Origin of the sequence: Nonomuraea sp. NPDC049486 (assembly GCF_040676925.1) — a bacterium.
Classification (GTDB): Bacteria; Actinomycetota; Actinomycetes; order Streptosporangiales; family Streptosporangiaceae; genus Nonomuraea; species Nonomuraea ferruginea.
Window position 1 is genome coordinate 393,721 of record NZ_JBFAPV010000003.1, and the last position, 114,370, is coordinate 508,090.

97 protein-coding genes, 1 tRNA gene and 2 pseudogenes (1 of these 100 cut by a window edge) are annotated in these 114,370 nt (G+C 71.9%); 54 read left to right on the forward strand and 46 right to left on the reverse strand.

Features of this window, described 5'->3' with window-relative positions; translation table 11 throughout:
• Together AB0K05_RS10720 and AB0K05_RS10725 are read right to left on the reverse strand one after the other, a co-directional pair.
• On the reverse strand, positions 1-727 hold the 5' portion of the coding sequence (locus tag AB0K05_RS10720) for a hypothetical protein (RefSeq protein WP_148033395.1). The gene continues 95 nt to the left of window position 1, outside the view; only the first 727 of its 822 coding nucleotides appear in the window; its start codon is at positions 725-727; its stop codon lies off the left edge, out of view.
• 138 nt (positions 728-865) lie between these two features.
• Positions 866-2,122: a Glu/Leu/Phe/Val dehydrogenase gene (locus tag AB0K05_RS10725; protein ID WP_281429576.1), complete on the reverse strand. Its 1,257-nt coding sequence runs from the start codon at positions 2,120-2,122 to the stop codon at positions 866-868.
• 236 nt (positions 2,123-2,358) lie between these two features.
• Between AB0K05_RS10725 and AB0K05_RS10730 the strand changes: the two genes are divergently transcribed.
• Complete coding sequence (locus AB0K05_RS10730; protein WP_148033393.1) at positions 2,359-3,915, forward strand: alkaline phosphatase D family protein; 1,557 nt, start codon at positions 2,359-2,361, stop codon at positions 3,913-3,915.
• A gap of 42 nt (positions 3,916-3,957) precedes the next feature.
• Here the strand turns inward: AB0K05_RS10730 and rocD are convergent, their stop codons facing one another.
• The 3 genes from rocD to AB0K05_RS10745 form a co-directional block, all read right to left on the reverse strand.
• Positions 3,958-5,166, reverse strand: a complete 1,209-nt coding sequence (gene rocD / locus AB0K05_RS10735; protein WP_148033392.1) for an ornithine--oxo-acid transaminase — start codon at positions 5,164-5,166, stop codon at positions 3,958-3,960.
• Position 5,167: 1 nt separating this feature from the next.
• Entirely contained in the window at positions 5,168-5,965 is a 798-nt protein-coding gene (gene ddaH / locus AB0K05_RS10740) for a dimethylargininase (RefSeq protein WP_364228415.1), read from the reverse strand.
• Between the two features lie 121 nt (positions 5,966-6,086).
• The gene (locus tag AB0K05_RS10745; protein ID WP_148033390.1) at positions 6,087-6,572 is read right to left on the reverse strand and encodes an Lrp/AsnC family transcriptional regulator; all 486 of its coding nucleotides are present in this window, start codon (positions 6,570-6,572) and stop codon (positions 6,087-6,089) included.
• A gap of 96 nt (positions 6,573-6,668) precedes the next feature.
• Here AB0K05_RS10745 and AB0K05_RS10750 point away from each other — a divergent pair, with 96 nt between their 5' ends.
• Positions 6,669-9,011, forward strand: coding sequence for a GH1 family beta-glucosidase (locus AB0K05_RS10750; RefSeq protein ID WP_333485751.1), 2,343 nt, complete (start codon positions 6,669-6,671; stop codon positions 9,009-9,011).
• A gap of 83 nt (positions 9,012-9,094) precedes the next feature.
• Positions 9,095-10,273: a hypothetical protein gene (locus AB0K05_RS10755; protein ID WP_219549712.1), complete on the forward strand. Its 1,179-nt coding sequence runs from the start codon at positions 9,095-9,097 to the stop codon at positions 10,271-10,273.
• Positions 10,274-10,278: 5 nt separating this feature from the next.
• Here AB0K05_RS10755 and AB0K05_RS10760 read toward each other — a convergent pair whose 3' ends face one another.
• A complete protein-coding gene (locus AB0K05_RS10760) occupies positions 10,279-11,685 on the reverse strand; it encodes a glycoside hydrolase family 16 protein (RefSeq protein WP_148033387.1) in 1,407 nt (468 codons plus the stop codon).
• Between the two features lie 146 nt (positions 11,686-11,831).
• The gene (locus tag AB0K05_RS10765; RefSeq protein ID WP_364228419.1) at positions 11,832-12,551 is read right to left on the reverse strand and encodes a vWA domain-containing protein; all 720 of its coding nucleotides are present in this window, start codon (positions 12,549-12,551) and stop codon (positions 11,832-11,834) included.
• Between the two features lie 1,635 nt (positions 12,552-14,186).
• Between AB0K05_RS10765 and AB0K05_RS10770 the strand changes: the two genes are divergently transcribed.
• On the forward strand, positions 14,187-14,390 hold the full coding sequence (locus AB0K05_RS10770; RefSeq protein WP_364228421.1) for a hypothetical protein: 204 nt from the start codon (positions 14,187-14,189) through the stop codon (positions 14,388-14,390).
• Positions 14,391-15,051: 661 nt separating this feature from the next.
• Here the strand turns inward: AB0K05_RS10770 and AB0K05_RS10775 are convergent.
• Both AB0K05_RS10775 and AB0K05_RS10780 read right to left on the reverse strand, forming a co-directional pair.
• Positions 15,052-15,771: a DUF5941 domain-containing protein gene (locus AB0K05_RS10775; protein ID WP_148033384.1), complete on the reverse strand. Its 720-nt coding sequence runs from the start codon at positions 15,769-15,771 to the stop codon at positions 15,052-15,054.
• Entirely contained in the window at positions 15,768-17,300 is a 1,533-nt protein-coding gene (locus AB0K05_RS10780; RefSeq protein WP_148033383.1) for a CDP-alcohol phosphatidyltransferase family protein, read from the reverse strand. Before AB0K05_RS10780 ends, AB0K05_RS10775 begins: the two co-directional genes overlap by 4 nt.
• Before the next feature lie 147 nt (positions 17,301-17,447).
• Between AB0K05_RS10780 and recO the strand changes: the two genes are divergently transcribed.
• From recO to AB0K05_RS10795, 3 genes are read left to right on the forward strand one after another with little or no spacing between them, the layout of a single operon-like run.
• The gene (gene recO / locus AB0K05_RS10785; RefSeq protein WP_148033382.1) at positions 17,448-18,182 is read left to right on the forward strand and encodes a DNA repair protein RecO; all 735 of its coding nucleotides are present in this window, start codon (positions 17,448-17,450) and stop codon (positions 18,180-18,182) included.
• Positions 18,179-18,952, forward strand: coding sequence for an isoprenyl transferase (locus AB0K05_RS10790; RefSeq protein ID WP_148033381.1), 774 nt, complete (start codon positions 18,179-18,181; stop codon positions 18,950-18,952). Before recO ends, AB0K05_RS10790 begins: the two co-directional genes overlap by 4 nt.
• Positions 18,953-18,981: 29 nt before the next feature.
• Positions 18,982-19,467: a potassium channel family protein gene (locus AB0K05_RS10795; protein ID WP_364228424.1), complete on the forward strand. Its 486-nt coding sequence runs from the start codon at positions 18,982-18,984 to the stop codon at positions 19,465-19,467.
• On the opposite strand, the gene AB0K05_RS10800 is transcribed toward AB0K05_RS10795, so the two are convergent.
• Positions 19,443-19,991 carry a CGNR zinc finger domain-containing protein gene (locus AB0K05_RS10800; protein ID WP_148033379.1) on the reverse strand — a complete coding sequence of 183 codons (549 nt, stop codon included), beginning with the start codon at positions 19,989-19,991 and terminating at the stop codon, positions 19,443-19,445. The two genes, AB0K05_RS10795 and AB0K05_RS10800, sit on opposite strands and share 25 nt — an antisense overlap.
• 92 nt (positions 19,992-20,083) lie before the next feature.
• Here AB0K05_RS10800 and AB0K05_RS10805 point away from each other — a divergent pair, with 92 nt between their 5' ends.
• Positions 20,084-20,980, forward strand: a complete 897-nt coding sequence (locus tag AB0K05_RS10805; protein WP_364228426.1) for a DMT family transporter — start codon at positions 20,084-20,086, stop codon at positions 20,978-20,980.
• On the opposite strand, the gene AB0K05_RS10810 is transcribed toward AB0K05_RS10805, so the two are convergent.
• The 9 genes from AB0K05_RS10810 to AB0K05_RS10850 form a co-directional block, all read right to left on the reverse strand.
• The gene (locus tag AB0K05_RS10810; RefSeq protein ID WP_219549718.1) at positions 20,920-21,309 is read right to left on the reverse strand and encodes a transcriptional repressor; all 390 of its coding nucleotides are present in this window, start codon (positions 21,307-21,309) and stop codon (positions 20,920-20,922) included. The genes AB0K05_RS10805 and AB0K05_RS10810 overlap by 61 nt on opposite strands.
• Entirely contained in the window at positions 21,306-22,187 is an 882-nt protein-coding gene (locus tag AB0K05_RS10815; protein ID WP_148033376.1) for a metal ABC transporter permease, read from the reverse strand. Before AB0K05_RS10815 ends, AB0K05_RS10810 begins: the two co-directional genes overlap by 4 nt.
• Entirely contained in the window at positions 22,184-22,960 is a 777-nt protein-coding gene (locus tag AB0K05_RS10820; protein ID WP_364228428.1) for a metal ABC transporter ATP-binding protein, read from the reverse strand. The genes AB0K05_RS10815 and AB0K05_RS10820 overlap by 4 nt, the downstream gene beginning before the upstream one ends.
• Positions 22,957-23,868, reverse strand: coding sequence for a metal ABC transporter substrate-binding protein (locus tag AB0K05_RS10825; RefSeq protein ID WP_364228430.1), 912 nt, complete (start codon positions 23,866-23,868; stop codon positions 22,957-22,959). The genes AB0K05_RS10820 and AB0K05_RS10825 overlap by 4 nt, the downstream gene beginning before the upstream one ends.
• Positions 23,869-23,989: 121 nt before the next feature.
• Complete coding sequence (gene fdhD / locus AB0K05_RS10830; protein ID WP_364228432.1) at positions 23,990-24,850, reverse strand: formate dehydrogenase accessory sulfurtransferase FdhD; 861 nt, start codon at positions 24,848-24,850, stop codon at positions 23,990-23,992.
• Positions 24,843-25,682 carry a 2Fe-2S iron-sulfur cluster-binding protein gene (locus AB0K05_RS10835; protein ID WP_261808883.1) on the reverse strand — a complete coding sequence of 280 codons (840 nt, stop codon included), beginning with the start codon at positions 25,680-25,682 and terminating at the stop codon, positions 24,843-24,845. The genes fdhD and AB0K05_RS10835 overlap by 8 nt, the downstream gene beginning before the upstream one ends.
• Complete coding sequence (locus AB0K05_RS10840) at positions 25,682-27,583, reverse strand: NAD(P)H-dependent oxidoreductase subunit E (protein ID WP_364228434.1); 1,902 nt, start codon at positions 27,581-27,583, stop codon at positions 25,682-25,684. The genes AB0K05_RS10835 and AB0K05_RS10840 overlap by 1 nt, the downstream gene beginning before the upstream one ends.
• 3 nt (positions 27,584-27,586) lie before the next feature.
• Positions 27,587-29,488, reverse strand: a complete 1,902-nt coding sequence (locus AB0K05_RS10845; protein WP_219549723.1) for a molybdopterin-dependent oxidoreductase — start codon at positions 29,486-29,488, stop codon at positions 27,587-27,589.
• 38 nt (positions 29,489-29,526) lie between these two features.
• Positions 29,527-30,504 carry a 2-dehydropantoate 2-reductase gene (locus AB0K05_RS10850; protein WP_364228437.1) on the reverse strand — a complete coding sequence of 326 codons (978 nt, stop codon included), beginning with the start codon at positions 30,502-30,504 and terminating at the stop codon, positions 29,527-29,529.
• Between the two features lie 74 nt (positions 30,505-30,578).
• On the opposite strand from AB0K05_RS10850, the pseudogene AB0K05_RS10855 reads away from it, so the two are divergent.
• A pseudogene (locus tag AB0K05_RS10855) lies at positions 30,579-31,013 on the forward strand (molybdopterin molybdenumtransferase MoeA); the annotation flags it as partial.
• Positions 31,014-31,277: 264 nt separating this feature from the next.
• Here AB0K05_RS10855 and AB0K05_RS10860 read toward each other — a convergent pair.
• Complete coding sequence (locus AB0K05_RS10860; RefSeq protein ID WP_364228826.1) at positions 31,278-32,000, reverse strand: hypothetical protein; 723 nt, start codon at positions 31,998-32,000, stop codon at positions 31,278-31,280.
• Between AB0K05_RS10860 and AB0K05_RS10865 the strand changes: the two are divergent.
• From AB0K05_RS10865 to AB0K05_RS10895, 7 genes and pseudogenes are all read left to right on the forward strand, one after another.
• Positions 31,917-32,414 (forward strand): annotated as a pseudogene (locus AB0K05_RS10865) (molybdopterin-binding protein); the annotation flags it as partial. The gene AB0K05_RS10860 and the pseudogene AB0K05_RS10865 sit on opposite strands and share 84 nt — an antisense overlap.
• Before the next feature lie 80 nt (positions 32,415-32,494).
• Entirely contained in the window at positions 32,495-34,159 is a 1,665-nt protein-coding gene (locus AB0K05_RS10870; protein WP_364228439.1) for a thiamine pyrophosphate-binding protein, read from the forward strand.
• Positions 34,160-34,171: 12 nt separating this feature from the next.
• Complete coding sequence (gene frc / locus AB0K05_RS10875; protein WP_271274742.1) at positions 34,172-35,395, forward strand: formyl-CoA transferase; 1,224 nt, start codon at positions 34,172-34,174, stop codon at positions 35,393-35,395.
• Positions 35,395-37,527, forward strand: coding sequence for an acetate--CoA ligase family protein (locus AB0K05_RS10880; RefSeq protein WP_271274743.1), 2,133 nt, complete (start codon positions 35,395-35,397; stop codon positions 37,525-37,527). Before frc ends, AB0K05_RS10880 begins: the two co-directional genes overlap by 1 nt.
• Positions 37,528-37,684: 157 nt before the next feature.
• The gene (locus AB0K05_RS10885) at positions 37,685-39,091 is read left to right on the forward strand and encodes an Nramp family divalent metal transporter (protein WP_148033366.1); all 1,407 of its coding nucleotides are present in this window, start codon (positions 37,685-37,687) and stop codon (positions 39,089-39,091) included.
• Complete coding sequence (locus AB0K05_RS10890; RefSeq protein ID WP_148033365.1) at positions 39,091-39,579, forward strand: hypothetical protein; 489 nt, start codon at positions 39,091-39,093, stop codon at positions 39,577-39,579. The genes AB0K05_RS10885 and AB0K05_RS10890 overlap by 1 nt, the downstream gene beginning before the upstream one ends.
• Complete coding sequence (locus AB0K05_RS10895; RefSeq protein ID WP_148033364.1) at positions 39,576-40,583, forward strand: TerC family protein; 1,008 nt, start codon at positions 39,576-39,578, stop codon at positions 40,581-40,583. Before AB0K05_RS10890 ends, AB0K05_RS10895 begins: the two co-directional genes overlap by 4 nt.
• A gap of 49 nt (positions 40,584-40,632) precedes the next feature.
• Here AB0K05_RS10895 and AB0K05_RS10900 read toward each other — a convergent pair whose 3' ends face one another.
• From AB0K05_RS10900 to AB0K05_RS10910, 3 genes are all read right to left on the reverse strand, one after another.
• Positions 40,633-40,806, reverse strand: coding sequence for a hypothetical protein (locus tag AB0K05_RS10900; RefSeq protein WP_187281307.1), 174 nt, complete (start codon positions 40,804-40,806; stop codon positions 40,633-40,635).
• Between the two features lie 138 nt (positions 40,807-40,944).
• A complete protein-coding gene (locus AB0K05_RS10905) occupies positions 40,945-41,688 on the reverse strand; it encodes a GntR family transcriptional regulator (RefSeq protein ID WP_219549729.1) in 744 nt (247 codons plus the stop codon).
• A gap of 160 nt (positions 41,689-41,848) precedes the next feature.
• Positions 41,849-43,222, reverse strand: coding sequence for a hypothetical protein (locus AB0K05_RS10910; RefSeq protein ID WP_364228443.1), 1,374 nt, complete (start codon positions 43,220-43,222; stop codon positions 41,849-41,851).
• Positions 43,223-43,311: 89 nt separating this feature from the next.
• Between AB0K05_RS10910 and sucC the strand changes: the two genes are divergently transcribed.
• From sucC to AB0K05_RS10940, 6 genes are read left to right on the forward strand one after another with little or no spacing between them, the layout of a single operon-like run.
• The gene (sucC, locus tag AB0K05_RS10915) at positions 43,312-44,442 is read left to right on the forward strand and encodes an ADP-forming succinate--CoA ligase subunit beta (protein WP_364228445.1); all 1,131 of its coding nucleotides are present in this window, start codon (positions 43,312-43,314) and stop codon (positions 44,440-44,442) included.
• Positions 44,442-45,329, forward strand: a complete 888-nt coding sequence (sucD, locus tag AB0K05_RS10920; RefSeq protein WP_219549733.1) for a succinate--CoA ligase subunit alpha — start codon at positions 44,442-44,444, stop codon at positions 45,327-45,329. The genes sucC and sucD overlap by 1 nt, the downstream gene beginning before the upstream one ends.
• Complete coding sequence (locus AB0K05_RS10925) at positions 45,326-46,090, forward strand: TIM barrel protein (protein ID WP_364228447.1); 765 nt, start codon at positions 45,326-45,328, stop codon at positions 46,088-46,090. Before sucD ends, AB0K05_RS10925 begins: the two co-directional genes overlap by 4 nt.
• Entirely contained in the window at positions 46,087-46,947 is an 861-nt protein-coding gene (locus tag AB0K05_RS10930) for a 2-hydroxy-3-oxopropionate reductase (RefSeq protein WP_219549735.1), read from the forward strand. The genes AB0K05_RS10925 and AB0K05_RS10930 overlap by 4 nt, the downstream gene beginning before the upstream one ends.
• Positions 46,944-48,668 carry a glyoxylate carboligase gene (gcl, locus tag AB0K05_RS10935; protein ID WP_148033357.1) on the forward strand — a complete coding sequence of 575 codons (1,725 nt, stop codon included), beginning with the start codon at positions 46,944-46,946 and terminating at the stop codon, positions 48,666-48,668. The genes AB0K05_RS10930 and gcl overlap by 4 nt, the downstream gene beginning before the upstream one ends.
• An 11-nt stretch (positions 48,669-48,679) precedes the next feature.
• Positions 48,680-50,209 (forward strand): aldehyde dehydrogenase family protein, encoded by a 1,530-nt coding sequence (locus tag AB0K05_RS10940; protein ID WP_364228450.1) that lies wholly within the window; start codon positions 48,680-48,682, stop codon positions 50,207-50,209.
• Here the strand turns inward: AB0K05_RS10940 and AB0K05_RS10945 are convergent.
• Positions 50,206-50,604, reverse strand: coding sequence for a DUF6703 family protein (locus tag AB0K05_RS10945; RefSeq protein WP_364228452.1), 399 nt, complete (start codon positions 50,602-50,604; stop codon positions 50,206-50,208). The genes AB0K05_RS10940 and AB0K05_RS10945 overlap by 4 nt on opposite strands.
• Before the next feature lie 63 nt (positions 50,605-50,667).
• Between AB0K05_RS10945 and AB0K05_RS10950 the strand changes: the two genes are divergently transcribed.
• From AB0K05_RS10950 to ppdK, 10 genes are all read left to right on the forward strand, one after another.
• Positions 50,668-50,955: an antibiotic biosynthesis monooxygenase family protein gene (locus AB0K05_RS10950; RefSeq protein ID WP_148033355.1), complete on the forward strand. Its 288-nt coding sequence runs from the start codon at positions 50,668-50,670 to the stop codon at positions 50,953-50,955.
• Between the two features lie 97 nt (positions 50,956-51,052).
• Positions 51,053-52,438: a glycine--tRNA ligase gene (locus AB0K05_RS10955; RefSeq protein WP_187281306.1), complete on the forward strand. Its 1,386-nt coding sequence runs from the start codon at positions 51,053-51,055 to the stop codon at positions 52,436-52,438.
• Between the two features lie 169 nt (positions 52,439-52,607).
• Positions 52,608-52,751 (forward strand): hypothetical protein, encoded by a 144-nt coding sequence (locus AB0K05_RS10960; protein ID WP_271274750.1) that lies wholly within the window; start codon positions 52,608-52,610, stop codon positions 52,749-52,751.
• Positions 52,748-53,728 carry a MoxR family ATPase gene (locus AB0K05_RS10965; protein ID WP_364228454.1) on the forward strand — a complete coding sequence of 327 codons (981 nt, stop codon included), beginning with the start codon at positions 52,748-52,750 and terminating at the stop codon, positions 53,726-53,728. Before AB0K05_RS10960 ends, AB0K05_RS10965 begins: the two co-directional genes overlap by 4 nt.
• Positions 53,725-54,885: a DUF58 domain-containing protein gene (locus AB0K05_RS10970; protein ID WP_364228456.1), complete on the forward strand. Its 1,161-nt coding sequence runs from the start codon at positions 53,725-53,727 to the stop codon at positions 54,883-54,885. The genes AB0K05_RS10965 and AB0K05_RS10970 overlap by 4 nt, the downstream gene beginning before the upstream one ends.
• Complete coding sequence (locus tag AB0K05_RS10975; protein ID WP_271274752.1) at positions 54,882-55,823, forward strand: VWA domain-containing protein; 942 nt, start codon at positions 54,882-54,884, stop codon at positions 55,821-55,823. The genes AB0K05_RS10970 and AB0K05_RS10975 overlap by 4 nt, the downstream gene beginning before the upstream one ends.
• A 104-nt stretch (positions 55,824-55,927) precedes the next feature.
• On the forward strand, positions 55,928-56,641 hold the full coding sequence (locus tag AB0K05_RS10980) for a trypsin-like peptidase domain-containing protein (RefSeq protein WP_271274753.1): 714 nt from the start codon (positions 55,928-55,930) through the stop codon (positions 56,639-56,641).
• Positions 56,642-56,651: 10 nt separating this feature from the next.
• Positions 56,652-57,314 (forward strand): response regulator transcription factor, encoded by a 663-nt coding sequence (locus AB0K05_RS10985; protein WP_148033350.1) that lies wholly within the window; start codon positions 56,652-56,654, stop codon positions 57,312-57,314.
• On the forward strand, positions 57,311-58,606 hold the full coding sequence (locus AB0K05_RS10990) for a HAMP domain-containing sensor histidine kinase (protein ID WP_364228459.1): 1,296 nt from the start codon (positions 57,311-57,313) through the stop codon (positions 58,604-58,606). The genes AB0K05_RS10985 and AB0K05_RS10990 overlap by 4 nt, the downstream gene beginning before the upstream one ends.
• Positions 58,607-58,918: 312 nt before the next feature.
• Entirely contained in the window at positions 58,919-61,552 is a 2,634-nt protein-coding gene (ppdK, locus tag AB0K05_RS10995) for a pyruvate, phosphate dikinase (RefSeq protein WP_271274755.1), read from the forward strand.
• An 868-nt stretch (positions 61,553-62,420) separates the two neighbouring features.
• Here ppdK and AB0K05_RS11000 read toward each other — a convergent pair.
• On the reverse strand, positions 62,421-63,923 hold the full coding sequence (locus AB0K05_RS11000) for a M48 family metallopeptidase (protein WP_364228461.1): 1,503 nt from the start codon (positions 63,921-63,923) through the stop codon (positions 62,421-62,423).
• 83 nt (positions 63,924-64,006) lie between these two features.
• On the opposite strand from AB0K05_RS11000, the gene AB0K05_RS11005 reads away from it, so the two are divergent.
• On the forward strand, positions 64,007-65,227 hold the full coding sequence (locus AB0K05_RS11005) for a deoxyguanosinetriphosphate triphosphohydrolase (RefSeq protein ID WP_364228463.1): 1,221 nt from the start codon (positions 64,007-64,009) through the stop codon (positions 65,225-65,227).
• A gap of 5 nt (positions 65,228-65,232) precedes the next feature.
• Here the strand turns inward: AB0K05_RS11005 and AB0K05_RS11010 are convergent, their stop codons facing one another.
• A complete protein-coding gene (locus AB0K05_RS11010) occupies positions 65,233-66,117 on the reverse strand; it encodes a peptidoglycan DD-metalloendopeptidase family protein (RefSeq protein WP_219549759.1) in 885 nt (294 codons plus the stop codon).
• Positions 66,118-66,292: 175 nt separating this feature from the next.
• On the opposite strand from AB0K05_RS11010, the gene dnaG reads away from it, so the two are divergent.
• The 4 genes from dnaG to rpoD all read left to right on the forward strand — a co-directional run bounded on the left by dnaG (position 66,293) and on the right by rpoD (position 71,492).
• On the forward strand, positions 66,293-68,134 hold the full coding sequence (gene dnaG / locus AB0K05_RS11015; protein WP_364228465.1) for a DNA primase: 1,842 nt from the start codon (positions 66,293-66,295) through the stop codon (positions 68,132-68,134).
• A gap of 62 nt (positions 68,135-68,196) precedes the next feature.
• Positions 68,197-69,159 carry a hypothetical protein gene (locus AB0K05_RS11020; protein ID WP_364228467.1) on the forward strand — a complete coding sequence of 321 codons (963 nt, stop codon included), beginning with the start codon at positions 68,197-68,199 and terminating at the stop codon, positions 69,157-69,159.
• A complete protein-coding gene (locus AB0K05_RS11025) occupies positions 69,159-70,097 on the forward strand; it encodes a hypothetical protein (RefSeq protein ID WP_364228469.1) in 939 nt (312 codons plus the stop codon). Before AB0K05_RS11020 ends, AB0K05_RS11025 begins: the two co-directional genes overlap by 1 nt.
• 258 nt (positions 70,098-70,355) lie before the next feature.
• Complete coding sequence (gene rpoD, locus AB0K05_RS11030; RefSeq protein ID WP_148034821.1) at positions 70,356-71,492, forward strand: RNA polymerase sigma factor RpoD; 1,137 nt, start codon at positions 70,356-70,358, stop codon at positions 71,490-71,492.
• 46 nt (positions 71,493-71,538) lie between these two features.
• On the opposite strand, the gene AB0K05_RS11035 is transcribed toward rpoD, so the two are convergent.
• From AB0K05_RS11035 to AB0K05_RS11065, 7 genes are read right to left on the reverse strand one after another with little or no spacing between them, the layout of a single operon-like run.
• On the reverse strand, positions 71,539-72,345 hold the full coding sequence (locus AB0K05_RS11035; RefSeq protein ID WP_364228471.1) for a transporter substrate-binding domain-containing protein: 807 nt from the start codon (positions 72,343-72,345) through the stop codon (positions 71,539-71,541).
• Positions 72,342-73,730, reverse strand: a complete 1,389-nt coding sequence (locus AB0K05_RS11040; protein ID WP_364228473.1) for a hypothetical protein — start codon at positions 73,728-73,730, stop codon at positions 72,342-72,344. Before AB0K05_RS11040 ends, AB0K05_RS11035 begins: the two co-directional genes overlap by 4 nt.
• Positions 73,727-74,362, reverse strand: coding sequence for an FHA domain-containing protein (locus AB0K05_RS11045; protein ID WP_364228475.1), 636 nt, complete (start codon positions 74,360-74,362; stop codon positions 73,727-73,729). The genes AB0K05_RS11040 and AB0K05_RS11045 overlap by 4 nt, the downstream gene beginning before the upstream one ends.
• On the reverse strand, positions 74,362-75,645 hold the full coding sequence (locus AB0K05_RS11050; protein ID WP_364228477.1) for a VWA domain-containing protein: 1,284 nt from the start codon (positions 75,643-75,645) through the stop codon (positions 74,362-74,364). Before AB0K05_RS11050 ends, AB0K05_RS11045 begins: the two co-directional genes overlap by 1 nt.
• Positions 75,638-76,573, reverse strand: coding sequence for a protein phosphatase 2C domain-containing protein (locus AB0K05_RS11055; protein WP_364228817.1), 936 nt, complete (start codon positions 76,571-76,573; stop codon positions 75,638-75,640). The genes AB0K05_RS11050 and AB0K05_RS11055 overlap by 8 nt, the downstream gene beginning before the upstream one ends.
• Positions 76,573-78,759, reverse strand: a complete 2,187-nt coding sequence (locus AB0K05_RS11060) for a tetratricopeptide repeat protein (RefSeq protein ID WP_364228479.1) — start codon at positions 78,757-78,759, stop codon at positions 76,573-76,575. The genes AB0K05_RS11055 and AB0K05_RS11060 overlap by 1 nt, the downstream gene beginning before the upstream one ends.
• A complete protein-coding gene (locus AB0K05_RS11065) occupies positions 78,756-79,925 on the reverse strand; it encodes a hypothetical protein (protein ID WP_364228481.1) in 1,170 nt (389 codons plus the stop codon). The genes AB0K05_RS11060 and AB0K05_RS11065 overlap by 4 nt, the downstream gene beginning before the upstream one ends.
• Before the next feature lie 112 nt (positions 79,926-80,037).
• Here AB0K05_RS11065 and AB0K05_RS11070 point away from each other — a divergent pair, with 112 nt between their 5' ends.
• The 3 genes from AB0K05_RS11070 to AB0K05_RS11080 are packed head-to-tail and all read left to right on the forward strand — an operon-like array spanning position 80,038 to position 81,994.
• Complete coding sequence (locus AB0K05_RS11070) at positions 80,038-80,196, forward strand: hypothetical protein (RefSeq protein ID WP_187281303.1); 159 nt, start codon at positions 80,038-80,040, stop codon at positions 80,194-80,196.
• A gap of 32 nt (positions 80,197-80,228) precedes the next feature.
• A complete protein-coding gene (locus AB0K05_RS11075; RefSeq protein WP_148033335.1) occupies positions 80,229-81,524 on the forward strand; it encodes a hypothetical protein in 1,296 nt (431 codons plus the stop codon).
• The gene (locus AB0K05_RS11080) at positions 81,521-81,994 is read left to right on the forward strand and encodes a hypothetical protein (protein WP_364228483.1); all 474 of its coding nucleotides are present in this window, start codon (positions 81,521-81,523) and stop codon (positions 81,992-81,994) included. Before AB0K05_RS11075 ends, AB0K05_RS11080 begins: the two co-directional genes overlap by 4 nt.
• Before the next feature lie 23 nt (positions 81,995-82,017).
• On the opposite strand, the gene AB0K05_RS11085 is transcribed toward AB0K05_RS11080, so the two are convergent.
• Positions 82,018-82,332 carry a YtxH domain-containing protein gene (locus AB0K05_RS11085; RefSeq protein WP_148033333.1) on the reverse strand — a complete coding sequence of 105 codons (315 nt, stop codon included), beginning with the start codon at positions 82,330-82,332 and terminating at the stop codon, positions 82,018-82,020.
• Positions 82,333-82,458: 126 nt separating this feature from the next.
• Here AB0K05_RS11085 and AB0K05_RS11090 point away from each other — a divergent pair.
• Positions 82,459-82,530 (forward strand) — tRNA-Asn (locus tag AB0K05_RS11090).
• A 147-nt stretch (positions 82,531-82,677) separates the two neighbouring features.
• Here AB0K05_RS11090 and AB0K05_RS11095 read toward each other — a convergent pair.
• Positions 82,678-83,559 (reverse strand): right-handed parallel beta-helix repeat-containing protein, encoded by an 882-nt coding sequence (locus AB0K05_RS11095; protein WP_364228485.1) that lies wholly within the window; start codon positions 83,557-83,559, stop codon positions 82,678-82,680.
• A gap of 357 nt (positions 83,560-83,916) precedes the next feature.
• On the opposite strand from AB0K05_RS11095, the gene AB0K05_RS11100 reads away from it, so the two are divergent.
• Entirely contained in the window at positions 83,917-85,050 is a 1,134-nt protein-coding gene (locus AB0K05_RS11100; protein WP_364228487.1) for a nitric oxide synthase oxygenase, read from the forward strand.
• A 41-nt stretch (positions 85,051-85,091) separates the two neighbouring features.
• A complete protein-coding gene (locus AB0K05_RS11105; RefSeq protein WP_148033330.1) occupies positions 85,092-85,865 on the forward strand; it encodes an enoyl-CoA hydratase-related protein in 774 nt (257 codons plus the stop codon).
• A gap of 27 nt (positions 85,866-85,892) precedes the next feature.
• Here AB0K05_RS11105 and galK read toward each other — a convergent pair whose 3' ends face one another.
• Complete coding sequence (gene galK / locus AB0K05_RS11110; RefSeq protein ID WP_364228489.1) at positions 85,893-87,008, reverse strand: galactokinase; 1,116 nt, start codon at positions 87,006-87,008, stop codon at positions 85,893-85,895.
• A gap of 73 nt (positions 87,009-87,081) precedes the next feature.
• On the opposite strand from galK, the gene AB0K05_RS11115 reads away from it, so the two are divergent.
• Complete coding sequence (locus tag AB0K05_RS11115; RefSeq protein WP_222709056.1) at positions 87,082-87,918, forward strand: pyridoxal-phosphate dependent enzyme; 837 nt, start codon at positions 87,082-87,084, stop codon at positions 87,916-87,918.
• Here the strand turns inward: AB0K05_RS11115 and AB0K05_RS11120 are convergent.
• The 3 genes from AB0K05_RS11120 to AB0K05_RS11130 all read right to left on the reverse strand — a co-directional run bounded on the left by AB0K05_RS11120 (position 87,852) and on the right by AB0K05_RS11130 (position 89,563).
• Entirely contained in the window at positions 87,852-88,523 is a 672-nt protein-coding gene (locus tag AB0K05_RS11120; RefSeq protein ID WP_364228492.1) for a DUF6766 family protein, read from the reverse strand. The genes AB0K05_RS11115 and AB0K05_RS11120 overlap by 67 nt on opposite strands.
• 79 nt (positions 88,524-88,602) lie before the next feature.
• Entirely contained in the window at positions 88,603-88,980 is a 378-nt protein-coding gene (locus AB0K05_RS11125; protein WP_364228494.1) for a hypothetical protein, read from the reverse strand.
• A 34-nt stretch (positions 88,981-89,014) separates the two neighbouring features.
• Positions 89,015-89,563, reverse strand: coding sequence for a hypothetical protein (locus tag AB0K05_RS11130; RefSeq protein ID WP_148033326.1), 549 nt, complete (start codon positions 89,561-89,563; stop codon positions 89,015-89,017).
• 108 nt (positions 89,564-89,671) lie between these two features.
• Between AB0K05_RS11130 and AB0K05_RS11135 the strand changes: the two genes are divergently transcribed.
• The 3 genes from AB0K05_RS11135 (at position 89,672) to AB0K05_RS11145 (ending at position 97,695) form a co-directional block, all read left to right on the forward strand.
• Positions 89,672-94,354: a tetratricopeptide repeat protein gene (locus AB0K05_RS11135; protein WP_364228496.1), complete on the forward strand. Its 4,683-nt coding sequence runs from the start codon at positions 89,672-89,674 to the stop codon at positions 94,352-94,354.
• An 85-nt stretch (positions 94,355-94,439) separates the two neighbouring features.
• Positions 94,440-95,168 carry a helix-turn-helix domain-containing protein gene (locus AB0K05_RS11140; RefSeq protein ID WP_364228498.1) on the forward strand — a complete coding sequence of 243 codons (729 nt, stop codon included), beginning with the start codon at positions 94,440-94,442 and terminating at the stop codon, positions 95,166-95,168.
• Between the two features lie 46 nt (positions 95,169-95,214).
• Positions 95,215-97,695, forward strand: a complete 2,481-nt coding sequence (locus AB0K05_RS11145) for a PEP/pyruvate-binding domain-containing protein (RefSeq protein WP_364228500.1) — start codon at positions 95,215-95,217, stop codon at positions 97,693-97,695.
• Positions 97,696-97,758: 63 nt separating this feature from the next.
• Here AB0K05_RS11145 and AB0K05_RS11150 read toward each other — a convergent pair whose 3' ends face one another.
• The 5 genes from AB0K05_RS11150 to AB0K05_RS11170 all read right to left on the reverse strand — a co-directional run bounded on the left by AB0K05_RS11150 (position 97,759) and on the right by AB0K05_RS11170 (position 103,962).
• Positions 97,759-99,171: a GH1 family beta-glucosidase gene (locus AB0K05_RS11150; protein ID WP_364228502.1), complete on the reverse strand. Its 1,413-nt coding sequence runs from the start codon at positions 99,169-99,171 to the stop codon at positions 97,759-97,761.
• Positions 99,172-99,178: 7 nt separating this feature from the next.
• Positions 99,179-101,263: a beta-galactosidase gene (locus tag AB0K05_RS11155; RefSeq protein ID WP_364228504.1), complete on the reverse strand. Its 2,085-nt coding sequence runs from the start codon at positions 101,261-101,263 to the stop codon at positions 99,179-99,181.
• Positions 101,203-102,234: a LacI family DNA-binding transcriptional regulator gene (locus AB0K05_RS11160; RefSeq protein WP_364228506.1), complete on the reverse strand. Its 1,032-nt coding sequence runs from the start codon at positions 102,232-102,234 to the stop codon at positions 101,203-101,205. The genes AB0K05_RS11155 and AB0K05_RS11160 overlap by 61 nt, the downstream gene beginning before the upstream one ends.
• Positions 102,235-102,319: 85 nt before the next feature.
• Positions 102,320-102,973 (reverse strand): response regulator transcription factor, encoded by a 654-nt coding sequence (locus AB0K05_RS11165; protein ID WP_148033319.1) that lies wholly within the window; start codon positions 102,971-102,973, stop codon positions 102,320-102,322.
• Positions 102,973-103,962, reverse strand: a complete 990-nt coding sequence (locus AB0K05_RS11170; RefSeq protein WP_364228508.1) for a sensor histidine kinase — start codon at positions 103,960-103,962, stop codon at positions 102,973-102,975. Before AB0K05_RS11170 ends, AB0K05_RS11165 begins: the two co-directional genes overlap by 1 nt.
• A gap of 224 nt (positions 103,963-104,186) precedes the next feature.
• Here AB0K05_RS11170 and AB0K05_RS11175 point away from each other — a divergent pair, with 224 nt between their 5' ends.
• From AB0K05_RS11175 to AB0K05_RS11185, 3 genes are read left to right on the forward strand one after another with little or no spacing between them, the layout of a single operon-like run.
• A complete protein-coding gene (locus AB0K05_RS11175) occupies positions 104,187-105,473 on the forward strand; it encodes an ArsB/NhaD family transporter (RefSeq protein ID WP_148033317.1) in 1,287 nt (428 codons plus the stop codon).
• 16 nt (positions 105,474-105,489) lie between these two features.
• Positions 105,490-107,139, forward strand: a complete 1,650-nt coding sequence (locus AB0K05_RS11180) for a potassium/proton antiporter (RefSeq protein ID WP_364228510.1) — start codon at positions 105,490-105,492, stop codon at positions 107,137-107,139.
• Complete coding sequence (locus AB0K05_RS11185; RefSeq protein ID WP_364228512.1) at positions 107,028-107,297, forward strand: hypothetical protein; 270 nt, start codon at positions 107,028-107,030, stop codon at positions 107,295-107,297. Before AB0K05_RS11180 ends, AB0K05_RS11185 begins: the two co-directional genes overlap by 112 nt.
• 97 nt (positions 107,298-107,394) lie before the next feature.
• On the opposite strand, the gene AB0K05_RS11190 is transcribed toward AB0K05_RS11185, so the two are convergent.
• Positions 107,395-109,659 carry a pectinesterase family protein gene (locus tag AB0K05_RS11190; protein ID WP_364228514.1) on the reverse strand — a complete coding sequence of 755 codons (2,265 nt, stop codon included), beginning with the start codon at positions 109,657-109,659 and terminating at the stop codon, positions 107,395-107,397.
• Positions 109,660-109,817: 158 nt separating this feature from the next.
• Positions 109,818-110,603, reverse strand: coding sequence for an IclR family transcriptional regulator (locus AB0K05_RS11195; protein WP_364228516.1), 786 nt, complete (start codon positions 110,601-110,603; stop codon positions 109,818-109,820).
• Positions 110,604-110,709: 106 nt separating this feature from the next.
• On the opposite strand from AB0K05_RS11195, the gene AB0K05_RS11200 reads away from it, so the two are divergent.
• From AB0K05_RS11200 to AB0K05_RS11215, 4 genes are all read left to right on the forward strand, one after another.
• Complete coding sequence (locus tag AB0K05_RS11200; RefSeq protein ID WP_271276939.1) at positions 110,710-111,363, forward strand: ABC transporter permease; 654 nt, start codon at positions 110,710-110,712, stop codon at positions 111,361-111,363.
• Entirely contained in the window at positions 111,350-112,354 is a 1,005-nt protein-coding gene (locus AB0K05_RS11205; RefSeq protein ID WP_364228519.1) for an ATP-binding cassette domain-containing protein, read from the forward strand. The genes AB0K05_RS11200 and AB0K05_RS11205 overlap by 14 nt, the downstream gene beginning before the upstream one ends.
• Entirely contained in the window at positions 112,344-113,111 is a 768-nt protein-coding gene (locus AB0K05_RS11210; RefSeq protein WP_222709055.1) for an ABC transporter permease, read from the forward strand. Before AB0K05_RS11205 ends, AB0K05_RS11210 begins: the two co-directional genes overlap by 11 nt.
• Before the next feature lie 67 nt (positions 113,112-113,178).
• Entirely contained in the window at positions 113,179-114,153 is a 975-nt protein-coding gene (locus AB0K05_RS11215) for a glycine betaine ABC transporter substrate-binding protein (RefSeq protein WP_219548519.1), read from the forward strand.
• The last annotated feature ends 217 nt before the right edge of the window (positions 114,154-114,370 follow it).

Below are 114,370 nucleotides of genomic sequence, written 5' to 3' on the forward strand. Positions count from 1 at the left end.
CGCGGAGCGGGCTGGAGGAGGAGACGACGCCGGCCACCCCTCCCTCGTACAACGCGGGGCCGCCGCTGCCGCCGGCCGCCGCGTGGCAGTTGCGGGTGACCAGCACGCCGGGCCCGCGTTCCTTGCCCTCCACCGCGTCGCCGACGCAGCGGTACATGCGGTTGCCCGGATACTGCTTGCCCGCCGGGTAGCCGAGCAGTTCCAGCCCGCGCAGCGGGGTGCCCCTGCGGGTCGGCAGCGGGCGCAGCCCCCGCCCGGTCAGGTCCTCCAGCCGGCCGCGCGGCTTGGCCGACACCCCGGCCAGGCCGACGTCGTACGGCAGCAGGTCGGGCCCGAAACCCCGGCCGCGCCAGCGGGAGGGCACCCACGTGCGCTCCACCGGCCACACGCCCTCGACCGGCCGGCCCTGGTCGTAGCCGGGCAGGAACGCGAGCTGCTCCAGCATCCGGCCGTGGTTACGCAGGCAGTGCGCCGCCGTCAGCACCAGGCTCCGGCTGCGGGAGCGCACCACGGTGCCGCCGCACGTGATGTGGCGGCCCGTCTCCCGGTCGCGGCCGACCAGGACGCCGGTCAGCCGCCGCGTGCCCGTATAGGGCCGCGGCACGGGGGCGTAACCCAGCCGGTCGCCTTGGGGCGTGAGCACCTCCCGCGCCGGGATGTTACGCCGCGGGACCTCGGCGACGCCGGAGGGATCGAGCAGGGCCAGACAGAGCACCAACCTCAACACCCACCTACTTCTAGCAGGAAACGATCAGCGCCCTGACCAGCGACATCAAGGTTTACCCAACCTGGGTACTTCTCACCCCCGCGGGGGTACGGCCTGCCCGTGGACCCGGCCAGGGCAGGCCTGCCCGGCGTACCGGCTCTACGGGTAGAGGCCGCGCATGCGGTGGGCCTCGGCGACCCGGCCGACGCCGATGACGTGCGCCGCCTCGCGGAGGGTGAGGTCGCGTTCGGCGGCCACCGACTTGACCTCGCCGTACGCGCTCTCCATCATGTCGCGGAGCTTGCGCTCGATCTGGCTCTCGCTCCAGGAGCAGGCCTGGATGTTCTGCACCCACTCCAGGTACGACACGATCACGCCGCCCGCGTTGGCCAGGATGTCAGGCACGATCGTGGTGCCGTTGGCGGCCAGGACGCGGTCGGCCTCCGGCGTGGTGGGCCCGTTGGCGCCCTCCACGATCAGGCGGGCGCGTATCCGGGGCGCGTTCGCCTCGGTGATGGCGCCCTCCAGCGCGGCCGGGACCAGCAGGTCCACGTCCAGCTCCAGCAGCTCGTCCAGGCCGAGCGCGTCGGCGTCGCGATAGCCGCGCACCTGCCCGGACTCGGCGACCCAGGCCCGCAGCCCGGCGACGTCGAGGCCGTCGGGCGCGTACACCGCCCCGGTCACGTCGGAGACCGCGACGACCTTGCAGCCCGCGTCGGCGAGGTACTGGGCGGCTCCCGCGCCCACCTTGCCGAAGCCCTGCACCGCCACCGTCACGCCCTCGGGCGAGCGGCCGAGCGCGGACAGGGCGGCGATCTGCACGCCGCGCGAGGTGGCGCCGGCCCGGCCCAGCGAGCCGCCGAGCGGCATCGGCTTGCCGGTGACGACGCCGGGCACCGCGTAGCCGGCGTTGACGCTGTAGGTGTCCATGATCCAGGCCATGGTCTGCTCGTCGGTGCCGACGTCAGGGGCCGGGATGTCCTTGTCCGGGCCGATCAGCGGCAGGATCTCGTTGACGTAGCGGCGGGTGAGCCGCTCCAGCTCGCGGGTGGTGTATCCGGCGGGGTCGACGGCCACGCCGCCCTTGGCGCCGCCGTACGGGATGCCGACCAGCGCGCACTTCCACGTCATCCACATGGCGAGCGCGGTGACCTCGTGGATGTCGGTGGCCGGATGGAAGCGGATGCCGCCCTTGGCGGGGCCGCGCGAGACGTTGTGCTGGACCCGGAAGCCCTGGACGACGTCCATGCTGCCGTCTTCGCGACGGACCGGCACCGCGACGGTCAGCGACCGGCGGGGCGTGGCGAGCATCGCGCGGAGCCCGTCGTCGAGCCCCAGCCGCTCGGCTGCGCTGCCGAGTTGGAAGTGAGCGGATTCGAGGGCCTCCTGGCCCGCGCTGATCTGTGCCGGCGTCATTGACGGCACCATGACACTCATGGAAGAGCTTCCTCCTGTTATGTACGCCCGTTACCGGGTAAGGCGCCGTTGCCTATAACCCATTTGGGCGTTCTTGTACGGATCATCCTAGAGCGGGGGGAATATCTAATGTGTGATCTCCTTGCGATCCAAGCCGCTGATCCAGATGCTTGGAAGGTGCCACTCTGGCAGGCTTGTGGCCCGGAGTGCGCCGAACTGTCGAAGTGGAGGGTGTGATGCCCGAACTGGTGGTCGGGCCGATGCTGCGGTACGTCGATTCTGCCAGCGCTTCGATTTTCGTGGAGACCGACGAGCCGTGCACGGTCCACATCGAGGCCGCAGGCGGCTCGTACGAGTCGGAAACCTTCACCGTCCACGACCATCACTACGCGATCGTCGACATAACGGAGCTTTCCCAGAATGTCGGCTCCTATGCCGTCACTCTCGACGGTGAGCGGGTGTGGCCGCTGGAAGGCCGTCCGCCCAGCCGGATCCGGCTCATCCCGCCCGACGGGCCCGCGCGGCTGATGTTCGGCTCCTGCCGCACGACCGCGCCGCACGACACGGCGCACCTCCTCACCCACGGGTACGACGTGCTGCGGTCCTACGGCTGCCATCTGGCCGAGGCCGGTGACGAGGAGTGGCCCGACCTGCTTTTGCTCCTCGGCGACCAGGTCTACGCCGACAACCCGTCGCCGGAGATGCTCGACTACATCCACGCGCGCCGCGACACCGAGCCGAAGAACGAGATCGCCGACTTCGAGGAGTACGCGGAGCTCTACCGCAGGGCGTGGACCGACCCGGACATCCGGTGGCTGCTGTCGACCGTGCCCAGCGCGATGATCTTCGACGACCACGACCTGCGCGACGACTGGAACACCTCGAAGACCTGGCGCGAGCAGATGGCCGAGACCGGCTGGTGGAGCCGACGGGTGGTCGCCGGGCTCGGCGCCTACTGGGTCTACCAGCATCTCGGCAACCTGTCCCCGCAGGAGCGGGCCGCCGACCCGCTGCTGCGCAAGCTGCTCGACGGCGGCGGCGACGGGGCGGCCGAGCTGGACGCGTTCGCCTCGCAGGCCGACGCCGAGCCGAGCAGCAACCGGTGGAGCTACTCCCGCGACCTCGGCCACGCCCGGCTCATCATGATCGACACCAGATGCGCCAGGCAGCTCACCCCGGGCGACCGCCGCATGCTCGACCCGAGCGAGTGGGCCTGGCTGGAGGAGGAGCTCGCCAAGCCCGCCGAGCGGCTGATCATCGGCTCGTCCATCCCGTTCCTGCTCCCCGAGGGCGTGCACGGGGTGCAGAACTGGAACGAAGCCCTCTGCGACGGCGCCTGGGGCCGGCCGGTGGCGCGCGTGTCCGAGTCCTTCCGCCAGGCCGTCGACCTCGAACACTGGGCGGCCTTCCGGCGCTCGTTCGAGGACCTGTCGAAGCTGCTGGCCGCGCTGGGCAAGCCGGTGCTCATCCTCTCCGGCGACGTGCACTACTCCTACGTCGCCAAGGCCCGCACCGGCCCGATCTACCAGATCGTCTGCTCGCCCATCCGCAACCCGCTCAGCCGCCTGCTGCGCTGGGCCAACGTGCTGACCCAGTTCGGCGTCGCCACGCTGATCGGCGGCCTGCTGGCCCGCTCGGCCCGGCTGCCGCGGCCGCCCTTCCGGTGGCGGATCGTCAAGGGGCCGTGGTTCCAGAACGCGGTCGCCACGCTCACCTTCCCGGGCTCCGAGGCCACCTGGTACGAATCCACGGGCGACGACGTACGGAAGATCGCCACGTTACGGCTGGAGTGAGCCGCCGAGTCCGCGCGCCCGCGGGCGCGCGGACTCGGCGGGTCAGCGCAGGGAGTCGACCGTCTCGGCGAGCCGGTCGAGCGCCCAGAGGAGGTCCTCCTCCGAGATGACGATCGGCGGCGCGAGCCGGATCGTCGACCCGTGCGTGTCCTTGGCCAGCACGCCGCGCGCCATCAGCGCCTCCGACACCTGGCGGCCGGTGGCGAGCGACGGGTCGATGTCGACGCCCGCCCACAGGCCGCGCCCGCGCACCGTCACCACGCCGTGGCCGACCAGCTCGCGCAGCCGCGCGTGCATGATCCCGCCCAGCTCGGCCGCCCTGGCCTGGAACTCGCCGGTGCGGAGGATCTCCACGACCGCGCTGCCGACCGCGCAGGCGAGCGGGTTGCCGCCGAACGTGGACCCGTGCTGACCCGGCTTGATCACGCCGAGCACGTCCTCGTCCGCGGCGATCGCCGACACCGGCACCACGCCGCCGCCGAGCGCCTTGCCCAGGACGTAGATGTCGGGCACGACGCCCTCGTGGTCGCAGGCGAAGGTCCTGCCGGTGCGGCCCAGGCCCGACTGGATCTCGTCGGCGATCATCAGCACGTTCTGCTCGGTGCAGATCTCCCGCACCTGGGTGAGGTAGCCGTCCGGCGGCACCAGCACCCCGGCCTCGCCCTGGATCGGCTCGACGAGCACCGCGACCGTGTCGTCGTCGATGGCCGAGCGGATCGCGTCGGCGGACCCGTACTTCACGATCGTGAAGCCCGGGGTGTAGGGGCCGAAGTCGTCGCGGGCGTCCGGGTCGGTGGAGAAGCTGACGATCGTGGTGGTGCGGCCGTGGAAGTTGTCCTCCATCACCACGATGTTGGCCTTGTCGCGCTCGACGCCCTTGACCAGGTAGCCCCACTTGCGGGCGACCTTGATCGCGGTCTCCACGGCCTCGGCGCCGGTGTTCATCGGCAGGATCATGTCCTTGCCGGTGAGGTCGGCCAGCCCGGCGCAGAACCGGGCGAACTGGTCGTGGTAGAAGGCCCGGCTGGTCAGGGTCAGGTTCCTCAGCTGCTCCTGGGCCGCCGCGAGGATCTTCTCGTTGCCGTGGCCGAAGTTGAGCGAGGAGTAGCCGGACAGGAAGTCGAGATAGCGCCTGCCCTCGACGTCGGTCACCCAGGCGCCGTGCGCCTCGTGGAGGACCACGGGCAGCGGATGGTAGTTGTGCGCGCTGCGGCGCTCGCTTACTTCGATCAGCTCCGCGCTGGTGGTCATGTCAGTTCTCCCCCCTGATCTCGAGTGTGCAGCACTTGGGGCCGCCACCCGCCTTGCGCAACTCCGACAGATCGACCGGAACCACCTCGTACCCACGTCGCTTCAGCTCTAGCTGGAGATCGCCCGCCTCGGCGTTGATCACCACGTTGACGCCGTCGCTGACCGCGTTGAGCCCGAGCACGGCGGCGTCGTCGGCGGTGGCGAGCACCGCGTCGGGGAACAGCCTGCGCAGCACCTCCCGGCTGCCTTCGGAGAACGCGCCGGGGTAGTAGGCGACGTTGCGGCCGTCGAGCGGGAACAGCGCCGTGTCGAGGTGGTAGAAACGCGGGTCCACCAGCCGCAACGAGATCACCGGACGGCCCAGGAACTCCTGGGCCTCGTGGTGCGCGGCGACCCGGGTGCGGAAGCCGGTGCCGGCCAGGACGAGCTCGTCCATGGTGAGGAAGTCGCCCTCGCCCTCGTTCACGTGCTCCGGCTCCAGCGTCGGGTAGCCGCGCTCGGCGAACCAGCGCAGGTAGGCCGGCCCCTCGGCGGCCCGCTGCGGGAACGCGAACCGGGCGCCGTACACGCGGCCGCCGACCACCAGCGCGCCGTTGGCCGCGAACACCATGTCGGGCAGACCTTCGATCGGCTCGATCAGGCTCACCTCGTGCCCGAGGCTCTCGTACGCGGCTTTGAGGCCCTCCCACTGCCGGATCGCCACGGCGCGGTCGGCGCTCGCCGCGGGATCCATCCACGGATTGATCGCGTACTCGACCGCGAAGTGCTCCGGCGGGCACATGAGAAAGCGTCTGGGCATGCAGACTCCGTCGTCTTCGTCAGAGTGTTTCCCCATGTCAGGGGTCGAGCACAGCCTAAGAACGCCCCTTACGCGGCGGAAGAGGGCGGGATTGCGCGCGTGTGAAGTTCTGTTGCGAGTATCAGCCGGGGACGTGTGATCCGTTGCGCGCGTCCGGCAACGTGGTGCCGGGAGGGCTGTCGACCAGCCTCGACAGCACGATCGCGCTCTTCGTCCGCACCACGAACGGCTCCGCGGCGATGCGCTCGATCACCCGCTCCACATGGCGCACGTCCGTCGCCCTGATGTGCAGCAGCGCGTCGGCCTCGCCGGTGATCGTGGCCGCGCCCACCACCTCCGGATAGCGGGCCACGGCCAGCGCGATGTCGGACGGTTTCGTCTTGCCCTGGCAGAACAGCTCGACGTACGCCTCGGTGGTCCAGCCGAGCGCGGCCGGCGCGACCATGGCGCTGAAGCCGGTGATCGCGCCGCTCTCGCGCAGCCGGTCGACCCGCCGCTTGACCGCCGACGCGCTCAGGCCGACTTCCTGCCCGATCTCGGCGTAGGTCTGCCGGGCGTCCTCGACGAGCGCGGCGATGATGTCACGGTCCAGCCGATCCAGTTCCACGGGCTCTGTATATCGCCAACGTCGTGTGGCGCGCGACGATCGAACCGGGGCAAACTGGCCCCTTCGATGGGGCATGGCACGGGGAGTGGGCAAGTGATGAGCAGAGGGACGTTCCCTGATCGTTTCGTGTGGGGCGTGTCGACCTCCGCGTACCAGATCGAGGGCGCGAACGCGGAAGACGGCCGGGGGCCCTCCATCTGGGACGCGTTCTCCGACTCGCAGGCCGCCTGCGACCATTACCACCGCTACCCCGGCGACGTGCGGCTGATGAAGGATCTGGGCGTGGCCGCCTACCGGTTCTCGGTGAGCTGGCCGCGGGTCCTGCCCGAGGGCTCGGGCCGGGTGAACACGGCCGGGCTCGACTTCTACGAGCGGCTGGTCGACGAGCTCCTCTCGGCAGGCGTCACCCCGTACGCGACCCTCTACCACTGGGACCTGCCGCAGGCGCTGGAGGACCGGGGCGGCTGGCCGGAGCGCGACACCGCGCTCCACTTCGCCGACTACGCCCGGGTCGTGCACGAGCGGCTGGGCGACCGGGTGCACACCTGGTTCACGCTGAACGAGCCGTGGGTGGCCGCGTTCCTCGGCTACGGCGCCGGGGTGCACGCGCCCGGCCGGAAGTCGGCCGCCGACGCCTTCCGCGCCGCCCACCACATGCTGCTCGGGCACGGGCTGGCCGCCTCGGCGCTGCGCTCGGCCGGCGCGGCCAGGGTCGGCGCGGTGCTCAACTTCGCGCCCGTGATGACCCCCGGCCAGGTCACCGACCCGGCCAGGGAGCTGTCGGAGGAGGACGCCGACGCGGTCGCCAGGATCGACGAGCTGGTGCACGGGCAGTTCCTGGAGCCGATGCTGCGCGGACGCTACCCCGAGCGGCTGCTGGACGTCGTGGAGTCCGCCGCCGGGCTCGGCCACGTCCGCGACGGCGACCTGGCCGTCATCGCCCAGCCGCTCGACATGCTCGGCGTCAACTACTACGCGCCCAGCGTGGTGCGCGCCCAGCCGGGCGAGCCCGCCGACCCCGTCTACCCGGGCAGCGACGGCGTCCTGTTCTGCACCGTGCCGACCGCGGTGACCGCGATGGGCTGGCCGATCGTGCCCGGCGCGCTCACCGTGCTGCTGCGCCGGCTGTCCCGCGAGTACCCCGACCAGGAGCTGATGATCACCGAGAACGGGGCCGACTTCGTCGACACCGTGACCGCCGACGGCATCCACGACGTCGACCGCGTCAGCTTCGTCGAAGAGCACCTGCGGGCCCTGCTCGCCGCACTCGACGAGGGCGCCAAGGTCCGCGGCTACCTGCTGTGGTCGCTGCTCGACTGCCTCGAATGGGCCGACGGCTACCAGCGCAAGTTCGGCATCGTGCACGTCGACTTCGCCACCCAGCGGCGCCGCCTGAAGGACAGCGCCCTGTGGTACCGCGACGTGGTGCGCCGCAACGGGCTCGGCGACGGCCGGCCCAAGCGGCCCACCCTGGAGACCGTCGCCGCCCGGGCCAAGGTCTCCAGGGCCACCGTGTCCCGCGTCGTCAACGGCGACGCCGCGGTCAGCCCCGAGGTCCGCGAGAACGTCCTGCGGGCCGTCAAGGAGCTGGGCTACGTGCCCAACGCCGCCGCCCGCAGCCTCGCCACCCGCCGCACCGACACGGTCGCGCTCGTCCTGTCCATCCCGCGCCCCGACGACGCGCTCACCGCCGCCGTCGTCCAGTACGTGACCAGCGTCCTGGAAGGGGCGGGCAAGCAGATCACGCTCATGCTCGCCGACACCTCCGAGAGCCACCGGCGCATCGTCCGGCACGTCGAGGCCGGGCTGTCCGACGGGGTGGTGCTGCTCCCGACGGACGGGGCCGACCCGCTCGCCGAGCGGCTCGCCCGCACCGACGTGCCGCTCGTCCTGCTCGGCCGGCCGGCGATCAGCTCGCTCGTGCCGTACGTGGACGCCGACAACACGGGGGGCGCCGCCGCGGCCACCGAGCACCTGCTGCGGCAGGGGCGCAGGCACATCGGCCTCGTCTGCGGCCCCACCCACCTGGTCGCCGTCCAGGACCGCATGGCCGGGCACCGCGACACGCTCCAGCGGGCCGGACGGCTGCCGCACGTCGCGCTGGCCGGCGACACGGCCGAGTCCGGCGCGGCGGCCCTCACCCGGCTGCTGTCCGACGAGCGCCGCCTGGACGCCGTCCTCGCGACCTCCGACCACCTGGCGATCGGTGTGCTCAGGGCCGCGGCCGAGGCCGGGCGGCGGGTGCCGGACGACCTGGCGGTGGTGGGCTTCGGCGACATCGAGGCGGCCGCGTACACCACCCCCGCGCTGACCACCGTACGGACGCCCGCCTCCGACCAGGCCATGGCCCTGGCCCGGCTGATGCTCTCCCGCCTGGAAGGCCGCCACGCCACCCCGGTGGTGCTCCCCGCCAGGCTGGTGACACGCTCCAGCGGCTGACCGGCACGGAGCGACGGTCCGGGAGGGCGTGGGGCGGTTAGCATCGAGGGACAGTGTCGTCCGGAGGGTCGTCTGGAGGCCCGATGCGCCTGTCACGCCGCCGTCCCACGCAGCCCGACGAGCCCGCGCAGGTCATCCGCGTGGCGCCCGCGGTCGCGTACGACGGAGACCTCTACCACCTGCCCGACTGGACGGCGCGCCGCGACGCCGAGCGCGAGCTGGGGCGGCGGCACGCCGCCGACGGCCAGATCGACACGCTCACCCTGCAGACCGGCAGCGTGCCCCGCTTCCACGAGCTGGAGGACGAGCGGCTCGGCGAGCTGGCCCGCATCGAGGACCTCACCGAGCGGGAGCTGCGGCAGGCGCGCGCCGCGCTCGAAGGGCAGAAGATCAGGCTGGCCGAGTCGCAGCGCGCCTTCGCCGCCGCCCGCGCGGCGCTCGACGACACCCGGCCACGGGTCGCCGAGCTGGAACAGCCCAGCCGCCGCCCCGGCGACGGCCGCCCCAGCTCGATCGCGATCTCCGGCAGCCGGTGGCCCGTCGTGCGCCGCTGGCTGCCCGCCGCGCTGCTGCTGCTCCTGCTGGTGATCGTCGAGGTGCCGATCCTCTACCAGGTGATCCTCGACTGGGGCGACAGCGTCGCGATGACCGCGCTGCTCGCCGCGGGCGCCGCCCTCATCATGCTGGTCGCGCCGCACATGTACGGGCGCGCGTTCCGGTCCTGGCAGGAGCACGGCGGCTCGGCCAAGGGGCGCTGGCTGCTGATCGGCGTGGCGCTGGTGTGGCTGGGCTTCATCGTGGCGGTGGCCGTGCTCCGGCGCGACGCGCTGGTCCGGCCGCTCGTCGTGGACGGGGAGGAGATCGGGCCCACCGCCGAGGGGGCCGGCACGCTGCCCACCATGGTGCTGCTGCTGGCCCTGCTGATCGCCACCGCCCTCATCGCCGCCGACCTGGGCCGGCGCATGCACAACCCGAACGACCGGACGCTGCGGGAACTGCGCGCCAAACTGGACGCCGAGTCCAGGGCGTTCGCGACCGCGCAGGGCGTCTACCAGCAGGACGCCGGATACGCCGAGAGCATCGCCCAGTACGTGGAGTCGGTCGACCGGCGGCTGGCCGGCCGGACCCGGCAGCTCGACCGCGGCTTCGACAGCCTGGCCACCGCCTACCTGGGCGGGGTGGTGGAAGGGTTACGGGACCCGGAGGCGGCGAGCTGGGCCGAACGGATCGTGGCCAGGCGCCGTGCGGCGCCCGGCCGGTGATCCCCTTAGGTGGTGGAGAAGGTGAACCAGTTGACGTTCACGAAGTCGGCGGGCTGGCCGCTGCTGAACGTCAGGTAGACGGTGTGCGTCCCGGTCGTCGGCGTGATGTTGGCCGGGACCGTGCGCCAGCTCTGCCAGCCGCCGGTGTTCCCGATCGCGAAGTCGCCGATCGGCGGCGCCGTCGGGCTGCCCAGCCTGACCTGGACGAGCCCGCTCACGCCGGCGCCCGCCCCGGAAGCCACCCTGGCCTTGAACTGCTGGGCCGCCGTCGAGCCGAACCGGACGTTGTCGAAGCGGAGCCAGTCGCCGTTGCGGATGGCGCCGACGTTCTGCCCGCCGCCGGAGTCCGTGGTGGTCTCCGTGATGGTGCCCGACTGGGCGCTGTAGCCCTCGGCCTGGATGGTGGAGCGCGCGTCGAACCCGTCACCCGGGGGGTCGGTCGGCGGGTCGGTCGGCTGGGTGCCGGTGCCGCTCTGCCACACGGCCACGTAGTCGACCAGCATCGGCCGGCCGGACACGGTCGCGGCGGTCGGCGTGCCGAAGCCCGCCACGCCGTTCGGGAAGGCGCCGCCCATGGCCACGTTCAGCAGCAGGAAGTAGCCGGCGTGACCGGTCATGTTGTTCCACGTGGTGGCGTCGAGCTGCGACTGGCTCACACTGAAGAACTGCTGGCCGTCCACGTACCAGCGCAGCTGGTTGGGGCTGACGCTGCGGTCCCACTCGAAGCGGTAGGTGTGGAAGGACGACTGGCAGGTCGAGCCGGGGCAGGCGCGGCTGCCGCCGATGCCCTGGGTCTCGTTGCACGGGCCGCCGGGGTTGACGCCGCAGTGGAGCACGGCCCAGACGGTGTTGAGGCCGTTGACGTTCTCCATGATGTCGAACTCGCCGATGGCCGGCCAGTTCCAGTAGTTGCCCCGGTAGGGGGAGCCGAGCGCCCAGAACGCGGGCCAGTAGCCGAGCGCGGCGTCGCCGGTGACGTTCGGCATCTGGATGCGGCCCTCGATGCGCAGGATGCGTCCGTCGGCGGGCTTGAAGTCGGAGCGCCGGGTCTCGATGCGGCCGGAGGTCCACTCGCCGTTCGAGCCGCGCAGCGGGGTGATGCGCAGGTTGCCGGAGCCGTCGAGGCTCAGGTTGGCGGGGTTGGACGTGTAGTTCTGGATCTCTCCGGTGCCCCAGTTGCCGGGGCCGCCGGGGTAGCCGTGGCCGGTGTCGATGATCCAGTTGCTGGACGAGGGCAGCGAGCCCGACGAGCCGTTGAAGTCGTCGGCCCAGACCAGCGACCAGCCGGACGGGGTGGCCGGGACGGAGGCGGCGGCGCTCGTGGCCACCTGGACGAGCAGGCCGCCGACGGCGGCCAGCGCCACGGCGGCGGCCGCTATGCGGCGGCGCACCCTGGACGGTGGTGATGTCATCACTGCTCCTGGGGGGAAGGGAGGCGGAGTGAAGAGAGCGCTCTCACGCCGAACGAAAACACAGTTCCTTACCTGTTGTCAACAATCGTCACCGCAGGCGTTGCAGGAAGGTGAACAGTCCGGCATGCTGTGAGAGAGCGCTCTCCCTACAGGAGGTCGGCGGCCGTCGTGCCGGCCGCCTCGAACGCCTCTGCCCAGAACGCCTCCAGCAGCGGGAACCGGTCCGGGTTCGCCGTCCGCTCCCGCAGGAACCCGTGCACCGTCACCGCGTACCCGCCCATGCCGGGCAGCAGTCCGGCCCGCCGCAGCTCCTCGACCTTCCGCTTCCGCGCCGCTTCGCCCAGCTCCAGGCGGTTGATGTTCAGCTCGCCGCGGTTGTTGCTCAGATCGCTGAACACGATGAGCCGGTGCTCCTTGTCCGGCTGCCGCCGCGCGGTCATCTGCTTCACCATGTACCGCAGCGCGCCCAGCACGTCCGAGCCCTCGCCCTCCGCGGGGCAGTCGAACAGCCGCACCGCCCTGGGCACCACCTCTTTGATCCGGTGCGTCCTCACCCGTTCCTCGACGACCGGGTTGTCGTTCGGGTTCTCGGCGCGGGTGGCGGCCACGGTGACCGGGTCCTCCCGGCACGAACTGCTCTCCGACGCGCCGGTGACGGCGGCGAACCCCACCCAGTCGCACTCCTGGGCGAACTCGGGCAGCTTCGAGGTCACGTCCTCACGGGACGTGGCGGGCTCCGCGTAGCTCGTGGAGTCCACCACCACCCCGCACACCGCCCCCGCGTCCGTCCCGCACCCCGCCACGCCACCGGCCACCAGCGCCGCGACGCCGAGCACGGCCACCCCTCTGCTCCCTAACCCGGCCAACGCCGCTCCTCTCCGTCGCCGTCACGTGGTGTGCTGGGCGATGCGGCGCTCGGGTCGCCGAACGCCTCCCGCCATGGATAGGTCCGCCGCTGCCCTCTGGCGCGGTCCTGTCCGGTTGGAGTGCTTGTTGCGGTGGTGTCTTGTGTGGGTGGGGTGTGTGGTTCGGCGGCGCGGTCGTGTGCCGGTGGGGTGCCTGTTTCCGTGGCGCGGTCGTGTGCCGGTGGGGTGCGTGTTTTTGCGGTGCGGTCGTGTCCCGGTGTGGTGCCTGTCTCGGTGGCGCGGTCCTGTGCCGGTGGGGTGCGGTTGGTGTGGTCCTGCTTGCGTGTCTCGGTGGCGTGGCCCGGTCCGGGATGGACGTCGGTTTCGGCGTCCTGGTGTGGTTCCTGCGGGCCGTCGTCGGCTGGCTCGCCGACGTCGCTGTCCGTACGAGGGGAGCCGGGCCCGGCGCTCGCCGGCCCGTCGGCGGAAGCCTCAGAGTCGTCATGCCCTGGATGCTCATCGCTCGTCGGCGAAGGCGTGAGGGCGTCGGTCTCGCGGGTCTCCACCGCCTCGCCTGGTACGTAAGCGGTCTCGTGCAGGGGATCCGGGGAGGGGTGGGCGGCTTGCGACGGTGACGGAGCCATGCCGGAGGTACCTGCCGGAGGATACGTGACCTCTGCAGGGTCCGTTGCCGTACGTAAGGAAGAGACGGCTTCTGGAAGAGACGTGGGGGATCGGTCCATCGTGGGCCGGGCGGCTGGCGGCGGGGATGTGGTGGCGGTTGGGTCCAGCGCGGGGTGGGTGTTCTCAGGCGGGGAGACGGTGGAGGCCGTCTCGGGTCGGGCGGCTGGCGGCGGGGATGGGGTGGCAGTGGGGTCCACCGCGGGATGGGTCTCCGGCGAGGAGACAGTGGCGGCCGTCTCGGGTCGGGCGGCTCGCGGCGGAGATGGGGTGGCGGTGGGATTCAGTGCGGGGTGGGTGGTCTCCAGCGGGGAGACGGCGAGGGCCGTTTCGGGTCGGGTGGCTTGGGATGTGGTCGCGGTGGGATCCGCCGGGAGATGAGTGGTCTCCGGAGGGGAGACGGTAGGGGGCGTTTCCGGTCGGGTGGTTTGGGACGGGGATGTGGCGGGGGTCGGGTCCGCCGGGGGTTGGGTGGTCTCCTCCGGAGATGTGGTGGGGGTGGGGGTCGGGTCCGCCAGGGCTTGGGCGGTCTCCGGTGGGGATGCGGTTGGGGTGGGGTCCGCTGGGGGTTGGGTGGTCTCCCCCGGAGATGTGGTGGGGGTGGGGGTCTTTGTGGGTTTGGTGGCTTGCGGCTGGGATGTGGGGGCGGTGGAGTCCGTCAGGGAGTGGGGGGGTTTCGGAGGAGATGGGGTGGTGGGGGAGTGGTCTGCTGGAGGTTGGGGGGACTGTGTGCGGCGGGGTGGTTCGAGCGGGGGGAGGCGGAGGGCTGGGGGCAGTTCGTGGGGGAGGACCTTGGTGTGCCAGTCCGCTACCCGGGCTTCCACCTCGTGCAGGATCCGGCCTAGCTCGTCGCGCCCCGAGAGGCCGAGCCGGGTCTCGCCGGTGGGCTCCATGGCGATGACCTCGCCCTGCCAGAGCGGCGGGATCTCCTCCCGGCGTGGGTGGGTCTCCATGACGCCGCTCCGGTAGGCGGCGATGATCTGCTCGGCCCGCGCGTGCACGGCCTCCACCTCGTGGTCGTGCTCGACCAGGGCGCTCTCCCACTCCTGCGCGTACTGGCCGATGCGGGCGTCGGCGCGCTGCACGCTCTCCTGGCTCTCCCGCACCGCCTCCCGCCGCCGCGCCTCACCCCGCCTCCATCGGGCCTCGGCGATGGAGATGAACGCGTCCTCCTCGTAGGGAGCCGCCGGGCGCCCGCCGCGATCACCGTACGATCCCGCCGCACGTGCCCCTGAGCCACCGTACGGTCCTGCTGCGCGTGCCCCAGAGTCACCGTACGGTCCCGCGGAATCGGGGTCTGGCGGATCGCCGTACGGTCCGGGTGAAGGCCTGGAACCTGGTGGATTGCCGTACGGTCCTGCGGAATCGGGTGAAGGCCTGGAACCTGGCGGATACGGATCAGCGGGTGGGCCGGGGTGGCCGTTGGGTGGGGGCTGGGGGAGGAGGTCGGTGCGGCTGAGTTCCAGGAGGATCGCTTCCCGGGCGGCCAGGGACTGGTCGAGTAACTCGCCGCGCCGGGCGGCCAGCCGGCGGCCGGCCTCGGCGATCTGCTCGCGGGCGCGGGCCCGTACCTCGGCGACGAACGGGGGCCGGCTCTCGGGGTCGGTGAAGGTCGTCAGCGGGTGTCGCCGGGCGTCGCGCATGCCCTGCCGGCGCGCCTCCTCACGCTCGGCCAGCGGGTCGCCCCGCTTGAACAGCCGCGACAAGAACGCCATCCGGCTCCTCCGGCTCAGAGTCCCTGAGCCCCCAGCCTAAACGCTCCCCTCGCGGTAGCCGGGTTGCCGGAGGAAACGCGAAAGGCGGGGCCGTGAGGGCGGCCCCGCCTTTCGCGTAGGGGAGATCAGGCTTTCTCGGCCTCGCCGGCGGCCTGCTCCAGCGCGTCCTCGGGGGACTGCTCCAGGTCCTGCTCGGCGTCGGCGGCCGCCTGGGCCGACGCCTTGTCCAGGCGGACCCAGCTCGTCACGCTCTCGACGGCGAACAGCACGAACAGGTAGGCCGTCAGCACCGCCAGCACCGGCGTGACCAGGCCGAACGCCGCGCCCGCGCCGATGATGAGCAGCCGCAGCTCCCAGCCGAGCCCGGCGTAGAACACCCAGGCCGGCGGCCAGATGCTCTGCCGGGTCCGGTAGACGGTGTCGTAGGTGTGGTAGCCGACCACGTACACCAGCACGAACAGCAGCCACTTCGGCGCCCCCGCCGCGAGGCCGACCACGATCATGGCGAGGAACTCGGCGGCGCGCAGCAGCGGCGGCGTGAGCCAGTCGAAGCGGCCCAGGTGGTCGCGCGGCGCGGTCGGCAGCACCAGCAGCAGCACGATCAGCGACGGCAGCAGCATCGTGAAGCCCGGCTGGACCAGGCCGGTCACCGTGACGGCGATGACGGCCAGCAGCGCGGCCAGCGTGGCGGGGACCGGCGGCAGGCCCTTGCCGAGCCTGCCCGACAGCACGTGGACGAGGGGACCGTCGTCGCGGTAGGCGAGCAGGCGGGCGGTCTGGATGCGCCGGCGCTCCTCGTCGGGGTCCGGCGTGGGGGTTGCGGCGGCCTGCGGCTGGGTGATCATGCGAGCGACCTCATGAGGCGTCCGGTGAGAGTGTAAACGGCGGCGACGGAGCCCCAGATCACCAGCGTGAGGAAGGTAATGCGGGCGTCGAAGAGCGCAGCGGTGATCGCGATGGCCGCGAACCGCTCGCCGATGGGGAACACGATCATTTTACGCGCCCAGTGGACCGCGCGGTACTTGCCGGCCTTGGACCACATCTTGAGCATGCGCTTGACGCCACTGCTCTGCTCGACCTTGCGGCGCTCCAGGGCCTGGCGCAGGTCACGGTCGTCGCGGGCGTCGAGCGCCAGCGTGGGCAGCTTGGCCGGGGGCTTGCGGCGGTTGGAGATGCCGAAGGAGAAGTCGAGCAGGTGGCGCACGGACTGCAGGCCGATGGCGGCCAGCGCGAAGATCCAGATGTCGTCGCCGCCGTTGCCCGCCACGACCCAGCCCACGGCCAGTCCGGCGAAGACGACGTACTCCTTGAACCGGTCGAACGTGGCGTCGAGCCACGCCCCCAGCACCCCGAACTTGCGGGCGTAGCGGGCGACCTGGCCGTCGACGCAGTCGAACACGAAGGCGAAGTAGATCAGCAGCCCGCCGGCGATCATCCACGGCCGCTGGCCGGTGGCGAAGCAGGCGGCGGCGGCCACGCCGAGGGCGATCGAGATGAGCGTGACCTGGTTGGGCGTCAGCCCCCGCCGGGCCGCCCAGCGGGCGATGAACCGGGAGTAGGTCGAGACGAAGTAGGTGGTGAAGAAGCCGTCGGCGCCCTTGACCGCGTTGTTGAGCCTGGCGCGGTCCTCGTCGAAGCCGGACATCTCGACGGCGGCCTCGTTGGCCTGCTCCTGGGAGGTGACGCGGCGGTAGAACAGGTCGCGGCGGCCCCGGATGCCGACCGACACGCCCTTGCGCACCAGACCGAAGGCGATGATCTGGACCAGGTCGTCGTCGTCGCCGAAGGCGGACGCCATCGCGGCCAGCTCGCGGCAGGTCTCGGCGAGCATCGGCGCGTTGCGCGCGCTGATGTACATCGGGCCGAGCAGCACGGCGTTGGGCCTGGTCACCAGGTGGGTGGCGGTGCCCACCGAGATGACCCTGGTCTTGCCGATGCGGGAGCGGACCGGCAGGCCCTCCACCTCGTTCATGCCGATCTCGGGCTCGGCCTCCGCTATCGGGACGTTACCGTTGAGCTGGTCGTCCTCTGTCTCCTCGCCCTCCTCTTCCGCCACCGGGCGCGGCTCCTTGGCGACGAGGACCAGCGCGCCGCGCTTGGTCTTGTTGATCTGGTAGATCAGCTCGTCGTGGATGACCGAGTTCTCCGGGATGATGAACAGGGGCTCGGTCGCGGACTCCGCGACCTCCGCCAGTGCGCGCAGGGCGGCGGCCACGTCGCCGGAGCCGATCGTGGCGGGCGTCGGGTCCATGGTGAGGACCTGGTTGCGCAGTCGCTCCGCGACGGTGGGATTGCCGGGAAGTGCGGCGAGCCTCAAGCCGGTCGGAGCGGTGTCGGGGCCGGGTGAAGAGCCCAGCAGGACCACGCGGGTCATGACTACCTTTCGGCGGTAACGGAGGGGTGAACAGTGGGCAATGCGGAACAGGCGTCAAAGTCTAGTGACGGTTGCGGAAAGGCGTGTCACACCGCCATGGGAGTAGCACGAAGTGTCGTCACTTTGATACGACCGTAGGATGGCCGGGTGAGTCTCTATCGTGACGAGGGCGTGGTCCTGCGCACGCAGAAGCTCGGCGAGGCCGATCGCATCGTCACGGTTCTGGCCAAGCGCACCGGCAAGATCCGGGCCGTCGCCAAGGGGGTGCGCCGCACCACCTCGCGCTTCGGGGCGAGGCTGGAGCCGTTCACCCACGTCGACCTCCAGCTCCACACCGGCCGCACGCTCGACGTCGTCACCCAGGCGGAGACGATCAGGCCGTACGGCGAGGCGCTGGCGAGCGACTACCCGCGCTACACCGCCGGCACCGCGATGCTGGAGACCGCCGACCGGCTGACCCACGGCGAGAAGGAGCCGGCCCTGCGGCAGTTCCTGCTGCTGGTGGGCGGGCTGCGCACGCTCGGCGAGGGCGATCACGAACCCCGGCTGGTGCTCGACGCCTATTTCCTGCGCTCGCTGGCCGTCGCCGGATACGCGCCCGCGCTGGAGGCGTGCGCCAAGTGCCGGGCGCCCGCGATCAGGGCGTTCGCCATCGTGGCGGGCGGCGTGGTGTGCGGGGCGTGCCGGCCCGCCGGCGCGGCGGTGCCCGCCGGTGAGACGATCGGCCTGATGACGGCGCTGCTGCGCGGCGACTGGGCGACGGCCGACGCGTCCGAGCAGCGACACCGCAGCGAGTGCAGCGGCCTGGTCGCCGCCTATCTGCAATGGCACCTCGAACACGGGATACGCTCGCTCCGCCACGTAGAAAGGGAGCCCGTTTGAACGTCCGCCCGCCGACACCCCATCCGTCCGGCGCGACCCCGCCGCCGATCCCGCGTGAGCTGGTGCCCCGCCACGTGGCCATCGTCATGGACGGCAACGGCCGGTGGGCCAAGGCCCGCGGGCTGCCCCGCACCGAGGGGCACAAAGCGGGGGAGTCGTCGCTGTTCGACGTCATCGAGGGCGCTCTGGAGCTGGGCATCCCCTACCTGAGCGCCTACGCGTTCTCGACGGAGAACTGGAAGCGCTCGCCCGACGAGGTGCGCTTCCTCATGGGCTTCAACCGCGACGTGATCCGCCGTCGCCGCGACGAGCTGCACGCGATGGGCGTGCGGGTGCGCTGGGCGGGCAGGCCGGGCCGGCTGTGGAAGAGCGTGATCTCCGAGCTGCAGTCCGCCGAGGAGATGACCCGGGCCAACCGCAAGCTGACGCTGCAGTTCTGCGTCAACTACGGCGGCCAGGCCGAGATCGTCGACGCGGCACTCAGGCTGGCCGACGACCTCCAGGCGGGCCGGGTCAAGCGGTCCAAGGTCGACGAGAAGGTCTTCGCCCGCTATCTCGACGAGCCCGAGATCCCGGCCGTCGACCTGTTCGTGCGCTCGTCGGGCGAGCAGCGCTTCTCCAACTTCCTGCTGTGGCAGTCGGCCTACGCGGAGATGGTCTTCCTCGACCGGCTCTGGCCCGACTTCGACCGCAGGGACCTGTGGGAGGCGTGCGAGATCTACGCCAAGCGCGACCGGCGTTACGGCGGAGCTCTGCCCAACCCGGTCTAACCGTTCCCCGCGCGGGGAACTCTTCCCGCATGCGGCGACTCGCCTGGCACACCGCGCTGATCATCGCGGCCTACTACGTGGTGCCCCTGCAGGAGGACCAGCCCGACTGGGTGCGGTTCCTGCGGGTGGCCTGCGTGATCGCCGGTCTCGCCCTGGTGTGCTGGAGCGTCGTGAGGGAGGCCAGGCAGCAGTCGGCCGGCGACGAGGGCGGGCTGACCCCGGCCACGCTGGCACTGATCACCGTGGCGGGCGTGGTGCTGTTCGCGCTCGCCGACTACAACGTGGCCTACTGGCGACAGGGCGAGTTCGCGGGCCTGGAGACCAGGACGGACGCGCTCTACTTCGCGGTCTCCACGCTGGCCACCGTCGGTTTCGGCGACGTGCACGCGCAGGGTCAGCTGGCCAGAGGGCTGGTGCTGGTGCAGATGGCGTTCAACCTCATCGTGCTGGCCACCGCCGCGACCCTGCTGACCGGCAAGCTCAAGGCGGGTCAGGCGCGGCGGCGGGCGCGGTAGGCGGCGACGTGCATGCGGTTGCCGCAGGTGCGGCTGTCACAGTAGACGCGGCTGCGGTTGCGCGACTCGTCGACGAAGACGTGCTCGCAGTCGGGCGCCGCGCAGGTGCGGAGCCGCTCCCACTCGTCCTCCACCAGCAGGTGGGCCAGCGCGACGCCGCAGTCGGCGGCCAGGTGCTCGGCCAGCGTGGCGTCCGGGGCGAAGTAGTGGACGTGCAGCGGATGGCCGTCGTGCTCGGTCAGGCGCGGCGTTATGCGCGTCTCGGAGAGCAGCCCGTTGAGCAGGCGCACCGCCGTCGGCTGGTCGGCCGCGGTGAAGACGCGGTAGAACGCCTCCCGTATCATCCGGACCTGGCCCAGATCACGCGCGGTGAGCCCGCCCAGACCGCTGACCTGCCGCCCCTCGACGAAGGACTGCAGCTCGGTCAGAGTGGCGAGCCGGTCTTCGCCGCCCGTCGACGGGGAGGTGTTGACGAGCTCGACGACGGTGCCCAGGGAATGCTGCATGTCATGGCCAAAGGGCATGTTGACTCCTGTCGGGGCCGGTTCTAGCGTGGTCGCAGCGTATCTCTCCCACGGGGGGCCTGGGATTTCCGATGAGTTCACACCGCCGAATCGTGCTGATCGCGATCGCAGGCGCTCTGATCATTTCCACCTCCGGGCCGCTCGTCCGGCTCGCCGACGTGGCACCGGCGACCTCGGCGATCTTCCGGTGCGCGTACGCGATCCCGCCTCTGATCGTGCTCGCCACGCTGGAGCGGCGCCGGCGCGGGCCGTTCAGGGGCAGGCCCCGCCTGCTGGCGTGGGTCGCGGGCCTGATGTTCGCGCTCGACCTGTTGTTCTGGCACCACTCGATCGCGTACGTGGGCGCCGGGCTGGCCACCGTGCTCGGCAACCTCCAGGTGTTCATCGTGGCGTTCGCCGCCTGGGCGATCTTCCGTGAGCGGCCGTCGCGCGCCCTGATGGTGGCCACCCCGGTGGTGTTCGGCGGCGTCGTGCTGATCTCCGGCGTGTTCGACCGGGCCGCGTACGGCGTCGACCCGGTGCTCGGGGTGGTCACCGGCGTCGCCACGTCGCTCTCGTACGCGGCCTTCCTGCTGCTCATGAAGAGCGCGTCCGACCGCTCGGCGGCGCCGCTCGCGCACGCCACCGTCGTGGCCACGCTCGCCATGACGGCGCTCAGCCCGGTCTTCGGCGGCGCCGACCTCACCGTCAGCTGGCCCGAGCACGGCTGGCTGCTGGTGCTCGCGCTCGGGCCGCAGGTGCTCGGCTGGTCGCTCATCACGTACTCGCTGCCCCGCCAGCCCGCCGCGCTGACCGCGCTGCTGCTGCTCGTCCAGCCGATGACGACGGTCGGCCTGTCGGCGGCCGTGCTCGGCGAGCGTCCGTCGGCACTGCAGCTCGCGGGCTGCGCGGTGGTCGTGCTGGGCGTGCTGTGGGGGTCACGTCGCGATCAGCCCGCCTCCGGAGGCTTGGAGCAGGACGAGCAGGTGCCGAAGACCTCGACGGTGTGAGTGATCTCGGTGAAGCCGTGGTCGGCGCCGATGGTCTCGGCCCAGCGCTCCACGGCGGGGCCCGCCACCTCGACGGTGTGGCCGCAGCGGCGGCAGACCAGATGGTGGTGGTGCTCGCCGGTGGCGCACGCGCGGTAGACCGACTCGCCTTCGTCGTTGCGCAGCACGTCGACCTTCCCGTGGTCGGCCAGCGTCTGCAGCGCGCGGTAGACCGTGGTCAGCCCGATCTTCGCGCCGTGCTGGCGCATCTCCGTATAGACGTCCTGGGCGCTGCGGAACCCCTCGCTCTGACGCAGGGTTTCGTGGACGGCCTGCCGCCTGGAGGTCATCTGACCTCCTTGACGCGGACGCTGCCTGCCTGCTGGCTCACGTTCGACTCCTGGGATCGGCCTTGACGTACGAATCTACCGACACCGAGGGCCAGGACGAAGCCGGCCAGGGCGAGAAGGACGATGGCCGCCCCCGGCGGCACCCGCGTGGAGGCGGTCGAGGCGAGCAGCCCGCCCACCGACGCCACCACGCCGAACACCATGGCCAGCAGCATCGTCGTGCGGAACCCTCTGGTGAGCTGCTGGCTGGTCGCCACCGGGATCACCATGAGCGCGCTGACCAGCAGCAGGCCGACCACCCGCATGGCGATGACCACGGTCAGCGCGGCCGTGACCGCGACCAGCACGCTGAGGAAGCGCACCGGCAGCCCGCTGGCCCTGGCCATCTCCTCGTCCTGGCAGAGCACGAACAGCTCCCTGCCGAAGACCGTGACCACCCCGAGCACCAGCACGGCCAGGCCGCCGATGACCCAGATGTCCTCGGTCGTGACGCTGGCGATGGCGCCGAACAGGTAGGAGTTGAGCTTGGCGTTGCTGCCGCCGGGCGCGATGCCCATGAGCATGACGCCGCCCGCGATGCCGCCGTAGAACAGCAGCGCCAGCGCCACGTCGCCGCTCGTGCGGCCGCGCGCCCTGACCAGCTCGATGGCGAGGGCCCCCGCGATCGCCACCACGACGGCCGTCAGCACCGGGGCGGTGCCGGTCAGGAAGCCGAGCGCGACGCCGGTCAGCGCCACGTGGCCGATGCCGTCGCCGAGCAGGGCCAGCCTGCGCTGCACGATGAACGTGCCCACGGCGGGCGCGCAGAGCCCCACCAGCAGGGCGGCGATCAGCGCGAGCTGGAAGAACTGCTTGTCGAGCAGGCTCAGGTCGATCATGGTTCTCCCTGCCAGCCGCGGAGCGGGCCCGCAGCGGCTTCGGCGGCGTGCGGGTGCACGTGCTCGTGACCCGGTCTGGCGCAGTCGCCCTCCGGCTCGGGGGGCGGCCCGTCATGGGCGATGCGGCCCTCCCGGACCACCACGCCGCGCGTGATGAGCGGCTCCAGCGGGCCCAGCTCGTGCGCGACCAGGACGATGGTCTTCCCGGCGGCCACCAGGCGGGCGAGCGTGTCGGCGAGCAGCCGCTGGGTCCCGGCGTCGACGCCGGCGGTCGGCTCGTCCATCACGTAGGTGTCGGGCTCCCCTGCCAGCGCGCGGGCGATGAGCACCCGCTGCTGCTGGCCTCCGGACAGGGCCTGCGCCGAGTCGCCGGCCCGGTCGGCCAGCCCCACCGCCTCCAGGGCGCGGGCCACGGCCTCCCGGTCCTCCTGACGGTAGGGGCTCAGCCTGCGCCGCCGGGCGACCCGGCCGGAGGTGACGACCTCCCGTACGGTGGCGGGCACGCCGCCGCCGATCGCCAGGCGCTGCGGCACGTAGCCGATGCGCCACCAGTGGCGGAAACGCGCGGGCGGTGAGCCGTAGAGCAGGGTCGTGCCGCCGGACAGCGGCGTGAGCCCGAGCAGCGCGCGCACGAGCGTCGACTTGCCCGAGCCGTTGGCGCCCATGATGGCCACGACCTCGCCCTCACGGACGGTCAGGTCGACGCCCGCCAGCACGGGCCGGCCGTCGAGCGCGACCCGCCCGCCGGTCATCGCGAACGCGGTCTCGCTCATGTGGTGCACCCCAGGGCCGTCTGCAATGTCCTCAGATTGTCGCGCATCGCGGACGCGTAATCGCCGGAAGGCGCGCTCTCCAGCGGGTCGAGCACCGCGGTCTTCGCGCCGACCTCGCCGGCCAGCACCTCGGCCACCTTGGGGCTGACCAGCGCCTCGGTGAAGATCGTGGTCACCTTCTCGCGCTTGGCCAGCTCGGCCACCTCGGCCAGCCGGGCGGGCGAGGGCTCGGACTCGGGGTCGAGCGTGATGCCCACCTGCTTCAGCTTGTAGCGGTCGGCCAGATAGCCGAACGCCTCGTGCGCGGTGACCATCGTGCGCGTCGAGCAGGTGGCCAGGCCCTGGCTGAACTCCTCGTCCAGCGCGGTGAGCGAGGCGGCGGTCTTGGCGGCGCGGTCCTTGAACGCCTGCGCGTGCGCGGGGTCGGCGGCGGCCAGCCGCTCGCCCAGCTCCGTGGCGACGGCGGCGAACCTGGACGGGTCGAGCCACAGGTGCGGATCGTAGGAGACCTCGTGGTCGTGGGCCTCCTCGCCTTCCTCGTGCTCGTGCTCGTCGTGCCCGCCCGCCGGGATCGTCCGTACGGCGGTGGCGGCGTCGAACGCCGTGTCGGGCGTGACGGCCTCGTCCACGGCGGGCTGGACGCCCTTGATGTAGACGGTGAGCGCCGCGTCCTCCAGCTGCGCCATCTGGTGGGCGCCCAGCTCCATGTCGTGCGGCTCGACACCGGGAGTGGTCAGGCTCGACACCTGGACGTCGGAGCCGCCGACCTGCTCGGTGATCCACTGCAGCGGATAGAAGGCGGCGACCACCTGCGGAGTGTCTCCGGTGGCCGCGCCGGTCCCGGCGTCGGCGCCGCACGCGGTCGTGGCCAGCAACGTCGCGCCCGCGAGCGCCCCAGCGACCCGCATACGGGAATGTCCTGACATCATGTGAGTCAGTATGCCGGGGAATGAAAATGGTTGTCAAAGTCGATGGCTTGGGATGCCGGACGGCGGCTGGGGGCCAGGCCTTCCGCACGGCATCCCGCCATCACCTCGGGGGAGGTACGCCGGCTGAGCCGTAGCCGGCACCCGAGGTGAGGTCCAGCCGCTGTTCGCCCGCGTAGACGTTCATCGAGTCCCCGCGCAGGAACCCGATGAGCGTCAGGCCCTCCTCGGCGGCCAGCTCGACCGCGAGGGAGGACGGGGCGGAGACCGCGGCGAGCACCGGAACGCCCCCCATCACCGCCTTCTGCACCAGCTCGAAGGAGGCCCGGCCGGACACCATCAGGACGGTGCCGCGCAACGGCAGCCGCCCGTTCCTGAGCGCCCAGCCCAGGAGCTTGTCCACCGCGTTGTGCCGGCCCACGTCCTCGCGGACGCAGAGCGGCTCCCCCTCGGCGGTGAACAGACCGGCGGCGTGCAGCCCGCCGGTCCGGTCGAAGACCCGCTGGGCCGCGCGCAGCCTGCCGGGCAGGGCCGCCACGGTCGCCCGGCCGAGTTCGACGGGGTCGTCGTGCGCGGCCCAGCGGGCGACGGTGCGCACCGCCTCCAGCGAGGCCTTGCCGCAGACCCCGCAGGAGGAGGTGGTGTAGAAGTTGCGCGGGGCCGGGGCCTGGACGCCTGGCGCGAGCCGCACGTCCAGGACGTTGTAGGTGTTCTGGCCGTCGGCCAGGGCGCCCGCGCAGTAGCGGATCGTGGCGATGTCGTCCGCCGAGCCGACGGCGCCCTCGCTGACGAGGAAGCCGGCGGCCAGGTCGAAGTCGTCGCCCGGGGTCCGCATGGTGACGGTCAGCGGGGTGCCGTCGAGCCGGATCTCCAGCGGCTCCTCCGCGGCGAGCGAGTCGATCCTGCGCGTCGGGGCGGCGTCCCTGATGCGCAGGATGCGGCGCTTGACGGAGACCCTAGACATAGCCGAACCCGAACCGTCCCTTGACGCAGAGATTGCCATGGGTGACCGGGTTGTCGTGCGGTGACGTCACCTTCACGATCTTGTTGTCCTGTACGTGCAGGGTCAGGTTGCAGCCGACCCCGCAGTAGCTGCAGATCGTCGTGGTCTCGGTCTGCCGCGACTCGTCCCAGGTGCCCTCGGCCCGCATGTCGAACTCGGTCTTGAACGACAGCGCCCCGGTGGGGCACACCTCCACGCAGTTGCCGCAGTAGACGCAGGCCGAGTCGGTGAGCGGCGCGTCGAACTCGGTGGAGATCGTCGCGTCGAAGCCCCGGCCGGCCACGCCGATGGCGAACGAGTTCTGCCACTGCTCGCCGCACGCGTCGACGCACTTGTAGCAGAGGATGCATTTGCCGTAGTCGCGCACGTACAGCTCGTTGTCGACCTTGGCGGGCTGCTCGACGGTGGCGGCGTCGTCGCCGAACCGGCCGGGTTCGGCGCCGTACTCCTCGATCCACTCGGCCGCCCGCGGGGTCGTGGACAGGTCGACCGACGAGCCGAGCAGTTCCAGCACGACCTTGCGGCTGTGGCGGGTGCGCTCGGTGTCGGTGCCGACCGTCATGCCCGGCTCCACCTTCCTGGAGCAGGCGGGGGCGAGCGTCCGCGAGCCCTCCACCTCGACGACGCACACCCGGCAGGCGTTCTTCGGGGTGAGCGTGTCGCCGTAGCAGAGGGTCGGGACGTCCTTGCCCGCCGCCGCGCAGGCGTCCAGGATCGTCGAGCCTTCAGGCACGCGGACGTTCTCGCCGTCGATCTCGACGTCGACGAGCCGCCGAGGCGGCTGCAGCGGGATCACCGGTACACCCCCAAGCGGTCGATGGCTGATTCCACGGCGTTCCAGGCGGTCTGGCCGAGCCCGCAGATCGAGGCGTCCCGCATGGTCTGCCCGACCTCGCGCAGCAGCAGCAGGTCCCGCTCGTCCACCCGCTCCGACAGGCGGTGCAGCGCCTCCTCCTGCCGTACGGTGCCGACCCGGCAGGGCACGCACTGCCCGCACGACTCGTCACGGAAGAACTCGGCGATGCGCAGCAGGATCGCCTTGAGGTCCACGCTGTCGTCCAGCACGAGCACCACGCCGGAGCCCAGCGTGGCGCCCGCCTGCCTGGTGCCCTCGAACGTCAGCGGGATGTCGGGATCGGTCACGAACGCCCCGGCCGCGCCGCCGAGGAGCACCGCCCGCGGCTCGCCCACCGGGCCCGCCAGGTCCATCAGCTCGCGGAGCGTCGCGCCGAACGGCAGCTCGTAGATGCCGGGCCGGGCGACGCCGCCGGACACGCAGAACAGCTTCGTGCCGGTCGAGGACCCGGTGCCGGTCGCGGCGTACGCCTGGGCGCCGTGCTCCAGGATCGGCAGCACGTTGACCAGCGTCTCCACGTTGTTGACCACCGTGGGCTTGCCGAACAGGCCCTTCTCCACCGGGAACGGCGGCTTGCTGCGCGGCTCGCCGCGGAAGCCCTCGATGGAGTTGAAGATCGCGGTCTCCTCGCCGCAGATGTACGCGCCCGCGCCCCTTCTCAGCTCGATGTCGAACTCGAAGTCGTGGCCGAGGATGCCGGCGCCGAGCAGGCCCCTGGCGCGGGCGGTGGCGATCGCGTGCTCCAGCCTCCTGACGGCCCTCGGGTACTCGCCCCTGATGTAGAGGTAGCCCTTGGCGCACCCGGTGGCGTAGGCGGCGATCGTCATGGCCTCGACGAGCGCGTACGGGTCGCCCTCCATGATCACGCGATCCTTGAAGGTGCCCGGCTCGCTCTCGTCGGCGTTGCACACCAGGTAGTGCGGGTGGTCGGGCTGGCGTGCGGCGGCGTCCCACTTGCGGCCCGTCGGGAAGGCCGCGCCGCCCCGGCCGACCAGCCCCGACTCCAGCACCTCGCGGATCACCCCGGCGGGGCCGAGCCGGAAGGCCCGGCGCAGCGCGGCGTACCCGCCGTTGGCCCGGTAGTCGTCCAGGCTCGCCGGGTCCGCCACGCCGATGCGGCGCAGCAGGACGAGCCCGTCCTGCCCGGCCTGGGGCACGGCGGCCTCGGCGGGAGGCTCCCCGGCGTCCCCCGTCTGCCTGGCGCGCGGCCCGTCGGAGGCGGCCGTGCCGTTCGCGGCCGCGCCGTTGGAGGTCGTGCTGGAGGAGCCGTTGAGCGGGACGCCGTCCGGGCCGGGCAAGCCCGTCCAGATTCCGTCCCCGATCGTCTCCGGGAGGACCGGCCCGTACACGTCGGCCGTGGGCGGGTCGCCCGCCTCCAGGGCGAGGGCCGCCGGGGCGCGCTCGCACAGGCCGAGGCACGGGCTCGGCTGCCAGGACTCGCCGGGCGGGCCGAGCCGCTCCTCGACGCGCCGCCGTACCGCGTCCGCGCCCTTGGCGTGGCAGGCGAGGTCGGTGCAGACGTGCAGCACCCGGGGCGGGCGCGGTTTCACGGAGAGCAGCGAGTAGAAGGTCGCCACCCCGTACGCCTCGGCGGGCGGCACGGTGAGGCGGCGGCAGATGTAGTCGAGCGCGCCCTCGCTGATCCACCCCACCCGGTCGTTGACCGCGTGCAGGGCCGGCAGCAGCAGGTCGCGGGAGCTCTCGGCGCGGGCCGCGACCCGCAGGTCGGTCGCGGTCCGCTCGCCGCCGTCCCAGGCGGAGGCGGGCGGCCCGAGCAGCGCGTCGACCGCCTCGCGCTCCTCGGCCGTCGGCTCCGCGTCACGGAATCGCAGATCCATCGCTCACCCGACCTTGACGAGCTTCTCGACGCGTACGGCGGCCGCCTTGAACTCGGCGGTGCCCGCGATGGGACAGGTGGCCTCGATGGTCAGCGAGTTGACGTCGACCTCGTCCGGGAAGTGGAACGTCATGAACACCAGCCCCGGCCGCAGGGCGGGGTCGATGTACACGGGCGCGACCACCGAGGCCCGGCGCGAGGTGATGCGCACCTCCTCGCCGGCCACGAGGCCGAGCCGCTCGGCGTCCTCCGGGCACATGTCGATCGTCTCCCCGCGCCGCAGCGGCGAGGCGAACCCCGAGGACTGCACGCCCGTGTTGTACGAGTCGAGCCTGCGCCCGGTGGTGAGGCGGAGCGGGTACTCCTCGTCCAGCAGGTCGACCGGCGGCGAGTGGCGCAGCACCGCGAACGCGGCGGGCATGCCGCGCTTGACCGGGTCGGTCTCCCACAGCCGCGCGTGCAGGTACGGCGGCTCCAGCGTGTCCTCGGAGAAGCACGGCCACTGGATGCCCTGGTGCTCGTCCAGCCGCCGGTAGGTCATCCCGTGGTGCACGGGGGAGACCGAGCGCAGCTCGTCCCAGACCTGCTCGGCGCCGTCGTAACTCCAGTCGTGGCCCAGCCTGCGGGCCAGCTGGCAGAGGATCTCGATGTCGTCGCGGGCCTCGCCCGGTGGATCGAGCGCCTTGCGCACCCGTTGCACCCGCCGCTCGCTGTTGGTGAACGTGCCGTCGGCCTCGCACCACGCGGCGCTGGCGGGCAGTACCACGTGGGCCATCTGGGCGGTCTTGGTGAGGAAGATGTCCTGCACGACGAGGTGGTCGAGCATGGACAGGCGCTTGATGCAGGCCAGCGAGTCGGCCTCGGACTGCACCGGATTCTCACCGATGAGATAGCAGGTGGTGACGTGGCCCTCGGCCATCGCCTCCAGCATCTCGGTGAGGTTGTGGCCGTACTTCGGCTGGATCGGCGCCCCCCACGCCCGCTCGAAGGAGGCCCGGATCTCCGGGTCCAGGATGTCCTGGAATCCCGGCAGCCGGTTGGGGATGGCGCCCATGTCGCCGCCGCCCTGCACGTTGTTCTGGCCGCGCAGCGGCGACAGGCCGGAGCCGTAGCGGCCGACGTGGCCGGTCAGCAGGCTGAGGTTGATCAGCGCGCGGACGTTGTCGGTGGCGTTGTGGTGCTCGGTGATGCCGAGCGTCCAGCAGAGCTGGGCGCGGTCGGCGCGGGCGTAGGCGTGCGCCAGCTCCCTGATCGCGTCCGCGGGCACGCCGGTGACCTGCTCGGCCACGCCGAGCGTCCACGGCTCGACCGACGCGCGGAACTCCTCGAAGCCGGTCGTGGCGCGCTCGATGAACGCCTCGTTGTGCAGCCCGGCGTGGATGATCTCGCGGGCTATGGCGTGGGCGAGCGGGATGTCGGTGCCCACGTTCAGGCCCAGCCACAGGTCCGCCCACTGCGCGGTGCCGGTGCGCCGTGGATCCACGGCGAACATCCGGGCGCCGTTGTGTATGCCCTTCAAGACGTGCTGGAAGAAGATCGGATGCGCGTTCCGGGCCGCCGAGCCCCACATCACGATCACGTCGGTGTCCTCGACCTCCTGGTATGAGGAGGTGCCGCCGCCACTGCCGAACACCGCGGAGAGCCCCGCCACGCTGGGCGCGTGACAGGTGCGGTTGCAGGAGTCCACGTTGTTGGTGCCGATGACCACGCGGGTGAACTTCTGGCCCACGTAGTTCATCTCGTTCGTCGAACGGGCGCACGACAGCATGGCGAAGCTGTCGGGGCCGTGCTCGGCGACGTTGCGGCGGAAACCCTCGGCGGCGCGGTCGAGCGCCTCTTCCCAGGTCGCCCTGCGCAGCACGCCGTCCTCGCGCACCAGTGGATGGGTCAGGCGGTCATAGCTCATGATCCCTCCATTCTGTATACAGACTACGGTATGTGTCGTCAGACCGCACGGACAAGGTTCTCGTTGAGCAGGTCGCTCACCGCGTGGATGGCGCGCAGCGTGGGCACGTCGGCCCCGGTGAGATCGGCCAGCTCGACCACCGCCGCGAGCAGCACGTCGAGCTCCAGCGGTTTGCCCTTCTCCAGGTCCTGGAGGGTGGAGGTCTTGTGCTCGCCGGCCTTCTCCGCTCCGCGCAGGCGGCGCTCGATCGAGATCCCGGGATCGCAGCCGACCCGCCTGGCCACGTCCACCGTCTCGGTCATCATCGATCTGACCAGCTCCCGCGCGCCGTCGTGGCGGCAGATCCCGGCCATCGTGGCCCGGGCCAGCGCGCTGATCGGGTTGAAGGCGATGTTGCCCATGAGCTTGATCCACACATCCCTGCGCAGATCCGTCTCCACCGGGCACTTCAGCCCGCCCGTGACCATGGCCTCGCTGAACTCCGCGCAGCGCGCGGTCGGCTCGCCGCTCGGTTCCCCGATGGAGAAGCGGGTGCCCTCGTAGTGACGGATGACTCCGGGCCGCTCGATCTCGGTGGCCGCGTAGACGACACATCCGACAGCCCTGTGCAGGGGGAGCGCGGCGGTGACCGTGCCCCCCGGGTCGACGCTCTCGATGCGGTAGCCCTCGTAGGGGCCCTTGAGCCCGTGGAAGTACCACCACGGGATGCCGTTCTGCGCGGCGATGACGCTCGTGGCCTCGTGCAGCAGCGGCTTGATCATGGGGCCCGAGGCGGCGTAGTGGTTCGCCTTGAGGCCCAGGAAGACGTGGTCCACCGGGCCGACCTCGGACGGGTCGTCGGTGGCATGGGGGTGGGCGACGAAATCGCCCCGGGGGCTGAGCACCATCACACCGGACTTGCGTATGGCCTCGAGGTGCGGCCCTCTCGCGATGAGGTGGACCTCGACTCCCGCCCTGTGGAGGGCGGCCCCCACATACGCGCCGATGGCGCCGGCGCCAAGAACAGCGACCTTCATGCTCTCGCTCCGTTCTCGCGTCGGATTTGCATTCGGTATACAGTATGGAAAAATTCGGGTCAAGGAGCACGTCGATGACCGTTGTTCGACATGAGGCCGCCGTGCGCGCGCTCTCGTGGCCGGCCGCCCGCGACCTCGCGGCCCGCTCCGCCCGTCCGCTGCCCCCGGCTGACCTGCCACTCTCCCGGGCGCTCGGCTGCCGCCTCGCTGGGCCGCTGCGTGCCCTGGTGGCGGTGCCCGGCTCGGACGTGTCGGCGATGGACGGGTACGCGGTGGCGGGGGCGCCGCCCTGGCGCGTGGTGGGCCGGGTCCTCGCGGGAGGTCTCCCGTACGGGGACGCGCTGCGGCCTGGTGAGGCGGTGGAGATCGCCACGGGCGCCCCGGTGCCGCCCGGGTCCGAGTCGGTCCTCCCGTACGAGCGGGCGTCGGGCGGGACGTGGGTGGACGGGCGGATCGAGGCCGGGCGGCACATCCGGCGGCGGGGCGAGGACATCGCCGAGGGCGCCGTCGTGCTCGGGGCCGGGGCCGTCGTGACGCCTGTCGTCGCCGGGCTCGCCGCCGCGCTGGGTCACGACATCCTCACCGTACGGCCAGTGCCGTCCGTCGCGGTGCTGGTGACCGGCGACGAGGTGGTCGACCACGGCCTCCCCGGCCCGGGCCGGGTCCGCGACGCCATCGGCCCGTTCCTCCCGGGACTGATCGCCTGGGCCGGAGGACGCCTCGCCTCCCACACCCGCCTCCCCGACGGCGCCACCCCCCTCCACACAGCCCTGTCAGCCTTTGTTTCGCCACCCCACCCCAGACAGAACCCCCAAGAACACCTCAGCTCCCGCCCCGGCGAGAACCCCCCACCCCGAGAAGGTTCTTCTCCCGAACCCCGAGGCGAGGAGCCTTCGCGAGAGGGGTTCTCTCCCGGAGAGAACCCCCAACTCCGAGAAGACCTCCGGTTCCGTTCCGGGGAGGAGTCCCCGCCACGGGAGGGTTTCCATTCCAGTCAGGAGCTTCCTCACCGCGGAGACCTGCCGCTTCTTCCCGAAGAGGGCCGTGAACCCCGAGAAGACCTTCGGTTCCGCTTCGGTGAGCAGCCTTCGCCTCGAAGGGGGTCTTCTCCCGAAGAAAGTTCCCAACCCCGAGGTGATGAGCCTTCGCGAGAGGGGTTCTCCCCCGGAAAGACCCCCCAGCTCCGAGAAGACCTCCGGTTCCGTTCCGGTGAGGAGTCCCCGCCCCCGGAGGGCTTCCCTCCCCGGGAGGGACTTCCGCCCCGCGAAGACCCGCCGCTCTTTCCCGATGAGGGCCGTCCACTCCGAGAGGACCTTGGGGTCCGTTCCGGTGAGAAGTCCCCGCTGCGGGAGGGACTTCCGTCCTGCGAAGACCTGCGGGTTCTTGCTGATGAGGGTCGTGAAGCCCGAGAGGACCTCCTGGCCCGTTCCGGGGAGGGAGGTGGGGTGGAGGTGGTGGTGGTTTGTGGGGCGTCGTCGCGGGGGCCGGCTGATCATTTGCGGGGGGTGCTGGGGGAGTTGGGGGCGGAGGTGCTCGTGGACGGGGTGGCGGTGCGGCCGGGGCATCCGCAGCTGCTCGCCCGCCTGCCCGGGGGGAGGCTCGTGGTGGGCCTGCCGGGGAACCCGTTCGCGGCGCTGGCCGCCGCCATGACGCTGCTCGTTCCCGTACTGCGGGGGATGCGGGGGGCAGGGGCGCGGCGGGAGAGCAGCGCGCTGGCGGGGCCGGTGCGGACGCACGAGCGGGACACGCGGCTGGTTCCGGTGCTCAGGTCGGGCCGGGGCGCGATTCCCGTCGGGCACGACAGGCCGGGGTCGTTGTGGGGAGCGGCGCTGGCCGAGGCCCTGGCGGTGGTGCCGCCGGGGTGGTCGGGGGAGCAGGTCGAGCTGATCGAGTTGCCCACTGGGGGCTAGACAGCTCGGTGAGGAGAGGGTAACCATTGCCTTCATACGGTATGCAGTATGCGATAGACAGTCGCCGGAAAGGGTGCACGATGTCGGAAACGATCTCTGGCGGTCATCTGGTAGCCAAAGCGCTCAAGGCCGAGGGCGTGGAAGTGATCTACACGCTCTGCGGCGGCCACATCATCGACATCTACGACGGTTGTGTCGATGAGGGCATCGAGGTCATCGACGTACGACACGAGCAGGTGGCCGCGCACGCCGCCGACGGTTACGCCCGCATCACCGGCAAGCCCGGTTGCGCGGTCGTCACCGCGGGGCCGGGCACGACCGACGCGGTGACCGGCGTGGCCAACGCCTTCAGGGCCGAGAGCCCGATGTTGCTGATCGGCGGCCAGGGCGCGCTGAGCCAGCACAAGATGGGCTCGCTGCAGGACCTGCCCCACGTCGACATGATGGCCCCGATCACCAAGTTCGCGGCCACGGTGCCGACCACGGAACGGGTGGCCGACCTGGTGTCGATGGCCTTCCGCGAGTGCTATCACGGCGCGCCGGGGCCGTCGTTCCTGGAGATCCCGCGTGACGTGCTGGACGCCAAGGTGCCGCTCGACAAGGCCAGGATCCCGAAGAACTACCGGGCCTCCACCCGCCAGGCCGGCGACCCGGAGTCGATCGAGCGCCTGGCCGACATGCTGGCGCACGCGGAGAAGCCGGCGATCCTGCTCGGCAGCCAGGTGCAGACCTGCCGGGCCACCGACGCGGCCATCGACTTCGTGCGCGGCCTCGACGTCCCGGCCTACATGAACGGCTCGGCGCGCGGCACGCTGCCGCCGGGCGACCCGATGCACTTCCAGCTCAGCCGCCGCTACGCCTTCACCGAGGCCGACCTGATCATCATCGTCGGCACCCCGTTCGACTTCCGCATGGGCTACGGCAAGCGCTTGTCGCCCACCGCCAAGGTCGTCCAGATCGACCTCGACTACCGCACCGTCGGCAAGAACCGCGACATCGACCTCGGCATCGTCGGCGACCCCGGCCTCATCCTGTCGGCCGCGGCGCAGGCGGCCAGCGGGCGGGTGGAGAACGGCGCCGCCCGCCGCAAGGAGTGGATCGAGGAGCTGCGCGCGGTCGAGACGCGAGCGTACGAGAAGCGGCTGCCCCGCCAGCTCTCCGACGCCCAGCCCATCGACCCGTACCGGCTGGTCCACGAGATCAACGAGTTCCTCACCGAGGACACCATCTACATCGGCGACGGCGGCGACATCGTCACCTTCTCCGGCCAGGTCGTGCAGCCCAAGTCGCCCGGCCACTGGATGGACCCGGGCCCGCTCGGCACGCTCGGCGTCGGCATGGCGTTCGCGATGGCTGCGAAGAAGGCCCGCCCGGACAAGGAGGTGCTCTGCCTCTTCGGCGACGGCGCCTTCAGCCTCACCGGCTGGGACTTCGAGACCATGGTCCGCTTCGACCTGCCGTTCATCGGCGTGATCGGCAACAACTCGTCCATGAACCAGATCAGGTACGGCCAGGCCGCCAAGTACGGCGAGGACCGCGCCCGCGTCGGCAACACGCTGGGCGACGTCCGCTACGGCGAGTTCGCCAAGCTGCTCGGCGGCCACGGCGAGGAGGTCCGCGACCCGGCCGACATCCGCCCCGCGCTGGAGCGGGCCCGGGAGTCCGGCAAACCGTCGCTCATCAACGTCTGGGTCGATCCCGACGTGTACGCCCCGGGAACCATGAACCAGACCATGTACAAGTAGGCAGGTCCGAACATGAAGGCACTCGAAGGTGTCCGCGTCCTCGACATGACCCATGTCCAGTCGGGCCCGTCCGCCACCCAGTTGCTCGCCTGGCTGGGCGCCGACGTGGTCAAGCTGGAGTCCATCACCGGCGACATCACCCGGCAGCAGCTGCGTGACCTGCCCGGCGTCGACAGCCTCTACTTCACGATGCTGAACTGCAACAAGCGCAGCATCACGCTCAACATGAAGTCCGAGCGCGGCAAGGAGATCTTCACCGAGCTGGTGAAGCAGTCCGACGTCCTGGTGGAGAACTTCGGCCCCGGCGCCGTCGACCGGATGGGCTTCACCTGGGAGCGGCTCCAGGAGCTCAACCCGCGCCTGATCTACGCCTCCATCAAGGGCTTCGGCCCCGGCCGCTACCGCGCGTTCAAGGCGTACGAGGTGATCGCCCAGGCGATGGGCGGCTCGATGACCACCACCGGCTTCGAGGACGGCCCGCCGCTGGCCACCGGCGCGCAGATCGGCGACTCCGGCACCGGCATCCACGCCGTCGCCGGCATCCTGGCCGCGCTCTATCAGCGCCAGACCACGGACCGGGGCCAGCGGGTGCAGGTGGCCATGCAGCACGCGGTACTGAACCTCGCCCGGGTCAAGCTCCGCGACCAGCAGCGGCTGGCGCACGGCCCGCTGCGCGAGTACCCGAACAAGACCTTCGGCGACGAGGTGCCCCGCTCCGGCAACGCCAGCGGCGGCGGCCAGCCCGGCTGGGCGGTGCGCTGCGCGCCCGGCGGGCCGAACGACTACATCTACGTGATCGTCCAGCCGGTCGGCTGGAAGCCCATCTCGGAGATCATCGGCCGCGCCGAGCTGGCCGACGACCCCGAGTGGGCCACGCCCGAGGCGCGGCTGCCCAAGCTGGACAAGATGTTCCAGCTCATCGAGGAGTGGACGATCAGGCACGACAAGTGGACGGTCCTCGACAAGCTGAACGCGGCCAACGTGCCGTGCGGGCCGATCCTGTCCACCAAGGAGCTGATCGAGGACGAGTCGCTGCGCGAGGAGGGCATGGTCGTCGCGGTCGACCACCCGGAGCGGGGCGAGTTCCTCACCGTCGGCAGCCCGCTGCAGCTGTCCGACTCCCCGGTGGAGGTCAGGACGTCGCCCCTGCTCGGCGAGCACAACCAGGAGATCTACGGCGAGCTGGGCGTGAGCCCCGACGAGCTGGCCGAGCTCAAGACGAACGGAGTCATCTAGTGGAGCAAGGGGCGCGCGGCGCGGTCAGGGACGTGCTGGACAAGGCGCTGGCCGAGGGCCGCACGGCACTGACCGCCCCCGAGGGGCGCGGCATCTGCCAGGCGTACGGGATCGCCACCCCCGGGGAGGGCCTGGCCACCTCGGCGGGGCAGTCCGCCGAGCTGGCGGCCGAGATCGGCTTCCCGGTCGTCCTGAAGATCGTCTCACCGGACATCCTGCACAAGACCGACGCCGGCGGCGTGCTGGTCGGGGTGAAGACGGCCGAGGAGGTACGGGAGGGCTTCGACGAGATCCTGGCCAACGCGCGGGCGTACGACCCCGACGCCCGCATCGACGGCGTCCAGGTGCAGCAGCTCGTCGGCGGCGGCCACGAGGTCATCGTGGGCGCGGTCACCGACCCCACCTTCGGCAAGGTCGTCGCGTTCGGCCTCGGCGGTGTCCTGGTCGAGGTGCTCAAGGACGTCACCTTCCGGCTTGCCCCGGTTTCGGGTGATGAGGCGCTGGGGATGCTGGACGACATCAAAGCGGCTGAGGTGCTGCGTGGGGCACGCGGCGCGGAGCCGGCCGACCGCAAGGCGCTGGCGGAACTGATCGAACGCGTGAGCAGGCTCGTCACGGACTTCCCCGAGATCGCCGAGGTGGACCTCAACCCGGTCTTCGCCGACGCGCGCGGGGCGGTCGCCGCGGACGTGCGCATCATCATCGGCGAGCCGGCCAGGGAGCCCGACCGGCTGCCGAGGGAGGAGATCCTGCGGCAGATGACGCGGATCTTCAAGCCGCGCTCGGTGGCCGTGATCGGCGCCTCCGCCGAGGACGGCAAGATCGGCAACTCGGTCATGCGCAACCTCATCAACGGCGGCTACCAGGGCAGGATCTTCCCGATCAACCCCAAGGCCCCCGAGATCATGGGGCTGCCCGCGTACCAGAGCATCTCCGACGTGCCGCACGACGTGGACGTGGCCGTGTTCGCCATCCCCGCCAAGTTCGTCCCGGCCGCGCTGGAGGACGCCGGGCGCAAGGGAGTGGCCGGCGCGATCATGATCCCGTCGGGGTTCGCCGAGACCGGCAACGTCGAGGGCCAGCAGGAGATCGTGGAGATCGCCAGGCGGCACGGCGTGCGGATGCTCGGCCCCAACATCTACGGCTACTACTACACGCCGGAGAACCTCTGCGCGACGTTCTGCACCCCGTACGACGTCAAGGGCAGCGTGGCGCTGACCTCGCAGAGCGGCGGCATCGGGATGGCCATCCTGGGCTTCAGCCGGACCACCAAGATGGGCGTGTCGGCGATCGTCGGCGTCGGCAACAAGGCCGACGTGGACGAGGACGACCTGCTGACGTTCTTCGAGCAGGACGACAACACCAAGGCCGTCGCCATGCACCTGGAGGACCTCAAGGACGGCCGCGGCTTCGTCGACGCGGCCCGCCGGGTCGTCAAGGAGAAGCCGGTCATCGTGCTCAAGGCGGGGCGCACCGCCATGGGCGCGCGGGCCGCCGGCTCCCACACGGGGGCGCTGGCGGGCGACGACAAGGTGTACGACGACATCCTGCGGCAGGCCGGCGTGGTGCGCGCGCCCGGGCTCAACGACATGCTCGAGTACGCGCGGGCGCTGCCGATCCTGCCCGCGCCCAAGGGCGAGAACGTCGTCATCATCACCGGGGCGGGCGGTTCCGGGGTGCTCCTCTCGGACGCCTGCGTGGACGCCGGGCTGACGCTGATGGACATCCCGCCGGACCTGGACGAGGCGTTCCGCGCCTTCATCCCGCCGTTCGGCGCGGCCGGCAACCCGGTCGACATCACCGGCGGCGAGCCGCCGTCGACCTACCAGAACACGGTCCGGCTCGGCCTGGCCGACGACCGGATCCACGCGCTCGTGCTGGGCTACTGGCACACCATCGTGACCCCGCCGATGGTCTTCGCGGAGCTGATCGCCCGCGTCGTGGCGGAGGAGCGGGAGAAGGGCAACGTCAAGCCCGTCGTGGCTTCGCTTGCCGGAGACACCGAGGTCGAGGAGGCGTCGGAGTACCTGTTCGAGCACGGCGTGGTCGCGTACCCCTACACGACCGAGAAGCCGGTGGCGGTGCTGGGCGCCAAGTACCGCTGGGCAAGAGCGGCCGGGCTGCTGAGCTAAGAGCCGAGCTCATCACCTGGCGAGGGGGCGATCGGGGCAGCGCAGGAGAACAACCAACCCCCCAGGAGGTCCGTAGGTGGACACATCCAACACCCCGGCGACGTCTGCGCCGCCGGATGAGGACAAACGAGTATGGAAAGCGGGCCGGCTTGAGCCGATGCCCATCAGGAAACTCCCCGATGCGCCTCCCTCGGTGCACATCCTGGGGCCCACCGTCTTCCTCGTCGCCCTGGGCGTGGGGATGGGCGAGTCCTACATGTGGCCCAGGCTCGTGCTGCTGTTCGGGCCGGAGATCAGGTGGCTGTTCCTGATCGGCGTCACCCTGCAGGCCGTGGTGATGCTGGAGATGGCGCGGTACGCCATGGCCACGGGGGAGAGCATCTTCTCCGGCGCGGCCCGGGTGTTCAAGCCCATCATGTGGTTCTTCTTCATCGTCGCCGTCCTGGTCTACATCTGGCCGGGCCACCTGTCGGCCGGCGCGGCGGCGTTCGAGCAGATAACCGGGATCCCGTGGATGGTCACGGCCATAGCCGGGCTCATCCTGGTCGGGGTGATCTTCAGCCTGGCCAAGGTGATCTACAACGTCCTGGAGAACGTGCTGTCCTTGCTCATCGGCACGCTCGTGATCGGCACCTCCGTGGTCGCCGCGATGGTGGGCTCGTGGAACGACGTGGTCACCACCATCACCGGCATGTTCGCCTTCGGCTATCTTCCGGAGGAGGCCATGACAGCGGCGTGGTTCCCGGTCATCGTGGGCGCCTGCGCCTTCGCCGGACCGTCGGGCATGCAGCAGATGTGGTACACGCTGCACCTGCGCGACTCCGGAGCCGGCATGGGCGCGCACATCCCGAAGGTCCGCGGGCTGCGGCACGCGGGCGAGGAAGAGGCCATGCCCTCGCGGGGCTTCATGTTCGACACCGAGGACCCCGCGGAGATGGCCAAGTGGAAGGGCTGGCGGCGCTGGGTCACCTTCGACGCGCTGGCGCTCTTCTGGGGCATCACCATGCTGGTCACGATCTCCTTCACGGTGATCGCCCAGTCGGCGGCGCGGCTGAACCCCGAGGTGCAGACCGCGCTGCGGGGCGACGACCGGGACGTGGCGCTGAGCGCCATGTCCGAGGCCGTCTCCTCGGCGGGCAGCTCGGTGCTCGGCGGCGTCTTCCTTGGGTTCATCGCGCTGATCGGGCTCAACGCCACGCTGGGGCTCTTCGACTCGTTCTCGCGCGGCCAGGCCGACATGACCTACAACTTCGTGCCCGGCGCGAAGAAGCTGCGCATGTCGCACCTGTACGCGGGCTTCCTGTGGGGCGTGATCATCTTCGGCATCCTGATCCTGCTCTTCGGCCCGGCCGACGGGCCTGAGGGGATCCTGGACACGCTGGCGTTCCTGTCGACGTTCGCGATGGGCGCGTACTGCGTGACGCTGCTGCTGGTCAACAACCGCATGCTGCCCAAACCGATCAGGCCGAAGTGGTGGACCAACGTGATCATCGGCCTCGGCGCGGTGTTCTATCTGGGCATGCTGTTCTACAGCCTGTTCGCCTTCGGGGTGGTCGTGGGTTGATGATCGATCGGGACGACCTCGAACTCGCCCTGCCCGGGGCGACGATCGGAGCCGTCGCCGGTGCGCTGGCCGGCGGGCTGACCCTCCTCGCGGAGGTCCCCGCCGGCCTGGCCGCCCAGTCCGCGCTCGCACTGTCCGCGCCGCTCGCCTTCTTCGGCGGGCTGTACGGGGTGCTGCTCGGACGCGGCGTGTTCCGGCCCGGCACGTTCGGCCCCACCGGGCTCTACTGGATGGCCGCCTTCCCGCTGTCCCGGCTGCTCCAGGAGAGCGTCGCCGGGGCCGGGGCGAACGACGGCGTGCTCACCTTCCTGCTGTTCCAGGCGATGGTGAGTCTCGGCTTCGCGATCGGCTTCGTCTTCCTGCACGAACGGGTCATGCCGCCCTGGCTGATGCGCCGCCGCGCGGGCAACCCCCGCGCCGAGGCGCTGTTCGGCCTGTACGTCCGCCATGCCCAGGTCATGCAGACCAGGAAGGGAGCTCGTCGATGAACCTGCCCGCCTGGGTCTGGCTCGCCACGATCGGCGGTTTCGCGATCGTGCTCGCGCTGGACTTCTACCTCGTCGCCCGCAACCCCCGCGAGCCCTCCTTCCGGGAGTGCGTGGCCTGGGTGTCGTTCTACGTCGCCCTGGCCATCGCCTTCGGGTGCGGGCTGCTCTTCGTCTCGGGGGCGCAGCACGGCGGCGAGTTCTTCGCGGGATGGATCACCGAATACTCGCTCAGCGTCGACAACCTGTTCGTCTTCATTCTGATCATGAGCAGGTTCAGGGTGCCTCGGCAGTACCGGCAGAAGGTGCTGCTCATCGGGATCGTCCTGGCCCTGTTGATGCGCGGCGCCTTCATCGCCGCCGGCGCCGAGGCCGTGGCCAGGTTCGACTGGCTGTTCTACGTCTTCGGCGCCTTCCTGGTCTACACCGCCTGGAAACTGATCGGGCACGAGGAGGACGAGGCCGAGTTCAGCGAGAACGCCGCCCTGCGCGCGGTGCGCCGGGTGCTCCCGACCACGGACACCTACTACGGCGCCCGGCTCACCGTGCACCTGGGCCGCAGGATGGTGACGCCGATGCTGATCGTCATGGTCGCCATCGGCACCACCGACCTGCTGTTCGCGCTCGACTCGATCCCGGCCATCTTCGGGCTCACCAAGGAGCCCTACCTCGTGTTCACCGCCAACGCCTTCGCCCTCATGGGGCTGCGGCAGCTGTTCTTCCTGATCGGCGGCCTGCTCGACCGGCTGGTCTACCTGAGCAAGGGACTGTCGGTGGTGCTGGCCTTCATCGGAGTCAAACTCATCTTGGAGGCGATGCACCACGACGGCGTGTCGTGGGCGCCGGAGATCCCGATCCTGGTCTCTCTGGGCGTCATCCTCGGGACTCTCGCCGTGACCACGGTGCTGAGCCTGATGAAGTCGGCCCGCGACGCGAAGGCGGCAGGGGAGCCGCTGGAGGAGGACTCGGCGTCGTCCGATCCGGTGCGTTCGGACTCGGAGCGCTGAGGCGCGCCGCGCGCGGGGGGCGCCACCCCTGTGCGCGGCACCTCAGCCGTCAGCGCGCGCTCTTGTGCACGTGGCGCTGCTCGGCCCACCGGGTCAGGAACCGCTCCGCGTCGTCGGCGGAACGCTGCTTCCTGAGCGCGGTGGCCAGGCCGATCCCGATCGGCCGGCCGTCGGCGGGCTGACCGAGGGGATCTCCAAGGAGGAAGCGGGCAAGCTTCTTCATCTCTGTTCACCTCCTTTCGTCGCCTGGTTTCAGACAAAAATCGTCCCAAACCTCTGCTCGAAGTGCCGGGGGCGACTTCCGCGTCCCCATCCTCTGCCCGAGGTGTTACGGGATAGGCGTCCGGGTGTGAACGCCGGGTCAACCGGTGGCCGGCGTCCGCGGGCGGCGGCGCCGGACCGGCTTGGGTGCGGGCTCCACCGGCTCGCTCTCGCGCTGCTCCATGTAGGAGGCGCGGGTGTGCTCGGTGTGCTCGCGCATGATGTGGGCGGCCCTCTCCTGGTCGCCGCGCTCGATGGCGTCGATCAGGGCGGTGTGCTCCTCCCAGGAGGCCATGCCGCGCTGCCGGGCCACGGGCGTGTGGTACCACCGCACGCGGCGGGCGACCTGGCTGGCCAGCTCGGACAGCACCTTGTTGCCGGACAGCTCGGTGACCAGGGCGTGCAGCTCGGAGTTGGTGGCCACCGCGCCGTCCACGTCGTCGGACTGGACGGCCTCGATGCCGCGCCGGCACAGGGCGCGCAGCCGGGCCACCCCGTCCTCGCCGGCGTGCCGCGCGGCGAGCCTGGCGGACTCGGTCTCCAGCAGCGCGCGGACTGCGAGCAGCTGGTCGGCCTCCTCCATCGTGGGGATGTGGACGAACGCGCCCTGACCGGGGTGCAGGTCGACCCAGCCCTCGCCGCTGAGCTGCTGCAGCGCCTCGCGGACGGGCTGCCGCGACACGCCGAGCAGCTCGGCCAGCTCGCTCTCGACCAGGTGCTGGCCGGGCTTGAGCTGGCCGGAGACGATGAGCTCCTGGATGGCCTCGATCACGCTCTCCCGGAGCGTGGCTGGGCGGGGGATCTTGGGGGCCGCCGCCCGACCGGCCTGATCCGACAGCAACATGATTCTGACTCCAGGGGCTGACGAAATGGTTTTGGTCGACTGCCTACAGCATACCGCCCCGTACCTTCGGCTGATCGTGAGTCTCATCACAGAGACCGAGGTCACAGGGGCATCATGACGGGGAGGCCCGTCATAGGGGGGATCGTGACGGGCCGGCCCGTCACAACGGGATCGTGGCGGGCAGGCCGGGGGTGCGCAGCCGCGTCGACGCCAGCGCGGGCAGCGCGGCGAGCCCCGCGGCGAGCAGGAGCGCCGTCGCGGGCGCGGTGAGCGCGTACGCGGCCATGGCCACACCGAGCACTCCTGCCACGGCCTTGGCGCTGTAAACAACCGCGTGGATCTCGCAGGTCTGCCGTTCGCCGAAGAACTCCCTGACCAGGCTCGCGACCAGCGGGTAGAACGCCCCGCCGCCCAGCCCGGCGGCGATCGCGCCGAGCCAGAGCAGCGGGCTCCCGGCCGCGACCCCCAGCACGGCCCCGGCGTCCAGCGCGGCCCCGGTCCCTGGCGCGGCCCCCGCGTCCAGCGCGGCCGCGTTCGCGGCTTCCGGGGGCAGGCCCGCCACGCCGCCGGCCGGTCTGGCGGTGGGGTTCATGGCGCCTGCCAGGAGGACCTGGCCCACCGCGAGGAGTCCGAGCACCGAGGCCAGCACCAGGCGGCGGCCGAAGAACTCCGACAGCCGCATCGCGACCGCCCGCCCGCCGCCGTTGAGCGCCACCATGAGGGCCAGCGCGCCCCACGCTCCGGTGCTCGCCACGACCACCACGTCGAACACCGACACCGCGCCCGCGCAGGCCAGGATCACCGCCAGGGCCGGCAGCGCCCGGGTGCGCAGCGCCTGGGCCAGCCCGAACTGCCGCACCGCGCCGGGCGTCCTGCGCAGCCGCGCCGCCTCCAGCGCGTGCGCGCGGGGCTCCACCGTCTCCGGCCACCAGCCCTCGGGGGCCAGCCGCAGGGACCTGGCCGCCGTCCCGATCGCCGCCGCGGCCAGCAGCGCCGCCACCGCGAACACGGCCGGCGTCATGGCGGGCGCGAGCCCGGCCCACACCAGGAGCGGCGCGGAACCGTACCCGAAGGCGCCCGTCACCATGCTCACCCGGGCGGCGGGACGGTCGGGATACCAGGAGGAGACCACCTCGCCGCAGACCCCGTACACGGCTCCGGCGCCGAGTCCGCCGAGCACCGCGTAGCCGAGCAGGGCGAGGGGGAGGGCTCCCGCGCCCACGAGGGCGGCCGTCAGCAGGCCGAGCGTCGTGAGGGCGGCGCCGGCGGCCAGCGCGGCGCGGACCGGCAGGCGGCCGCGGCGGACCAGCCGCAGGGCCGGCAGCGCGCCCACGGCCTGGAAGACGATGCAGGCGGCCAGCAGGATCAGCCCGTTCGCGTCCGTGGCCAGCAGGGCCGCGAAGCCGTACTGCAGGGGACCGATCGCGGCCATGGCGGCCAGCGCGAGACGGAACATCCGGGTGCGGTCGGCGGGCACCGGTCCCACGAGGTAGGAGCGCCCGCGCCAGTCCCTGACAGTTGTTGCATTCTCCATACCGTATGGAATATCCGGTACACCGAGCCCTGTCGAGGGTCTGGACGAGGGATATTCCATACGGTATACCGTCTACAAAGGAGGCTCGAATGGACCTGTACGAGTATCAGGCGAAGGAGCTCTTCGGGCGCCACGGGATACCGATCCCCGCGGGCAAGGTCGCGGCCACCCCCCAGGAGGCCCGCGCGATCGCCGCCGAGCTGGGCGCGCCCGTCGTCATCAAGGCCCAGGTGAAGACCGGCGGACGCGGCAAGGCGGGCGGCATCAGGACCGCCCCGGGCCCGGCCGCCGCCGAGGACGAGGCCGGCCACGTGATCGGCATGGACATCAAGGGGCACACCGCGCACCGCGTGCTCGTCGAGACCGCCACCGTGCCCTTCGAGGAGTACTACGCGGCCTTCCTCGTGGACCGGGCCGAGGGCGGGTTCCTCGCCATGGTGTCCGCCCAGGGCGGCATGGAGATCGAGGAGCTGGCGGCCACCGACCCCGACGCCATCGTGCGCGTCCAGATCGACCCTGAGACCGGTGTGGACGCGGAGACGGCCCGGCAGCTCGCGGCCAAGGCAGGGCTGCCGGAGGCCGCCGCGCAGGTGCTGGAGCGGCTGTGGCGGGTGATGGTGGCCGAGGACGCCGTCCTGGTCGAGGTGAACCCGCTGATCTGCACCGCAGACCAGCGGATCGTGGCCCTCGACGGCAAGGTGACGCTCGACGGCAACGCCGCCTACCGCCACTCCTGGGAGTACGCGGAGCCCGCGGACAGCCTGGAGGACAGGGCCAGGGCCAAAGGGCTCAACTACGTGAAGCTCGACGGGCGGGCCGGCGTCATCGGCAACGGCGCCGGCCTGGTGATGAGCACGCTGGACGTGGTGGCGGGCGCGGGCGCGGCCCCGGCCAACTTCCTCGACATCGGCGGCGGCGCCTCGGCCCAGGTGATGGCCGACGGGTTGGAGATCATCCTGGCCGACCCGGACGTGCGCTCGGTGCTGGTGAACGTCTTCGGCGGCATCACCGCCTGCGACGCGGTGGCCAACGGCATCGTGACGGCTCTGGAACTGCTCGGCGAGCGCGGCCTCGGCCGGCCGATCGTCGTACGGCTGGACGGCAACAACGCGGAGGCCGGGCGGCGCATCCTGAGCGAGGCCAGGCACCCGGCGGTCCGGCAGGTCCCCACCATGGACGGCGCCGCCGAGACGGCGGCCAGACTCGCGGCAGGTGCGTGATGGCGATCTTCCTGACCAAGGACAGCCGGGTGCTCGTGCAGGGCATGACCGGCGCGGAGGGCACCCGGCACACGGCCCGCATGCTGGCCGCCGGCACCGACGTGGTGGCCGGGGTGACGCCCGGCAAGGGCGGCCGCACGGTCGACTTCGGCGAGCGCACGGTGCCGGTGTTCGGCTCGGTGGCCGAGGCCGCGGCGGAGACCGGCGCGGAGGTGTCGGTGGTGTTCGTGCCGCCGCGCTTCACCTTCGGCGCCGTCGAGGAGGCCGTCGCCGCGCGGGTGCCGCTCTGCGTGGTCATCACCGAGGGCGTGCCGGTGCACGACACGGTACGGTTCCGCGCCCTGGCGGCCCGCGCCGGCACCCGGATCATCGGCCCGAACTGCCCCGGCCTGATCAGCCCCGGCCAGTCGTCGGCCGGGATCATCCCCGCCGACATCACCTCCGCCGGGCGGATCGGCCTGGTGTCCAAGTCCGGCACGCTCACGTACCAGCTCATGTACGAGCTGCGCGACCTCGGCTTCTCCACCGCGGTCGGGATCGGCGGCGACCCGGTGGTGGGCACCACGCACATCGACTGCCTGGCGGCCTTCCAGGAGGACCCCGGCACCGACGCGATCGTGATGATCGGCGAGATCGGCGGCGACGCCGAGGAACGGGCCGCCGCCTACATCGCCGGGCACGTCACCAAGCCGGTCGTGGCCTACGTCGCCGGGTTCACCGCGCCGGAAGGCAAGACCATGGGGCACGCGGGCGCGATCGTGTCCGGCTCGTCCGGCACCGCCCAGGCCAAGAAGGAGGCCCTGGAGGCGGTCGGCGTCCGGGTCGGCCGCACCCCGTCCGAGACGGCGCGGCTGCTGCGCTCGGCGCTCGGGAGGCTCTCGCCATGAGGTTCGACGTCAACCTGTCCATCCTGTTCACCGACCTGCCGCTGCTGGAGCGGCCCGCCGCCGCGGCCAAGGCCGGGTTCGACGCGGTGGAGCTGTGGTGGCCGTTCGGCACGGCCGAGCCGTCCCGCGCCGAGCTGGACGCGCTCCGCGCGGCCATCGAGGACGCCGGCGTGCGCCTGGTGGGGCTCAACTTCGACGCCGGGGACATGGCGGCGGGCGAGCGCGGCCTGCTCGCCCGGCCGGACGACTCCGCGCGGTTCCTGGCCAACGTCGGCGTCGCCGCCGGCTTCGCCGCCGAGCTGGGCTGCGGCACGCTCAACGCGCTGTACGGCAACGACCCGGGCACCGACCGGGCGCTGGCCGTGGCGAATCTGCGGGCGGCGGCCGACGCGGCGGCGGACGCCGGCGCCACCGTGGTCGTCGAGGCGCTCAACTCCCGGGAGAACCCGCACTACCCGATCACCTCGTCGGCCGCCGCCTTCGACCTGATCGACGAGGTGGGCCGGGACAACGTGGCCTTCCTGGCCGACCTGTACCACCTGCACGTGATGGGGGAGGACGTGCTCGCGCTCATCGACGCGCACGCCGCCCGGTTCGGTCACGTGCAGATCGCCGACGACCCCGGCCGCGGGCAACCCGGCAGCGGGCGCATGCCGTACCCGGAGATCTTCGCCCGGCTGGCGGCGGCGGGCTACCGGGGGCACGTCGGGCTGGAGTACCGGCACGAGGGGCCGGGCGCGTTCGCTTGGAGGCGGCAGTGACCATAGCTTTCATCGGCCTCGGGATCATGGGCAGCCCGATGGCCGCCAACCTCGTCAAGGCCGGGTACGACGTCGTCGGCTACGACGTCAGCGCCGAACGGGTCGCCGAGCTGGAGGCCCGCGGCGGCAAGGGCGCGGCCGGGGTCGCCGAGGCGGTCGCCGACGCGGACGTGGTGATCACCATGCTGCCCGACTCGCCGCAGGTCGAGGAGGTCGCGCCGGTCGTCGTCGCGCACGGCGCGTCCGGCCTGATCTACCTGGACATGAGCACGATCAGGCCGGACACCTCCCGGTGGGTCGCCCGCGAGGCCGCCGCCAAGGGCGTCCGCGCCCTGGACGCGCCGGTGAGCGGCGGCGAGCGCGGCGCCGTCGACGGCACCCTGTCGATCATGGTGGGCGGCGACCCCGAGGACTTCGCGGCGGCCCGGCCGGTGCTCGGCGCGCTCGGCACCACGATCGTGCACGTCGGCCCGCCCGGCGCGGGCCAGACGGTCAAGGCCGCCAACCAGCTCGTGGTGGGCGGCATCTACGGCCTGGTGGCGGAGGCCATCGTGCTCCTGGAGGCGTCGGGGGTGGACCCGGTGGCCGGTCTGGACGTGCTCGCGGGCGGTCTGGCCGGCTCCCGGATCCTCGACATCAAGCGGCACACCATGATCAGACGGGAGTTCGCCCCGGGCTTCCGCATCGACCTGCACCACAAGGACATGGGCATCGCCGTGGCCGCCGCCCGCGAGGCCGGCGTCGCGCTGCCGCTCACCGCGCAGGTGGCCCAGCTCGTCGCGGCCGCCCGCGCCCAGGGCCACGGCTCGCTCGACCACTCCGCCCTGCTCAAGGTCGTCGAAAGGTTCAACGGATGAACGCCGTCCCGTGCATGGAGGCCGTGGTCAAGGTGCTGGAGTCGGAGGGCGTGGACACCGTCTTCGGCATCCCGGGCGCCGCCATCCTGCCGCTGTACGCGGCGCTCCAGCACAGCTCGATCCGGCACATCACGGTCCGCCACGAGGAGGGCGGCACGCACGCCGCCGACGGCTGGGCCCGCGTGACCGGGAACGTGGGCGTGTGCATCGGCACCTCCGGCCCCGCCGGCACCAACATGATCACCGGGCTCTACACGGCGATGGCCGACTCGATCCCGATGATCTGCGTCACCGGTCAGGCGGTCAGCTCGAAGCTGCACCAGGAGGCGTTCCAGGCGGTCGACATCGTGGAGATCGCCAAACCGGTCACCAAGTGGGCGGTGCAGCTCAAGGAGCCCGCGCAGGCGCCGTGGCTGTTCCGCGAGGCGTTCCGGATCGCCCGCTCGGGCCGGCCGGGGCCGGTGCTCGTCGACCTGCCGCTGGACGTGCAGCGCGGGACCTGCCGGTACGATCCCGCGGTCGACGCGCCGCTGCCCGTCGAGGAGCCCAGGCCGCTGCCCCAGGCGGTGCGCAGGGCGGTGGACCTGCTGGCCGCCGCCAAACGGCCGCTGATCCTGGCCGGCGGCGGCGTGATCATCGCCGACGCGCACGAGGAGCTGCGCCGCCTGGCCGAGCACCTTCAGGTGCCGGTGCAGGTGACGCTCATGGGCAAGGGCGCCTTCCCGGAGGACCACCCGCTGTTCGCCGGGATGGCCGGCATCCAGACCCAGACCCGGTGGGGCAACGCCGCCTTCCTCGACAGCGACCTCGTGCTGGCCGTGGGCGCCAGGTTCGGCGACCGGCACACCGGCGACCTCGACGTCTACCGGGGGAACCGGCGGTTCATCCACGTCGACATCGAGCCCATGCAGCTCGGCCGGGTCTTCGAGCCCGACCTCGGGATCGTCGGGCACGCCCGGCCGGTGCTGGCCGGGCTGCTGGACGAGGCGCGCTCCCGGCACCCCGCCCCGCGCCGGCCGGGCAAGTGGGTGCGCCGGGTCGGCGAGCTGCGCGCCACCCTGGTCCGCAGGGACGACTTCGAGGACGTGCCGATCAAGCCGCCGAGGGTGTTCCGCGAGATCAACGAGCACTTCGGCAGGGACACCACGTTCGTCACCGCCATCGGGCTCTACCAGATCTGGTCCGGCCAGTTCCAGACGACCTACCTGCCGCGCCGCTACCTCGTGTGCGGGCAGGCCGGGCCGCTCGGGTGGGAGGTGCCGGCCGCGATCGGGGTGAAGACCGCGCACCCGGAGCGCGACGTCGTGGTGGTCGTCGGCGACTACTCCTTCCAGTTCCTCATGGAGGAGGTCGCGGTCGCCGCCCAGTACAACATCCCGTTCGTGATCGTCATGATCAACAACGAGTATCTGGGTCTCATCAGGCAGGCCGAGATCCCGTACGGCATGAACTTCGCGGTGGACCTGCACTACGGGGAGGGCGGCATCGACCATGTCAAGGCCATGGAGTCCTTCGGCTGCCCGGCGCGCCGGGTGGAACTGCCCGGCGACATCCGCGACGCGCTGGCATGGGCGTCCGGCGAGGCGGCCCGCCGGCGGCTTCCGGTGCTGGTGGAGGTGATGGTGGAGCGCGAGGCCAACGCCGCCATGGGTCCTTCGCTGGACGCCGTCAAAGAGTTCGAGCCGCTGCCCGAGCTCGTCGCCGTCGACTGGTCAGACTGAGAGGAAGGCTCATGCAGGTCAAACCGGGCACGTCCTGGCAGGACGCGTACGACAGGTGCTGCGAGGGGGCGCCGGAGGCGTTCCACCACGACAGGGTGCTCAACCACTGGGGCGGGTTCTGGCAGCGGGACGGGCGGCCCGCGCCGGTGTTCTCGCCGGTGGACGGCACCGCCATCGCCGGGCCGCCCCGGCTCGACCGGGCCGGCGCCGCGCGCGCCGTGGCGGGCGCGGTGGAGGAGCACCGGCGGTGGCGGCACGTGCCGCTGGAGGAGCGCAAGGCGCGGGTGTCGGCGGCCGTGGAGTCCATGGCCGCGCACCGCGACCTGCTCGCGCTGCTGCTGGTGTGGGAGATCGGCAAGCCGTGGAAGACGGCCCGCGCCGACGTCGACCGCTGCCTCGACGGGGTGCGCTGGTACGTGGAGGAGATCGACCGGATGGCGGCGGGGCGCGCCCCGCTGCCCGGCCCCGTCAGCAACATCGCGAGCTGGAACTACCCGATGAGCGTGCTCATGCACGCCATGCTCGTGCAGGCGCTGGCCGGCAACGCGGTCATCGCCAAGACGCCGACCGACGGCGGGTTGTGCTGCCTCACCCTGGCGTGCGCGCTCGCGGTCCGGGAAGGGCTGCCGTTCACGCTGGTCAGCGGGAGCGGGGCGGAGCTGTCACCGGTGCTGGTGGCGGGCAGGTCGCTGGGCTGCGTGTCGTTCGTGGGCGGCAGGGACGCCGGCGGGCACGTCGCGGGCTCGCTGTCCGACCTGGACCGGCGGCACGTGCTGGAGCAGGAGGGGCTCAACTGCTGGGGCGTGTGGGAGTACTCCGGCTGGGAGCTGCTCGGCCGGCAGATCCGGGCCTCCTTCGACTACGGGAAGCAGCGGTGCACCGCCTACCCGCGGTTCGTGGTGCAGCGGTCGCTGTTCCACGAGTTCCTCGGGGCCTACCTGGAGGCGGTGGGGTCGCTGCGGTTCGGGCATCCGCTCGCCGTCGCCCATCCCGGCGATCCGCTGCCGGAGCTGGACTTCGGGCCGCTGATCAACGCCTCGAAGGCCAAGGAGCTGGCCGGCCAGGTGGACGAGGCGGTGGCGCGGGGGGCGGTGCCGCTGCACCGGGCGTCCGTGGAGTCCGGAAATTTCCTGCCCGGTCAGGATATTTCCGCTTACTTTGCGCCGGTGGCCCTGCTCGACCCGCCCCGCTCGTCCCCGCTCCACCACGCCGAGCCGTTCGGCCCCGTCGACAGCTTCGTGCTCGTCGACACCGAGGCGGAGCTGCTGGCCGCGATGAACGCCAGCAACGGCGCGCTGGTCGCCACGCTCTCCTGCGACGAGGAGGACACGTACCGCAGGCTCGCCCCGGACGTGCGGGCGTTCAAGGTCGGCCACAACCGGCCACGCTCGCGGGGCGACCGCGAGGAGCTGTTCGGCGGGCTCGGCGCCTCCTGGCGCGGCGCGTTCGTCGGCGGCGAGCTGCTCGTCAGGGCCGCCACCCAGGGCCCCGACGGCGAGCGCCTGCCGGGCAACTTCCCCGGCTACACGCTCATCCCCTAGAGGAGCCCGAACCGGGTCGCCACCAGCAGCACCAGGAACGTCAGCATCGCCACCCGCAACAGCTTGCCGCCCACCCCGAGCGACGGCCACGACAGATAGGCCAGCCAGCCGACGAACACCACGACCGGCAGCGCGGCCAGCCCGCCCAGCCAGCTCTGCACCGCGAACCCGGCCAGCAGCAGCACCACCATGACGGCGGGCGTCACCCAGCGCGGCACCTGCGTGAACAGGAACGCCATCGGCGCCGCGCTGCGCCGCTCCACGGCCTTGCGCATCCCCGTCGCCCCGGGCGTGAAGAACTGCTCGCCCGGCGGCAGCGGCCGCTTGGGCTTGCCCTGGTGATCCTCGCGGGGCTGCGCCAGCGGATGCTTGAGGCGGTCGTCGTCAGTGGCCACGGCCCGAGCCTAGCGCCGCCCGAATCGCCCCGGCATCCATCGAACGTCTGACATGCTGGGGGCGTGCTCGCCGTGATCCGTTACACCGTTCCAGAGGCCCAGTCGCAAGGCTTCGCCAAGCAGGCCGAGGTCATCCTCGACACGCTCGCCGCCCAGCCCGGCTACCTGCGCGGCAGGCTCGCCAGATCGGTCGACGAGCCCAACCTGTGGGCCCTGGTCACCGAGTGGGAGGGCGCCGGGTTCTACCGCCGGGCGCTGTCCACCGCCCGGATGGAGATGTACCCGCTCATGATCCTCATGGTGAACGAACCGTCCGCCTTCGAGGACGTTCTCGTCCAAGACGGGGCGTAGCGATAGTCGGGCGCGGAGCCGCTCGCCCTTCCCCTAAGCTGGGATCTCACACATTCATTTCCTCGCCGACCTCCAGCCGGAAAGAGATCCGATCAACATGGCACGACGCACCGACGTCATGGACACCATCGTCAGCCTCGCCAAGCGCCGCGGGCTCGTATACCCGTCGAGCGAGATCTACGGCGGACTGCGCGCGTCCTGGGACTACGGCCCGCTGGGCGTCGAGCTGAAGAACAACGTCAAACGGCAGTGGTGGCTGTCGACGGTCCAGTCGCGCGACGACGTGGTGGGCCTCGACTCCAGCGTCGTCCTGGCCCGCGAGGTCTGGCAGGCCAGCGGCCACGTCGAGACCTTCACCGACCCGCTCACCGAGTGCCAGTCCTGCCACAAGCGCTACCGCGCCGACCACCTGCTCGAGGCGTACGAAGAGAAGAACGGCAAGGCCCCCGAGCGCGGCCTGGCCGACGTCACCTGCCCCAACTGCGGCAACAAGGGCGCCTTCACCGAGCCCCGCCAGTTCAGCGGCCTGCTCAAGACCTACCTCGGCCCGGTCGAGGACGAGTCCGGCCTGGCCTACCTCCGGCCGGAGACCGCGCAGGGCATCTTCATCAACTACCTCAACGTGCAGCAGTCGGCGCGCAAGAAGATCCCGTTCGGCATCGGCCAGATCGGCAAGTCGTTCCGCAACGAGATCACGCCCGGCAACTTCATCTTCCGCACCCGCGAGTTCGAGCAGATGGAGCTGGAGTTCTTCGTCAAGCCCGGCTCCGACGAGGAGTGGCACCAATACTGGATCGACGAGCGCTTCCGGTGGTACTCCGATCTCGGCATCGCCAAGGACAACCTGCGCCTCTACGAGCACCCGCAGGAGAAGCTCTCCCACTACGCCAAGCGCACCGTCGACATCGAGTACCGCTTCAACTTCGCCGGCGGCGAGTGGGGTGAGCTGGAGGGCATCGCCAACCGGACCGACTTCGACCTGACCGCCCACTCCAAGGCGTCCGGCACCGACCTGAGCTTCTTCGAGCAGGAGACCGGCGAGCGCTACGTGCCCTACGTGATCGAGCCGTCGGCCGGCGTCGACCGGGCCACGCTCACCTTCCTCATCGACGCCTACACCGAGGACGAGGCGCCCAACGCCAAGGGCGTCATGGAGAAGCGCACGGTCATGCGGCTCGACCACCGGCTCGCCCCGGTCAAGGCCGCGGTGCTGCCGCTGTCGCGCAACGCCGACCTGTCGCCCAAGGCCCGCGACCTGGCCGCGGCGCTGCGCAGGCGGTGGAACGTCGAGTTCGACGACGCGGGCGCGATCGGCCGCCGCTACCGCCGCCAGGACGAGATCGGCACTCCGTTCTGCATCACGGTCGACTTCGACACGCTCGAGGACAACGCCGTGACCATCCGCGAGCGCGACTCCATGGGCCAGGAGCGCATCTCCATCGACCAGGTGGAGAGCTACCTGCGCCAGCACCTCAACGACTGACGCGCGCCGCGTCGCGGGGGGCCTCTCTACGGAGGGGCCCCCTTCTGTTGTGTGCCGCGCCGCTCACTCCAGACCCCGTGCACCGAAAAATCATGTAAAAGCCAGTGTTACGCCCCTTTTCGCGTGCCCTTGATGGAGTGGCCCCCATAGCTGAAAGACAGGGGGATCCATGGCACGCACAACACTTCTCGCGCTCGTCCTGGCCGCCGCCGGTGCGCTCCTCGCGACCGGCGGCGCCGCCATGGCCGAGCCGGAGCCTTCGGCGCTGGAACTGCGGGTCGTCGTCGACGACTGCCCCGAGGCCAGGCCATGACCGAAGCCGCGCTGCTCGAACGGGCGCTGTTCGAGGTCAAGAGGGTGATCGTGGGGCAGGACCACATGGTGGAGCGGCTGCTCGTCGCGGTCCTGGCCCGCGGGCACTGCCTGCTCGAAGGGGTGCCCGGCATCGCCAAGACGCTGGCCGCCGAGACCACCGCCACGGTCGTCGGCGGCACGTTCTCGCGCATCCAGTTCACGCCCGACCTGGTGCCGTCCGACATCGTCGGCACCCGGATCTACCGGCCGTCGACCGAGACCTTCGACATCGAGCTCGGCCCGGTGATGGTCAATCTGCTGCTCGCCGACGAGATCAACCGGGCGCCCGCCAAGGTGCAGTCGGCGCTGCTGGAGATCATGGCTGAGCGTCAGGTCAGCATCGGCGGGCGCACCTACGAGGTGCCCAGGCCGTTCCTGGTGCTGGCCACCCAGAACCCCATCGAGTCGGAAGGCGTCTACCACCTGCCGGAGGCGCAGCGCGATCGGTTCCTGCTCAAGGTGGACGTCGGCTATCCCAGCGAGTCGGAGGAACTGGCGATCGCCTACCGCATGAGCGTGGACCCGCCGCGACCACAGCCGGTCCTCACCCCCGACCAGGTGGTGGCGCTGCAACGGCGCGCCGACGAGGTGTTCGTGCACCACGCCGTCGCCGAGTACGCCGTCCGCCTCGTCCACGCCACCCGCGAGCCCGAGCGTTACGGGCTGCCCGACCTGCGCGGGCTGCTCGCCTTCGGCGCCGGCCCGCGCGCCACCCTCGGTCTGCTCGCCTCCGGCCGGGCGCTGGCGCTCATGCGGGGTCGCGAGTACGTGCTGCCGGAGGACGTGCGAGACCTGGCGCACGACGTGATGGCGCACCGGCTGGTGCTGTCGTTCGACGCGCTGGCCGACGACGTCCCGCCGCGGGCCGTCGTGGACCGGGTGCTCGCGGCGGTGCCGCTGCCGGTCGTCGCCCCGCAGCAGGAGTCAGCGGCATGAGCTCCTACCTGACGGCCGAGCCCGCGCTGCGCAGGCTGGAGCTGACCATCACCAGGCGGCTGGACGGGCTGCTGCAGGGCGAGCATCTCGGACTGTTCCCCGGGCCGGGCAGCGAACCCGCGGAGGCTCGCCCGTACCAGGCCGGAGACGACGTGCGGCGGATGGACTGGAACGTCACCGCGCGCACGAACGAACCCCATGTGCGCGAGCTCGTCGCCGATCGCGAGCTGGAGATCTGGGCGCTGCTCGACGCCAGCGCCAGCATGGACTTCGGCACGGCGTCGATGGAGAAGCGGGAGCTGGCGCTGGCCGCCCTCGCCGCGGTCGGCTTCCTCACCCAGCGCACCGGCAACCGCATGGGCGCGCACCTGCTGCACGGAGACGGCGTCCGGGTGCTGCCGGCCAGGACCGGGCGGCCGCACCTGATGGCGCTGCTGCGAGCCGTGTTCTCGCTGCCGCGCACCCCGCCCGGCACCCCTGGGTCGCTCCTGGGCGCCGCCGCCGATCAGCTCTGCCGGACTGTCAGGCGGCGCGGCCTCGTGGTCGTGGTGTCGGACTTCCTGGACGCGCCGCGGACGTGGGAGGGGCCGCTGCGACGGCTCACCGCCCGGCACCAGGTGCTGGCGGTCGAGGTCCTGGACCCGCGGGAGCTGTCGCTCCCCGACGTGGGCGTCCTGACGCTCGTCGACCCGGAGACGGGGCGGCGGCGCGAGGTCTCCACGGCCGGCGCCCGCCTCCGCCTGCGCTACGCCGAAGCGGCCGCCGGCCAGCGGGCCGCCATCGAAGCCGGCCTGCGCCGCGCGGGGGTCGCCCACCTGCGCCTGCGCACGGACGGCGACTGGGTACGCGACCTGGTGCGCCACGTCCTGAAACACCGCCGCCTCGCCCACCGCTCCGCCACCGCGGGGCCTTCCCCCGCACCCCTTTCAACCACCACGACGGCAGGCCGCCCTTCCGGAAACGGCCCCTCACCCGAGCCCGCTGGATCCGGAGAGGGCCGGAGACGGGGGCTTGCCCGGCTCGCCGCCTTCCGCCGCGCCCTCGCCCGCTCCGACGCCCCGTCTGAGGAAGACCGTCCGCTCGGTCAGGGGCGGCCGGCTGGGAGGGGGCAGGTCGTCGGTGAGGGGCCTCCGCCGGGAGGGGGTGAGGTCGCATGACGCTGCTCTCGCCGATGTGGCTGCTGTTGCTGGTGCCCGTCGCGTTGCTCGCGGCAGGGTACGTGGTCGCGCAGAGGCGGCGCACCGAGTACGCGGTGCGGTTCACGAATCTCGATCTGCTGGACAAGGTCGCCCCGCGCGGGCCGGGGTGGCGCAAACACGTGCCGGCGGCGTTGTCGCTCGCCATGTTCGTGCTGCTGGTGGGCGGGTTCGCCAGGCCGACGGCCGAGGTGACGGTGCCGAGGGAACGGGCCACGATCATGGTGGCGTTCGACGTGTCCGCCTCGATGGCGGCCACCGACGTCAGCCCCGACCGGTTCAGCGCGGCCAGGCAGGCGGCCACCCAGTTCGTGGAGCACCTGCCGCCCCGGTTCAACCTGGGCCTGGTGGCGTTCTCCGAGAATGCTTCGGTCGTCGTGCCGCCGACCACCGACCGCCCGGCAGTGCTCGGCGCGCTCGACCGGCTGACCACCACCGCGGGCACCGCCATCGGCGAGGCCGTCTACTCCTCGCTGGACGCCATCGAGGCGCTCGACACCGAGGAGCAGGCCCCGCCCGCGCACATCGTGCTGCTGTCCGACGGCGAGAACACGACCGGCCGGACCGTCGAGGAGTCGGCGCGCGAGGCGGCGGCCCGAGGCGTGCCCGTCACCACGATCGCCTATGGCACGCAGGAGGGCGTCATCGAACTCCAGGGAAGACAGTTGCCCGTGCCGGTGGACGGCCCCGCGCTGCAACGGCTCGCGGAGACGGCCGGTGGCGGCTTCTACGAGGCGGCCAGCGGCGATGAGCTCCAGGCCGTGTACGAGGACATCGGCACCTCGGTCGGCTATCGGACCGAACGGCAGGAGATCTGGCAGTGGTTCGTCGCGGCGGGACTGATCGCGGCGCTGCTGGCGGCGGCCACCTCGATGCTCTGGTTCGCGAGGCTGCCGTGAACGGGCTCGGCAGGCCCAGCGGCCCCGCCTTCACGCAGGTGCCCCTTGCCGTCCCGCCGCCCTCCCGCCCCGTGGAACCCGCGCGCCGGGGCGGTCGTCTCCTGGTGACCGCCGTGCTCGTCGCGGCGGTCACCGGTGCCGCGGCCGGACTGGCGGGGGCGGCCGCCTTCCGATACGGGGAACCCGCCACCGCACTGCCCCGGGCGGCGCCGGCCGTCTCGGGCGGCGCGACCGGGCTGAGCGCGACGGCCTCGATGGTCCTGCCGAGCGTGGTGTCCGTCGAGGCGGGCCGGGCAGGCGGGTCCGGCTTCGTGGTGGACGGGAGCGGCCATGTCCTCACCAACGCGCACGTGGTGCGGGGCGCGTTCGACGTGACGGTGGTGCTCAGCGACGGCCGCAGGCTGGGCGCGCGGGTACTCGGCTCCGACGACGACGAGGACCTGGCCGTGCTGGAGGTGGTGGGCGCGGGTTCCGCCCGGCTGCCGCCGGCCACGCTGGGCCGGTCGGCGGACCTGTCGGTGGGGGAGCAGGTGCTCGCCATCGGCTCGCCGCTCGGCCTGTCGGGGACGGTCACCGCCGGCATCGTCAGCGCCACCGATCGGGAGGTGCGGCTGGGCGGCGCGTCCCGTACCGCGGTGCAGACCGACGCCTCCATCAACCCGGGCAACTCCGGCGGCCCGCTGGTCAACGCCCGCGGCCAGGTCGTGGGGGTGAACACCGCGATCGCGGCCGGGCGGGGCGGTGGCAACATCGGCATCGGGTTCGCCATCCCCATCGACCGGGCCGCGCCCATCGCGGACCGCCTCATCCGAAACTAGGGTCCGAAGTATGCGATTGCTGGTCGTCGAGGACGAGGAAGACCTGGTGGAGGCGTTACGCGTGGGCCTGGTCCGGGCCGGATACGCGGTCGACGTGGCCGCCGACGCCCTCACCGCGCACGAGAAGCTCCAGGTCAACTCCTACGACCTGGTGCTGCTCGATCTCAACCTGCCCGGCGGCGACGGTTTCCAGCTGTGCCGGGCGGTCAGGGCGACGGGCGACGGCGTGCGCATCATCATGGTCACCGCGCGGGACCGGCTGGACGACCGCGTGCGCGGACTCGACGAGGGCGCCGACGACTACCTGGTCAAGCCGTTCGCCTTTCCCGAACTGCTGGCGAGGGTCAGAGCCCTGCTGCGCAGGGACACCGGCGGCACCTCCGTCCTCGAGGTGGGAACGCTGCGGATCGATACCGCGAGGATGGAGGTGTCGCTGGACGGGCGGGCGCTGGCGCTCACCCCCAAGGAGTACGGCGTCCTGCACTACCTGATGACCAGACCGGGCTACGTGGTCTCCAGCGAGGAACTGCTGGAGCACGTCTGGGACGAGCACGCCGACCCGTTCACCAACACCGTCCGGGTGACCGTCGGCAACCTGCGCCGCAAGCTCCAGGCCGACGGCCTGATCGAGACCGTCATCAGCCGGGGGTACCGGCTCAGGGAGCCCGCATGATCCACACCATCCGGTTCCGGCTCACCGTGCTCTACTCGGGGCTGCTCTTCCTGCTCGCGGCGCTGGTGCTGGGCGGCATCTACTACGCGGTCTCCCGTACGACCGAGCAGCGCTCGTACGCGACCGAGATCGCGAAGACGTACCGGGACGGCGAGTACGTCGGCAAGCAGGAAGTGGTGTTCATCGAAGAGGTGGAGAACGCGATCAACGTCGGGACGCTCGCCACCCTGCGCGACTACTCGCTGTACACGCTGGGCGGGCTGTTCGCGGCGAGCCTGGGCATCGGCTGGCTGCTGTCGGGCCGGGTGCTGCGGCCGGTCCGGTCGATCACCCGTACCACCGAGGAGATCCAGGCGACGGACCTGTCACGGCGGATCACCCTGCGCGGCCCGAGCGACGAGTTGAAGGACCTGGCCGACACCATCGACACCATGCTCGACAGGCTGGAGGAGGCGTTCCGGGCGCAACGGCAGCTCATCGACGACGCCTCCCACGAGCTGCGCAGCCCACTGACGATCATCAGGGCGAACGTGGACGCGGTGCTGCTGTCGCCGGAGGCGAGTGAGGAGGAGCGCGGCCGGGCCGTCGCCGTCGTGGACCGGGCCACCACCCGGATGACCCGCCTGGTCGAGGACCTGCTGGCCAGCGCCCGCAGGCAGGGCACCGCGTTCGCCGACACCGACCTGGACCTGTCGCGGGTGGCCGTCGAGGCCTGCGAGGAGTACGCGGCGCTGGCCACCGCGCGCGGCCTCACCATCACCAGGCGGCTGATGCCCGGCCTGGAGACGACCGGCGACCAGGACGCGCTCCGGCGGGCGGTGGCCAACCTGCTGTCCAACGCGGTGCGGCTGTCCCCGCCGGGCGGGCGCGTGCGGGTGGCCGCCGGCCGGTGGGGGGCGACGGACATGATCTCCGGCGGAGCGTCCCGCCTGCGGCCGCTGCACCGCGCGGCGGGCTGGGCGGCCGCGAGGTCCGGCCACCAGAAGGCCGGTCACCGGGAGGCCGCCGTGGACGAAGCCGGCGGCTGGCTGTGGGTGGCCGTGCGCGACGACGGCCCGGGGCTGGCGGCGGAGGACCAGGCGCGGGTGTTCGACCGGTTCTGGCGCGGTGAGGCCAGCCGCCGCGACCGGCACACCGGGCTGGGGCTGGCGATCGTCAGGCAGATCGTGGAGTCGCACGGCGGCAGGGTGGCGGTGCACTCGCGGATCGGGGAAGGGGCCACGTTCGTGCTGTGGCTACCGGCCCGCGGCGGCGCCCCCGGCCCGGCGCCCGACCACAACCCGTTCCCCTGACGGTCCGGCCTGCTGCCATCGTCGCGCCTGCGGCATCTGTGGGCCGCCGCGCGGGTGCCGGCTGATCTCCATGACCGACCCGTACGCCAGCCCTTCCGACGGCTTGTATAGCAGTGATCCGATTCTGCGCCCGATGCTCAAGAATTGGTTTGAACCATTGGTATAAACCACTTCCCGAAGTGGTCGGAATAATCAATGGATTAGACCTCTGAAGGGCGTCTGAGCTGGGGAAACGTTGACTTAACCGAAGAGTGCAGTTTCATCATCAATTCCGCCGGTAGAGTCCGAGTAGAAGCGTTGATTGGAGCTGTGGTGGCCAAGTACGTTTACGACTTCACCGAGGGCAACAGGAATCTCAAAGATCTCCTGGGCGGAAAGGGCGCCAACCTCGCCGAGATGACCAATCTCGGGCTGCCCGTTCCTCCGGGGTTCACGATCACTACTGAGGCGTGCCGCCACTACCTGGCAGAGGGCGCCCTGCCCGAAGGGCTCGACCGGGAGGTCGAGGAGCACCTGCGGGCGCTCGAGGAGAGCATGGGCAAGCGGCTCGGCCAGGCCGACGACCCGTTGCTCGTCAGCGTGCGCTCGGGTGCCAAGTTCTCGATGCCGGGCATGATGGAGACGGTGCTCAACATCGGGCTCAACGACGAGTCCGTGCACGGCCTGGCGAAGCAGGCGGGCGGCAACGACCGCTTCGCCTGGGACTCCTACCGCAGGCTCATCCAGATGTTCGGCAAGACCGTGCTCGGCATCGACGGCGACCTGTTCGAGGACGCCCTCGACGCTCTGAAGGACGGCCGCCAGGACACCGACCTCGACGCCGGTGAGCTCCAGCGCCTGGTCGAGTCGTACAAGGGCATCGTCCGCGACCAGACCGGCGACGACTTCCCCGCCGACGCGCGCGAGCAGATGCGGATGGCCGTCATGGCCGTCTTCGACTCCTGGAACGCGCCGCGCGCGATCCTCTACCGCCGCCAGGAACGCATCCCGGCCGACCTCGGCACCGCCGTCAACATCTGCTCCATGGTCTTCGGCAACTGCGGCGGCGACTCCGGCACCGGCGTCGCCTTCACCCGCGACCCCGGCAGCGGCCGCCAGGGCATCTACGGCGACTACCTGCAGAACGCGCAGGGCGAGGACGTCGTCGCCGGCATCCGCAACACGATCCCGCTGCAGGAGCTGGAGCGGCTCGACAAGCGCTCCTACGACGAACTGCTGTCGATCATGGAGACGCTGGAGAACCACTACCGCGACCTGTGCGACATCGAGTTCACCATCGAGCGCGGCAAGCTCTGGATGCTGCAGACCCGCGTCGGCAAGCGCACCGCCGGCGCCGCCTTCCGCATCGCCACCCAGCTCGTCGACCAGGGCCTCATCACCATGGACGAGGCCGTCACCCGGGTCACCGGCGACCAGCTCGCCCGCCTCATGTTCCCCCGCTTCGACGCCGGCGCGGACAAGCGGCGCATCGCCAAGGGCATGAACGCCTCGCCGGGCGCGGCCGTCGGCAAGGCCGTCTTCTCCTCCGAGCGGGCCGCCGAGCTGGCCGCCCAGGGCGAGGACGTCATCCTGGTGCGCCGCGAGACCAACCCGGACGACCTGTCCGGCATGATCGCCGCCCGCGGCATCCTCACCAGCCGAGGCGGCAAGACCTCGCACGCCGCCGTGGTCGCCCGCGGCATGGGCAAGACCTGCGTGTGCGGCGCCGAGGAGCTGGACGTCGACACGGCCGGCCGCACGTTCTCCGCCCCCGGCGGCGTGGTCGTCAACGAGGGCGACGTGATCTCCATCGACGGCACCAGCGGAGAGATCTTCCTCGGCGAGGTGCCGGTGGTCGCCTCCGCCGTGGTCGAGTACTTCGAAGGCGCCGAGCCCGAGGACGACCTGGTCAAGGCGGTCGACCGCATCATGCGGCACGCCGACGGGGCACGCCGCCTGGGCGTGCGGGCCAACGCCGACAACCCCGAGGACGCCGCCAGGGCGGTCCGCTTCGGCGCCGAGGGCATCGGGCTGTGCCGCACCGAGCACATGTTCCTCGGCGACCGCCGCCAGCTCGTCGAGGACCTGGTGCTCGCCGCCGGAGCCGAGGAGCGGCAGGCCGCGCTGGACGCGCTCGAACCCCTCCAGAAGTCCGACTTCGTGGGCATCTTCCAGGCGATGGGTGACCGGCCGGTGACCATCCGGCTCATCGACCCGCCGCTGCACGAGTTCCTGCCCGACATCGTCGGGTTGTCCGTCAAGGTCGCCACCGGCGAGGCCACGGACAAGGACCGCGCCCTGCTGGCCGCCGTCAAGAGACTGCACGAGCAGAACCCGATGCTCGGCCTGCGCGGCGTACGGCTCGGCCTGGTCATCCCCGGCCTGTTCGCCATGCAGGTACGCGCCATCGCCCAGGCCGCCAAGGAGGTCCCCGGCGCCCGGCCGGAGATCATGATCCCGCTCATCGCCGCCGTGCAGGAACTGGAGTGCGTCCGCGAGGAGGCCGCCGCCATCCTCGCGGAGGTGGGTGTCGACGCGCTGATCGGCACCATGGTCGAGACGCCGCGGGCCGCCCTGACCGCCGGGCAGGTCGCCGAGGCCGCCGAGTTCTTCTCGTTCGGCACCAACGACCTCACCCAGATGGCGTGGGGCTTCTCCCGCGACGACGTCGAGGCCTCGTTCTTCTCCCGCTACCTGGAGCTGGGCATCTTCGGCGTCTCCCCGTTCGAGACCCTCGACCGCGAGGGTGTCGGCCGGCTGGTCGCGATCGCCACCGAGGAAGGCCGTGCCACCAGGCCCGACCTCAAGATCGGCATCTGCGGCGAGCACGGCGGCGACCCGGACTCCGTCCATTTCTGCCACGACACCGGGCTCGACTACGTCTCCTGCTCACCCTTCCGCATCCCGGTCGCCCGCCTCGAAGCCGGCCGCGCCGCCCTCAGCGACACCGACTCCGACACCCGCTGACCGACCTTCCCCCACCGGAAAGACCCCGTCCGAGGAAGTCCTCGTACGGGGAGCTCCCGGGCCGGGTCCCGTCCGGGGAGGTCTCGTACGAGGAGAGGCCCCCGTACGGGGAGTTTCCGGCGGACGATGGTCCCCTACGGAGAGTTTCGGGGACGCGCCCTATCTGGGGGAGATCCCGTACGAGAAGAGGTCTCGTACGGGAAGTTCCGAGACGGGTCCCGTCCGGGGGATAGTCCCGTACGGGGAGGGTCCTGTACGGGGATGGTCCCGTGCGGAGGTTTAGGGGACGCGTCCTGTCCGGGGGAGGCCTCGTAGGAGTAGAGGTCCCGTACGGAGAGTTCTGTGGCGGGGGGATGGTCCCGTGCGTGGAGTTTCGGGGACGGTCTCGTCCGGGGGACGGTCCCGTACGGAGGGTCTCGGGGACGCGTCCTACCTCGGGGAATGTCCCGTACGGGGAAGGTCCCGTACGGAGACTTCCCGGGATGGTCTCGTGCGGAGATGGTCCCGCGCGGAGAGTTTCGGGAACGGGTCCTGCCTGGGGAGGGTCTCGCATGGGGGTTCGGGGACGGTCTCGTCCGGGGGATGGTCCCGTATGGAAGGTTTCGGGGACGCGTCCTACCCGGGGAGGGTCTCGTACGAGGAGAGGTCTCGTACGGGGAGTTTCGGGGTCGGGCCCTGTCTGGAGGTCCGACCGAGGAAGGTCCCCTCCGAGGAAGGTCTCGTACGGGCGAAGGTCCGTACGAGGAAGGTCCCGTACGGGGAGTTTCGGGGACGCGTCCTGTCGGGGGGAGGTCTCGTACGGGCGAGGGTTCGTACGAGGGAAGGTCCCGTACGGAGAGTCTTGAGGATGGGGCTCGTACGGGGGAGGTCAGGGGGACGGGATGGGGGTTGGTTCGGCGTTGGCTGGGATGTAGTCGTGGCGTACGCCGAGGTCGCCGAGCCAGGTCCGGAGGCCGCCGATGGCCGCGGGGTCGGCGGACACCTGGGCCGCGTAGCCGGAGAGGGCCACCTCCTCGCCGTCGTCGTACAGCAGCCGCGCCGGCCCCGACCAGGACAGCGCCCAGCGGGCCTGGCCGTGCTGGATCAGCAGCCCTTCCAGGGCGGCGCCCAGCACGCGCGCGAGCAGTCCCTCCTCGGGGGCCCACCCCAGCTCGCGCAGAGCCGCCTCCAGCTCCGCCTGACGCCCTCTGGCGATGGCCTCGAAGGCCGCGTCCAGGTACGGCCTGGACGCCCCGACCACCCGGGCGCCCGCCACCGCGAGGTCGCGCAGCGCCTCGGCGTTGCGACCCTCGTACATGCCCTGTGAGACCAGCTCGTCCCAGGACACCGGACGCAGGGCGGCCGCCGCCTGCGGCGTCCACAGGGACCCTTCCACGGCGTTGGCGGCCACGTCGGCGTCGTGCAGCAGCATCAGCGCCGAGCGCGGGTCGGGCACGTGCTCGGGCTCCGGCAGCCGCTCCACCGCCGCCAGCCGCTCGGCCAGGCTCGGATGCGAGTCGTACGGGGACGTCTCCTCGGGCCGCGCGGCCAGCTCGGTCAGCTGGGCCCGCCGGGACTCGTCGTTCAGCATGGACTGGAAGCCGCCGAACACGGCCGCGGGCCGGCAGCCGCCCGCCCCCGCCATCGACAGGTACGTGGCCGTGTAGAGCTCCCAGGCCGCCGCCGTGTAGTGGATCTTGCGCAGCGCGTCGGCCATCGCCTGACGCCCGCCGATCGCCACCGCGAGCTCGTCGGCCTCCAGCTCCTGCCTGCGCGACACGGCCTGCGACACCCGCATGTAGAGCTTGGCGTACCAGGTGAACAGCCGCTGGACGAACGGGTGGCGGTCCAGGCCCCGCACGGTCGCGATGAGCGAGACCCGCCCGCGGTAGACGGGCGCGCCGAGCCGGGTGTGCGCGCCGCTGTAGTGGCCCAGCTCGTGCCCGAGCACCGCCCGCATCTCGTCGACCGTGAGCGTCTGCAGCAGCGGCAGCCCGATGTACATGCGCCGCCTGGTGGCCTTCAGCCCGAGGAACCGGGTGTCTTCCGCGACCGCCGCGTTGACGTCCGGCAGCAGCCGGATCTCGTCAGGCGGCGCGGTGCGGACCCGGCGGGCCAGGTCCTCGACGGTCTGCCACAGCACCGGCTCGTGCTCCCTGGTGACCGCCACGCCCGGCTGCTCGCCGCTTTGCCTGCGGCTGACCATGATCAGTGTCCGGACGAGCGCGGCGGCGGCCAGCGTCAGCACCACGGCGAACTTGATCAAGTTGGCGTGGAAGTCGATGATCAGCAGCACGTCGAGCGCGACCGCCGCCAGCACGATCACGCCGACGAGCACGTAGAAGCCGGCGAGCAGGCAGAAGGCGAGGACGGCCCGGAACGCGGTCGTCATGGGTGAGGGCTCCCGGGGACGGGGGGACTCTGGCGTGGCTTCGACCCTAGCGAAAACCGGAAACCGGATAAAATCGCTCCCTTATGGCCGGCTACGACGAACACGACACCGCACGCTGGGTGCCCGAACCACCCGGCAACCCCGAGCGCAGCGCGTTCGAACGAGACCGCGCACGGGTGCTCCACAGCGCCGCGCTGCGCAGGCTCGCCGCCAAGACGCAGGTGGTCGGCCCGGCCGAGGCGCTCGGCGCCGGCCAGCACATCCCGCGCACCCGGCTCACCCACTCGCTGGAGTGCGCCCAGGTCGGCCGCGAGATGGGCGCCACCCTCGGCGTCGACCCCGACCTGGTGGAGACCGCCTGCCTCGCGCACGACCTGGGCCACCCGCCGTTCGGCCACAACGGGGAGACGGCGCTCGCCGAGCTGGCCGAGCCCTGCGGCGGCTTCGAGGGCAACGCGCAGAGCCTGCGGCTGCTCACCCGGCTGGAGGCCAAGGTCATCGCCGACGACGGCACCAGCGCCGGGCTCAACCTCACCAGGGCCGCGCTGGACGCCTCCATCAAGTACCCGTGGACCCGCGGCGAGTCGCCCAAGTTCGGCGTCTACGACGACGACCTGCCGGTGTTCCGGTGGATCAGGGACGGCGCGCCCGACGGCCGCGTCAGCTTCGAGGCGCAGATCATGGACTGGGCCGACGACGTCGCCTACTCGGTGCACGACCTGGAGGACGCGCTGCACTCCGGCCACGTCGTCCCGGAGGCCCTGCGTTCGCCCGCCGAGCGCGCGGCCGTCTGCGTGACGACCCGCACCTGGTACGCGCCCGGCGCCGACCTCGCCGAGCTGGAGGAGCTCTTCGCGGAGCTGGTCGCCGCCCCGCCGTGGCCCCGCCGCTTCACGGCCACCCTCTCCGACCTGGCCGGGCTCAAGGCGCTCACCAGCGGGCTCATCGGCCGCTTCTGCCGCGCCGCCCAGACGGCCACCAGGGAGTCGTACGGCCTGCGCCACCGGACCAGCCTCGTCGTGCCGGAGTCGACCCGCCTGGAGTGCGCGCTGCTCAAGGGCATCACCGCCCACTACGTGATGGCCACCGAGGACCACCACGCCAACCAGGCCAGGCAGCGTGAGCTGATCATGGAGCTGGCCTCGCTCATCACCCTCGGCGCGCCCGGCACGCTGGAGCCCGCCTTCAGGCCCGCCTTCGACGAGGCGGCCGGCGACGCGGACCGCGTGCGGGTGGTCATCGACCAGATCGCCTCGCTGACCGACACCTCCGCCGTCGCCTGGCACCGGCGGCTGTCACGCTGAGCGCGTCACCGCACGGTGCCGACCGACGCCGTCGGCGCGAGCGTGATCGCGAGCTCCGGCGTGGGGGTGGCGCGCTTCTTCTTCCGCGTCGGCGTCGGGGTCGGCTCGGCCGACGCGGGCTCGGCCCGCTTCCCGCCGCACAGCAGCCTGCACGGCGGCGTCTCGCCGAGCTTGCGGCGCAGCGCCAGCGTCTCCTGGCGAGGTGAGAACGTGCGGTTGCCGGACCGCCACGCGTCGAGATAGTCCCACGGCTCGACCATGCCCCTGCGCACCCACCAGAACGCCGGGCCGGTCTTCCAGGAGATCGCGAAGTAGAGGTTGGGGCCGGTGTCGCGGGCGTTGCCCGACGTGCCGACCCGGCCCAGCGTCTGGCCGCCCTTCACCTTCACGCCCGGCCGGATGCCCTCGGCCACGCTGTCGAGGTGGGCGCCCAGGTAGCGCACCCCGTCGTCGCCGATGACCGTGACGAACCTGCCCTCGCGGTGGGCGCCCTCGTCGGTGGACGGCAGCCACCGGTTGGCGGTGTTGACCTCGTCGACCACGCCGTCGACCGGCGCCACGAACGCGCATCCCCGCGGCGCCCAGATCGTCGTCTTCGGCAGCACCAGCAGCTTGCTCTGGTAGGTCACCTCGCAGCCCTTGACGGGGAAGGTGTAGGTGTACTTGGAGAGCTTCGGCGGCGGCACCCGCACCGGGTCGTCGCCCGCGGGCGGCTCGACGGGGCCCTGCGGGGCCGGTGTCGGGGCCGGCGAGGTCACCGCCGCGGAGCCCGCGCCGGACGTGGTGGCGGCCGACCGCACGCCCGCGATCCCGGCCGGCTGGCTGCAGCCGCTCACCAGCAGCGCGGCGCCGGCCGACGCCGCCAACAGGCCGATCCGCCCCGCTCGCATGATCTCCACCGTATCCGAGGACAACCTTTACCTTTGTAGCCGACAGGGAGCGGTCCCATAACGTCTTTCGGACCAACGGGTGCGACCTGTTCCATCCCGCTGCTTCCTCTCCGTCCCGCAGGTCACATCGCTCTCAGTGGGAGAAGTGTCGGGCGCTCCGCATAGACTCACCGGCGTGGCTGGCCGGATCCGTGACGTCGACATCGCGCTCGTACGCGAGCGTTCCCCCATCGCCGACGTGATCGGCGAGCACATCCAGTTGCGCAACGCCGGAGGCGGCAACCTCAAGGGGCTGTGCCCGTTCCACGATGAGAAGTCGCCGTCCTTCAACGTCACCCCCGAGCGGGGGATGTACTACTGTTTCGGCTGCTCCGAAGGCGGTGATGTGATCACCTTCGTGGAGAAGGTCGAGCATCTGACCTTCGGCGAGGCGGTCGAGCGGCTGGCGCAGCGGGCCGGCATCCAGTTGCAGTACGAGCAGGGCGGCTACGTGCCGCGGCGCGACCACGGCGAGCGGGCGCGGCTGATCGAGGCGCACCGGCTGGCCGCGGAGTTCTACGCCGCCAAGCTGTTCGCGCCCGACGCCGGCGCCGGGCGGCGGTTCCTGTCGGAGCGGGGGTTCGAGCGGGCCGACGCCGAGCTGTTCCAGGTCGGTTACGCCCCGGCCGAGTGGGAGGCGCTGACCCGCCACCTGCTGGCGCGCGGGTTCAGCGCCGAGGAGCTAATCAAGGGCGGGCTGGCCAAGCAGGGGCGGCGCGGGCCGATCGACCGGTTCCGCGGGCGGCTGATCTGGCCGATCAAGGACTCGACCGGCGACGTGATCGGGTTCGGCGCCCGCAAGCTGCTCGACTCCGACGACGGCCCCAAATACCTCAACACCCCCGACTCCCCGCTCTACAAGAAGAGCCAGGTGCTCTACGGCATCGACCTGGCCAAGCGCGAGATCTCCAAGCGGGCCCAGGCGGTGATCGTCGAGGGCTACACCGACGTGATGGCCTGCCACCTGGCGGGCGTGCCGACGGCGGTGGCGACCTGCGGCACCTCGTTCGGCGAGGAGCACATCAAGATCCTGCGCCGGTTCCTGCTCGACCAGGCCGAGTTCCGGGGCGAGGTGATCTTCACCTTCGACGGCGACGCGGCCGGCCAGAAGGCGGCGCTGCGGGCATTCGCCGACGAGCAGAAGTTCGTCACGCAGACCTACGTCGCCATCCAGGCCGACGGGCTCGACCCGTGCGACCTGCGGGTCAAGCAGGGCGACGCGGCGGTGCGCGACCTGGTCGCGAGCCGCGAGCCGCTGTTCCAGTTCGCCATCCGCAGCACCATCGACCGCTACGACCTGCGCAGCAACGAAGGCAAGATCGCGGCGCTCGACGCGGCGGCGCCGATCGTGGCCGGCATCAAGGACGCGGGGCTGCGCAAGCGCTACGCCATCGACCTCGACCGGTGGCTCGGGTTCATGGACGAGCGGTTCGTCATGCAGCGCATCGGCGAGGTGGGGCGGGCGCAGGCGGGCCGCCCGCAGCAGGCCCCCCGGCCCGCTCCGGTCGATCCGCACGTACGGGTGGAGGCCGAGCTGCTCAAGCTGGCCGTGCAGCGGCCGGCGCTGCTCGGGCCGCGCTTCGACGCGCTCGACCCGCAGGCGTTCACCGCGCCCGACCACGTGACGCTGCAGCGGTTGATCGCGGCGGCGGGCGGGCTGGCGGCGGCGGGTCACGGCGGCCGCCCGTGGGTCGACCGGCTGCTCGAACACGCCCACGAGGAGGGCGCGGCGGCGCTGGTGACCCGGTTCGCGGTGGAGACCATCCAGGCCGACTCCCACGCCGAGGAGCGCTACGCGGGCGCGATGCTCGCGGCCATCGAGGCCATCGCCGTCGACCGGGCCATCGCCCAGGTGAAGTCCCGCATCCAGCGGCTCAACCCGGTCGACGAGCAGCAGGAATACAACAAGCTCTTCGGCGAGCTGGTGGCCCTGGAGCAGCAGCGCCGGGTCCTGCGCGACCGGGCGGCCGGAAGCTAGCCCGCCGGACGCCGGCGAACTTTCGCCGGGCGGCCTCTGTCCAACACCCCGTGAAGATCCGAATGGTGACCGTTCTGGTGGCGGGGTCCGCCGTCCTGGCGGCCGGTGGCGGCGTCGCCGTCGCGGACGTCCCGGTGCGGACGGGATGGCTGCCCAACTGCGGCGGCGACTACTTCAAGCCGTGCGAGGGCGAGCCGTACCGGCTGCTGATGCGTGACGGGCGCTGGGTGAAGCTGCCCGACGCGGCCCGCTACGCGACGAAGGCCGACGGGTCGCGGGCGGGCGAGGCGGAGGACGGGCCGTCGCCGCTGGAGGTCAGCGGCGACGGCCGCGCCATCGCCTACTTCCGGGCCGGCGACGGGCGGCTGGTGGTGCGACGGGGGCCCGGCGGGAAGCCGGTCGTGCTCCCGGCCTACGGCGAGGGGGCCGGCACCGCGCACGTCCGGTTGCTGCTCTCGGCCGACGGGCGGCGGCTGCTGGTCGACTTCAGCGACGCGGCGAAGCGGCGCGACGGCGTGGTGGTCGACACGTCGTCCGGGCGGACGCTGAGGGGCGTCCCGGCGGGGGACCGGGCGCTCGGGTTCAGCGCTGACGGGGACGAGGTGCTGGCCACCCGGGACCGGCCCGATCGGACCGTCCAGGTCGTCGTCCACCGGCTCCGCGGCGGTTCGCACGCGGTCACGCCGCCGCAGGAGGTGGTGATCCACCACACCGCCCTGGCGCTGGCCGCCGACGGGCGGACGCTCCTGGCGCTGCTGCCGCAGGGATTGACGAGCGAGAAGGCGCCGCAGCAGGTGCGCCGCTACGACCTGCGGCGCGGGGCGTGGCTGGGCCACGGCAGGGTGGTCGGGCCCCGGTACGGCGCGGGCTCGCTGGAGTGGGGGCCGAACGGCCGGCTGCGGCTCGTCAGGGAGCTGGGGGACATGGGCGCCGCGTCGTTCTGGATCCACGCCCTCGATCCGGTGACCGGGAAGACCCGGCGGCTGGACGCGTACGAGATCGCAGCCACGGGACCGGTGAAGTGATGATCAACGCGATGCTGGCGCTCTCCCTCGTCCTCGCGGGCGTTCCGGCCGGTACGGAGGGCACGCACATCCGCTACGCCGTGCAGCGGGTCTGCGGCGAGAAGGCGTGTGGCAAGCTGCGCCTCGTCCTGGCCGACGGGAGCGCGCACGAGCTGCCCGACACCTCGACCGGCGAGGGGCACGAGCCCGTGGCGGTCAGCGCCGACGGCAGCCGCGTCGCCTACTTCCGGGCGGGGGACCGCAGGCTGATCGCCTACGAGCTCGGCGGGAAGCGGCGGTTCGTCGGCACGGTCAAGCAGCCCGCGAACGAGGTCGGCGTGGACGAGACCCGCCTGCTGCTGTCGCCTGACGGGTCGCGGCTGGCGTACCTGCCCAACGACGCGGGCAGGCGGATCCGGGTGTACGACGTGCGCTCGGGCCGGGCCGTCGGCACGCTCCCGGCCGAGGACGGCTTCTCCTGCACGGCCGGGTTCAGCGGCGACGGAGGGGAGCTGCTGCGGGTGGAGGAGAGCATGCTGATCGCCGCGCGGGTCACCGATCTGCGCGGGAGCACCCTGCGCAGGGACGTGCCGCCGCAGGTGGTCGCCCACAACCTGCCTCGCTGGCCCTCGTCCGTGGCCGACGGCGGGGGCGACGACCGGCCCAGGGTGGCGGCGGCGGCCGCCGACGGACGGCGGCTGGCCGTGTACGTCCCGGGGGAGCGGCCGTCGATGATCGTCTACGACCTCGGGTCGCGGAAGGTGACCGCGAGGGTCCCGCTTCCGGCGGGCGTCCGCCCGGCCGCGGCGACGTGGACCGGAACGGCGGAGGTGACCGTACGCGGCGACGGCGGCGGAATGGGCCGGCGGGTGCGCGTGGATCTCGATGAGAAGCGGGCCGAGATCGTCGAAACGTACGACAGGCCCGCCGGAGGGACGGTCTACCACGCGGGTGGCTGATCGGCGCATAGCCGAGTGGTAGACCCGGTAATGCCGCACAAAGCGGCATCCGGGCAGCAAGACCCATGTGTCCGGCGCTTCACCGAGCCGGACACACCAATCCAGACCGCGTAATTGACTTTACTTTCCTGATCAAACTCCGGCTAAACCTTAAAGGGATCTCAATTCGGTAAGGGTGATGGCCTTACCTTCGGTGACAAAAATGGGTCTGCCATTTTATGGAACCAATACTGCAGACTGTCTCCCGTGGGTGCATCGGTGCTGCCAAGTGGACCGCCATCCGTAGATCAGGTGGCGGACCTCGTCGCTAAGGGAAGGGAGCGCGGGAGCGTAACCGTCGATGACGTCGCAGCCGCGCTTGACCGATCCGAGCTTCCCTCCGACGCGCTGGAGCGCGTCGTGCGGATGCTCGCCGAGAACGGTGTGGAGGTCCTCGAGCCCCAGGGCGACGAGGAGACCACCCGCGCCGATGAGGAAGACGTAGGCAAGCGGGCGCCGACCAGTGATCTGGTCCGTATCTACCTGCGGGAGATCGGCCGGGTGCCGCTGCTGACGGCGGAAGAGGAGGTGGAGCTCGCCAAGTCGATCGAAGCCGGCCTGTTCGCGGAGGACAAGCTCGGCAACGGGGTCTCGCGTCTGGCCTTCCCTGAGTTCAGGGAGCTCGTCTGGCAGGGCACCCGGGCCAAGCAGCGCCTCATCGAGGCCAACCTGCGGCTCGTGGTGTCGATCGCGAAGCGGTACGTCGGCCGCGGCATGCTGTTCCTGGACCTGATCCAGGAGGGCAACCTCGGCCTGATCCGTGCCGTGGAGAAGTTCGACTACACCAAGGGCTACAAGTTCTCCACCTACGCCACCTGGTGGATCCGTCAGGCGATCACGCGGGCGATCGCCGACCAGGCGCGGACCATCCGCATCCCCGTGCACATGGTGGAGACGATCAACAAGCTCGTCAGGGTGCAGCGGCAGCTCCACCAGGACCTCGGCCGCGAGCCGATCCCGGAGGAGATCGCCAAGGAGATGGACCTCCCCGTCGACCGGGTCGTGGAGATCCAGCGCATCGCGCAGGAGCCGGTGTCGCTGCAGTCTCCGATCGGCGAGGAGGACTCCGACCTCGGTGACTTCATCGAGGACGCCGACGCGGTCGTGCCCATGGAGGCGGCGGCGTTCATCATGCTGCAGGACCAGCTCGACGACATCCTGGCGACCTTGTCCGACCGCGAGCAACGCATCATCCAGCTCCGCTTCGGCCTGGCCGACGGCCATCCGCGCACGCTGGAGGAGGTGGGCAGGGAGTTCGGCGTCACCCGGGAGCGCATCCGGCAGATCGAGTCGAAGACCCTGGCCAAGCTCCGCCACCCGACGAGGGCGCAGATGCTGCGCGACTATCTGGACTGAGTGGTCACGACAGCGGGCCGGGGAGCCTCCCCGGCCCGCCGTCGTGTCACGAGCAGCCCTCGAACTGCGGCACCGCGACCGTGCCGAAGTCCAGGCCGGTGCCGCCGAACCACTCGCGCAGCAGCTTGGCGGCGGTCCCGTCCTGGTACATGTCGGTGATCGCCCGGTTGACCTCCTCACACCCGGCCACGTCTCCCCGGCGCATGCCGATGCCGGTCCGCTGCTCGTTGAACTGGGCGTTGGCCAGGCGCAGCCCGCCGCCGTCCTGCTTGGCCAGCCCGGCCAGGATGACGTCGTTGGTGGTGATGGCGTCGACCTGGTTCTGCTTCAGCGCCACCATGCACGCCTGGTAGTCGGGGAACGGCTTGACCTCCGCCGCCACCCCGCGCTCCTCGACCACCCGCTGGGCCGCGTTCGCGCCCTCCACCTCGCAGATGCGCCGGCCCCGCAGGTCGCGCACGTCCTTGATCCGGCTCTCGTCGGGCCGGATCAGGATGTCCTGGTAGGAGATGTGGTACGGGCCCGCGAACAGCACCTTCTGCTTGCGGTCCTCACTGATCGTGTACGTGGCCACGACCAGGTCGGCCTCGCCGGAGAGCACCGCGTCCTCACGCTCGGCGGCCAGCACCGGGACCAGCCGGTAGTCCTTGCCGAGCCGCCCGGCGACGTAGGCGGCCACGTCGACGTCGAAGCCCTCGAACCCGCTGCCCTTCCTGAACCCCACCGACGGCAGGTCGGGCCGGACGCCGATGACGATCTCGTCCTTGTCGAGCAGGGACCCGGGGGCGCCGGCGCCGCATCCGGCGGCCACCAGCGCGACCGCCGCGAGCATCACGATCATCAGCCGCTTCAACGGTACTCCCTCAGTCGTGGCCACACGCCCAGGGCCAGCAGCACGCCGATGCCGCCCATGGCGAACGGCAGCACGGTCCACAGCTCGTCCAGCGCCCGCTCGCCGCGGTCGACGGCGGAGGTGAAGACGCTCTGCTTGCGCTCGGCCACCTTCACGAGCTCCTCGTCGTACTTCGCGAACGCCTGCCGCACCTCGCCGAGCCTGATCGCGACCGCCTCACCGGTGCGGCCCGTGGCCGCCCGCGCGCGCATCAGGCTGTCGGCCTCCTGGTAGCGGAGGTAGGCGTCGAGCACGGGCTCGGCGGTCGCGCCGGCGAGCTCGGGGCCCAGCATGCCCCGGAAGTCCTCGGCCCTCCGCACCGCGGTCTGGTACTTCGCCAGGCTCCCCGCCTCGACGTACATCAGCCGCTGCGACTTGTCCAGGAACCGGTGCTCGTAGGTGTCGGCCCGCTCCTTGTCCAGCAGGAAGCGGCTCTGGTCGCCCTGCATGCTGTTGCCGATGGCGCGGGCCCTGGCCAGCGTCACCACCGAGTCGAAGCCTTCGAACTTGGCCGTCCGCAGGAAGTCGATGTCCCGCTGGATCACGCTCAGCCCGGCCGCCATCGCGCCCGCGGTCGCCAGGGTGGCGCCGACGAGCGCGAGCCCGAGCACCCTGCGGAACCGCCGGGCCAGGTACACCTGCAGGTACAGCAGGCACCCGAGCGCGAGCAGCCCGGCCACGATCACCGCGGCCCGCACCAGCGGCAGCATCCCGGCCGTGTCGTCGTAGGTGCGGCGCACGATGGTGCCGCTCTCCAGCGTCAGGTTGTAGGCCTGCGGCAGCAGCACCTGGCGCATCAGGTCGGTGGCGTCCCGGTAGACCCCGAGGACCGAGGCGGGCGGGTCCCCGGCGGCGTGACTGGACTGGCTGTCGAGCAGCAGCGCCCGCGCGACCAGCTGCTCGTAGCGGCCCAGCCCGTCCAGCACGGACTGGATGGTACGGCGCTCCGCCTGGTCGTCGCCGGCCAGCTGGAACGCCTCCAGCAGCGCCAGGTTGGCGGCCGAGCGCTGCTGCTCGTACCGCGCGAGGGCCTTGGCCCTGAGTCCTCCGTCCTCGGGGCCCATCACCAGCACGTCGGCGATCAGCGCGTCCATGTCGCTCAGCCCGAAGTACAGGCCGGAGGTGGCGACCACCTGGGGGCCGGCGTCGCGGCCGATGACGCGCAGGCCGTCGCCCGCGGTGGTGCCGCCGGCGGCGACGGCGGCGAACAGCAGCGCGAGCGCCGCGGCCGCCACCCCGGTGAGCACCCGGACCCTGCCGGGCACGCTGCGCGCGGCCCGCCGCCTGACCGGAGGCGCGGCCTGGTGGGGTGCGGGCGGCGCGGGTGAGATCGGCGTCACCGTCAAGGCGTGCCCTCCTTGATCGTGATCACGGTCCACGCGCCGAGGTGGATGCGGTCGCCCGGCCCCACCGGGACCGGCACGTTCACCGTGACGGGCTTGCCGTTGACCTGGGTGCCGTTCGCCGAGCCCGGGTCGACCAGCATCCAGGTCCCGCCGGGCGTGGCCAGCAGCACCGCGTGCAGGCCCGACACGCCCGGATCGGTCGGCGGCCCGGCCAGATCGATCTCGGGCGTCAGGTCACGGCCCCTGCGGCTGCGCCCGATGCGCACCTGCTCGCCGATGAGCGGGAACGAGCGTTCCGGGCAGTACGGGGGGAAGGCCATGGCCGCGGCGTCCGGGCCGTTCTGGGCGATGACCTGGTCGTAGTAGGCGCGGTCGGCGGCGGTCACCGCCTCCCAGCGGGCCCCGGCCGCCGGGGTCTGCGCGGGCAGCGCGCCGCCGTCGAAGGAGTGGCCGCACACCTCGCAGAACTGGCCGACGCGCGGGGTGGCGCAGATCGGGCAGCTCTCCGCCGGCCGCGACCCCTGCGGCTGGGACGGCCCCGGCTGCTGCGGGGCGGGCGCGGACATCTGCGTCCCGCACACGTCGCAGTAGTCGTCGGTGCTCGACGCGTGCCCCTGCGGGCAGGTCGCCATCAGCCGCCCTCCGTCCTGCGGAGCCTGCTCGTGCGTACGGAGCCGGTGTCCAGCTCCAGTTCGTCGGCCTTGTCGACGTTCCTGACCAGCCGGGCGGTGCCCTGGACGGGATCGACCTCGACCACCTTGTCCAGCAGCCGCGCGGTGTCCTCGCGGCCCGAGTCGGCGGCGATCTTCCTGGCCCTGGCCAGGCGGGCGGTGGCGGCCTCCACGTTGCCGGCCGCGCGGTCGCTGAGCCCGTCCTGGATCAGCTGGTGCAACTCGGCCTGGCCGGTGTAGTGGATGACCTTGGGGTTGATGCGGGTGGACTGGGCCAGGTCGTCGGTCCACTGGGCGAGCACGTTGCCCGAGGCCAGCACCTCGTCCGTGTCGGGCCGCACCAGCTTCACCCACCCGGCCCTGATCTCCTGGCCGATCTGGCCGGGGGCGACCTCCACGCACAGGTGGTACTCGCGCTCCTCCTGACCCCACGAGCCGGTCGGGTAGTCGCCGGTCATCGGGTTGACGTCGGCGCGCTTGCCGGTCAGGTCGAGCAGCGTGGGCGAGACCTGCTTGACGAACTTGAGCGTGGCGGTCTGCGGCACCCACACGCGCAGCGACAGGTCGGGCACGGTCTTGGCCATCGCCGTCTGGGTGATCCGGCGGAAGAACTCGGCCAGCTCGTGCTGGTTCCTGACGAACTCGAAGCTGCCGAGCAGCGCCTCCGACACCATGCGGAGCTGGGCGGGCACCCAGTCCGCGCCGACGCCGAGGCTGTCGCAGACGAACTTGCCGCTCCAGGCGCGCAGCACGTGCTGGAACGTCTCCTCGCGCTCGTTGTTCTGGCCGTCGGTCATGAGGATGGCGTGCCGGACCGCGTTCGGGTGCGCCGACAGCAGGTGGCCGGCCAGGTTGAGCCACTCGCCCATCGCGGTGCCGCCGCGGGCCGTCAGCCTGGAGATGGCCTGCTGCGCCTCGGCCCGGGTCGCCGGGGTGGCCCGGACCAGGCCGTGGCCGTGCGGGTAGATCACCTTGGCCGTCGAGGTGCCGGAGACCACCGCGAAGTACGCGCCGTCGCGCAGTGTTTCCACGGCCGTGGCGGCGGCCGTCCGGGCGTCACGGATCTTGCTGCCGCTCATCGAACCCGACGTGTCCACGATGATCACTTCGGCGGCCTCGGTGGCGGTCTCCGCCACGGCCGCGCCGGTGGAGCCGATCGTGAGGATGGCGTGCACCTCCCGGCCGTCCACCGGGAGGAATTTGTTCTGGTCGATCTGCAAGGTGAAAGAGGGCTGGTCACCCATGCGTGCCTCCTAGAGGGATCAAGGCGATGGTCACGTTGTCGTGGCCGCCGGAGTCGAGCGCGTGGCGCAGCATCTGGCGGGCCTGGTCGAGCGGGGTTCCCTCGGTGGGGAAGCGGTAGCCGGCGAGGTAGCGCCACAGCCCGTCGCTGCACACCAGCAGCAGGCCGGGTCCCGGCGGCGTGAAGACGCGCGTGCGGGGGCGCACGTCGGGGTAGTCGGCCCCGAGCCAGGCGGTGATCTCCCCGGTGGGCGCCACGTCGTCCTCGGTGAGCAGCGTCCCCTCCCGCCGCACGCCCCCGTCGGCGGGGACGTCGGCGAGCCAGTACGCGCGGGTGTCGCCCACCCAGCAGAGCGTGATCTCGCCGGGGCGCGCCACCGCGGCCACGTACGTACAGGCCGGGGCATGGTCCGGGGAACTGGCGAGCTTCCCCACCGCCAGACCGGCCAGCCCGAATGCCTCCTCGTGCGCCCGCCCCTCCGCCAGCGCCGCCGCGGCCGTCGTCACAGCCGCTGCTGCCGCCTCATCAGCCCGCGGCGAACTCCCCACCCCATCACAAACAACCGCAATAATCCCCGAACCGACCGCGCCGGGTGGGGGTGTTCTTGGGGCTGATGTGGTTACCGGGATGGTGGTCGCTTCTGGTGGGATCGGGTTCGGCGGGGGTGGGGTGAGCGTCATCAGGGTTACCGCGTCCTCGTTGCGGGCGCGGCGCAGGCCGCGGTCCGTGACGGCGGCGGCGCCGTGGGGGAGGACGGACTCGGCATGGTCCCTGGCCGTGGGCTGGCGCACGCCGCAGCGTTCGCAGTAGCCCTCCGCGTCCACGGCGGCGGCGCCGCAGGACACGCAGGAGGGGGAGGCGAGCGGGTGGCCGCAGGCTTCGCAGAAGGAGTCGCCCCGGGCCACGGGCGCCTCGCACAGCGGGCACATCACAGCCACGTCCGGGGCCGGACAGTGTTGGCCAGGTCGACCAGCGCGTACCGTTCCTGCCGCGAGGACGCCGCGCCGGCGAGCTCGCGGTAGATCGACTCCAGCCGCCCCCGCACGCCCCGCTCCGTGAAGGGGGTGTCCGCCACCCACGCGCCGGGCGCCGGCTGGTTGCCGTCGAGCCAGGTGAGCGCGGCACGCAGGATCTCGGCCGTCAGCCGCTTGCGGCGGCGCGGGTCGAGGTCGGCCAGCTTGCCCAGGCGGTCGGCGGCGGCGGTCAGCTCGCCCGGGTGCAGCGCCCGCGGGTCCCGGCGGGCGGCGGCGGCCACCAGCGCGAGCTGCGCGGCCACCCGGTGACTGGAGGACGCCGGCACCTCGTCGAGCACCGCCGTCCGGCCCGTCCTGGCCAGCCCGAAGGCGGCGCTGACGTAGGCGTGGTCGGTCCGCCACACGCTCTCGTACCAGGGGACCGGATCGCGACCGGCGAGCTCCAGCGCGAAGCCGAGCGCGAGCTTGGGCGCCCGCTCTCCCGGCATCATCGACACGCACCGATCGAACGACCTCACCGCGAGATCGGGGTCGCGGACGGCGAGCCCGGCCACGCCGCGGTACCAGGTGACGCGCCAGTCGCCGGGCAGGGCCCGGTCGAGGTCGTCGAGCATGTCCCGCACTCCCGCGAAGCCGTCCTCGGCCGCCAGCCTGGCCAGGGTCAGCCGGGTCTCCGGCGTCTCCGGCATGGCCCCCACCTGGGCGGCCAGCTCGTGCGGGTGGCTGCCGGCCAGCCCGGCCAGCGCCCCGGCCGCGGGGTCGGCGGGGTCGGCCAGCGGCACGGGCAGCGACGTCACCGCCGCCATCGGGTCCAGCGCGTCGAACACCCGCTGCGGGTCGTCGGACAGCGCCCTGCCCACCGCGTCCCGCTCGGGCCCGAACAGCGCGGACGGCGCCGGGTACGGCACGCCGTCCTCCAGCGCGGAGATCTCGCGCAGCACGCCGACGAGCTGCTCCTCCATCTCCTGCGCGCTGTGGAACCTGGCGGCCGGGTCCGGGTCGGTGGCGCGGCGCAGCAGCCGGGCGAACGACTCGTGGCCGCAGTCGTCCGGCAGCGGCGCGGCCACCCCGCCCCTGGTGGGGCTGAACCCGGGGACGGCGAGTGCCGCCAGGGTCCTGGCCACCGTGTAGAGGTCGGAGGCGACGGACGACGGCTGGGTGTCCAGCTCGGGCGCGTGGTAGCCGGTCGTCACCCAGGAGGACCCGGGCGGCGAGCCGACGCGCTGCACCGCGCCCAGGTCGATGAGCTTGAGCCGCCTGCCGACCCGGATCACGTTGGCCGGCTTGAGATCGCAGTAGACCAGGTCGTGCTCGTGCAGGTAGGCGAACGCGCGCAGGATCTCACGCCCGTACATGAGCGTCTCCCGCAGCGGCAGCGGACCCTGGCCGCGCAGCTCGTGCAGCGACTGGCCGCCGACGTACTCCATGACGATGTAGCCGAGGCCGCCGGAGCGCTGGAAGTTGAAGATCTTGACGATGTTCGGGTGGTCGACCATCGTCAGGAAGCGCCGCTCGGCCTCCGCCGCCGCGAGCGCCTCGGCGTCGGCGGTGTTGAGGAGGCCCTTCAGGACCATCCAGCGGCCGTCCAGGTTCTCGTCGGAGGCCAGGTAGATCCAGCCGAGGCCGCCGTGGGCCAGGCAGCCGAGCACCCGGTACTGGCCGCCCACCAGGTCGCCCTTGGCCAGCTTGGGGGAGAAGGAGTACGGCGTCCGGCAGTGCGGGCAGAACCCGTCGGTGCGGCCTGGCCGCCCGTCCACCGACCGGCCGACCGGCTTGCCGCAGTCGAGCTTGGCGCAGAACCGTTTGTTCTCCGGCACCTGCGGGTCGGACTGCACCGCGGTCTCGGGGTCGCGGTACGGCACGGACGGCAGGTCGGCGATCTCCGCGAGCACACCGGCACGCGACCGGCCGCTGCTCATCGGCCCCGACACGCCCCTGCTGGAGGGCCCCGTCCCGCGTACGGGCCGGGTGACGCCGGCGGGCTGCGACACACCGGGGTGCCCGGTCCACACCCCGACCGAGCCCTCCGCCGGGCCGCTCGCCTGCGCGGCCACCGGGGGTGAGACGGCGGCGTGACCGCACAGGTCGCAGTAACCCTCGTCGATCGTGCCCGTGCAGCCAGGCTGCGCGCACGACGTCATCGCCCACCTCCGTTGATGGCCCGCTTGTACTCGTCGACGGCCGCGGCCGCCCTCGTCAGGTCGCACGGCGAGCTCCACAGCAGCAGCCGCGCCCGCTCGTAGAGCCGCATCGCGGCCGGATCCTCGACCATGCCGGTGCGCGCGGCCTTGGCCTGGCAGGCGCCGAGCAGGCCGCGCAGCTCGTCGCGCCTGTTCAGCAGCCCGCGCAGCGCCCGCGCCGCCGCTTTCGCCTTCGCCTCGGCCTCCTCGGCCTGTCGCTCCAGCACCGTGAGCCGTCTGGCCCGCTCCAGCCACGAGTCGGCCGAGGCGTCCAACGCCGCCAGCGCGGCCTCCAGCTCAGGCACGCCGCTCCTGGGCTGCGCCTGCGGCGGCAGCGCTATCTTGACGACGACGGCGCCGTGCGCCAGCCGCGCCTCGCTCTCGGCCGCCCGTACGAGGTCGAGCGCCGCCTTCAGGTTCTCCCTGCGCGCGCCGTACTCGTCCTTGACCGTCAGCGCCTGCTCCAGGTCGGCGCGCACGTTCTCCAGATGGCGGACCAGCGTGTCGAGCTCCTGCTTGACGTGCCCGGCCCCGAGCGGGTCCGCCAGCACGGCGGCGCGCAGGCGGGTCAGGTCGGCGTCCTGGCGGGTCAGGTCGACCGGCTCGCCCAGCCGGCTGCCCAGCTCGCGCGCCCCGGCGAGCGCGGCGGCGGCCGAGTCGACCCGGGGGAGCAGCGCCGACCAGACGGAGTCGATCTCGGTGAGCGCGTCGGTGGCGAGCTGGAAGGCCGCGTCCATCCGCAGGACGGTCTCGTCCAGGGTCAGCCGCTCCTCCACCGGGGGAAGCAGGGAGCGCTGCTCGACGGGCTTGGCCGGCGCCTTCAGCAGCACCGACCGGCCCGACAGCAACGCGGTCAGCGCCTCCAGCTGCTCGCCGCCGAGCCGGGACCGCTCGGCCCTGACCTGCTCCGCGTCGCGCAGCACCCCCCGGTACGCGTCGTACAGGGACCAGAGCCTGGCCAGCGCGGCCTGAGCCTCCTCCCAGCGGAGCCGGGTCGCGTCGCGTAAGGAGGCGCCCTTGAGTAACTGGTAGGTCGTGTGCGACTCCAGATCGAGCAGGTCGCCCGAGATGCGGTCACGCTCGGCCGCCCTCGCGCGCAGCGCGTGCTCGGCGCCTTCTCTGCTCATGGGTGGGCCCTGGCTCATCACGCTCCCGATGCCATAGGGGGACCCTGACTTGTCCCTGATTGAACCCTGTCTTACCTGCAATCCGCTTAAAGGATCTCGTACCGTTCAAGTCATGGGACGAATACTTCTGGTCATCGCAGCCATCATCGCGGCATTTATCCTGCTCGGGCCACTTGTCGGATTCATCTTCGACCTGCTCAAGTGGGCGCTCATCATCGGCGCCGTCGCGGCCGGCGTCATGCTGCTGACGAAGCGGAGCAGCGGGACGTAGCGTCCTCGGGCTTACCGGCGCATAGTGGGTGGATGGAAGCGCGGCCGGCGGTCGACGACGCCGCGCTCGGGCGCGAAGCACTGTCCGTGCTCGAGGCGAACTGGACGGGAAGCGCCACCGTGCCCGCGCCCGGCCTCTACCCGCACCAATGGAGCTGGGACTCGGCGTTCGTCGCGATCGGCCTGGCCAGGCACCGCCCCGACCGGGCCCGCGCCGAGCTGCTCGGCCTGCTGGACGGGCAGTGGGCGACCGGGATGATCCCGCACATCGTCTTCCACACGCCCGAGGCGTACTTCCCCGGCCCGGCCGTATGGCGCTCCGAGGACCACCCGGCGGCGCCCCGGGTGCTCACCTCGGGGCTGACCGCGCCGCCGCTGCACGGGCTGGCGCTGTGGTGGCTCTACCGGCACACCGGCGACGACGCCTTCGTCAGGCGGGCCTTCCCGGCCCTGGCCGCGCAGCACGCCTACCTCGCCGGCGCCCGCGACCTCGGGGGCGCGGGGCTGGCCGCGATCGTGCACCCCTGGGAATCGGGCATGGACGACAGCCCGGCGTGGGACGGCGCGCTCGCCGCGCTCCCCGAGATCCGCTACGGCTACCGCAACGTCGACCTGGACGAGCGGCACCCCGACAGCGACCACGACCGGTACGTGTGGCTGGCGCTGCGCTACCGCAACGCCGGCTACCAGGCCGGATACCTGCGCGACGAGCACCCGTTCGCGATCGAGGACCCGCTGTTCAACGGCATCTGGCTCGCCTCGTGCCAGGCCCTGGCCGAGCTGGCCCCGATCGCGGGTGCCGACCCCGTGCCGCACGTCGAGCAGGCCGAGCGCATCAGGAGCGCCCTGCTCGACCGGCTGTGGGACGGCTGCTTCTACGCCCGCGACCTGCGCGACGAGCGTCTCGTCCGCATCTGCACCGTCGGCGGGTTCGGACCGCTGCTCGACCCCGGGCTGCCCGCCCTGCAGGTGAACACGGCCGTCGAGGTGCTGGAGTCGGCCCGGTTCATGGGCGCCACCGGCTACCCGGTGCCCAGCTGCGAGATCCGCGCCGTCCAGTTCGACCGCACCCGCTACTGGCGCGGCCCGTCCTGGGTGAACACCAACTGGCTGCTGCGCCGCGCCGCCGCCGTGCACGGCCTGGAGTCGCTCGGTCAGCAGCTCACCAACGGCACGCTGCGCCTGGTCAGGCAGGCAGGGTTCCGCGAGTGCTTCGACCCGTTCGACGGCAGCGGTCGCGGCTGCCGGGACTTCTCCTGGAGCGCGGCGCTCACCCTGGACCTGCTCGCCGACACGACCGATGACACGGTGGATACGGTGGAGAGGTGAAAGTCTTCCGTCGCCTGCCCGCCGGCGTCCGCGAGTCCCTGACCACCGAGCCGGGGGAGCGCGTGCTCGCCTTCACCCCGTCAGACGACGCTCACCTCGTGGCGACCACACTGGCGCTGTTCCTGCCCGACGGCACGAGAGTGCCGTACGAGACCATCGACAAGGCCTCGTGGGACGAGGACGGCCTGCGGCTGGTCACCGGCGACGGCACGATCCACGCCGTGCGGGTGGCAGAGCCGCGGCTGCTGCCCGAGACCCTGCGCGAGCGCGTCAACGCCACCATCGTGGTCAACAAGCACGTGGAGCTGCCCGGCCGCGGCGGGGTGCGCCTGGTGGCCAGGCGCAGACCCGGCGGCGAGGTCGTCGGCTGGAAGCTCGTGTTCGACGAGGGCCTCGACCCCGACGACCCGGGCCTTCGGGCCCAGGCCGAGCAGGCGCTCGAAGGGATGCGACGCAGCATGGGCGTGTGACGAGTCACACGCCCATGCTCCCGTCAGTAGGGAATCCCCGTCCGGTCGGCCGTGGCCGGCTCGGTGACCTTCTCGTCCGGCCACCCGGTGCCCTGGTCGGCCTTGTGCTTCTTGCCGAACGGCATCTTGTCCTGCATGGACCCGCTCATCTTCGACCGGGCCATCTCGCCTATCTTGGACGCCTTCGCGCCCATCACCCCCGCGGCCTCCTGGACCCGGGGGTCGTCGGCGACACGCTGGGCCGTTCTCTTGATCTGTTCGTACCGTTCACGTCCGGCCCGGCTGCCGAGCACGTACCCGACGGCCAGTCCCATAACGAATGGCATTCGATACCGCATATTGCACCTCCGCTCTCACGGCACTACCCGGATCACGATGCGACACGCACTCCAGGAGTGCGCTAATCTATTCCTGCGCACGACGGGCGGCCCGACAGGCCCTCCGATCAGCGCGGATCCGATCGATCCCGCGTAGCTCAACGGCAGAGCAGCCGGCTGTTAACCGGCAGGTTAGAGGTTCGAGTCCTCTCGCGGGAGCTTCGCCAAGACGCAGATCAGGCCCCTCTCCTGGATCAAGGGAGAGGGGCCTGAGTCGTTCCCGGAGCCGGTCAGGGATCACCGGCCCGAGGAGATCGGTGGTGGATCCGGGTGTTGGATCCGTGCCGGTATGTCATTTTCCTCGGCTCAGGGCCTGCACCTGATGTTGAGGCATTGGGCCGGGTTGCCGTTGCCGCTGGCACGGTTGCCGCCACCGTCGGTGACCCCTCGTTCGGCTCGAATGCCGAACTCGTCGTTGTTGCGTGCGCGGTTGTCCCTGATCACGGTGGCCGCATCGGTCGCGCGGACGTTGATGCCGTTCTCCCCGTTTCGGCCATTGCCGTTGGCGTCGTTGTCGTCGATGCGCGTGGCGGTCGCACTGGCCGCGACGTCGATGCCGTCGTCCCGGTTGTTCACCGCGCTGTTGCGGTACAGCACGGTCCGTCTGCTTGCTGTGACGGCGATCCCGTCGCTGCCGTTGTTGAGGGCGGCGCTGTGCTCGACGCGCGCGTTGGTGACGAGCTCGAGGAAAATCCCAAAGCGGAAGTTCTCGGTGGCGGCGCTTTCGCTGATGTGCGGGCGGTCCACGTCCCTGGCGGAGATCCCGGCGCCTCCGTTCTCGGTGGCGAGGATGCGCTGGACGCGGTTGCGGTCGGCCCCATTCCCGAGAGTGATTCCACCCCCGAAGTCGGTGACGGTGCCATTCTTGATCGTCACCCCGAAGTGACCGGTGCGGGACAACCCCTCCGGGGAATTGTCGATCCCGCTGAAGGGCAGGGCGCCCCCGCTGCCGTCGATGGTGTGGCCGTTGAGGTCGATGGTGATCCTGGACGCGCCGACCTCGAGCCCGTTGCCGCGGCAGTTGTGCAGGTCGTTGGCGAGCTTGATGGATCTGGTGATGACCTGTCCGCAGGTGACGGTGGTCTCGCCTCTGTGGTGGCCGTCCTGCGCCGCCCAAGCGGCCATCGGCAGGGCGCAGGCGAGCAGAATGCCCCCCAGGCCGCCGACGAGCAGAGTTTTTGCATACATGAGATTCCCCCATAAGGACACAGATTAGTTCTGTGGCACAAATATCCTCCCACTGGGGCGAAGGGCTCAAACTCTGGGTGAATTGCACAGAATTCCAAGCCAGAGGAACGTAACGGCTTTAATTATTACAATAGAGATAATGTACGCTATATCGCTTCTGGCAGAACAAATAGGGCATATGTGCCTCACGCCGCCCACTTTCCTGTTTTGCCGGACAGAACCGGTACCGACGGGTCAGGATGAAAGCTGCCGCGGACAAGCCGTCACGGCGGTGCGGAGAGGGCGCCGCCACCAGGACGTACTGCCGGCCCGGAACCGGCGGGGCGATCCGTGACCGGAAAAGTGCTGGTTACTGCGTTGCCTACCTGGATCAGAACGCTGCGACCCTTCGACGCCCTGCCCGTACCGACCCTCATCGAGCGCACCACCGACCATCGCGAGGCCGAGCGCTTCGTCAGGCTCTTCCACGAGGAGCACCCGGAAGCCGGCGACCCGGCCGCGCGACTGCGGGACGTGGCCAGGGAGATCGCCCGGCGCGGCTCGTACACGCACACCTCCGAGGAGCTGGAGTTCGGCGCCCGGGTGGCCTGGCGCAACAGCAACCGCTGCATCGGCCGGCTGTACTGGAAGTCGCTGAAGGTGCGTGACCGCCGCCGGACCACCAGCGCCGAAGGGGTGGCCCTGGAGTGCGTGGAGCACCTGCGGGAGGCCACCAACGGCGGCAAGATCAGGCCGGTCATCACCGTGTTCCCGCCCGACCTGCCCGCCCGCCGGGCGCCCCGGGTGCTGAACGACCAGCTGATCCGCTACGCCGGATACCGCGAACCCGGCGGGTCCGTCGTCGGCGATCCCCGCCACGTCGGCCTCACCGAGCTGGCGACCTCGCTGGGCTGGCGGGGCGGGGGAGGCCGGTTCGACGTGCTGCCGCTGGTGATCCAGCCGGGGATGGGCGAGCCCCTGCTGTGCAACGTGCCGGGCGACGTGGTGCTGGAGGTGCCGATCGAGCATCCGGAGTTCCCCTGGTTCGCCGAGCTGGGGCTGCGCTGGCACGCCGTGCCCGCGATCTCCGGCATGTGCCTGGAGATCGGCGGCGTGTGTTACCCGTGCGCGCCGTTCAACGGCTGGTACATGGGGGCGGAGATCGGCGCCCGCAACCTGGCCGACGCCGACCGCTACGACCAGCTGCCCGTGGTGGCCGCGCGGCTCGGGCTGGACGTCTCGTCCGAGCGGTCGCTCTGGCGCGACCACGCGCTGGTGGAGCTGAACGTGGCGGTGCTGCACTCGTTCGAGAAGGCCGGGGTGACGATGACCGACCACCACACCGAGTCCCGCCGGTTCCTCACCCATCTGGCCAGGGAGGAGAAGGCGGGGCGGGTCTGCCCGGCCGACTGGTCCTGGATCGTGCCGCCCATCTCGGGCGGCGTCACCCCCGTCTTCCACCGCTACTACGACAACCCCCTGCTCACGCCGAACTTCGTGGCTCGTCACTGATGGGCGTTGCACCCCGCTCTAGAACATGTTTCTGTTGGCCCATGGCAGAACTCGTACTCTCCTCGCTCGACCGAGGCGTGCTCACGCTCACCTTCAACCGCCCGGACCGGCTCAACGCCTGGACCGACGCCCTCGGCCGCCGCTACTTCGACCTGCTGGCGGAGGCGGAGAAGGATCCGCGGGTGCGCGCCGTCGTCGTCACGGGAGCCGGCCGGGGCTTCTGCGCGGGGGCCGACTTCGAGGCGCTGGCGTCGATCCAGCAGGGCACCTACGAAGGGGAGCCGGACCCGCGGCCCAACACCTTCCCGGTCACGATCGCCAAGCCGGTGATCGCGGCGGTCAACGGCGCCTGCGCCGGGCTCGGGCTGGTCCACGCGCTCATGTGCGACCTGGTGTTCACCGCCGAGGACGCCAAGTGGACCACCGCCTTCGCGCGCCGCGGCCTGGTGGCCGAGTACGGGCTGGGATGGGTGCTGCCGCGCATCATGGGGCAGCAGCGGGCCATGGACGTGCTGCTGTCGGGCCGGACGTTCACCGGGCGCGAGGCGTGCGAGATGGGCCTGGCCCTGCGGGCGGTGCCCGGGGACCGGCTGCTGGAGGAGGCGCGGGCGTACGCGGGGGAGCTGGCCGCCCTCAGCTCCCCGGCCTCGATGGCGGTGATCAAACGGCAGGTGTGGGGCGACTGGGTGACGACGCTGGACGAGTCGTACCAGCGGGCGACGGAGGAGATGCTGGCGTCGTTCGGCCGTCCGGACTTCGCCGAGGGCGTCGCCAGCTTCGTGGAGCGCCGCGACCCCGACTTCCCCTCCCTCTGAGCCGGCGCACCCCGGGGGCCCGCGGCGTCAGGTGAGGGGGTGGGCGCCGGGGGCCGGGGTGGCGGGCAGGAAGCGGGGCGGCTGCCAGGAACGCTCCTCGTAGGCCGAGGACACCGCCTGCCGGACCGTGTCCAGCCGGTCCTCGGCCACCAGGGCGATGGCCGAGCCGCCGAAGCCGCCGCCCGTCATGCGGGCGCCCCGCGCCCCGCCGCGCACGGCCGCCTCCACCGCGACGTCCAGCTCGGGCGACGACACCTCGTACTTGTCGCGCAGCGACAGGTGGGAGGCGTTGAGCAGGGCGCCGATCTCCGCGGGCCGGCCGGCGCGCAGCAGGCCCACGACCGCCTCCACCCGGTGGCTCTCGGTCACCACGTGCTCGACCCGCTTGCGCTCCTCGCCCCGCAGCCGGGCCAGCGCCGCGCCCAGGTCGGTCACGTCCCGCAGCGCGTCGACGCCGAGCGTGCGGGCGGCGGACTCGCACTCGGCCCGCCGCTTAGCGTACTCCCCACCCGCGTGCTCGTGGTGCACCCGGGTGTCGATGATCAGGATGCGCAGCCCGTGGGCGGCCAGGTCGAGCGGGACGTTGCGGGAGCCGAGGGTGCGGCAGTCGAGGAACAGCGCGTGGCCCTCCCGGCACAGCGCCGAGGCGGCCTGGTCCATGATGCCGCACGGCATGCCGACGAAGTCGTTCTCGGCCCGCTGGCCGAGCAGCGCCACCTCCATCGGAGTCATGCCGAGGCCGTGCAGCTCGTTGAGCGCGGAGGCCACCGACACCTCCAGCGCGGCGCTGGAGCTGAGCCCGGCGCCCTGGGGGACGTCCCCGTCGACGGCGATGTCGGCGCCGCGCACCCGGTCGCCCAGCATGGCGAGGACGCCGACCACGTAGCGGGTCCAGCCGCGGGCGTCGTCGCGGGCCGCGAGGACCACGGGCTCGGGCGAGGACGCCTGCAGCGACAGCAGGCGGATCGTCTGGTCGTCGCGCGGGCTGACCGCCGCGGTGACGCCCCACGGGACCGCGAACGGCAGCACGAAGCCGTCGTTGTAGTCGGTGTGCTCGCCGATCAGGTTGACCCGGCCGGGCGCGCGCCAGACGGTCGCCGGCTCGGCGCCGAAAGCGGCACGGAAAGCTTCAACAACCCGCATATTCCAACACCCTTCAACAAGGACCCGACCGTAGACTAGCGGCACGAGCGGTACGAGTGGCACCAGGAGGAGCGTGGAGGAGCTGCTGGATCCCGCGCTCGGTTCGGTGCGGGTCTTTCTCATGCACGACGACAACAAGGCGCGCAAGCTCCGCCACAACCTGGGCCATCCGCGCGTGCTCACCTTCGGCGGCGCCTACTCCAACCACATCAGGGCGGTGGCTGCCGCCGGGCGCCGCCACGGGTTCGAGACCGTGGGCGTGATCCGCGGCGAGGAGCGCCTCCCGCTGAACCCGTCACTGGCCTACGCCGTCGCCTGCGGGATGCGGCTCGACTACCTCGACCGCGACTCGTACCGGCGCAAGGACACCCCCGAGGTGGTGGCGCGGCTGCGCGAGCGCTGGGGCGACGTGGCGATCCTGCCCGAGGGCGGCAGCAACGCCGCCGCCGTCCGCGGCTGCGCCGAGCTGCCCGCCGACATCCCGGTCCCGTACGACGTGGTCTGCTGCCCGGTCGGAACCGGGGGCACGCTCGCCGGCATCGCGGCCGGGCTGCCCGAGGGCAAGCGGGCCCTCGGGTTCGCCGTGCTCAAGGGGGCCGCGTTCCTCGCCGGCGAGGTGGCGAGGCTGCAGCGCGAGGCGTACGGGCGAGTATGGGACAACTGGGCGATCGACCTCGGCCACCACTTCGGCGGCTACGCCCGCACCACGCCCGAGCTCACCGCGTTCGCCGCCGAGCACCGGGTGGAGCGGGTCTACGTCGCCAAGATGCTGCTCGGCATCGTCGGCCTGGCCCGCCGCGGCGTCTTCCCCGCCGGCGCCCGCGTCGTCGCCGTGGTCACCGGTCAGCCCTCGACCCCGGTGGCCGCGTGGGGCGCGCCGACCGGCTTCGACTCGGGCGAGCCCCGCTGACGCAAGTAGATCGAGAGCACCACCATCGACAGCACGGCGAGCAGCTCCGACTGCCAGTTCTGCAGGCTGCGGTTCCAGAAGTCGGGCGAGGTCACGTACGAGCCCCAGCCGACCGGGTCGCGCAGGTCGGTCAGCCGCTCGGCGTTGTACGACGCCAGCCCCGCCACCGACTGCGCCCCCCACGACAGCAGGAAGATCGAGCCCATCACCAGGCCCAGCGAGTTGCTGTAGAGCCACAGTCGCGCCCCCTTCGCCCTGGCCCACGCGGGCGAGCCGGGACCGGCGTGACGGCCGATCAGCTGCTGCTCGTCGGACTCGGCGCCCGCCTGGCCCGGCTCCTTCGACTCCGGCGAGCCCCGCTGGACCAGCCAGACGGTGAGCATGATGAACAGGAAGAACTGCAGGTACTCCGACTGCCAGTTCTCCGCCACGTCCACCGCGTAGTCGGAGGAGAACACGTACCGCAGGAAGGAGACCGGCTCGCCGCCGTCGACGAGCTGCCGCTCGTTGTAGTCCAGCATCCCGGCCAGGGCCTGCCCTGCCAGGCAGACGAGGAACAGGACGAGGAAGGCCGCGGACAGCGCGTTGTCCTTGAACCGCCTCAAAGGTGGGACCATCCGATCGCGTAGAAGAAGGCCAGCCCGGACACGATGACGAGCAGGGTGAGCGTGAACATCACCTTCATCAGTTCTCCACCTCGCACTCGTACGGGAGGTCGCGGACCGGCGCGCAGCCCGCGGCGACGACCCGCCAGCCGTCGGCGAAGTGGTGCAGGAAGAGAGTGTCGCCCTCCAGGCGCACCTGCGCCTCGTCACCCCAGACGCTCACCTCGGTGACGCCGCCGCCCGGCCCGAGCGCCAGCTCGCGCAGCGCGTCGGCGCACGTCTGACCAGAATCGGGCAGCTTGTCGGCCGTCTTGGGGGCGAGCATGCCGCAGGCCGCCTCCAACTGGCGGTCGGCGAGTGCGGCGTGGAAGCGCTCCGCGGCCCTGGAGGGCCCGGCGGTGTCGGCGACACAGCCGGTGGCGAGCACCGCGAGCATCACACCCACGACGAGTCTCATGACCGTGGGCTACCCGGAAGACCATCCGGCATGCTCAGGGGCCGAGCTGCTCCAGGATCGGCGCGACCAGCGCGTTCAGCTCGCGGGCGAGCACCGTCACGGCCCGCCGGGCGCTCTGCTCCACCTCGTCGTGCGGGCCCTCGGGCTCCGGCGGCAGGTCGTCGAGCGGCACCGGCGCCTCGACGAGCAGGCTCGCCCGCAGGAACGGGTGGCGGGCCAGGTCGGACTGCGAGGGCTCGACGTACTGGCCGAACGTCTCCTGCCAGCCGAGCCAGCCGCGGTCGCGCCACCAGGCGCGCGAGCGGGTCAGCTCCGCGGGCGGCGGCGAGACGAGCCTGATGCGCGCGTTGAGCGTGCCGTCCCAGGTGTTGCGGACGCAGGCCGCCTCCAGCACCCGCCGGTCCCAGCGCACGTAGCCGGGCGACAGCGACGGCGGCGTGGCCAGCTCCCAGGCCGCGCACGCGAAGCGCACCGGCGCGATGTCGCCCCACTCGAACGCGTCGAGGTTCTTGCGCACGTGCACGGCGTAGCGCCCGTCACGGTCCCTGTCGAACTCCTGGTCGATCCAGAACGCCTTGCCCATGAGCTCTACCGTACGGCGCGGGCCGGGCGCCGAGTATCACCGAATGGCCTGTGACGCAGGTGACAGATGTGTAGTTTTTTCACTTCAGTGGTTAAACAGGGAGCGTAAATGACGTCAGAACAGCTCGGGCCGGCCATGGACCGCTGGGAAGCGGGAGATCTCGAAGGGGCCGCCGCGCTGTTCAGGGAGGTGGCCGCGACCGGGGACGCCCAGGCGTCGCACCTGCTGGCGTGCCTGCTGGAGGAGCAGGGCGACCTGGACGGCGCCGAGGCCGCGCACCGCGCGGTGATCCAGTCGGGCGACCCGGTGTACGGGCAGCGCTCGGCGATGGCCATGGGCATGATGCTGATCAACGCCAGGGAGTGGCCCGCGGCGCACCGGGTGCTGTCGATCGCGGCCGACGGGGCCGACTTCGAGGTGGCCGCGCTCGCCGAGACGGCGATGGTGCTGGTCTGCACCGAGCTGGGCGACGAGGCGGGCGCCGGCCAGGCGCTGGACCGGGCGCGCCGCTCCGGCAGCCCCGCGGTGGCCGAGCTCGCGGCCCGGCTGCGGCTGCCGGACTTCCCGCCGGCGGGCTCCGCCAGGGAGCTGTACGAGCAGGCGCGGGACGAGGACGACTACCGGGAGCTGCTCACCGGCGGCGACCCCGAGGTGGTGTCGCTGTCGGCGTTCCGGCTCTACCGGCAGTACGCGGACGAGGGGCGGTTCGAGGAGGCCAGGGCCGTCTGCGAGCACGCCGTCGCCGCCGGTCACCCCGACCACCTGTCCATGGCGTACAAGCTGCTCGGCGCCGTCCTGGTGGACCTGGGCGAGTACGCCGAGTCGGTGGCCGCCTACGCCCGCGCCGCCGAGGACCCGCGCCCGGAGATGCGGCTGCCCGCGCTGCTGGAGCAGGCCAAGGTCATCGGCCATCTCGGCGACGAGGACCGGACCAAGGCGATCTTCCGCCGGGTGATCGCCAGCGGGCAGCGCGAGTACGCGCTGGAGGCGCAGGCCTGCCTGGCCCAGCTGCACACCGAGGCCGGCGAGGTGGCCGAGGCACTGGACGCTCTGCGGGTCGTGCTCACGGCGGGGGAGAGCGAGTGGGCCTCGGTGTCGGTGACGCTCCTGGCCATGCTGCTCGAACGGCACGCGGAGGCGTACGAGGAGATCATGGAGCTGGTGTGCGCGGCCTCCCGCCACCCCGACCCCGACGCCGCCTTCAAGGCGGCGCTGCTGCTCGACCACGACGCGCGGCGCGAGCCGCTGTCGGACCCCGTCGAGGAGCAGGCGCTGCAGGACGCCGACGAAGGGCTGGCCCAGCTGCGCGCCGGAGACCTGGCTGAGGCCAGGCGGCTGCTGCGGCGGGCCGCCGACTCCGGCGCGGGCGCCCAGGCGGTGCGGGCCATGATGGCGCTCGCCGAGCTGGAGCTGGGCGAGGGCGACCGGGAGCAGGCGGACGAGCTGCTCACCTACGTCGCCGAAGGTGAGGACGTGCCGCAGGGCTTCACCGCGGCGTTCCTCCTGTGCCTGCTGGAGCGCTCCGGCGACGAGCCGCACCCGGTGTTGCGGGCGGTCGTGGACCATCAGCGGCTGGGGCGGGAGGAAGGGCTGGCCCGCTACCGGGAGGCCATGGACGCCGCCGACCCTGGCGTGGCGGCCGTCGGGACCGCCGTGTTCGCGCAGGTGGCGGGCTCGCTCGGGCTCGACCTGTCGGAGGCGGCCGGGCTGCTGCGGCGGGCCGCCGGCTCCGGCGACCCGCTGGCGCTGTCGTACGCGGCGGTGATCGGCAGGGACGTGCTGCGGGAGCGGGACGAGGCCGCTGACCTGCTGCGCCGCGCCCGGCTCGGCGGGCATCCCGCGCTGGCGCCGTGGGTCGCGCACGCGCTCGCGGGCATGACCGACGAGCTGGCCCTGGCCCGTGAGGCGTACACCGAGGCCCTGTCGTCCACGCACGAAGGGCTGCGGCGGGAGGCGGCGGCGGGGCTGGCGCGGGTGTACGAGGAGCAGGGCGACCTGCTCGCGGCCTGCCGCCTGCACGAGCGGGTCATCGCGCACGGCGGCCGGGACGCCGTCCGCGCCGCCTGGCTCCTGGGCCTCACCCGGGTGCGGCTGGACGACCTGGAGGGGGCACGGGCCGCCTTCGAACTGGTGCCGGACGGGGCGGGTGATCGCGCGTCCGGGGGTCGGGTCGCGTCCGAGGGCCAGACTGCGTCCGAGGCTCAGACTGCGTCCGAGATTCAGATTCCGTCTGAGAGTCGCTCCGCGTCCGGGATTCAGGCGGCGTCCGAGAGTCGGTCCGCGTCCGAGAGTCGGTCCCCGTCCGGGGTTCGGTCCGCGCCGAGGGTTCATGCCGCGTCCGACAGTCGGTCCGCGTCCGACAATCGGTCCGCGTCCGACAGTCGGTCCGCGTCCGACAGTCGGTCCGCGTCCGACAGTCGGTCCGTGTCCGACGTTCCGTCCGTGTCCGAGAGTCGGGTCGCGTCCGGGATGGTTTATGAGGGGCGGGACTCGTACGGGGAACTGGGGTCGGACGCGGCTGGAGATCGGGCCGTCGGGTTCGAGGGGGCTGCTGCGTCTGGGGTGGTTTTGGACGGGCGGGACTCGTACGGGGAGTTCGGGCGGTACGGGAGGGCGCTGCTCGATCGGGAGTTCTCGGCGGCGGGGAGGGCGCTTGGCGGGATCGGCGGGGAGTTGCGGGGGCTCGCGGCGATGCTGGCGATGCAGAGCGCGCACGCGTGGCAGCGGCGTGGTGACCGGGAGGCGGCCGACAGTGCGCTGACGCTGGCGCTGGACTCCGGGCACGCCGGGGTCGTCCAGGAGGCGGCCTGCTATCTGGGGGCGCTCCGCCAGGAGTCCGGCGACCTGGCGGGGGCCGCCTCGGCATGGGAACTTGCCGCCGAAGGTGACGACGACAGGCTGGCCGCGATGGCGCTGCGCCACCTGGGCGCCGTGCGGCAGTCCGCCGGCCGCCACGACGACGCGGCCTCGGCGTACCGGCGCGCGCTCGACCTCGACCCCGCCGACCTCCGTGCGGCCACCCGCCTCGCGGACGCCCTGGTAGCCGCGGGCCGCCTGCCCGAGGCCCGCGCCCTCCTGTCGGCGCACTCCCCGCACGACGCCGCCCTCCACCTCGCGCGCTCCCTCCGCACCCACGGCCACCTCACCGAAGCCATCACCACCCTCCAGGCCGCCCGTGCCCGAGGCGCCCAGCCGGACACCCCACTGGGTGCAGCGTCCGGGGAGATGGGTTCGCCCCTGGACGCACCGGCCCTGGAGGTGCGCACTGCTGTCGGCGGTGAGAATCCCACCCCTGGCGAGCACGCCGCCGCTGGGGAGGTGGGTTCGCCTCAGGGTGGGGTGGATGCAGCGTCCGGTGAGGGGCGCACTGTTCTCGGCGGTGAGTACCCCACCCCCGGCGAGCGGAAGGCGGGCTCATCTCTAGGTGCGGCGGATGCAGCGTCCCGGGAGGTGAGCACTGCTCTCGGGGGTGAGAATCTCACCCCCGGCGAGCGCGCCGCCATCGTCGGTGAGGGGCGCACCGGTCTTGGGGGTGACCACGCCTTCGGTGAGCGCGCCGCTGTCGTTGGGGTGCTCGGGGGTGAGGGGGAGTTGTTGCTGGGGGAGTTGCTGGCTCAGGGTGGGGACTCTCGGGGGGCGTGGGAGGCGTTCGAGCGGGCTGCCGGGGGTGCGGACGAGAGGGCGGCGGCGGTGGCCAGGGCTCGGCTGGGGAGGGCGAGTGCGGAGGAGTTGCCGTGGGCGCTGGCCGCGCTGGGGGAGCGGGAGGCGGCGTTGACGGCGCTGGCCGGGGTCGCCGGGTCGGCGGAGATGGCGGAGCTGCTGCTGGCGCTGCATGAGGACGACGTCGGCGAGGTGCGGCACCTGCTGGTGGAGCGGCCGGCCGCGGAGTCGTACGACGAGGTGCTGGCGGCGGCGCGGGGGCTGGACGGTGAGGAGCCCGCGGAGGAGCTGTACCGGATGCTGGTGGAGCTCGGCGAGCCGAGGGTGTCCGCGCAGGCGAGGCTGGGGCTGGGCGGGGTGCTGGCCGGGCGGGGCGAGCACAGTCGCGCCGAGCTGTGCCTGCTGCCCGCCACCGGGGACGAGGACGCCGCCGCCCACGCCTGGGAGGGCATCGGCCGGGCCAGGCGCGCCAGAGGTGACCTGGACGGCGCCGCCGAGGCGCTGCACGCCGCCATGCCGGGCTCCGCCGTACAGCTCGCCGAGCTGCGGCGGGAACGCGGCGACGGGGAGGGGGCGCGTGCGGCGCTCGCCGCCGGGGTCGCGGCCGGTGACCTGGAGAGCCTGCGCCACCTGCTCGTGGTGCTGCTGGAGCAGCAGGCGTACGAGGAAGTCAAGGAGCAGGCGGAGCGCGCGGCCGGCACCGGCGACCAGGAGACCGTCACGATGGGCTACTGGGCGTGGGGCGAGGCCTGCCGGAGCGGCGGCGACCTGGCGGGCGCGGTGCTGATGCTGCGCGCGCTGGCCAAGCGGCGGCGCGACTTCCCCGAGGCGCTCGGCTGGTACCAGCGGGTCATCGACGCCGGCGACCCCGAGGCGGGGATGGCCGCGGCGCACCTGGGTGAGCTGGCGTACTGGCTGGGCGACCGCGACGGGACCGTGCGGTACTACGAGCTGACCCTGACGCTGACGGACCGGCCGGAGCTGGTGGCCGAGGCCGCCTGCCGGCTCGGCGAGGTCCGCATGGCCAACGGCGACCCGGACGCCGCCCGCCGCCTGCTGGAGCGGGCCGTGGCGAGCGGCGACGAGACGTTCACGCTGGAGGCCAAGACCTTGCTCGCCAAACTCCCCTAAAAACCGACATTCGCCGTACGGGAGGAAGCTTGTGGTGAATAAAATGACCGGATAAGCTTATCTGGTCAAACATTTGGGGGAACGGATGGCCAGACCAGGACGGCCGCCGCAGGACCCGGCCCGCCAGCTGGAGCGGGCGCACCTGATCCTCGACGCCGCCGCCGAGCTGATCCTGCGCTGGGGGTACGACAAGACGACCATCGAGGACGTGGCCCGCGCGGCAGGCGTCGCCAAGGGCACGATCTACCTGCACTGGAAGACCCGCGACGCGCTCTTCGTCGCGCTGCTCCGCCGTGACCGGGTGCTCATGGTGCGGCAGGTGCGCGCGGCGGCGCCCGGGACCCTGCCCGAGCTGATCGGCGCGCTGACCACGGCGCTGCTGCGCAGGCCGTTGACGCGGGCGGCCGTGGTCGGCGATTCCCAGATGCTCGGCAAGCTGACCCGGCAGAAGCTGGAGAGCGGCGGCGCCACCGAGGGCGCCGCCGCCTTCGACCGTTACCTGGACGAGCTGGCCGCGCTCGGCGCCGTCCGCTCCGACCTCGGCGCCGACGAAGGGCTCGCCCTGGTCACGGCGCTGCTGTACGGGTTCCTGGTCCCGCAGGGGATGCGGCCGGAGGAGTGGCGGCTGCCGGACGAGCGCGTCGCCGAGCTGGTCGCCGACGCCGTCGGCCGGACGCTCGGCACCGGCGCGCCTCCGGATCCGGGCGTCGCCCGCGCCACCCGCGCCTGCCTCGACGCCATCGAGGAGATCGCCTGCCGCAAGCTCGCCGGCTCCCTCGGCGTCGCGGCCCTCCCCGACCCGAAGGAGACGTGATGAAGAAGACCGCCCGGCGCGGGCTTCCTGAACCCAAGGAGGCGTGATGAAGGCTGTTATCCCGCTCGACGCCGCGGGTGATCTCGCCACGGCCGGGGGCAAGGGCGCCTCGCTGGCGCGGCTGGCCGGGGCGGGGCTGCCGGTGCCCGGCGGGTTCGTCGTCACCACCGAGGCCTACCGCGCGTTCACCGCCGGCTTCCGGGACGAGATCCTCGAAGCGGCCGAGGCCGGCGACGCCGAGCGCATCGCCGGACTGTTCGCCGCCCGGGACGTGCCGGGCGACCTGGCCGCCGAGATCCTGGCCGCCTACGAGGCGGTCGGGGCCCCGGTGGCGGTGCGCTCGTCGGCCACCGCCGAGGACCTGCCGGACATGTCGTTCGCCGGCCAGCAGGACACGTACCTGAACGTCCGGGCCGACACGCTCCTCGACGCGGTCAGGCGCTGCTGGGCCTCGCTCTGGAACGCCCGCGCCATCGCCTACCGCGACCACAACCGGGTCCCGCACGCCGAGGTGGCGCTCGCCGTGGTGGTGCAGGAGCTGGTGGACGCCGACGCGGCCGGCGTGATGTTCACCGCCGACCCCGTCACCGGGGCCCGGGACGAGACCGTGATCGACGCCGCCTGGGGTCTCGGCGAGGCGGTCGTCGGCGGCCAGGTCACCCCCGACACGGTGGTGGTCTCGCAGGGGCGGGTCACGCGCTCCCGTACCGGTGACAAGGCTGTCATGACCGTGCGCACCGAGGACGGCACCCGCGAGCGGCCCGTCCCCGCGGAGCTGCGCCGCGCGCCCGTGCTGGACGAGCGGCAGGCGGTCGAGCTCGCCGCGCTCGGCGCGCGCGTCGAGGAGTTGTACGGGACGCCGATGGACGTGGAGTGGGCCAGGCGCGACGGCGCGTTCGCCATCCTCCAGGCGCGCCCGATCACCGCGCTCGGGCAGCGCTACGAGGAGTGGAACGACGCGGCCGAGGGCGGCCACTTATGGAGCGGGGGCAACCTGGGGGAGGCCATCCCCGACGTGATGACGCCCGCCACCTGGTCGTTCGTGCGGCTCTTCATCCGCGAGGCCATGTACGCGTCCACGCTGCCCGGGTTCCGCCTGGTGGGCAACATCGGCGGCCGGTTCTACATGAACCTGAGCATCGCCTACTCCGTGGCCCACGCCTTCGGGCTCCAGTCCCGGCTCAGCGCGCTGGAGGAGGTGTTCGGCAAGGTCCCGGCCGGGCTGGACGTGCCGTTGCTCGACGTGTCCCGCTGGGAGCTGTTCAGGCGGGTCCTGCCGGTGGCCGTCGAGGTGCGCAGGCGGGTGCGCCGCAACCTCAAGGGCATGCGGGCGTTCCTGGCCGAGGCGCCGGAGCGCGCCGGCGAGCTGCGCGCCCGGATCGCCGCCGTCGATTCCGGGCCCGAGCTGGCGGAGCTGGGGGAGCGCGAGATCCTGCCGTACCTCGTCACCGCCTGCCGGATGCTGGAGGCCGCCGGGCGGCAGGGCGGCGCGGCGCTGGTGCTCACCCGCGTGCGGCTGCGCAAGCTGGCGGGCGAGGTGGACGCCGAGGCCATGCTCACCGGCGTGAACGCCGACGGCGAGCTGGCCAGCCTCGGCCTGCTCACCGGGCTCGGCAAGGTCGCCAGAGGCGAGATCACCCGCGAGGAGTTCGCCCGCCGCCACGGGCATCGGGGCCCGCACGAGTTCGAGATCTCGATGCCGCGGCCGGGCGAGGACCCGGCCTGGCTCGACGCCCAGCTCGCCGGGCTGCGCGACCTGCCCGAGGACACCGGGACGCTGCTGGAGCGCCAGCGCGAGGCGGCCGGCGCTGCGTGGGCCAGGTTCGCCCGGAGTCACCCGCGCAAGGTCGCCGGGATGCGGGAGAAGGTGCGGCGCTGGAACGCGGTGGTGCGCGACCGGGAGACCGCCCGCTCGGAGGTCGTCCGCGCGTTCTGGGTGGTGCGCGCGTACGTGCTGCGCGCCGGGGAGCTGACCGGGCACGGCGACGAGCTGTTCTTCCTGGACCGGGAGGAGATCGCCGCGGTGCTGCGCGGCGACACCGGCCCGCTGGCCGAGGTGCCCGTGCGGCGCGCCACCTACGAGCGCTACGCCGCGCTGCCCGCCTACCCGGCGCTGATCGTCGGCCCGTTCGACCCGGTGGGCTGGGCAGCCGACCCCGACCGGCGCGCCGACCTGTTCGACGCGCGCGGCGGCGTCCCGCCCCAGGACACGGTCACCGGCTTCCCCGGCGCCCCCGGGGTGGTCGAGGGCGTGGCCCGGCTGATCGGCGGGCCGGAGGACGGCGACCGGCTCAGGCCGGGCGAGATCCTGGTGACGACGCTGACCAACGTGGGCTGGACGCCGCTGTTCCCGCGGGCGGCGGCGGTGGTAACGGACATGGGGGCGCCGCTGTCGCACGCCTCGATCGTGGCCAGGGAGCTGGGCATCCCCGCCGTGGTGGGCACGGGCAACGCCACGATGCGGCTGCGCGACGGCGACCGCGTCCGCGTGGACGGCGAGCGCGGCACCGTCGAGGTCCTGACCTGACGGGCCGCCGCTTCGCGGGAGCGCTCCCGCGAAGCGGCGGCCGATGCCCTTCTCGGGAAAGGCTTACGACGCCGGGGAGGCCGCCTCGGCGGGGAGCGCGTTGGCCGCCACCACGTCGTGGTACCAGCGGGCGCTGTCCTTCCAGGTGCGCTCCATGGTGTCGCGGTCCACGCGGACGATGCCGAAGCGCTTGGCGTACCCGTGGGCCCACTCGAAGTTGTCCATCAGCGACCACAGGAAGTAGCCGCGCACGTCCGCGCCGCCCTCGATCGCCTCGGCCACCGCCGTCAGGTGGCGGCGCAGGTAGTCGATCCGGTCGTCGTCGTGCACGCGGCCGTCGGCGGAGACCTCGTCGGGGAAGGCCGCGCCGTTCTCGGTGATCATGACGGGCAGCGACGGGTAGTCGCGGCGCAGCCGCAGCAGCAGCTCCGTCAGGCCGGTCTCGTCGATGTTCCAGCCCATCTCGGTGTACGGTCCGGGCTGCTGGACGAACTCGACGTCCGCGCAGTTGATCCACGGTGAAGCCGTGCCGTCCGCGTGCCCGTCGGCCGTGTCGCGGGCACTGGTCCCGTCCCACTGCCGCACCAGGATCGGGTTGTAGTAGTTGACGCCCAGCACCTCGATCGGCGCGGCGGCCGTCACCTCGTCGCCGTCCTTGACGAACGACCAGTCGGTGACCGAGGCGGTGTCGTCGATCAGGTCGCGCGGGTAGGCGCCGTCCAGCATCGGGCCGAGGAAGGCCCGGTTGGCCAGCGCGTCCACCCGGCGCACCGCCTCCGCGTCCTGCTCGGAGACGCCGCGCGCGTGGTGCAGGTTGAGCGTGACCGACACCTGGGCGGCCGGGTCGACCACCTCGCGCAGCGCGCGGGCGGCCAGCCCGTGGCCCAGGTTCAGGTGGTGCACGGCGGCCAGCGCCGCGGCCGGATCGGTGCGGCCGGGGGCGTGCACGCCGGAGCCGTAGCCGAGGTAGGCCGAGCACCACGGCTCGTTGAGCGTGATCCAGGTGCGCACGCCGTCGCCGAGCGCCTCGCCCGCCTGCCGCGCGTACTCGGCGAACCGGTACGCGGTGTCGCGGTTCGGCCAGCCGCCCGCGTCCTCCAGCTCCTGCGGCAGGTCCCAGTGGTACAGGGTGGCCACCGGGGCGATGTTCCTGGTCAGCAGTCCGTCGACCAGCCGCCGGTAGAAGTCCAGCCCGGCCTGGTTGACCCGGTCGCCGCCGCCGGGCAGCACGCGCGGCCAGGAGATGGAGAAGCGGTAGGCGCCGACGCCCAGCGCCGCGAGGAGGTCCAGGTCCTCCTCCAGCCGGTGGTAGTGGTCGCACGCCAGGTCACCGGTGTCGCCGCCGGTCACCAGGCCGGGCGTATGGGAAAAGGTGTCCCAGATCGACGGCCCGCGGCCGTCCTCGTTCCAGGCGCCCTCGACCTGGTAGGCGGCCGTGGCCGTGCCCCACAGGAAGTCGTCGGGGAAGGTTGTCATCGGGGAGTCACTCCTCAGTGTTCGATTCAGTGTTCGATGCTTCGTGCTCCGGGCTCTGCAGGGCGACGGCCTCCCGGGGGGCCAGGGTGACCGCGCCGTCCACGACGGCTCCGGTCAGCAGGTCCCGCGCGGGGCCGGGGATCGGCACGCGGGCGGTTCCGTCGCCGTGGTTGAGGAGGAAGAGCGCGGGGCCGCGCCGGACCGCCTCGACGCCGGGCGGCGGCGGGCCGGGCAGCGCGCCGGTGACGCCCGCGTCGGCGAGCAGGCGCCCGGCCAGCGTGGCGAGCGCGTCGTGCTCGGGCCGCGTGGCCACGTACCACGCGGTGCCCTCGCCGCAGGCGTGCCGCAGCACCGCCGGATCCCCGCTCCCGGCGAAGACGGCGACCGCTTCGGCGCCCTCGGCCCGTACCAGCTCGGTCCAGAGGCGCGCGGTGAACGCGCCGCCGTCCGTCCACGCGCAGGGCACCGCCCGGTCCTCCGGCACGGGCAGCCACTCCTCGCCGGACAGGCCCAGCACCTCACGCAGCGGCGCGGGGAACCGTCCCCGGTGGACGCGCGCGTCCCGGTCGGCGACCCCGGAGAAGGGGCCGACCGCGAGCGTGCCGCCGCCGCGCACGTACGAGGTCAGCGACGCCGCGTCGTCCTCGCCGAGCAGGAACAGGCTGGGGGCCACCACCAGCGCGTAGCCGGACAGGTCGGCCGAGGGCGGGGCGAGGTCCACGCTCACCCCGCGCTCCCAGAACGGCCGGTAGTAGCGGAACAGCTCCTCCACCGGGTCGAGCCGGTCGCTGGGCAGGCCGCGCTCGGTCGCCGCCCACCAGCTCGGCCAGTCGAACACCAGCGCCACCCGCGCGGGCACCCGCGTGCCCGCCACCCCGGCGAGCGCGCGCAGCTCCGCGCCGTGAGCGCGCACCTCGCGATGCTGCCGCGTGTCCGGCCCGGCGTGCGGGACCATCGCTGAATGGAAGCGCTCGGAGCCGGAGCGGGAGGCCCGCCACTGGAAGTAGCAGAGCCCGTCCGCGCCGCGCGCCACGGCCTGGAAGGACTCCAGCCGCAGCTGTCCGGGTGGTTTGGGCAGGTTGTGCGGCCGCCAGTTCACGGCGGAGACCGCCTGCTCCATGAGCATCCACGGCCCGCCGGCGAGCGAGCGCATCAGGTCGTGCGTGAGCGCGGCCCGCACGTGGGACAGCGGGTCGGCCGGGTCCGGGTACCAGTCGTCGGAGACGACGTCCTCCTCGGGCGCCCACGACCAGTAGTCGACGAGGTTGAAGAACCCCATGAAGTTCGTGGTGACCGGGATGTCCGGGGTGTGGGCGCGCAGCACGTCGCGCTCGGCCCTGAAATGCGCGAGCAGCGCGTCGGAGCAGAACCGCCGGAAGTCGAGCCGCTGCGCCGGGTTGACCAGGTAAGGAGCGCGCCGAGGCGGCAGCACTTCCTCCCAGGCGCTGTAACGCTGGCTCCAGAAGGCCGTGCCCCACGCGTCGTTGAGCGCGCCGAGGTCGCCGTGCCGCTCCCGTAACCAGGTACGGAACGCCTGGGCGGTGGTGTCGCAGTGGCACACCTGCCCGTACTCGTTGCCCACGTGCCACAGGGCCAGCGCCGAATGCCCGGCGTAGCGGCCGGCCAGGTCCTCCACCAGGGCCAGCGCCCGTTCCCGGTAGACCGGCGAGGACGGGCAGAACTGGTTGCGCGAGCCGTACCAGAGCCGGTGCCCCGACTCGTCCACCGGCAGCGTCTCCGGCCACCGGTGCCCCAGCCAGGGCGGCGGCGAGGCGGTGGGCGTGGCCAGGTCCACCGCGACGCCAGCCCCGGCGAGCAGGTCGAGCACCCGGTCCAGCCAGCCGAAGTCCCTGACGCCCGGCTCCGGCTCGATCCGCGCCCAGCTGAACACGCCGACCGTGACCAGGTTGACCCCGGCCTCCCGCATCAGCCGGACGTCCTCGGCCCAGACCTCCTCCGGCCACTGCTCGGGGTTGTAGTCGCCGCCGAACAGCAGCCCGTGCCGCCGGGTCAGGTCGCGCAGGCCGGGACTCACCGCGCGGCCCCGCTCCCGCGCGGCGGCGCCGAACTGTCGCCGATCACCAGCCGGCACGGCACCAGGCGCTGCGCCGGCGGCGAGCCGGGGGACTCCAGCCGGTCGATGAGCATGCGGGCGCCCAGCCTGCCCAGCTCGGCCCCGGGCGGCTCCAGCGTGGTCAGCCGGGGCCGGAACATCTCCGCCACCCGGGCCGAGGCGCTGGCCAGCACGAGCGACAGGTCACCGGGGACGCGCCAGCCGCGCTCCTCGACCGCCTGGAGCACGCCGACCGCCGCCTGGTCGCTCATCGCCGCCACCGCCGTCACCTCGGGATGCTCGGCCATCAGCCGCTCGAAGGCGAGCCGGCCCTCGCCGGCCGTGTCGGCGCGCACGTCGCCCGCGTACCACAGGCCGGCCTCGCGCGCCGCGGCCGCGAACTCCTCGCCGGCCCGGACGGCGGGCCCGTACTCGGGGGAGTAGGCGCCGGTGGAGTGGTTCAGCAAGGCGATGGCCCGGTGGCCCAGCCCGGCCAGGTGCGCGACGGCGTCCCTGGCGGTGCGGGCGAAGTCGATGTCGGCGTAGTCGAGTGAGCCGGGCTCCCGGGTACGGCCGATCATGGCGAACGGCGTACCCGACTCCAGCAGGAAGTCCGTCCGCTCGTCGGCCAGCCGCACCTCCATCAGCAGTACCCCGTCGACCAGGCCCATCCCGGTCAGATAGCGCAGCTCCTCGACCGGGTCGGCGCTCTCGGGCGACAGCAGCAGGTGGTAGCCCAGCTCGGCGGCGGCCTCGGCGGCTCCGGTCGCGAACTGCATCTCGGTCAGCCCGAACCCGCTGCCGGGCGGGGGGAACAGCAGCGCCAGGATGCGGGTCCGCTTGGACACCAGGCCGCGGGCCAGCAGGTTGGGCCGGTAGCCCAGCTCCGCCGCGGCCCGCTCGATGCGGCGCTTGGTCTCCGCCTTCACCGGACGGGTCCCGTTGAGCGCGGCGGAGACCGTGCTGACGGCCACCTGGGCGCGCTCGGCCACGTCGCGCAACGAGGTCATGCCCCTCCGGTTCCTGCCAGGACGCGGATCGAAACGTTTCGCAAAACGTATGGGGCGGTTTGTCGGGATGTCAACGGCCGGGAGCTCAGGGCTCTATGAGACCCGCTCTTATCGCGTACCGGGTCAGCTCCAGCCGGTCGCGCATGCCCAGTTTGGCCAGCACGTTGGCGCGGTGCCGGTCGACCGTCTTGATGCTGATCACCAGCATGTCCGCTATCGCTTTGGACGAGTGGCCCTCGGCTATGAGCTTGACGATCTCCTCCTCGCGCGGCGTGAGCAGGCTCCCCGGCAGCTCCTCGCCCCGGGTGTCGCGCTGCAGGAAGTCGCGGATGAGCGCGGTCACCGCGCCCGGGTAGAGAAAGGGCTCGCCGCGCATCGCCGCGCGGCACGCCTCCAGCAGGTCGCGGTCGGCCACCGACTTGAGCACGTAGCCGGACGCCCCGGCCTTCAGCGACTCGAACAGGTACTGCTCGTTGTCGTACATGGACAGCATCAGCAGGCGCACCTCGGGGGCGCGCCGGGAGATCTCGCGCGCCGCCTGGATGCCGGTCATGCGCGGCATGGCGATGTCGAGGATGGCCAGGTCGACTCCCTCGCCGGCCAGCTCGACGGCCTCCGCGCCGTTGCCGGCCTCGGCGACCACGACGAGGTCGGGCTCGGCGTCCAGGATCATCCGCAGCCCACGCCGCACGAGGGCGTGGTCGTCGGCGAGCAGGATGCGGGTCCGTTCCAACCTGATCAGTTCCTTTCCGGCCGGACCGGTATGGCCAGCCGCACGGTCGTTCCGCCCCCCGGTGGGCTGGTGATGGTCAAGCGGGCGCCGATCAGCAGCGCGCGCTCACGCATGCCGCGTACGCCCGTGCCCTCGGTCATCGGGCCGCCCCGGCCGTTGTCGGCGATCGTCAGCACCACGCCGTCGGGCCGGCGGCAGAGCGAGAGCTCGACCTCGGTCGCCCTGGCGTGCCTGGCCACGTTGGTCAGCCCCTCCTGCGCGATGCGGTAGACCACCAGCTCGGCCTCCTCGCCCAGCTCCGGCAGCTGCGACTCCAGGCGGCGGGTGACGTGGGCGTCGGACATCTCGCCGAAGTCGGCGGCCAGCGCGTTCAGCGAGGCGATCAGGCCCAGGTCCTCCAGCATCCCGGGGCGCAGCCGCCTGGCGACCTGGCGCACCTCGTCCAGGCTGCCCCGGACCGTCTCCTGGATGTTGTGCAGCTCCTCGCGCAGCTCCTCCGGCGCGAGGTCGACGGCGCGCTTGAGGCCGAGCAGCACCACCGTCAGGCTCTGGCCGATCTCGTCGTGCAGCTCGCGGGCGATGCGCTGCCGCTCGCCCTCCTGGGCGGCCAGCGCGTGCGCGGCGGCGGTGCTGCGCTCGGCCTCCAGCCGGTCCAGCATCGCGTTGAAGGTCGCCACCACGTCGGTCAGGTCGCCGTTGCCGCTCTCGGCGAGCCGGTCGCGGGAGCGCAGCAGGTCGACCCGCTGCATGAGCGCGGTGAGCGCCACCAGCGGGGCCAGGCTGCGGCGCAGCAGCACCGCGTTGGCGCTCAGCATCAGCGCCAGGCCGATCGTCAGCACCGGGATCTCGGTGAGCAGCACCGGCGCGGACACCGTGGCGGGTGACACCGCCAGGACCAGCGTGCCGACCGTGAACACCAGGCCGTTGATCACGATGAGCCGCCGGAACAGCGCCTGCGCAGGTGAGCGGGCGGATGCCGGACGTCGCTCTTTCATATCCTCAGAGTCGCCGCCGGACGGCGTGCGTGTCCATCCGTAGCAGCACCCATCTCCTTGTGCGTGCCTACATGGTTTCCCCCACCGGAGATGGGTGTCAGACCCGATGGCGTGGTTACCGGTCCGTTACCGAAACTGGAAACCATGAGACATCCCGCCATATCTGCACCGTATCTGTTGCCCGTTTGCCGTCCGGCTCGCACCGGCCCGCCGGGGCACGCCCGATGAGCGGTGTCATCGCCCTGACCGTCTTCGTGGTGGCGTACTACTTCATCGCCACCGAGAAGGTGAACAAGGTCAAGGTGGTGCTCGTGGCCGCCGGCGTCATGGCGGTGCTCGGGCTGATCCCCGGCGCGGAAGTCTTCTACTCCGAGCATGAGGGCATCGACTGGAACGTCATCTTCCTGCTGCTCGGCATGATGATCATCGTGGGGATCATCAAACAGACGGGACTTTTCGACTTCCTGGCCATCTGGGCCGCGAAGAAGTCGCAGGGGAAGCCCTACCGGCTGATGGTGATGCTCATGGCCATCACCGCGATCGCCTCCCCCTTCCTTGACAACGTCACCACGATCATGCTGGTCGTGCCGGTGACGTTGATGGTGTGTGAACGTCTTGACATCCCAGCCCAGCCCTACATCATCGCCGAGGTGCTCGCCTCCAACATCGGCGGCGCGGCCACCCTCATCGGCGACCCGCCGAACATCATCATCGGCAGCCGCGCGGGCCTGACCTTCAACGACTTCCTCGTGCACATGTCGCCCATCGTCGTGGTGGTCTTCGTGGCTTTCCTGCTGCTGACGCGGGTGATGTTCAGGAAGTCGTTCCAGTACAACCCCGACCGGGTCGCCGAAGTGATGAAGCTGCAGGAGAAGCGGGCCATCACGGACCCGAAGCTCCTGGTCCGGTGCATGATCGTACTCGCCCTGGTGATCGTCGGCTTCGGGCTGCACGCCATCGTGCACGTCGAGCCGTCCATCGTGGCGCTGGTCGGCGCGGGCGTGATGATGCTGGTGGCGCGGGCCGAGACGTCCGAGGTCATGGCCGAGGTCGAGTGGCCGACGCTGGTCTTCTTCATCGGACTGTTCGTCATGGTCGCCGGGCTCGTGCACACCGGGGTCATCGAGACCATCGGCGTCTGGGCGGTCGAGGCCGTCGGCGACAACTTCTTCGGCGCGGCGACCGCGCTGGTCTGGGGTTCGGCGATCCTCGGCGCGTTCTTCGACAACATCCCCTATGTGGCCACCATGGCACCTATCGTGGAAGGGCTGGTCGCGCAGGCTCCCGATCCTGACACCGGGCAGGCGTTGTGGTGGGCGTTCGCGCTGGGCGCGGACTTCGGCGGCAACGGCACCGCGGTGGCGGCCAGCGCGAACGTGGTCGCCATCGGCCTGGCTGCCCGCTCCGGTCACAAGATCACGTTCTGGCAGTTCACCAAGTACGGCATCCTCGTCACGGCGATCAGCACAGCGATGGCCTGGCTCTACGTCTGGCTGCGCTATTTCGTCTGAGTGAGGAGGGGCGACGATGACGTTGCCGCAGCTGTACGTGGTGTTGCTGGTGGGCGGCCTGGTGCTGCTCGCCAGCATCGCCGCGGCGCGCACCGCAGCCCGCCTCGGTCTGCCCAGCCTCCTGCTGTTCCTCGGGCTGGGCGTCCTGGTCGGCGAGGACGTGCTGGGCATCCCCTTCGACGACGCCCAGCTCGCCCAGACCCTGGGAACGACGGCGCTGGCCGTCATTCTGGTCGAGGGCGGGCTGAGCACCCGGTGGGCCGACGTCCGACGGCTGCTCGCCCCCTCGGCCCTGCTGGCCACCGCCGGCGTGGTCATCAGCGTGCTCGTGACCGCCACGGGCGCGCACTACCTGCTGGGCATGGACTGGCAGCTCGCGCTGCTGCTCGGCGCCATCGTGTCGTCCACCGACGCGGCGGCGGTCTTCGCCGTGCTGCGGTCGCTGCCGCTGCCGCGCAAGCTGGCCAGCATGGTCGAGGCCGAGTCCGGCTTCAACGACGCGCCCACCGTGATCCTGGTGCTGGTCTTCAGCGCCTCCGGTGGACTCCCCGGCCCGTTCGCCATCGGCGGGCAGATGGTCTACCAGATCGCCACGGGCGCGCTCATCGGTCTGGGCGTGGCCCTGGTCGGCGTGGTGACGCTGCGCTACGTGGCGCTGCCCGCCACCGGGCTGTACCCGCTGGCCTCCTTCGGTTTCGGCATCTGCGCCTTCGCCGCGGCGGGCGCGGCCAACGCCTCCGGCATCATCGCCGCCTACCTGTCGGGGATCGTGCTCGGCAACGCCGTGCTGCCGCACCGGGCCGCCACCCGGTCCTTCGCCGAGGGCGCGGGCTGGCTCGCGCAGATCGGGCTGTTCGTCATGCTCGGCCTGCTGGTCGATCCGAGCGAGCTGCTCGACGCGCTGCTGCCGGCGCTCGTCATCGGCGCCTTCCTGCTGCTGGTGGCCCGGCCGGTCTCGGTGATCCTGTGCCTGGTCCCGTTCCGGGTGCCCTGGCGCGAGCAGGCGTTCATCTCCTGGGCGGGGCTGCGCGGGGCGGTGCCGATCGTGCTGACGACGTTCCCGATCGTGGCCCAGGTCCCCGGCGCGCTCGACCTGCTGCACATCGTCTTCGTGCTGGTCGTGGTGTTCACCTTGATCCAGGGGCCCGCCCTGCTCGGGATCACCCGCCTGCTCGGCCTGATCAGGCCGGAGGAGGCCCGGGAGGTGGACATCGAGTCGGCGCCGCTCGACGTGCTCGACGCCGAGCTGCTCACGGTCTCCGTCCCCGAAGGATCGATGCTGCACGGGGTGGAGGTGTCGGAACTGCGTCTGCCCCGTCCGGCGGCCATCAGCCTGGTCATCCGCGACAGCTCCGCACTCGTGCCCCTTCCAGAATCCCGGCTGTACGAGGGCGACCAGCTGCTGATCGTCGCCACCTCCGGCACCCGTGAGGAGGTCGAGCGGCGCCTGCGAGCCGTCGGCCGCCGCGGCCGGCTGGCCCGCTGGCACGGCGAGGGCGGCGATCCGGACCCCAGACCCGACCGACCCCACAAGAACAACGGAGGCAGAGGGAGATGGAGATCACACCGGCGACGGTCCCCGGAACCGGCCACATTTACCAGATCAGAACCAGAAGAGGTGACCGGCTCGCCTTCATCGATTACCACGACGGCCGACGCGCGCTGACCTTCTACGGCGAGAACGACTCCGACGACGTCGGCCGCACGGCCGAGCTGGAGCCCGACGAAGCCGACCGGCTCGCCGAGCTGCTGCACAGCCGGTCGCTCGACGACCGGCTGGCCGCGATCGAGCGCCGCCTGGCGGAGCTGACCGCCGGCCGCTGACGGCGGCCGGTCCGGCCGGGAGGGCCCGGGTCAGGCGGGCCCTCCCGGCCGCGCATCCGCTGCGCGGCCGGTCACGCGGACCGGCGCGTGGCAGGTTTCAGCGGATGCGTCCCGCGCCCGCACCGGCGGGAACCAGGGCGCGCAGCGCCCGCGGCGGGTGGACGCGGGTGTACAGGGCCGGCGTCCAGCCGGCGTCACCGCCGAGGCTCGCGCCGGCGGCGGCGTTGTGGGCGGCGACCAGATCGACCGGCCGGCCGTCGACCAGGTTGTCCTTGGCGGTGATGGCGGTGCCCTTGAACACGGTCAGCACCTTCTCGGCGGCGATGCCGTCGAACGCGTTGGCGTTCGCGTACACCTGCGACTGGAAGCCGACGCCGATGCTGTACACGTACGGGCCGCCGCCCGTGAAGTAGTTGTTGTAGACGTGCACCTGGCCGAAGCGCACCCGCGGGGTCCGCTGGCCGAGCCCTTCGAAGTAGTTGTGGTGCACGGTCACCTTCAGCTTGTCCGCCTCCTGGTAGGAAGCGGGGTTGTCGGTGTTGCCGATCAGCGTCACCTTGTCGTGGTCGCTCAGGTGGTTCCACGACAGGGTCACGTAGTTCGAGCCGCGCACCACGTCGAGCAGCCCGTCGTGCACCTGGTACGGCCGGCCGAAGTGCAGCGGCTGGTTCGCGTCCGGGTTGTCGCCGTCGTTCAGCGTGTTGTGGTCCAGCCACACGTGGGTCGAGCCGGAGATCTCGACGTTGTCGAAGGAGGCATTCCAGTTGCCCTCCTCGCCGTCCGTCGGGTCCCACTGCGGGAAGCAGTCGGCCGTGTCGCTGATCGTGAGGTTGCGCACGATCACGTTGTCGGCGTTCCTGATCCGCAGGCCGAAGCTCTTCAGCGCGGCGTCGCGCCCCAGGCCGGCCAGGGTGACGTTGGAGCCGACCGCGATGCTCACGTGCTCGCTCATGGCGTTGTACGAGGCGCGGCGCGCGTCCTCCAACGGCCCTGACGGCGGGCTGGAGCGGCCCCACACGGCCGGGTCGAAGGCCGCCAGGTACGCCTCCAGGCTGTAGCCGCCGACGGCGTAGTCCGCGCAGGTCAGCGGGTTGCCCGCGGCGTCGGTGTCGGCGTCTATCGCGCCCTTCACGTACACGATCCGCGGCCGGTTGTCGGCCGGCTCGCCGAGCGCGGCGATCAGTTCGGCCCTGGTGGAGACGACGTGCACGTCCTCCGGGCGGGCGGCGGAACCGCCCGTGGTGCCGGTGCCGGCCGCCGCCCAGCCGTCCTTCTCGCCGAGCGTCTCGCGGCCCAGCCGGTACGGGTCGGGCCGGTCGTGGTGGTGGCGGACGGGGTTCCAGCCGTCGCGGCCCTTCAGGTAGTGGTGAGGAGTGAGGCGGGCGGCGTCCCGGGCGGAGAGCTGCGGCCGGTCCTCGCCGGCGGTGGCGCCGGGGCCGTGGTTGCGGTACTCGGACAGGCGCGCGTCCCGCCAGCTCAGGCCCGACATGTCAGTCCACGGGGCGTCCTTGAACTGCTGGCCCAGCCACGACTCGCGGACCAGCACCTGCCCCCGCGCCGTCGGCGACCCGCCCGCCGGCCACGGCCGGCCAAGGTGGTACGTCCCGGCGGGGGCGTCGCTGACCAGGTGGCTGCGGTGGATCAGGAACCCGTACGGATTGGCCACCTCGGTGCTCGCGGCGGTGACGTAGCCGTTGTTCGCGGCGTCGCCCCGATCCAGGGCCTTGATGACGCACCGGTCGAAGACGGCGGTGGCCCGGCCGAAGATGAAGTCCACGTCGCCTTCCACGTAGCAGTCGTGGAAGTACTGCCGGGCGGTCGCGCCCGCGCTCTCGGTGTTGGCGTAGAGCGTGTCCTGGTTGCCGATGAACCGGACGTTGTCGTACACCTGCCGGTCGCCGGTGGTGCGGACGGCGACGGCCTGGCTGGGGCCGTTCGCGGCCTCGTCGTAGGAGTTCTCGAACGTGAGGTCGCGGGCGGTGAAGTCGGGCGCGCTGATCACGTACGAGGCGCTGCCCGAGGTGCCGTACGGCCCGGAGCCGTCGGGCCGCTGGATCTTGGCGGCGGCGTCGAAGGTCAGCACCACCTTGGCGGGGTCGTCGGTGTCTCCGGCGAGGGTGATGTGCGGCTTGTCGGCGGGGATGACGACCTGCTGCTTGTAGGTGCCCTCGCGGACGAGGACGGTCACCGGCCTGGCGTTGCCGGAGGGCACGGCGTCCACGGCGTCCTGCACGGTGGTGTGGTCGCCGGAGCCGTCGGCGGCGACCACGATGACGCTCCTGGGCGGGGGAGCGGCGGCGGCGGGGACGGCCGCCGCGATGATCATGACGGCGATCACCGGGGGGAGTGACAGAAGTCGCATGCGCAACCTCTCGTGAGGGTGGCAATCGGTTGCACGAAACGTTGACGTAGCTGTCCTGAAACGTCAATGGTTCCTAGTAAAACTGCACTGTTGCTGCGGCAAGCGGTTGCAGCCAAGGCGCAACAAAAGCCCCCGCGCGGACGCGGGGGCCGGTGACGCTAGGGCCGCGGGTAACCGAGGGCGGCGGACAGCTCCTGGGCCGACTCCGCCACCACCTTGCCCATCTCCTCCAGGCGCGACTCCGGGGGGACGCGGGTCAGCGACATGCTGATGGCCGCGACGATGAGGCGGCGGTGGTCGCGCACCGGGGCCGTGATGCCCCCGGGAAGGTCGTCCAGCTCGACCGCGCTCACCACGTACCCGAACTCCCGGACGTGCGCCAGGTCGGCGAGCCACTGCTCCTCGTCGGCGATCGCCGAGTCCAGGCCGCCCGGCAGGGAGGCGCGCAGCAGCTCGCGCACGTGGTCCTGGTGCCAGTCGGCGAGCAGCGCCCGCCCCGCGCCCGCCATGAGAACCGGCACCGCGACGCCTTCCCAGACCCGGTGGTACGCCCGTGACGAGGGGGCCGACAGCAGGGTGAGCACCTGCTCGCCGCGGAGCACGCACAGGTGGGTGTCCTCGTCGAAGGTGGACGCCAGCCGCCGCAGGCACGGCGCGGCCACCTGCGCCAGCCGGGCCTGCTGGGTGCGGGCCGCGAGCGCGAACAGCCGCCAGCCGAGCCGGTAGCGCCGGGTCAGCGGGTCGCGTTCGACCATGCCCTCGGCCTCCAGCGCGCGCAGCGCCCGTGACACCTGGCTCTTCTCCCGCCCCAGGCGTTGCGCGATCCAGCTCACGCCGAAGCCCTCGGCGTCACGTTCAGCGCCGTGACCAGCGAGAACGTCAAGGATCTCCAGGTCTCGGCGGAGACCCGCCGACGACACTGCCGGCCTCTCGGTCATGCTCATCCGTTCATAACAATGGTGTTGCGCTAAGTGCAACAGATTTTGCAATCACCGCAACACGGCCATACGTTTACATGCCAGTGCAAGAGTAAGCGAAGGCGGTTCTTTCATGACTTTCGGCGAGTACGTGGTCTCTCGATGGGGGACTCTCTCGCTGGCCGCTGCCGAACACGCCCTGGTCGTCGCCATCGCGATCGGCATCGCGACCGTGGTGGGCGTCGGCATCGGACTCCTCGGTTTCCAGGCGCCCAAGGTGCGCGGAGCCTCGCTGGCGCTGTCCGCGGGCATCCTCACCATCCCCTCGCTGGCACTGCTCACTCTGCTCATCCCGATCACCGGACTCGGCTGGGGGCCCACGCTCGTCGCGCTCACCGGGTACGCCTTCCTGCCGATCATCAGGAACACGGTGACCGGGCTGAACGGCGTCGACGCCGCCACCGTCGAGGCAGGCCGCGGGATGGGCCTGAGCGCCGCGAGGGTGCTGCTGAAGGTGCGGCTCCCGCTGGCCTGGCCGCTGATCCTGACCGGCGTCCGGGTCTCGGCCCAGATGCTCATCGGCATCGCGGCCATCGCCGCCTACGTCGACGGCCCCGGCCTCGGCACCCAGATCTTCGAAGGACTGGCCAGGCTCGGCTCGGTGAACTCGCTGAACGCGACGCTCGCCGGAACGCTCGGCATCGTGGTCATCGCGGTGCTCTTCGACGCGTTCTTCTTCGCCGTCCGCCAGCTGACCACCCCAAGGGGGCTTCGTGTTCGACCGTGATCCAGCAGGCGTCCGCATCGAGTTGCGGGGGCTGACCAAGCACTACCCGGGGCAGCCGGCTCCAGCGGTCGACAACGTCAACCTCGACATCCCGGCCGGTGAGCTGGTCGTCTTCGTCGGGCCGTCCGGCTGTGGCAAGACCACCACGATGAAGATGATCAACCGGCTGGTGGAGCCCACCGCCGGGGAGATCCGCATCGGCGGTGAGGACGTGCTCAACCTGCACCCCGACGAGCTGCGCCGGCACATCGGGTACGCCATCCAGCAGGTGGGGCTGTTCCCCCACCTGACCGTGGGCGAGAACGTGGCCCTGGTGCCCAAGCTGCTCGGCTGGCCCGCGGCCAAGGTCGCGGACCGGGTCGAGGAGCTGCTCTCGCTGGTCAACCTGGAGCCCGGCGCGTACCACGACCGCTACCCGCGCCAGCTGTCCGGAGGGCAGCAGCAGCGGGTCGGCGTGGCCCGCGCGCTGGCCGCCGACCCGCCGGTGATGCTGATGGACGAGCCCTTCGGCGCCACCGACCCGATCACCCGCGAGCACCTGCAGAGCGAGTTCGCCAAGCTGCAGAAGAAGCTGCGCAAGACGATCATCTTCGTCACGCACGACTTCGAGGAGGCGATCACGCTCGGCGACCGCATCGCGGTGCTGCGCGAGCGCTCGCACATCGCCCAGTACGACACGCCCGCCAACATCCTGGCCGCGCCCGCCGACGACTACGTGGCCGGCTTCATCGGCCAGGACGCCACGCTGAAGCGGCTGGCGCTGCTGACGGTGGACGACGTGCCGGCCGTCGGGCCCGTACCGTCGAGCAACGGGCTGCCGCGGGTGGACGCGGGCACCAGCCTGCGCGAGGCGCTGGACACCATGGTCGCCCACGGCAGCGACAGGTGCGCCACCCCGTCCGGGGTGCTCACCTACACCGCGCTGTGCGAGGCCGTGGGCACGGACGGCGCGAAGACCGGCCGCGAGGAGGTGGCGGCCGGTGACCGCTGACACGATCGCCATCGGCCGGGCCGGCGCGCCCGTCCGCGCTTCCGGTCTGCGCCACGTGCTCACCCCGGCCGCGATCGCCGTCGTCCTGGTCGCCCTCTACGCCTGGGTGAGCACGCTGGAGCTGGACTCCATCGAGCGCCGCAGCCTCAACCGCGAGGTGATCGTCGCCAAGGTGATCGAGCACCTCCAGATGACCGTGGCGGCCACCGCCCTCGTGGTGATCATCGCGGTCCCGCTGGGCATCGTCGCCTCGCGCTCAAGGAACCGGTTCATCACCCCGGTCATCCTCACCGCGGGCAACCTCGGGCAGGCCGTGCCGTGCATCGGGCTGCTCGTGCTGGCCACGTTCGTGCTGGGCGTGGGCTTCCAGACGGCGCTGGTCGGCCTGGTCATCTACGCCGTGCTGCCGGTGCTGCGCAACACCATGGTCGGGCTGCAGCAGATCGACCCCGCGCTCGTCGAGTCCGCCCGCGGCATGGGCATGACCAAGGGCCAGGTGCTGCGCCGGGTCGAGCTCAAGCTCGCGGTGCCCGCCATCCTCGCCGGTCTGCGCACCGCCCTGGTGCTGACCGTCGGAGTCGCCACACTCGGCGCCTTCGTGGCCGCGGGCGGGCTGGGCGAACTGATCATCAACGGGCTCAAGCTCAACCGGATGCCCGTCACCATCGTCGGCGGCGTGCTGACCGCGTGCATCGCCTTCTTCATCGACTGGCTGGGCAGCCTCGCCGAGAAGCTGCTCAAGCCCCGTGGCATGTGATCCCGCCGACTTCCCATCCCTCGAATCCCGATTTTTCGTAAGACCCCACCGCGAGAGGTGTTTTCACGTGTTTTCCCGCCCCGTCCGCCGCAAGTTCGCCGTGCTCGCAGCAGCGGCCCTGACCCTGACAGCGGCCGCCGGATGCGGTGGCGGCGGAAGCGCCGTCGAGGCGTCCAGCGCAGGCACCGAGTTGGAGGGCGCCTCGTTCGTCGTCGGCTCCAAGGACTTCACCGAGAACATCGTGCTCGGCAAGATCGCCGTGCAGCTGCTCAAGGCGCACGGCGCCGAGGTCGAGGACAAGACCAACCTGGGCGGCACGGTAACCAACCGCAAGGCGCTGCAGGCCGGTGAGATCGACCTGTACTGGGAGTACTCCGGCACCGGCTGGATCGAGCACCTGAAGAAGACCGAGCCGATCCAGGACTCCGCCGAGCAGTTCAAGGCCACCGCGGAGGCCGACCTGGAGCAGAACCAGATCCGCTGGATCGGCCCGACGCCGCTCAACAACACCTACGCCCTGGCCATCCGCTCGGAGAAGGCGCAGGAGCTGGGCGTCAAGACGGTCTCCGACGTGGCCGAGCTGGCGAAGACCAAGCCGGAGGAGGTCACGATGTGCATCGAGACCGAGTTCTCCACCCGCGACGACGGCCTGCCCGGCCTGACCAAGAAGTACGACTTCGAGATGCCCAAGGACCGGATCGCGCTGCTGGACACCGGCGTCGTCTACACCGAGACGGACAAGGGCGAGACCTGCAACTTCGGCGAGGTGTTCACCACCGACGGCCGCATCGCCGCGCTCGACCTGACCGTGCTGGAGGACGACAAGAACTTCTTCCCGATCTACAACGCCGCGGTCACCGTCAAGGACGACCTGTACAAGAAGCACCCGGCCCTGGAGCAGGTGCTGAACCCGGTCATCGCCAAGCTGGACGACGCCACCATGCAGGCGCTCAACGCCCAGGTCGACGTGGACGGCAAGGAGCCCGGCACGGTCACCGCCGAATGGCTGGAGCAGAACGGCTTCCTCGGCAGCAGCAGCTGACCGGCCGACCGCACCGGACGTGAGCCGGGGCGGTCGTACGGGTGATCGTCTCACCGTGAAGGGCCCGGGCGCGCGCGTCCGGGCCTTCGGCGTTCCCTCCCGGCTCCGAAAGTTTCGGAGGCGCGGCGCATCCCTTACCCTCGTGAGTCGGCGTCGCGGAAGAGCCGGCCCGCATGGGCGTCGGCTCCGGCCGCGCCGCCGTGAGTCGGCGTCGCGG

Bases quoted from the DNA above. Each gene is read 5' to 3' on its own strand.
- AB0K05_RS10895 (WP_148033364.1), top strand. From the start codon at position 39,576: ATGAACCTGCCCGCCTGGGTCTGGCTCGCCACGATCGGCGGTTTCGCG.
- AB0K05_RS10955 (WP_187281306.1), top strand. From the start codon at position 51,053: ATGGCACGACGCACCGACGTCATGGACACCATCGTCAGCCTCGCCAAG.
- AB0K05_RS10780 (WP_148033383.1), bottom strand. From the start codon at position 17,300: ATGACCCGCGTGGTCCTGCTGGGCTCTTCACCCGGCCCCGACACCGCT.
- AB0K05_RS11130 (WP_148033326.1), bottom strand. From the start codon at position 89,563: ATGGGCAAGGCGTTCTGGATCGACCAGGAGTTCGACAGGGACCGTGAC.
- AB0K05_RS11200 (WP_271276939.1), top strand. From the start codon at position 110,710: ATGACTTTCGGCGAGTACGTGGTCTCTCGATGGGGGACTCTCTCGCTG.
- AB0K05_RS11050 (WP_364228477.1), bottom strand. From the start codon at position 75,645: ATGGGTGACCAGCCCTCTTTCACCTTGCAGATCGACCAGAACAAATTC.
- AB0K05_RS10940 (WP_364228450.1), top strand. From the start codon at position 48,680: ATGCAGGTCAAACCGGGCACGTCCTGGCAGGACGCGTACGACAGGTGC.
- rocD (WP_148033392.1), bottom strand. From the start codon at position 5,166: ATGACCACCAGCGCGGAGCTGATCGAAGTAAGCGAGCGCCGCAGCGCG.
- AB0K05_RS11175 (WP_148033317.1), top strand. From the start codon at position 104,187: ATGAGCGGTGTCATCGCCCTGACCGTCTTCGTGGTGGCGTACTACTTC.
- AB0K05_RS11085 (WP_148033333.1), bottom strand. From the start codon at position 82,332: ATGCGGTATCGAATGCCATTCGTTATGGGACTGGCCGTCGGGTACGTG.
- AB0K05_RS10725 (WP_281429576.1), bottom strand. From the start codon at position 2,122: ATGACGCCGGCACAGATCAGCGCGGGCCAGGAGGCCCTCGAATCCGCT.
- AB0K05_RS11045 (WP_364228475.1), bottom strand. From the start codon at position 74,362: ATGGCGACCTGCCCGCAGGGGCACGCGTCGAGCACCGACGACTACTGC.
- AB0K05_RS11060 (WP_364228479.1), bottom strand. From the start codon at position 78,759: ATGACGTCGTGCGCGCAGCCTGGCTGCACGGGCACGATCGACGAGGGT.
- AB0K05_RS10925 (WP_364228447.1), top strand. From the start codon at position 45,326: ATGAGGTTCGACGTCAACCTGTCCATCCTGTTCACCGACCTGCCGCTG.
- AB0K05_RS11160 (WP_364228506.1), bottom strand. From the start codon at position 102,234: ATGACCTCGTTGCGCGACGTGGCCGAGCGCGCCCAGGTGGCCGTCAGC.
- frc (WP_271274742.1), top strand. From the start codon at position 34,172: ATGAAGGCACTCGAAGGTGTCCGCGTCCTCGACATGACCCATGTCCAG.
- AB0K05_RS10960 (WP_271274750.1), top strand. From the start codon at position 52,608: ATGGCACGCACAACACTTCTCGCGCTCGTCCTGGCCGCCGCCGGTGCG.
- AB0K05_RS10825 (WP_364228430.1), bottom strand. From the start codon at position 23,868: ATGCGGGTCGCTGGGGCGCTCGCGGGCGCGACGTTGCTGGCCACGACC.
- AB0K05_RS11065 (WP_364228481.1), bottom strand. From the start codon at position 79,925: ATGAGCAGAGAAGGCGCCGAGCACGCGCTGCGCGCGAGGGCGGCCGAG.
- AB0K05_RS11105 (WP_148033330.1), top strand. From the start codon at position 85,092: ATGGCAGAACTCGTACTCTCCTCGCTCGACCGAGGCGTGCTCACGCTC.
- AB0K05_RS10965 (WP_364228454.1), top strand. From the start codon at position 52,748: ATGACCGAAGCCGCGCTGCTCGAACGGGCGCTGTTCGAGGTCAAGAGG.
- sucC (WP_364228445.1), top strand. From the start codon at position 43,312: ATGGACCTGTACGAGTATCAGGCGAAGGAGCTCTTCGGGCGCCACGGG.
- AB0K05_RS11070 (WP_187281303.1), top strand. From the start codon at position 80,038: ATGGGACGAATACTTCTGGTCATCGCAGCCATCATCGCGGCATTTATC.
- AB0K05_RS11150 (WP_364228502.1), bottom strand. From the start codon at position 99,171: ATGACAACCTTCCCCGACGACTTCCTGTGGGGCACGGCCACGGCCGCC.
- AB0K05_RS10885 (WP_148033366.1), top strand. From the start codon at position 37,685: ATGCCCATCAGGAAACTCCCCGATGCGCCTCCCTCGGTGCACATCCTG.
- AB0K05_RS10905 (WP_219549729.1), bottom strand. From the start codon at position 41,688: ATGTTGCTGTCGGATCAGGCCGGTCGGGCGGCGGCCCCCAAGATCCCC.
- AB0K05_RS10810 (WP_219549718.1), bottom strand. From the start codon at position 21,309: ATGACCTCCAGGCGGCAGGCCGTCCACGAAACCCTGCGTCAGAGCGAG.
- AB0K05_RS11145 (WP_364228500.1), top strand. From the start codon at position 95,215: ATGAAGGCTGTTATCCCGCTCGACGCCGCGGGTGATCTCGCCACGGCC.
- AB0K05_RS11020 (WP_364228467.1), top strand. From the start codon at position 68,197: ATGGTGACCGTTCTGGTGGCGGGGTCCGCCGTCCTGGCGGCCGGTGGC.
- AB0K05_RS10775 (WP_148033384.1), bottom strand. From the start codon at position 15,771: ATGATCACCCAGCCGCAGGCCGCCGCAACCCCCACGCCGGACCCCGAC.
- AB0K05_RS10755 (WP_219549712.1), top strand. From the start codon at position 9,095: ATGCGCCTGTCACGCCGCCGTCCCACGCAGCCCGACGAGCCCGCGCAG.
- AB0K05_RS10800 (WP_148033379.1), bottom strand. From the start codon at position 19,991: ATGCCCTTTGGCCATGACATGCAGCATTCCCTGGGCACCGTCGTCGAG.
- AB0K05_RS11135 (WP_364228496.1), top strand. From the start codon at position 89,672: ATGACGTCAGAACAGCTCGGGCCGGCCATGGACCGCTGGGAAGCGGGA.
- fdhD (WP_364228432.1), bottom strand. From the start codon at position 24,850: ATGTCTAGGGTCTCCGTCAAGCGCCGCATCCTGCGCATCAGGGACGCC.
- AB0K05_RS10860 (WP_364228826.1), bottom strand. From the start codon at position 32,000: ATGATCAGCCGGCCCCCGCGACGACGCCCCACAAACCACCACCACCTC.
- AB0K05_RS11000 (WP_364228461.1), bottom strand. From the start codon at position 63,923: ATGACGACCGCGTTCCGGGCCGTCCTCGCCTTCTGCCTGCTCGCCGGC.
- AB0K05_RS10870 (WP_364228439.1), top strand. From the start codon at position 32,495: ATGTCGGAAACGATCTCTGGCGGTCATCTGGTAGCCAAAGCGCTCAAG.
- AB0K05_RS10985 (WP_148033350.1), top strand. From the start codon at position 56,652: ATGCGATTGCTGGTCGTCGAGGACGAGGAAGACCTGGTGGAGGCGTTA.
- galK (WP_364228489.1), bottom strand. From the start codon at position 87,008: ATGCGGGTTGTTGAAGCTTTCCGTGCCGCTTTCGGCGCCGAGCCGGCG.
- AB0K05_RS10795 (WP_364228424.1), top strand. From the start codon at position 18,982: ATGCGGCGACTCGCCTGGCACACCGCGCTGATCATCGCGGCCTACTAC.
- AB0K05_RS11055 (WP_364228817.1), bottom strand. From the start codon at position 76,573: ATGTGCCCGCTGTGCGAGGCGCCCGTGGCCCGGGGCGACTCCTTCTGC.
- AB0K05_RS10730 (WP_148033393.1), top strand. From the start codon at position 2,359: ATGCCCGAACTGGTGGTCGGGCCGATGCTGCGGTACGTCGATTCTGCC.
- AB0K05_RS10910 (WP_364228443.1), bottom strand. From the start codon at position 43,222: ATGGAGAATGCAACAACTGTCAGGGACTGGCGCGGGCGCTCCTACCTC.
- AB0K05_RS11095 (WP_364228485.1), bottom strand. From the start codon at position 83,559: ATGTATGCAAAAACTCTGCTCGTCGGCGGCCTGGGGGGCATTCTGCTC.
- AB0K05_RS10975 (WP_271274752.1), top strand. From the start codon at position 54,882: ATGACGCTGCTCTCGCCGATGTGGCTGCTGTTGCTGGTGCCCGTCGCG.
- AB0K05_RS11010 (WP_219549759.1), bottom strand. From the start codon at position 66,117: ATGCGAGCGGGGCGGATCGGCCTGTTGGCGGCGTCGGCCGGCGCCGCG.
- gcl (WP_148033357.1), top strand. From the start codon at position 46,944: ATGAACGCCGTCCCGTGCATGGAGGCCGTGGTCAAGGTGCTGGAGTCG.
- AB0K05_RS11195 (WP_364228516.1), bottom strand. From the start codon at position 110,603: ATGAGCATGACCGAGAGGCCGGCAGTGTCGTCGGCGGGTCTCCGCCGA.
- AB0K05_RS10850 (WP_364228437.1), bottom strand. From the start codon at position 30,504: ATGAAGGTCGCTGTTCTTGGCGCCGGCGCCATCGGCGCGTATGTGGGG.
- AB0K05_RS10970 (WP_364228456.1), top strand. From the start codon at position 53,725: ATGAGCTCCTACCTGACGGCCGAGCCCGCGCTGCGCAGGCTGGAGCTG.
- AB0K05_RS11125 (WP_364228494.1), bottom strand. From the start codon at position 88,980: ATGAGACTCGTCGTGGGTGTGATGCTCGCGGTGCTCGCCACCGGCTGT.
- AB0K05_RS11140 (WP_364228498.1), top strand. From the start codon at position 94,440: ATGGCCAGACCAGGACGGCCGCCGCAGGACCCGGCCCGCCAGCTGGAG.
- AB0K05_RS10750 (WP_333485751.1), top strand. From the start codon at position 6,669: ATGAGCAGAGGGACGTTCCCTGATCGTTTCGTGTGGGGCGTGTCGACC.
- AB0K05_RS10890 (WP_148033365.1), top strand. From the start codon at position 39,091: ATGATCGATCGGGACGACCTCGAACTCGCCCTGCCCGGGGCGACGATC.
- AB0K05_RS11170 (WP_364228508.1), bottom strand. From the start codon at position 103,962: ATGAAAGAGCGACGTCCGGCATCCGCCCGCTCACCTGCGCAGGCGCTG.
- AB0K05_RS10845 (WP_219549723.1), bottom strand. From the start codon at position 29,488: ATGAGCTATGACCGCCTGACCCATCCACTGGTGCGCGAGGACGGCGTG.
- AB0K05_RS10840 (WP_364228434.1), bottom strand. From the start codon at position 27,583: ATGGATCTGCGATTCCGTGACGCGGAGCCGACGGCCGAGGAGCGCGAG.
- AB0K05_RS11025 (WP_364228469.1), top strand. From the start codon at position 69,159: ATGATCAACGCGATGCTGGCGCTCTCCCTCGTCCTCGCGGGCGTTCCG.
- AB0K05_RS11075 (WP_148033335.1), top strand. From the start codon at position 80,229: ATGGAAGCGCGGCCGGCGGTCGACGACGCCGCGCTCGGGCGCGAAGCA.
- AB0K05_RS11180 (WP_364228510.1), top strand. From the start codon at position 105,490: ATGACGTTGCCGCAGCTGTACGTGGTGTTGCTGGTGGGCGGCCTGGTG.
- AB0K05_RS11190 (WP_364228514.1), bottom strand. From the start codon at position 109,659: ATGCGACTTCTGTCACTCCCCCCGGTGATCGCCGTCATGATCATCGCG.
- AB0K05_RS10770 (WP_364228421.1), top strand. From the start codon at position 14,187: ATGATCTGCTCGGCCCGCGCGTGCACGGCCTCCACCTCGTGGTCGTGC.
- ddaH (WP_364228415.1), bottom strand. From the start codon at position 5,965: ATGCCCAGACGCTTTCTCATGTGCCCGCCGGAGCACTTCGCGGTCGAG.
- AB0K05_RS10815 (WP_148033376.1), bottom strand. From the start codon at position 22,187: ATGATCGACCTGAGCCTGCTCGACAAGCAGTTCTTCCAGCTCGCGCTG.
- AB0K05_RS11005 (WP_364228463.1), top strand. From the start codon at position 64,007: ATGGCCGGCTACGACGAACACGACACCGCACGCTGGGTGCCCGAACCA.
- sucD (WP_219549733.1), top strand. From the start codon at position 44,442: ATGGCGATCTTCCTGACCAAGGACAGCCGGGTGCTCGTGCAGGGCATG.
- AB0K05_RS11185 (WP_364228512.1), top strand. From the start codon at position 107,028: ATGGAGATCACACCGGCGACGGTCCCCGGAACCGGCCACATTTACCAG.
- AB0K05_RS10760 (WP_148033387.1), bottom strand. From the start codon at position 11,685: ATGACATCACCACCGTCCAGGGTGCGCCGCCGCATAGCGGCCGCCGCC.
- AB0K05_RS10900 (WP_187281307.1), bottom strand. From the start codon at position 40,806: ATGAAGAAGCTTGCCCGCTTCCTCCTTGGAGATCCCCTCGGTCAGCCC.
- AB0K05_RS10990 (WP_364228459.1), top strand. From the start codon at position 57,311: ATGATCCACACCATCCGGTTCCGGCTCACCGTGCTCTACTCGGGGCTG.
- AB0K05_RS10820 (WP_364228428.1), bottom strand. From the start codon at position 22,960: ATGAGCGAGACCGCGTTCGCGATGACCGGCGGGCGGGTCGCGCTCGAC.